The 113,917-nt window shown below is 68.0% G+C and carries 111 protein-coding genes and 4 pseudogenes (1 of these 115 cut by a window edge); 50 read left to right on the forward strand and 65 right to left on the reverse strand.

Translation table 11 applies throughout. From position 1 onward, the window contains the following. From JNW91_RS00005 to JNW91_RS00020, 5 genes and pseudogenes are all read right to left on the reverse strand, one after another. A pseudogene (locus JNW91_RS00005) lies at positions 1 to 739 on the reverse strand (hypothetical protein); the annotation flags it as partial. Beyond that, positions 730 to 1,053 carry an NADH-quinone oxidoreductase subunit A gene (locus JNW91_RS00010; protein ID WP_203147608.1) on the reverse strand — a complete coding sequence of 108 codons (324 nt, stop codon included), beginning with the start codon at positions 1,051 to 1,053 and terminating at the stop codon, positions 730 to 732. The gene JNW91_RS00010 and the pseudogene JNW91_RS00005, both read right to left, overlap by 10 nt. 279 nt (positions 1,054 to 1,332) lie before the next feature. Then, complete coding sequence (locus JNW91_RS32945) at positions 1,333 to 1,458, reverse strand: hypothetical protein (protein WP_255544883.1); 126 nt, start codon at positions 1,456 to 1,458, stop codon at positions 1,333 to 1,335. Between the two features lie 29 nt (positions 1,459 to 1,487). Next, positions 1,488 to 1,922, reverse strand: a complete 435-nt coding sequence (locus JNW91_RS00015; RefSeq protein ID WP_238423958.1) for a ChaB family protein — start codon at positions 1,920 to 1,922, stop codon at positions 1,488 to 1,490. A 20-nt stretch (positions 1,923 to 1,942) separates the two neighbouring features. Further along, entirely contained in the window at positions 1,943 to 2,164 is a 222-nt protein-coding gene (locus JNW91_RS00020) for a hypothetical protein (RefSeq protein ID WP_203172881.1), read from the reverse strand. 396 nt (positions 2,165 to 2,560) lie between these two features. Here JNW91_RS00020 and JNW91_RS00025 point away from each other — a divergent pair, with 396 nt between their 5' ends. Then, positions 2,561 to 2,773, forward strand: a complete 213-nt coding sequence (locus JNW91_RS00025; protein WP_203172882.1) for a hypothetical protein — start codon at positions 2,561 to 2,563, stop codon at positions 2,771 to 2,773. Positions 2,774 to 2,842: 69 nt separating this feature from the next. On the opposite strand, the gene JNW91_RS00030 is transcribed toward JNW91_RS00025, so the two are convergent. From JNW91_RS00030 to JNW91_RS00045, 4 genes are all read right to left on the reverse strand, one after another. Next, the gene (locus JNW91_RS00030; protein ID WP_203173019.1) at positions 2,843 to 4,309 is read right to left on the reverse strand and encodes a metallophosphoesterase family protein; all 1,467 of its coding nucleotides are present in this window, start codon (positions 4,307 to 4,309) and stop codon (positions 2,843 to 2,845) included. Positions 4,310 to 4,436: 127 nt separating this feature from the next. Next, complete coding sequence (locus tag JNW91_RS00035) at positions 4,437 to 4,775, reverse strand: STAS domain-containing protein (protein WP_203172883.1); 339 nt, start codon at positions 4,773 to 4,775, stop codon at positions 4,437 to 4,439. 126 nt (positions 4,776 to 4,901) lie between these two features. Continuing rightward, positions 4,902 to 5,750 carry a PP2C family protein-serine/threonine phosphatase gene (locus JNW91_RS00040; protein ID WP_203172884.1) on the reverse strand — a complete coding sequence of 283 codons (849 nt, stop codon included), beginning with the start codon at positions 5,748 to 5,750 and terminating at the stop codon, positions 4,902 to 4,904. Between the two features lie 257 nt (positions 5,751 to 6,007). Next, positions 6,008 to 6,799 (reverse strand): potassium channel family protein, encoded by a 792-nt coding sequence (locus tag JNW91_RS00045; protein WP_203172885.1) that lies wholly within the window; start codon positions 6,797 to 6,799, stop codon positions 6,008 to 6,010. A gap of 48 nt (positions 6,800 to 6,847) precedes the next feature. Here JNW91_RS00045 and JNW91_RS00050 point away from each other — a divergent pair, with 48 nt between their 5' ends. From JNW91_RS00050 to JNW91_RS00060, 3 genes are all read left to right on the forward strand, one after another. After that, the gene (locus tag JNW91_RS00050; RefSeq protein WP_203172886.1) at positions 6,848 to 7,396 is read left to right on the forward strand and encodes a MarR family winged helix-turn-helix transcriptional regulator; all 549 of its coding nucleotides are present in this window, start codon (positions 6,848 to 6,850) and stop codon (positions 7,394 to 7,396) included. A 70-nt stretch (positions 7,397 to 7,466) separates the two neighbouring features. Continuing rightward, positions 7,467 to 7,700: an STAS domain-containing protein gene (locus JNW91_RS32950; protein ID WP_203172887.1), complete on the forward strand. Its 234-nt coding sequence runs from the start codon at positions 7,467 to 7,469 to the stop codon at positions 7,698 to 7,700. A 138-nt stretch (positions 7,701 to 7,838) separates the two neighbouring features. Further along, positions 7,839 to 8,639, forward strand: coding sequence for an ATP-binding protein (locus JNW91_RS00060; RefSeq protein ID WP_203172888.1), 801 nt, complete (start codon positions 7,839 to 7,841; stop codon positions 8,637 to 8,639). On the opposite strand, the gene JNW91_RS00065 is transcribed toward JNW91_RS00060, so the two are convergent. From JNW91_RS00065 to JNW91_RS00075, 3 genes are all read right to left on the reverse strand, one after another. Further along, on the reverse strand, positions 8,571 to 9,818 hold the full coding sequence (locus JNW91_RS00065) for a cation:proton antiporter (RefSeq protein ID WP_203172889.1): 1,248 nt from the start codon (positions 9,816 to 9,818) through the stop codon (positions 8,571 to 8,573). The genes JNW91_RS00060 and JNW91_RS00065 overlap by 69 nt on opposite strands. 135 nt (positions 9,819 to 9,953) lie before the next feature. Then, positions 9,954 to 10,469, reverse strand: coding sequence for a DUF421 domain-containing protein (locus tag JNW91_RS00070; protein ID WP_203172890.1), 516 nt, complete (start codon positions 10,467 to 10,469; stop codon positions 9,954 to 9,956). A 140-nt stretch (positions 10,470 to 10,609) separates the two neighbouring features. After that, complete coding sequence (locus tag JNW91_RS00075; RefSeq protein WP_203172891.1) at positions 10,610 to 10,981, reverse strand: DUF1330 domain-containing protein; 372 nt, start codon at positions 10,979 to 10,981, stop codon at positions 10,610 to 10,612. Positions 10,982 to 11,628: 647 nt separating this feature from the next. Here JNW91_RS00075 and JNW91_RS00080 point away from each other — a divergent pair. Together JNW91_RS00080 and JNW91_RS00085 are read left to right on the forward strand one after the other, a co-directional pair. Then, positions 11,629 to 12,057 carry a hypothetical protein gene (locus JNW91_RS00080; protein ID WP_203172892.1) on the forward strand — a complete coding sequence of 143 codons (429 nt, stop codon included), beginning with the start codon at positions 11,629 to 11,631 and terminating at the stop codon, positions 12,055 to 12,057. 175 nt (positions 12,058 to 12,232) lie between these two features. Beyond that, entirely contained in the window at positions 12,233 to 13,159 is a 927-nt protein-coding gene (locus JNW91_RS00085) for a mechanosensitive ion channel domain-containing protein (protein ID WP_203172893.1), read from the forward strand. A gap of 22 nt (positions 13,160 to 13,181) precedes the next feature. Here the strand turns inward: JNW91_RS00085 and JNW91_RS00090 are convergent, their stop codons facing one another. Both JNW91_RS00090 and JNW91_RS00095 read right to left on the reverse strand, forming a co-directional pair. Continuing rightward, entirely contained in the window at positions 13,182 to 14,393 is a 1,212-nt protein-coding gene (locus tag JNW91_RS00090; protein WP_203172894.1) for a cation:proton antiporter domain-containing protein, read from the reverse strand. A 28-nt stretch (positions 14,394 to 14,421) separates the two neighbouring features. Then, positions 14,422 to 15,207, reverse strand: a complete 786-nt coding sequence (locus JNW91_RS00095; protein ID WP_203172895.1) for a flavin-containing monooxygenase — start codon at positions 15,205 to 15,207, stop codon at positions 14,422 to 14,424. Between the two features lie 62 nt (positions 15,208 to 15,269). Here JNW91_RS00095 and JNW91_RS00100 point away from each other — a divergent pair, with 62 nt between their 5' ends. The 7 genes and pseudogenes from JNW91_RS00100 (at position 15,270) to JNW91_RS00125 (ending at position 20,773) form a co-directional block, all read left to right on the forward strand. Beyond that, positions 15,270 to 15,599, forward strand: coding sequence for an ArsR/SmtB family transcription factor (locus JNW91_RS00100; protein WP_203172896.1), 330 nt, complete (start codon positions 15,270 to 15,272; stop codon positions 15,597 to 15,599). 204 nt (positions 15,600 to 15,803) lie between these two features. Then, positions 15,804 to 16,505 carry an arsenate reductase/protein-tyrosine-phosphatase family protein gene (locus tag JNW91_RS00105; protein ID WP_203172897.1) on the forward strand — a complete coding sequence of 234 codons (702 nt, stop codon included), beginning with the start codon at positions 15,804 to 15,806 and terminating at the stop codon, positions 16,503 to 16,505. A 237-nt stretch (positions 16,506 to 16,742) separates the two neighbouring features. Continuing rightward, positions 16,743 to 17,150: an arsenate reductase ArsC gene (locus tag JNW91_RS00110; RefSeq protein ID WP_203172898.1), complete on the forward strand. Its 408-nt coding sequence runs from the start codon at positions 16,743 to 16,745 to the stop codon at positions 17,148 to 17,150. Positions 17,151 to 17,219: 69 nt separating this feature from the next. Next, positions 17,220 to 18,151 (forward strand): annotated as a pseudogene (trxB, locus tag JNW91_RS00115) (thioredoxin-disulfide reductase). 56 nt (positions 18,152 to 18,207) lie between these two features. Further along, a pseudogene (locus JNW91_RS31535) lies at positions 18,208 to 19,070 on the forward strand (NAD(P)/FAD-dependent oxidoreductase); the annotation flags it as partial. Positions 19,071 to 19,091: 21 nt separating this feature from the next. Continuing rightward, positions 19,092 to 19,571: an NAD(P)/FAD-dependent oxidoreductase gene (locus JNW91_RS31540; protein ID WP_309244163.1), complete on the forward strand. Its 480-nt coding sequence runs from the start codon at positions 19,092 to 19,094 to the stop codon at positions 19,569 to 19,571. Between the two features lie 65 nt (positions 19,572 to 19,636). Further along, on the forward strand, positions 19,637 to 20,773 hold the full coding sequence (locus tag JNW91_RS00125; protein ID WP_203172900.1) for a hypothetical protein: 1,137 nt from the start codon (positions 19,637 to 19,639) through the stop codon (positions 20,771 to 20,773). Positions 20,774 to 20,831: 58 nt separating this feature from the next. Here the strand turns inward: JNW91_RS00125 and JNW91_RS00130 are convergent, their stop codons facing one another. From JNW91_RS00130 to JNW91_RS00160, 7 genes are all read right to left on the reverse strand, one after another. Beyond that, complete coding sequence (locus JNW91_RS00130) at positions 20,832 to 21,200, reverse strand: ArsR/SmtB family transcription factor (RefSeq protein ID WP_203172901.1); 369 nt, start codon at positions 21,198 to 21,200, stop codon at positions 20,832 to 20,834. A gap of 77 nt (positions 21,201 to 21,277) precedes the next feature. Continuing rightward, a complete protein-coding gene (locus JNW91_RS00135; RefSeq protein ID WP_203172902.1) occupies positions 21,278 to 21,973 on the reverse strand; it encodes a response regulator transcription factor in 696 nt (231 codons plus the stop codon). Positions 21,974 to 22,042: 69 nt separating this feature from the next. Next, positions 22,043 to 22,810, reverse strand: coding sequence for a phosphate ABC transporter ATP-binding protein PstB (gene pstB / locus JNW91_RS00140; protein ID WP_407664225.1), 768 nt, complete (start codon positions 22,808 to 22,810; stop codon positions 22,043 to 22,045). Positions 22,811 to 22,962: 152 nt separating this feature from the next. Continuing rightward, positions 22,963 to 23,883, reverse strand: coding sequence for a phosphate ABC transporter permease PstA (gene pstA, locus JNW91_RS00145; RefSeq protein ID WP_203172903.1), 921 nt, complete (start codon positions 23,881 to 23,883; stop codon positions 22,963 to 22,965). Continuing rightward, positions 23,880 to 24,824 (reverse strand): phosphate ABC transporter permease subunit PstC, encoded by a 945-nt coding sequence (pstC, locus tag JNW91_RS00150; RefSeq protein ID WP_309244152.1) that lies wholly within the window; start codon positions 24,822 to 24,824, stop codon positions 23,880 to 23,882. The genes pstA and pstC overlap by 4 nt, the downstream gene beginning before the upstream one ends. A gap of 8 nt (positions 24,825 to 24,832) precedes the next feature. Further along, on the reverse strand, positions 24,833 to 25,798 hold the full coding sequence (locus JNW91_RS00155; RefSeq protein WP_309244153.1) for a PstS family phosphate ABC transporter substrate-binding protein: 966 nt from the start codon (positions 25,796 to 25,798) through the stop codon (positions 24,833 to 24,835). A gap of 325 nt (positions 25,799 to 26,123) precedes the next feature. Continuing rightward, on the reverse strand, positions 26,124 to 28,223 hold the full coding sequence (locus tag JNW91_RS00160) for a PhoX family protein (protein ID WP_203172904.1): 2,100 nt from the start codon (positions 28,221 to 28,223) through the stop codon (positions 26,124 to 26,126). Positions 28,224 to 28,423: 200 nt separating this feature from the next. Between JNW91_RS00160 and JNW91_RS00165 the strand changes: the two genes are divergently transcribed. The 3 genes from JNW91_RS00165 (at position 28,424) to JNW91_RS00175 (ending at position 30,590) form a co-directional block, all read left to right on the forward strand. Further along, a complete protein-coding gene (locus JNW91_RS00165; protein ID WP_203172905.1) occupies positions 28,424 to 28,783 on the forward strand; it encodes an ArsR/SmtB family transcription factor in 360 nt (119 codons plus the stop codon). Next, a complete protein-coding gene (gene arsB, locus JNW91_RS00170) occupies positions 28,780 to 29,856 on the forward strand; it encodes an ACR3 family arsenite efflux transporter (protein ID WP_203172906.1) in 1,077 nt (358 codons plus the stop codon). Before JNW91_RS00165 ends, arsB begins: the two co-directional genes overlap by 4 nt. Before the next feature lie 83 nt (positions 29,857 to 29,939). Then, the gene (locus JNW91_RS00175; protein ID WP_238423962.1) at positions 29,940 to 30,590 is read left to right on the forward strand and encodes an arsenate-mycothiol transferase ArsC; all 651 of its coding nucleotides are present in this window, start codon (positions 29,940 to 29,942) and stop codon (positions 30,588 to 30,590) included. A gap of 169 nt (positions 30,591 to 30,759) precedes the next feature. Here the strand turns inward: JNW91_RS00175 and JNW91_RS00180 are convergent, their stop codons facing one another. Both JNW91_RS00180 and JNW91_RS00185 read right to left on the reverse strand, forming a co-directional pair. Next, the gene (locus JNW91_RS00180; protein WP_203172907.1) at positions 30,760 to 31,131 is read right to left on the reverse strand and encodes a hypothetical protein; all 372 of its coding nucleotides are present in this window, start codon (positions 31,129 to 31,131) and stop codon (positions 30,760 to 30,762) included. After that, a complete protein-coding gene (locus JNW91_RS00185; RefSeq protein WP_203172908.1) occupies positions 31,128 to 31,796 on the reverse strand; it encodes an FAD-dependent oxidoreductase in 669 nt (222 codons plus the stop codon). The genes JNW91_RS00180 and JNW91_RS00185 overlap by 4 nt, the downstream gene beginning before the upstream one ends. Positions 31,797 to 31,927: 131 nt before the next feature. Between JNW91_RS00185 and JNW91_RS00190 the strand changes: the two genes are divergently transcribed. The 3 genes from JNW91_RS00190 to JNW91_RS00200 all read left to right on the forward strand — a co-directional run bounded on the left by JNW91_RS00190 (position 31,928) and on the right by JNW91_RS00200 (position 33,685). Continuing rightward, positions 31,928 to 32,299, forward strand: a complete 372-nt coding sequence (locus JNW91_RS00190; RefSeq protein WP_203173024.1) for an ArsR/SmtB family transcription factor — start codon at positions 31,928 to 31,930, stop codon at positions 32,297 to 32,299. Between the two features lie 117 nt (positions 32,300 to 32,416). Continuing rightward, positions 32,417 to 33,067, forward strand: coding sequence for an NAD-binding protein (locus JNW91_RS00195; protein ID WP_203172909.1), 651 nt, complete (start codon positions 32,417 to 32,419; stop codon positions 33,065 to 33,067). 471 nt (positions 33,068 to 33,538) lie between these two features. Next, positions 33,539 to 33,685, forward strand: coding sequence for a hypothetical protein (locus tag JNW91_RS00200; protein WP_203172910.1), 147 nt, complete (start codon positions 33,539 to 33,541; stop codon positions 33,683 to 33,685). Here the strand turns inward: JNW91_RS00200 and JNW91_RS00205 are convergent. The 8 genes from JNW91_RS00205 to JNW91_RS00240 all read right to left on the reverse strand — a co-directional run bounded on the left by JNW91_RS00205 (position 33,682) and on the right by JNW91_RS00240 (position 42,668). Beyond that, the gene (locus JNW91_RS00205; RefSeq protein ID WP_203172911.1) at positions 33,682 to 34,797 is read right to left on the reverse strand and encodes a tyrosine-type recombinase/integrase; all 1,116 of its coding nucleotides are present in this window, start codon (positions 34,795 to 34,797) and stop codon (positions 33,682 to 33,684) included. The two genes, JNW91_RS00200 and JNW91_RS00205, sit on opposite strands and share 4 nt — an antisense overlap. A gap of 768 nt (positions 34,798 to 35,565) precedes the next feature. Continuing rightward, the gene (locus JNW91_RS00210; protein ID WP_238424001.1) at positions 35,566 to 37,203 is read right to left on the reverse strand and encodes an oxidoreductase; all 1,638 of its coding nucleotides are present in this window, start codon (positions 37,201 to 37,203) and stop codon (positions 35,566 to 35,568) included. Between the two features lie 14 nt (positions 37,204 to 37,217). Beyond that, positions 37,218 to 37,709: a hypothetical protein gene (locus JNW91_RS00215; protein ID WP_238423963.1), complete on the reverse strand. Its 492-nt coding sequence runs from the start codon at positions 37,707 to 37,709 to the stop codon at positions 37,218 to 37,220. An 8-nt stretch (positions 37,710 to 37,717) separates the two neighbouring features. Continuing rightward, complete coding sequence (locus tag JNW91_RS00220; RefSeq protein ID WP_203172913.1) at positions 37,718 to 38,953, reverse strand: nitric oxide synthase oxygenase; 1,236 nt, start codon at positions 38,951 to 38,953, stop codon at positions 37,718 to 37,720. Next, the gene (locus JNW91_RS00225) at positions 38,950 to 40,185 is read right to left on the reverse strand and encodes a tryptophan 2,3-dioxygenase family protein (protein WP_203172914.1); all 1,236 of its coding nucleotides are present in this window, start codon (positions 40,183 to 40,185) and stop codon (positions 38,950 to 38,952) included. The genes JNW91_RS00220 and JNW91_RS00225 overlap by 4 nt, the downstream gene beginning before the upstream one ends. Further along, positions 40,182 to 41,351, reverse strand: a complete 1,170-nt coding sequence (locus tag JNW91_RS00230; protein WP_407664221.1) for an aminotransferase class V-fold PLP-dependent enzyme — start codon at positions 41,349 to 41,351, stop codon at positions 40,182 to 40,184. The genes JNW91_RS00225 and JNW91_RS00230 overlap by 4 nt, the downstream gene beginning before the upstream one ends. After that, positions 41,348 to 42,070, reverse strand: coding sequence for a tryptophan 2,3-dioxygenase family protein (locus JNW91_RS00235; protein ID WP_203172915.1), 723 nt, complete (start codon positions 42,068 to 42,070; stop codon positions 41,348 to 41,350). The genes JNW91_RS00230 and JNW91_RS00235 overlap by 4 nt, the downstream gene beginning before the upstream one ends. 79 nt (positions 42,071 to 42,149) lie before the next feature. After that, positions 42,150 to 42,668, reverse strand: coding sequence for a hypothetical protein (locus JNW91_RS00240; protein ID WP_203172916.1), 519 nt, complete (start codon positions 42,666 to 42,668; stop codon positions 42,150 to 42,152). 1,175 nt (positions 42,669 to 43,843) lie between these two features. Here JNW91_RS00240 and JNW91_RS00245 point away from each other — a divergent pair. After that, the gene (locus JNW91_RS00245) at positions 43,844 to 44,698 is read left to right on the forward strand and encodes a hypothetical protein (protein ID WP_238423964.1); all 855 of its coding nucleotides are present in this window, start codon (positions 43,844 to 43,846) and stop codon (positions 44,696 to 44,698) included. Positions 44,699 to 45,658: 960 nt separating this feature from the next. Here JNW91_RS00245 and JNW91_RS00250 read toward each other — a convergent pair. The 3 genes from JNW91_RS00250 to JNW91_RS00260 are packed head-to-tail and all read right to left on the reverse strand — an operon-like array spanning position 45,659 to position 48,217. Next, positions 45,659 to 46,489: an SAM-dependent methyltransferase gene (locus tag JNW91_RS00250; RefSeq protein ID WP_203172917.1), complete on the reverse strand. Its 831-nt coding sequence runs from the start codon at positions 46,487 to 46,489 to the stop codon at positions 45,659 to 45,661. 7 nt (positions 46,490 to 46,496) lie between these two features. Next, positions 46,497 to 47,726, reverse strand: coding sequence for an MAB_1171c family putative transporter (locus JNW91_RS00255; protein ID WP_203172918.1), 1,230 nt, complete (start codon positions 47,724 to 47,726; stop codon positions 46,497 to 46,499). 11 nt (positions 47,727 to 47,737) lie between these two features. Continuing rightward, positions 47,738 to 48,217, reverse strand: a complete 480-nt coding sequence (locus tag JNW91_RS00260; protein WP_203172919.1) for a hypothetical protein — start codon at positions 48,215 to 48,217, stop codon at positions 47,738 to 47,740. Between the two features lie 426 nt (positions 48,218 to 48,643). Between JNW91_RS00260 and JNW91_RS00265 the strand changes: the two genes are divergently transcribed. Continuing rightward, on the forward strand, positions 48,644 to 49,162 hold the full coding sequence (locus JNW91_RS00265) for a phosphoesterase PA-phosphatase (RefSeq protein ID WP_238423965.1): 519 nt from the start codon (positions 48,644 to 48,646) through the stop codon (positions 49,160 to 49,162). 49 nt (positions 49,163 to 49,211) lie between these two features. Here the strand turns inward: JNW91_RS00265 and JNW91_RS00270 are convergent, their stop codons facing one another. Beyond that, positions 49,212 to 49,820: a helix-turn-helix domain-containing protein gene (locus tag JNW91_RS00270; protein WP_309244165.1), complete on the reverse strand. Its 609-nt coding sequence runs from the start codon at positions 49,818 to 49,820 to the stop codon at positions 49,212 to 49,214. Between the two features lie 584 nt (positions 49,821 to 50,404). Between JNW91_RS00270 and JNW91_RS31545 the strand changes: the two genes are divergently transcribed. Then, on the forward strand, positions 50,405 to 51,274 hold the full coding sequence (locus tag JNW91_RS31545) for a DUF6545 domain-containing protein (protein ID WP_238423969.1): 870 nt from the start codon (positions 50,405 to 50,407) through the stop codon (positions 51,272 to 51,274). A gap of 105 nt (positions 51,275 to 51,379) precedes the next feature. Here JNW91_RS31545 and JNW91_RS33370 read toward each other — a convergent pair. The 15 genes and pseudogenes from JNW91_RS33370 to JNW91_RS00345 form a co-directional block, all read right to left on the reverse strand. After that, a pseudogene (locus JNW91_RS33370) lies at positions 51,380 to 53,662 on the reverse strand (EAL domain-containing protein); the annotation flags it as partial. Positions 53,663 to 54,317: 655 nt separating this feature from the next. After that, the gene (locus JNW91_RS00280; protein ID WP_238423972.1) at positions 54,318 to 55,061 is read right to left on the reverse strand and encodes a hypothetical protein; all 744 of its coding nucleotides are present in this window, start codon (positions 55,059 to 55,061) and stop codon (positions 54,318 to 54,320) included. 299 nt (positions 55,062 to 55,360) lie between these two features. Next, complete coding sequence (locus JNW91_RS00285; protein ID WP_203172921.1) at positions 55,361 to 55,621, reverse strand: hypothetical protein; 261 nt, start codon at positions 55,619 to 55,621, stop codon at positions 55,361 to 55,363. 25 nt (positions 55,622 to 55,646) lie between these two features. Further along, on the reverse strand, positions 55,647 to 56,834 hold the full coding sequence (locus JNW91_RS00290; protein ID WP_203172922.1) for a tetratricopeptide repeat protein: 1,188 nt from the start codon (positions 56,832 to 56,834) through the stop codon (positions 55,647 to 55,649). 28 nt (positions 56,835 to 56,862) lie between these two features. Further along, positions 56,863 to 57,531, reverse strand: a complete 669-nt coding sequence (locus JNW91_RS00295) for a tetratricopeptide repeat protein (protein ID WP_203172923.1) — start codon at positions 57,529 to 57,531, stop codon at positions 56,863 to 56,865. Positions 57,532 to 57,590: 59 nt separating this feature from the next. Next, positions 57,591 to 58,382 carry a methyltransferase domain-containing protein gene (locus JNW91_RS00300; RefSeq protein ID WP_203172924.1) on the reverse strand — a complete coding sequence of 264 codons (792 nt, stop codon included), beginning with the start codon at positions 58,380 to 58,382 and terminating at the stop codon, positions 57,591 to 57,593. A gap of 15 nt (positions 58,383 to 58,397) precedes the next feature. Beyond that, a complete protein-coding gene (locus JNW91_RS00305; protein ID WP_203172925.1) occupies positions 58,398 to 58,835 on the reverse strand; it encodes a hypothetical protein in 438 nt (145 codons plus the stop codon). A 127-nt stretch (positions 58,836 to 58,962) separates the two neighbouring features. Then, positions 58,963 to 60,474 (reverse strand): ATP-binding cassette domain-containing protein, encoded by a 1,512-nt coding sequence (locus tag JNW91_RS00310; protein WP_203172926.1) that lies wholly within the window; start codon positions 60,472 to 60,474, stop codon positions 58,963 to 58,965. After that, positions 60,471 to 61,460, reverse strand: coding sequence for a branched-chain amino acid ABC transporter permease (locus JNW91_RS00315; RefSeq protein WP_203172927.1), 990 nt, complete (start codon positions 61,458 to 61,460; stop codon positions 60,471 to 60,473). The genes JNW91_RS00310 and JNW91_RS00315 overlap by 4 nt, the downstream gene beginning before the upstream one ends. After that, positions 61,457 to 62,335, reverse strand: a complete 879-nt coding sequence (locus JNW91_RS00320; RefSeq protein WP_203172928.1) for a branched-chain amino acid ABC transporter permease — start codon at positions 62,333 to 62,335, stop codon at positions 61,457 to 61,459. Before JNW91_RS00320 ends, JNW91_RS00315 begins: the two co-directional genes overlap by 4 nt. A gap of 24 nt (positions 62,336 to 62,359) precedes the next feature. Continuing rightward, positions 62,360 to 63,181: a class I SAM-dependent methyltransferase gene (locus JNW91_RS00325; RefSeq protein WP_203172929.1), complete on the reverse strand. Its 822-nt coding sequence runs from the start codon at positions 63,179 to 63,181 to the stop codon at positions 62,360 to 62,362. A 20-nt stretch (positions 63,182 to 63,201) separates the two neighbouring features. After that, entirely contained in the window at positions 63,202 to 64,557 is a 1,356-nt protein-coding gene (locus JNW91_RS00330) for an ABC transporter substrate-binding protein (protein WP_203172930.1), read from the reverse strand. 583 nt (positions 64,558 to 65,140) lie between these two features. Further along, on the reverse strand, positions 65,141 to 65,548 hold the full coding sequence (locus JNW91_RS00335; protein ID WP_203172931.1) for a roadblock/LC7 domain-containing protein: 408 nt from the start codon (positions 65,546 to 65,548) through the stop codon (positions 65,141 to 65,143). Then, positions 65,545 to 68,043, reverse strand: coding sequence for a sensor histidine kinase (locus JNW91_RS00340; RefSeq protein ID WP_238423973.1), 2,499 nt, complete (start codon positions 68,041 to 68,043; stop codon positions 65,545 to 65,547). Before JNW91_RS00340 ends, JNW91_RS00335 begins: the two co-directional genes overlap by 4 nt. A gap of 20 nt (positions 68,044 to 68,063) precedes the next feature. Then, complete coding sequence (locus JNW91_RS00345; protein ID WP_203172932.1) at positions 68,064 to 68,279, reverse strand: hypothetical protein; 216 nt, start codon at positions 68,277 to 68,279, stop codon at positions 68,064 to 68,066. A gap of 363 nt (positions 68,280 to 68,642) precedes the next feature. Between JNW91_RS00345 and JNW91_RS00350 the strand changes: the two genes are divergently transcribed. After that, positions 68,643 to 69,248 carry a hypothetical protein gene (locus JNW91_RS00350; protein ID WP_203172933.1) on the forward strand — a complete coding sequence of 202 codons (606 nt, stop codon included), beginning with the start codon at positions 68,643 to 68,645 and terminating at the stop codon, positions 69,246 to 69,248. On the opposite strand, the gene JNW91_RS00355 is transcribed toward JNW91_RS00350, so the two are convergent. Beyond that, a complete protein-coding gene (locus tag JNW91_RS00355; protein WP_203172934.1) occupies positions 69,238 to 69,684 on the reverse strand; it encodes a hypothetical protein in 447 nt (148 codons plus the stop codon). The genes JNW91_RS00350 and JNW91_RS00355 overlap by 11 nt on opposite strands. A 135-nt stretch (positions 69,685 to 69,819) precedes the next feature. Here JNW91_RS00355 and JNW91_RS00360 point away from each other — a divergent pair, with 135 nt between their 5' ends. Genes JNW91_RS00360 through JNW91_RS00390 form a run of 6 tightly spaced genes read left to right on the forward strand, consistent with a single transcriptional unit; the run spans position 69,820 to position 75,329 of the window. Further along, positions 69,820 to 70,308 (forward strand): metal-dependent phosphohydrolase, encoded by a 489-nt coding sequence (locus JNW91_RS00360; protein ID WP_238423974.1) that lies wholly within the window; start codon positions 69,820 to 69,822, stop codon positions 70,306 to 70,308. Continuing rightward, on the forward strand, positions 70,305 to 71,282 hold the full coding sequence (locus JNW91_RS00365) for a phosphotransferase (protein WP_203173041.1): 978 nt from the start codon (positions 70,305 to 70,307) through the stop codon (positions 71,280 to 71,282). The genes JNW91_RS00360 and JNW91_RS00365 overlap by 4 nt, the downstream gene beginning before the upstream one ends. Then, positions 71,279 to 72,382, forward strand: coding sequence for a radical SAM protein (locus JNW91_RS31560; protein ID WP_309244155.1), 1,104 nt, complete (start codon positions 71,279 to 71,281; stop codon positions 72,380 to 72,382). Before JNW91_RS00365 ends, JNW91_RS31560 begins: the two co-directional genes overlap by 4 nt. Beyond that, the gene (tmk, locus tag JNW91_RS00380) at positions 72,379 to 72,978 is read left to right on the forward strand and encodes a dTMP kinase (RefSeq protein ID WP_309244156.1); all 600 of its coding nucleotides are present in this window, start codon (positions 72,379 to 72,381) and stop codon (positions 72,976 to 72,978) included. The genes JNW91_RS31560 and tmk overlap by 4 nt, the downstream gene beginning before the upstream one ends. Positions 72,979 to 72,993: 15 nt before the next feature. Further along, positions 72,994 to 73,896 carry an endonuclease/exonuclease/phosphatase family protein gene (locus tag JNW91_RS00385; RefSeq protein ID WP_203172936.1) on the forward strand — a complete coding sequence of 301 codons (903 nt, stop codon included), beginning with the start codon at positions 72,994 to 72,996 and terminating at the stop codon, positions 73,894 to 73,896. Positions 73,897 to 73,943: 47 nt separating this feature from the next. Beyond that, the gene (locus JNW91_RS00390) at positions 73,944 to 75,329 is read left to right on the forward strand and encodes a helix-turn-helix domain-containing protein (protein ID WP_203172937.1); all 1,386 of its coding nucleotides are present in this window, start codon (positions 73,944 to 73,946) and stop codon (positions 75,327 to 75,329) included. A 230-nt stretch (positions 75,330 to 75,559) separates the two neighbouring features. Here the strand turns inward: JNW91_RS00390 and JNW91_RS00395 are convergent, their stop codons facing one another. Continuing rightward, the gene (locus JNW91_RS00395; RefSeq protein WP_309244157.1) at positions 75,560 to 76,270 is read right to left on the reverse strand and encodes a creatininase family protein; all 711 of its coding nucleotides are present in this window, start codon (positions 76,268 to 76,270) and stop codon (positions 75,560 to 75,562) included. A 93-nt stretch (positions 76,271 to 76,363) separates the two neighbouring features. On the opposite strand from JNW91_RS00395, the gene JNW91_RS00400 reads away from it, so the two are divergent. After that, positions 76,364 to 76,822 (forward strand): PPC domain-containing DNA-binding protein, encoded by a 459-nt coding sequence (locus tag JNW91_RS00400; RefSeq protein WP_203172939.1) that lies wholly within the window; start codon positions 76,364 to 76,366, stop codon positions 76,820 to 76,822. A gap of 147 nt (positions 76,823 to 76,969) precedes the next feature. Here the strand turns inward: JNW91_RS00400 and JNW91_RS00405 are convergent, their stop codons facing one another. Then, positions 76,970 to 77,557, reverse strand: a complete 588-nt coding sequence (locus tag JNW91_RS00405) for a class IV adenylate cyclase (protein ID WP_203172940.1) — start codon at positions 77,555 to 77,557, stop codon at positions 76,970 to 76,972. Between the two features lie 190 nt (positions 77,558 to 77,747). On the opposite strand from JNW91_RS00405, the gene JNW91_RS00410 reads away from it, so the two are divergent. Further along, positions 77,748 to 79,016: a helix-turn-helix domain-containing protein gene (locus tag JNW91_RS00410; RefSeq protein WP_203172941.1), complete on the forward strand. Its 1,269-nt coding sequence runs from the start codon at positions 77,748 to 77,750 to the stop codon at positions 79,014 to 79,016. Here JNW91_RS00410 and JNW91_RS00415 read toward each other — a convergent pair. Next, positions 79,013 to 79,747, reverse strand: a complete 735-nt coding sequence (locus JNW91_RS00415) for an HAD family hydrolase (RefSeq protein ID WP_203172942.1) — start codon at positions 79,745 to 79,747, stop codon at positions 79,013 to 79,015. The genes JNW91_RS00410 and JNW91_RS00415 overlap by 4 nt on opposite strands. Before the next feature lie 271 nt (positions 79,748 to 80,018). On the opposite strand from JNW91_RS00415, the gene JNW91_RS00420 reads away from it, so the two are divergent. Together JNW91_RS00420 and JNW91_RS00425 are read left to right on the forward strand one after the other, a co-directional pair. Then, a complete protein-coding gene (locus tag JNW91_RS00420) occupies positions 80,019 to 80,981 on the forward strand; it encodes a DUF5954 family protein (protein WP_203172943.1) in 963 nt (320 codons plus the stop codon). A gap of 156 nt (positions 80,982 to 81,137) precedes the next feature. Beyond that, the gene (locus JNW91_RS00425) at positions 81,138 to 81,680 is read left to right on the forward strand and encodes an AAA family ATPase (protein WP_203172944.1); all 543 of its coding nucleotides are present in this window, start codon (positions 81,138 to 81,140) and stop codon (positions 81,678 to 81,680) included. Here the strand turns inward: JNW91_RS00425 and JNW91_RS00430 are convergent, their stop codons facing one another. The 6 genes from JNW91_RS00430 to JNW91_RS00455 form a co-directional block, all read right to left on the reverse strand. Further along, the gene (locus JNW91_RS00430) at positions 81,681 to 81,881 is read right to left on the reverse strand and encodes a hypothetical protein (RefSeq protein ID WP_203172945.1); all 201 of its coding nucleotides are present in this window, start codon (positions 81,879 to 81,881) and stop codon (positions 81,681 to 81,683) included. Continuing rightward, a complete protein-coding gene (locus tag JNW91_RS00435; protein WP_203172946.1) occupies positions 81,860 to 82,525 on the reverse strand; it encodes a sugar phosphate nucleotidyltransferase in 666 nt (221 codons plus the stop codon). The genes JNW91_RS00430 and JNW91_RS00435 overlap by 22 nt, the downstream gene beginning before the upstream one ends. A 167-nt stretch (positions 82,526 to 82,692) precedes the next feature. Next, positions 82,693 to 84,822 (reverse strand): glycosyltransferase, encoded by a 2,130-nt coding sequence (locus JNW91_RS00440; RefSeq protein ID WP_203172947.1) that lies wholly within the window; start codon positions 84,820 to 84,822, stop codon positions 82,693 to 82,695. Continuing rightward, on the reverse strand, positions 84,819 to 86,423 hold the full coding sequence (locus tag JNW91_RS00445; protein ID WP_203172948.1) for a hypothetical protein: 1,605 nt from the start codon (positions 86,421 to 86,423) through the stop codon (positions 84,819 to 84,821). The genes JNW91_RS00440 and JNW91_RS00445 overlap by 4 nt, the downstream gene beginning before the upstream one ends. After that, entirely contained in the window at positions 86,420 to 87,472 is a 1,053-nt protein-coding gene (locus tag JNW91_RS00450) for an Ldh family oxidoreductase (RefSeq protein ID WP_203172949.1), read from the reverse strand. The genes JNW91_RS00445 and JNW91_RS00450 overlap by 4 nt, the downstream gene beginning before the upstream one ends. Continuing rightward, positions 87,469 to 88,884: a glycoside hydrolase family 3 protein gene (locus JNW91_RS00455; RefSeq protein ID WP_203172950.1), complete on the reverse strand. Its 1,416-nt coding sequence runs from the start codon at positions 88,882 to 88,884 to the stop codon at positions 87,469 to 87,471. The genes JNW91_RS00450 and JNW91_RS00455 overlap by 4 nt, the downstream gene beginning before the upstream one ends. Before the next feature lie 798 nt (positions 88,885 to 89,682). Here JNW91_RS00455 and JNW91_RS00460 point away from each other — a divergent pair. Continuing rightward, on the forward strand, positions 89,683 to 90,738 hold the full coding sequence (locus JNW91_RS00460) for a hypothetical protein (RefSeq protein ID WP_238423975.1): 1,056 nt from the start codon (positions 89,683 to 89,685) through the stop codon (positions 90,736 to 90,738). Positions 90,739 to 90,962: 224 nt separating this feature from the next. On the opposite strand, the gene JNW91_RS00465 is transcribed toward JNW91_RS00460, so the two are convergent. Beyond that, positions 90,963 to 91,208: a hypothetical protein gene (locus JNW91_RS00465; RefSeq protein WP_203172952.1), complete on the reverse strand. Its 246-nt coding sequence runs from the start codon at positions 91,206 to 91,208 to the stop codon at positions 90,963 to 90,965. 214 nt (positions 91,209 to 91,422) lie between these two features. Here JNW91_RS00465 and JNW91_RS31565 point away from each other — a divergent pair, with 214 nt between their 5' ends. From JNW91_RS31565 to JNW91_RS00490, 6 genes are all read left to right on the forward strand, one after another. Next, positions 91,423 to 91,713: an NUDIX hydrolase gene (locus tag JNW91_RS31565; RefSeq protein ID WP_238424045.1), complete on the forward strand. Its 291-nt coding sequence runs from the start codon at positions 91,423 to 91,425 to the stop codon at positions 91,711 to 91,713. Next, positions 91,629 to 91,991, forward strand: coding sequence for an NUDIX domain-containing protein (locus JNW91_RS00470; RefSeq protein ID WP_238423976.1), 363 nt, complete (start codon positions 91,629 to 91,631; stop codon positions 91,989 to 91,991). Before JNW91_RS31565 ends, JNW91_RS00470 begins: the two co-directional genes overlap by 85 nt. Before the next feature lie 91 nt (positions 91,992 to 92,082). After that, on the forward strand, positions 92,083 to 93,324 hold the full coding sequence (fxlM, locus tag JNW91_RS00475) for a methyltransferase, FxLD system (protein WP_203172953.1): 1,242 nt from the start codon (positions 92,083 to 92,085) through the stop codon (positions 93,322 to 93,324). Then, a complete protein-coding gene (locus JNW91_RS00480) occupies positions 93,321 to 93,872 on the forward strand; it encodes a kinase (RefSeq protein WP_238423978.1) in 552 nt (183 codons plus the stop codon). The genes fxlM and JNW91_RS00480 overlap by 4 nt, the downstream gene beginning before the upstream one ends. 896 nt (positions 93,873 to 94,768) lie before the next feature. Continuing rightward, positions 94,769 to 95,734 (forward strand): MFS transporter, encoded by a 966-nt coding sequence (locus JNW91_RS00485; RefSeq protein WP_203172954.1) that lies wholly within the window; start codon positions 94,769 to 94,771, stop codon positions 95,732 to 95,734. Positions 95,735 to 95,885: 151 nt separating this feature from the next. Beyond that, positions 95,886 to 96,911, forward strand: a complete 1,026-nt coding sequence (locus tag JNW91_RS00490; protein ID WP_203172955.1) for an HNH endonuclease — start codon at positions 95,886 to 95,888, stop codon at positions 96,909 to 96,911. A gap of 69 nt (positions 96,912 to 96,980) precedes the next feature. Here JNW91_RS00490 and JNW91_RS00495 read toward each other — a convergent pair whose 3' ends face one another. Continuing rightward, a complete protein-coding gene (locus tag JNW91_RS00495) occupies positions 96,981 to 97,757 on the reverse strand; it encodes a transposase family protein (protein WP_203172956.1) in 777 nt (258 codons plus the stop codon). Between the two features lie 927 nt (positions 97,758 to 98,684). On the opposite strand from JNW91_RS00495, the gene JNW91_RS33775 reads away from it, so the two are divergent. From JNW91_RS33775 to JNW91_RS00515, 4 genes are read left to right on the forward strand one after another with little or no spacing between them, the layout of a single operon-like run. Then, positions 98,685 to 98,981 (forward strand): site-specific integrase, encoded by a 297-nt coding sequence (locus JNW91_RS33775; protein ID WP_407664226.1) that lies wholly within the window; start codon positions 98,685 to 98,687, stop codon positions 98,979 to 98,981. After that, positions 98,882 to 99,703 (forward strand): tyrosine-type recombinase/integrase, encoded by an 822-nt coding sequence (locus JNW91_RS32955; protein WP_309244158.1) that lies wholly within the window; start codon positions 98,882 to 98,884, stop codon positions 99,701 to 99,703. Before JNW91_RS33775 ends, JNW91_RS32955 begins: the two co-directional genes overlap by 100 nt. Continuing rightward, the gene (locus JNW91_RS33375) at positions 99,700 to 101,985 is read left to right on the forward strand and encodes a tyrosine-type recombinase/integrase (protein ID WP_203172959.1); all 2,286 of its coding nucleotides are present in this window, start codon (positions 99,700 to 99,702) and stop codon (positions 101,983 to 101,985) included. Before JNW91_RS32955 ends, JNW91_RS33375 begins: the two co-directional genes overlap by 4 nt. Then, positions 101,975 to 102,376, forward strand: a complete 402-nt coding sequence (locus JNW91_RS00515) for a DUF6262 family protein (RefSeq protein ID WP_203172960.1) — start codon at positions 101,975 to 101,977, stop codon at positions 102,374 to 102,376. Before JNW91_RS33375 ends, JNW91_RS00515 begins: the two co-directional genes overlap by 11 nt. Positions 102,377 to 102,523: 147 nt before the next feature. Here JNW91_RS00515 and JNW91_RS00520 read toward each other — a convergent pair whose 3' ends face one another. Together JNW91_RS00520 and JNW91_RS00525 are read right to left on the reverse strand one after the other, a co-directional pair. Next, on the reverse strand, positions 102,524 to 103,825 hold the full coding sequence (locus JNW91_RS00520) for an MFS transporter (RefSeq protein ID WP_309244159.1): 1,302 nt from the start codon (positions 103,823 to 103,825) through the stop codon (positions 102,524 to 102,526). A gap of 15 nt (positions 103,826 to 103,840) precedes the next feature. After that, a complete protein-coding gene (locus tag JNW91_RS00525; RefSeq protein WP_203148780.1) occupies positions 103,841 to 104,890 on the reverse strand; it encodes an aldo/keto reductase in 1,050 nt (349 codons plus the stop codon). 114 nt (positions 104,891 to 105,004) lie between these two features. On the opposite strand from JNW91_RS00525, the gene JNW91_RS00530 reads away from it, so the two are divergent. The 4 genes from JNW91_RS00530 (at position 105,005) to JNW91_RS00545 (ending at position 108,892) form a co-directional block, all read left to right on the forward strand. Then, positions 105,005 to 105,481 (forward strand): MerR family transcriptional regulator, encoded by a 477-nt coding sequence (locus JNW91_RS00530; protein ID WP_203148782.1) that lies wholly within the window; start codon positions 105,005 to 105,007, stop codon positions 105,479 to 105,481. A gap of 378 nt (positions 105,482 to 105,859) precedes the next feature. Next, positions 105,860 to 106,255: an ATP-dependent DNA ligase gene (locus JNW91_RS00535; protein ID WP_255544898.1), complete on the forward strand. Its 396-nt coding sequence runs from the start codon at positions 105,860 to 105,862 to the stop codon at positions 106,253 to 106,255. Positions 106,256 to 106,630: 375 nt separating this feature from the next. Further along, on the forward strand, positions 106,631 to 108,268 hold the full coding sequence (locus tag JNW91_RS00540) for a GNAT family N-acetyltransferase (RefSeq protein WP_203172962.1): 1,638 nt from the start codon (positions 106,631 to 106,633) through the stop codon (positions 108,266 to 108,268). Between the two features lie 243 nt (positions 108,269 to 108,511). Then, complete coding sequence (locus JNW91_RS00545) at positions 108,512 to 108,892, forward strand: histone-like nucleoid-structuring protein Lsr2 (protein ID WP_203172963.1); 381 nt, start codon at positions 108,512 to 108,514, stop codon at positions 108,890 to 108,892. 458 nt (positions 108,893 to 109,350) lie between these two features. On the opposite strand, the gene ltrA is transcribed toward JNW91_RS00545, so the two are convergent. Further along, positions 109,351 to 110,799, reverse strand: a complete 1,449-nt coding sequence (ltrA, locus tag JNW91_RS00550) for a group II intron reverse transcriptase/maturase (protein ID WP_309244160.1) — start codon at positions 110,797 to 110,799, stop codon at positions 109,351 to 109,353. Between the two features lie 889 nt (positions 110,800 to 111,688). Here ltrA and JNW91_RS00555 point away from each other — a divergent pair. Further along, positions 111,689 to 112,162, forward strand: a complete 474-nt coding sequence (locus JNW91_RS00555) for a hypothetical protein (protein ID WP_203172964.1) — start codon at positions 111,689 to 111,691, stop codon at positions 112,160 to 112,162. A gap of 588 nt (positions 112,163 to 112,750) precedes the next feature. Next, on the forward strand, positions 112,751 to 113,917 hold the 5' portion of the coding sequence (locus tag JNW91_RS00560) for a ParB/RepB/Spo0J family partition protein (protein WP_203172965.1). It continues 600 nt past the right edge of the window; the window shows 1,167 of its 1,767 coding nt (coding positions 1–1,167); it begins with the start codon at positions 112,751 to 112,753; its stop codon lies off the right edge, out of view.

Here is a 113,917-nt window from a genome sequence, read left to right on the forward strand (position 1 = left end):
GCGGCACGTCGTCGACCAGCGCGTCGCGCAGCCGCCGCGCTGTGGCCGCGCCTGCCGGCCAGCCCACGACCGCCCAGAGCCGGCTCAGGGAGTCCAGGTGGGCCACTGCCTGTCGGCGTCGCCGCAGCCGGGGATGGTCCACGTCCGGGTACGGTCGCACGGCCGTCGGGTCGGCCGGGGGCAGCACGCGGGCGCTGGCCGACTGCACCACGTCTCCCTGCACAGACAGTTCCACGACCAGGCCGGCCGGCCAGTCCGTCAGCACCGGACCAAGCGCCAGGTGCAGCACGTCCAGCTTCAGCCCGTCGCGGTCCTCGGCCCGCTCGGCCATCATCAGCCCGCCCGGCATGGACATCCCGTCGTGGCCGCCGTGGCCGTGCCGCCACGACCCGCCGCCGTCCGGCCCCGGGTCCGGCAGCTTGCGCTCGGTCCCGGCCAGCCGGGCGACGGCCGCGTGCAACCCGGACGCCACCCCGGACGGGTTGATGATTCGCACCCGCGCCCGGGGGCCGGGAAACTGGTCCCACACCCGCTCGATCGCCGCCGCCAGCTCGGATCCCGGCTGGCCGGCCACGACAAGCAGGTCGGCGTCCGCCGGGGACGCCGCGAGCGGCCATCCGGCCCGGTCGGCGTGGGCCTCCACGGCCAGGCGTGCGGCGGTGGCGCCGGGCGCGGCGGCGAGCAGCAGGTGCGGCCGGCGTGACGCCCAGCGGGCCAGGAGGTCACCGGTCAGGCCCACCGCAGCGCGCCCTCACGCCAGGCGTAGAGGACGCCGGCCATCAGCAGACTGAGGAAGACGAACATCTCCGCCACAGCGGACGCGCCCACGTCGGCGACCACGACCGCCCACGGGTACATGAACAGCATCTCCACGTCGAAGGCGAGGAAGAGCAGGCTGACCGCGTACCAGCGGACGTGGAACCGGGAGACCGCGTGCTCGCGGGGCGGCAGCCCGGACCGGAACGCGGCGACGGTCGACAGCACGGGGGCCACCGCCGTCCGCAGGTGCACCAGGTACAGGGTGCCGACGAGGGCGGCGGCCAGCCCGAGCATGGCGAGCACCGGCAGGTACCGTTCCAACCGCCTTCTCCTTCCCGAATCGGCGCCTTGACCCTGCCAGCCCGCGGGACGGCCGTCGGGCTTCCGCCGGATACCGGTCAGCCGGTGGAACGCCGCTGGCCCGGCAGCGCCGCCGCGGCCCGTTGTGCGCGACGACGAGGCTGCCGGCGGTCCAGAGCAGCGGTCCCGCGCTCGCTCGCCGGCACTGAAGGTCAGATAGAACAGCGCGGACACGCCGATCGGGCCGAACCAGCCGAGGAAGACCAGTTCCCGTCAGGGCAACCCCAGGGGCTCCCGGAGCGCCAGCACCACCGGCAGCCGCCGCAGCAGGACCGCGACGGCGAAGAGCGGCAATCGCCAGCCCGCGTTGAGCCAGTCGCCCGCTACCCGCCGGGCCACCGGCCATGCACGGCTGGCGTGCCGACGCCTCACCTGCGACGGGCGTGGGCGGTGGCCCGAGCGTTGGCCTTCTCAATTGCCTCGACGAGCTCACCCTTGTTCATGTTTTCCGGGTCGCCGATGCCGACCTTGCGGGCCACGTCGTCCAGGTGGCCCTTGCTGGCGTTGGCGTCCACCCCCTGGGCGGTCGGTCGGTCGCGGTCCCGCGAGGCCGGGGTGCCCTGAGCCGCCTGCGGGTCCGAGGGGCCTTTGTGCTCCTTGGGCTCCCAGTGGTCGCCGACCTTCTCGTGGGTGTGCTTCAACGACGCGTAGGCGGCCCGGTGCGCCCGCTCGCCGTCGCCGTAGCTCTCCTCGGCCGACTCCAGGGTCTTCTTGTACGTGCGAACTGCCTTGTCGTCCGAGCGCGCGATGGTCGACGGGACGTCGTCGCGCATCTCCTCGGCCTGGTCGTGCTTGTCCGCCATGTCGTCCTCCCGATTCTTTGTCACCTGCCCAGTTCGCCGCGGGCGGCGTCGGCGCCGGCGGGCAACACCCGGCCCGCGGTCTCGGTGACGATGTCCCGCACGTCGTCCGCGAGCCGGGCCGAGGGGCCGCCGGCCGCGCGCAGCTGCGCCAGTCCCACTCGCCCCAGCAGCACGGCTGCGCCCAGGTAACCGGCGGTGAGACCGGCGGCGCCAGCCGGCGCGGGAGCAGCCGTCTCCAGCATGCGCAGCACCGTTGCCGACGCCGCTCGGCGCCGAGCACCAGGCAGCCGCCGGCAGCGGCCAGCAGCGCGATGCCCACGCCGGCCGGCCGAGCCGCCTCGCCCACCTGCGCGCGCAGCGCCCGGACCTCCTCGCGAACCACGTCGCCACGTCCTCGGCCAGCCGCTCTGTCGGGCTCTGCCGCCCGTCCCCTCCCACAGTCCCCCCCGCTCATCACACCTCCACTGCGCCGCCGAGTGCTCGCGGCGTACCCGGACGGGCGGGCGGCACACCCCGATGCCGCAGGTTTCGGTCCGCGGGCGGGAGCGACGGCAGCGCCCTACCCGCACTGGTCGCTGCGGTCAGCGGTGCACTGGGCCGGGACAGGGCTGATCGTGTCCGTGGCCCTCGGTTAGGTCGTGATCTCGCTGGGCGTCGGACCGGGCCGCTTCGACCGGCTGGCCCTGACCATCCGGGTCATCACCGCGTCCGTTCCGGGGCATCCCGTGCCGGACGCACGAGCGTGCGTCGCGGTGGGCCTCGGCGTGGAACGAACCCTCGGCCAGGGCATCGGGTTCGGGTTCCGGCGACTGACCGACATCATTCGAAGGATCCTGCACCGGCAGCCTTGAGCCGCCTGTGACGGGGAAGCGGCGACCGGACCCCGGGCGTTGTGTCCGGGTGGAAGGCTTTCCAGAAGGCTAATTGTCGGCGGGGGTCGCGGGCGGCGCAGCCGGGTTCACTGGTGGTTTGTCGTCGACCACCTTGCGGCTGAGGCTCACCTGTGCGGTGCCGGTGCCGCCGACCTGGATGTCGTCGTACGCCTGGAGCCGGTGATCCGCGCCGAGGTAGAGCACCGACATGACCAGGGGCATCGGTTCGTCACCTTCGAGTCCGCGCAGCCCCGCCCCGCCGGTGGAGCCCTGCACTGCCAGCCGGGTGGTGACCGTGCCGGTCGGCGGCATCGTCGTCACCTTCCGCTGGTGCGTGTGGCCGGCCAGGACGAGCGGCGTGGCACCGTTGAGCGCGGTCGCTGACGCGGGGTCGTGCACCAGTGCGATGTCCACCGATTGGTCCAGCGAGCGGATCGTCGTGGCGAGTTGCTTTCCCGTACCCTCGACCGTCGTCGCTGGTTCCTCCCAGGGCCCTGCCTCGGCTTCCTGCTTGTCGGGCGTGAACCGGGGGTCGCCGATGCCGGCGACCGTCACTCCGGCGACCGTCGTGACGGAGTCGTTGAGGACGACCGCGTTCGGCTGGCTGGCCACCGCCGCTGCGGTTCGGGGTGAATCGTGGTTACCGCGGATGTAGACGTACGGAGCCTTGAGCTGGCCGATCATGGAAACGTACGACGTCTCGGGTTCGCTGCCCCAATCGGTGATGTCTCCGGTGTCGATGACGAGGTCGATGTCGTACTGCTCGACCACGGTATTGATCATCGGCCAGGCGGCGGGGTTCAGGTGCAGGTCCGAGACGTGCAGGATCCGGGTGGTGTCGGGTGCTGCCTGGTAGATGGGCAGGGTCGACACGGTGGTGTACAGCTCGCCGACGTTGCCGACGAGGCGTTGGAGTTGCTCGGCATAGCGGCTGTAGTCATCGGCGATCCGTTGCGCGTCACCGATCAGCGCCGGGGCGTTGACCAGCAGGCCCTCGTACCGGGGTTCGGCAAGCGCCTGCGGTCGTACCGTCAGGGCGGCCGTGCCGAGGGTGCCGCCGGTGACCAGCAGCGCGAGGCCACCCGACCAGGCGACGCGACGCACGGACCGGAACGTCAACCCGGCGAGCAGCATGGACGCGAGGACCGACACGCCGAGCGTGCGCAGCCCGAGGCGGACCAGGGCGTCGCGGAGGTCCTCGGGTGCCGTGGTGCCGGCGTGAGCGAGGCCGGCGGGGTCGTCGAGCAGAGCCTCGGTGCGTCGCTGGTCGAGTGAGTCGAGGCGGACGGTCAGCCGCGCGGGACCGTCGTGGCTGTCGAGAAAGAGCGATCCCAACGGGGGTATGGCGATCTCCGTGCCGCCGTCCGTGGATGGGGTCAGCTGGAACGCGACCCGGAATGGCCCGACGTCACTGGCGCCTCGGCCGCCGAGGAGGGTGCCGATCGTGATGCCCGTGGCGGTGACGGCGACCAGGGCGACCGCCGCCAGGACACGGCCCGCCCACGGCGAGCGCATGATCTGGCGGGGCCGAACGGCCGCGTGTCTGAGGCGTTCGGCCAGGGCGGTGCGACGCGGAGGCGCCGCGTCCGGGGGCGAAGTCACGAGAGGATCCGATCTGTGGGGTAACCGAGGGACGGCGGGGTCAGTTCGAGGGGGCGGCCCGGTCTTCGGCCCCTGCGCCCAGCAGGCCGAGCAGTCCGGCGGCGAAGAGCTGCCGCCGGACGACAAGGGCGAGGTTCTCCAACCGCAGGGTGCCGCCGCGCACGGCGACGGCGCGTTGGCACGCCACGAGCGTTCCCATGCCGGTGGAGTCGATGAAGGTGAGGTCAGCGACATCGAGGATGACGTCTCGCACCGCCTCGGACGCCAACGCCGCAACGACCGCGTCGTGCACGAGTCCGCTCGTTGCGAGGTCCATCTCCCCGCCCAACCGGATGCGGGTGGCGGCCCCCATCTGCATCGTGTCGACTGTCAACTCCACGCACGACTCCTAACCGTGGCAGTGCCAGGTGAAACATGCATGGATGCAATGACCTATTTTCGCAGGCCAGCCAATCTTCTGCGGGATCCGTGTCCAAGATCGCCAAGCGCGAGGCGTTTCCGTCGCTCACTGGACCACGGGCCGGCGCTCGGCCAGCAGAAGTGCGATGTCGTCGTGTGGTTCGCCGCCCACGTGCCGGTGCACGGCGTCCCAGACCGCGTCGAGACAGCTGTCCACCGACGGCTCGGCCAGACACGCCCTGAGCGCAGGCATCGGAAAGAAGCGCCGTTCGCTGTCGCGTGCCTCGAGCAGGCCGTCGGTGAGGACCAGCAGCCGGTCACCGACATCCCAACGGCCCACCTTCCCCGGTGCCCGAGGCCCACCCAGACCCAATGGCCGATCCGGCGCAGGCACCGTCAACTCCTCCAGTTCTCCGGAGCGGTGCCGCAGGATCGGCGCGGGATGACCGCAGTTGACGGTCCGGATCTCGCCCCCGCGCAGCTCGACCAGGACGGCGGTGACGAACGTCGCGCCCCGGGCGGGAGTCGGCTCCCGAGCGACGAGATCATCCAGGTCGCGGGCCACCTGCGTCAGGTCGGGCCGAACGATCGCCGACTGCCGGAACGCCCCCGCCACCGCCGACGCCAGCCGCACCGCGGCAAGCCCTTTGCCGCAGACGTCACCGACGATGATCCGCAGCCGGTCCTGGTCGGCCACCACCTCGTACAGGTCGCCACCCACGCCAGCCTCCTCGTAGGCCGAGACGTACCGGGCCGCCAGCTCCACCCCGGCCGCGTACTGCGGCGGCTCACGCAGGATCGCCGCCTGGGTGATCCGGACGATCTCGGCCATCCGGCGCAGACGCTCCTCCCGTCCCGTCCGAGCCCGCGCCACGTACACCGCCATCAGACTGACCGTGATGACCACCGCCACCCGCAGCAGGTGATCGAGACCGCCGAGCATGCCGGTGGGCACCCCCGCCCCCCACCGCCGCCGCCGTCGCGGTCGCCGACACCACGGCGGTGCGGCGCGGGCTCTCGACGGCGGCGGCGAACAGCGGGGCGAGGGCCAGAAAGCCAATGAGTACGGCATGGGTGCCCGCCGCGACGTCGATCAGCAGGACAACCGCGATGAATCCGATGGCCAGCCGCACCCCGAGCCAGCGGGTCCACCTGCCCGGCTCCGCTTCAGCGACGGAGGAACGGGCGGCCGGCTCCCTGCCCTCGCCGCGCTCAACCGGAGGGTTGGGCCGCATGGCTCCGCCGATCCGGATCGTCGCCCGCCGACGATGCCTCTGGGTCGAGCTGTCGGCGTAGCGCCTCGATCTCCGCGCGCAGGGCCGCGATGTCGTCGGCGGTCGCCGGCGCGGTGCCGCCCTTCTGGGAGACCCGATCCACGATCCAGGTCGCCAGCGAGCCGGTGACGAAACCGATGAGGCCGATGCCCCCGATCATGAGCCCCAAGGCGACGAACCGGCCCGTCCCGGTGACCGGGAAGTGATCACCGTAGCCGACGGTCGTGATGGTCACCGTCGCCCACCACAGGGCGTCGTCGAACGACGCGATGTTGCTGCCCGCCGCAGACCGCTCGGCGTCCAGCACCGCGAGCGCGGATACCAGCACCAGCAGCATGGTGGTGGCGCCCACGTACACGGCGAGCCGGCCACGTGCCCACGACTCCGCGCGTCTGCTCAGGCTCAGCACCACGGTGATCAGCCGCAGGGCGCGCAGCGGGCGCAGGACGGGGAGCACCAGGACTGCGAGGTCGAAGAGGTGATCGCGCAGGAACCGCTGCCGGGCTCTGGTCAGGCTCAGCCGCACCACGAAGTCGACCCAGAACGTCAGCCAGATGAGGACAGTCGTCGCCTCGCACACCCGGAGCCAGGATTCCGCCAGATCGGGCCGCAGGATCGGTGCCGCGTAGACCACGAGAAACAGGACCGACAGGACGGTCAACGGGAGTGCTGTCAGCCGCTCCCACCGCGCGGCCCGGTCGGCGGGCAGCGCTTCAGTCCTCACCTGCATGAACGGCCCACCCGACGATTATGCGTGCACCCGTGCAATCATTTCAGGGTGAAACTGTACGGGGAAGGCGGCACTGCGTCGACCGCAGCTGACGATCAGCTGGTTGACGGCCTGTCCGCGCTGGCCCGGACCTTGGTAGGGATCACCGCCCGAACCCTGGGGTCGGTGGACGCCGAAGTCACCCTGCCGCAGTACCGGACTCTTGTCATTCTCGCGTCACGCGCTCCGCTGCGCACCGTGGATCTCGCGTCGTTGTTGGGGGTGCACCCGTCGACGGCGACGAGAACGTGCAATCGCCTGGTACGCCGGGAGTTGGTGGCCCGCCGTCAGCAGCCCGATGACCGGCGGGTCGCCTGGTTGAGCCTCACCGAGGGCGGCAAAAGGCTCGTGGGCGATGTCATGCGACGCCGGAGCGCCGAAATCCGGCGTCTGCTGAACGTCGCCAACTCCGGGCGCCGGCGGACGCCCGCCGAGCTGATCAATTCCCTGGTGATCGCCGCCGGAGAGCCGACGGAGGAGCTGTGGTGGCGGCACTGGGAGCGGTCAGCGTCGGGACCTGACGACGGGATCCATCAAGCAGGTACCGTTACCCCCTGACGATACCTGCAGTCATGCAGGTATCTTGGCGTACCTTAAGGCGTCGGCTCACAGGAGGTGGCAGAAGCCCGTGTTCAGCATCCGGTCCTCCGGTGCGGGGCTCGCGCCGAGGACCCTGCACCTCTCCGGAGAACTGGACATGGCCGTTTCCGGCCACCTGCGCGAAGCCGTCGAGCGCACGCTCGCGGCGACCTCGACGCAGTGGCTGATCGTCGACCTTCAGGACACCACTCTGATCGACTCCAGTGCGGTCAAGGAGTTTGTCGACGTCCACCGGTTCGCCGCCCGGCAGGGACGGTCCTGATCCTGCGCAACGCCAACGGAATTGTCGCCGAGGTGCTCCGGGTCACCGGGGTGGCGGCCACGCTCGGGCGTCCCGCGAACCGGCCGACCGGCACGATTTACGGCTCGCCGACCGGCAGATGACATTCGCGTGCCACGAATGAGATGGACCATCCTGCGCGACTTCGAGAGTGGTAGCACCCGGATCACCCTCACCGGCGGCCTCACCCTAGAAGCGGAACCACACCTTGCCGCCCTGCTGCTCGCGGGTGCCCTGGACGCCCCACTGACCCTCGCGGTCGACCTCGACACGATAACGACGTCGGACGTCGCCCCGATCGGCACGTTCCTCGCCCGCTGGGCCACCGACCGCTCCGACGGGCCGGAGCTGAAGGTGTCGGCCAATCCGCTGACTCCCCCGGGACGACTGCTCCGCGCCATACTCGGTCGGCACGCGACCCTCGGCAGGGCTCCGCTCGAACACCCCGCCACACGCGCACCGATCCCACCTCACCGCGCGCACCTGCGACTGCCCGCCGACGCGCAGTCGCCCGCCGCTGCCCGCAGGCTCGTCGCCCGACAGTGTCACGCCTGGGGCATGCACGCGGTGGCCGACCGAGCGATGGTCATCGCCTCGGAGCTCGTCAGCAACGTCGTCCAACACGCCGGAACCGACATGGATATCACCGTCGCCAACGTGGCGGGCTCGCTGAGGATCAGCGTCCGGGACCGCGAGGGCGAAACACCCGACTCCACCACCCCGACCCTCCCTCGTCAGGTCACCGAAGGTGGTCGTGGCCTGCCGATCATCGCCGCCCTGACCACGAACTGGGGCTTCTTCCCCTTCGGCGACGGCAAGACCGTCCGGGCCGTGATCGACGGCCCCAACGGGTCACCCGTCAGCGGACGAGCTGTCCCGATCCCGCCGCCGGGGCCGCAGCGGCCGGCGGACCCGGTGTAGCACGCCGAACCAGGCGGGTGCTTCCCTCGACTCGTCGAACGCTCGCGCTACCACCACGTCGGTCGACGAGTGCAACAGGATGGAGATCACGATTGTCAGGGCGACGAGGTGGAACACCTCGTCGCCGGCGGCGATGCCGGACTCCAGGACCAGCAGCCCGTAGACGACGGAGGCGAAGCCCTTCGGCCCGAACCACATCGCGGCGGCCTGTTCCCTGACGCCGAGCCCGGAGCGCAGGAACGAGATCCACAACGCGACCGGGCGGGCCACGAAGATGGCCAGCACCGCGAAGGCCCAGCCGGCCCACGAGATCTCGCCCAGGAACCGCACCGAGATCAGCGCGCCGAAGACCAACAGCGCGGCGAGTTTCAACAGCTCGGCGATGTTCTCCCCGAAATGCTCGAACGCCGCCCGTTCTCTCGGCCCGAACGTGGCCACGGTGATTCCGGCGGCGAACGCCGCCAGGAACAGGTTGCCGTGCGTGATCTTGCCCAACGCCAACACGAGCAGCCCGATCGCCACCCCGTTCAGCGGCGCGTACGCCGCGGACGCCGCAAGCCAACGGGTCCGCTCCAAGGCGATCGCCAGCAGCGGCACCAGCACACCGATGAGCAGCCCTACCGCGAGTTCGCTGGCAATCTTGCCCAGGTGCAGGTCGTCCGAGCCTGCGGCCAGAGCGAGCAGCAGCACCACGAACGGGAGGGCCAGCCCGTCGTTGACGCCGGACTCCACGTTGAGCAGATGCCGCAGCCGGGCCGGGACCTTGTCATTGCCCACCAGCGCCGCCGCGAACACCGGGTCGGTGGGCGCGAGGATAGCGCCGATCAGCAGCGCCTCCGGCCAGCCCAGGCCAGCCACGAAGTGGGCCAGGAGCGCCGTGATCAGCAGGGTGAGTGGCAGGCCCCAACCCAGCGCCCGGCCGGGCAGCCGCCACGCCGAACGCAGGTCCGCCCACCCGACCCGCATGCCGTCGGTGAACAGCACCGCGAACAGGGCTAGCTCCGCGAGTTGCGCCACGATGGGGGAATCGGAGTGCAGGTGCAGCAGCCCGGTGGTGTCCTCGCCGAGTATGAACCCGGCAACCAGGAACAGCGCCGCGGTGGACAGGATGGTGCGGTGGGCCAGCGCCGAGAGCAGCACCGCCATCAGAAGGACAACGGCGAACGACAACAACAGCATCGGTCACGCTCCACAGACGTGCGTCATCACGATGCCGGCCAGACCTCGCGGCGCCCCACTGGATCCGAATGATCATAGCGTCAGCGGTGGACGGCCCCGCTTGCCATCGGAAGGTGTCGGCCGCTATGGGCGCACCTAACCCGCACCGTCGAGCACGTCGTCGAGGCTGCTGGCGTCACCAAGCCGGTCGCGCCGGATGACGCTGAGGCTCCCGTCCGACTCCAGCACGACCGCAGCCAACTCGCTCAGGTCCCCGGCACCATGACTGCGGGCCGCCTGCCGGATCTCACTCCCCGCGACCCGGGCCCGCCGCAGCGCGGCGTGCCGCAACTGCCCGTCGCGCAACAGCATCATCGGACGCGCCTTGAGCAGGCGCTGCGACGGCGGCCAGCGTACGACCAGCAGCGCGGCCAGATATTGCAACGTCACCAGCAGGGCCAGCGCGAGGATCCCCTCGACGACTGATACGTCCCGCGAGAGCAGGATCGTCGCGAGAGTAGATCCGAGTGCCACCGTGACCACAAAGTCGAACGCGTTGAGCTTGGACAACGTGCGCTTCCCGGACAGTCGCAGGATGAGTACCAGTGCCGGGTAGACGATCGCGGCGACGACGAGCAGCCGGAGCAGGTCACTGGGGGTCTTCAGCAGCATCGGGTTGACGTACCCCCGAGGCTGGCTCGTATCCGAAGGCCGACGGCGTGTTTGGGGACGTCGGAACGGTGGATGTCCGCTTCGCGGCGGGTGAGTCCTACGAGTGCTCTTGACTGGCGCTCACGTCTGGGGCGCGCCAATCAGGATGGCGACCAGGGCACCGTGGGCTGCAGTACCGCCTCCTGCAGCGCCACCGTGCGCAGCCGGGTGACCTGCTGATATGCCGGATCGGCGACCATCGCGCAGAACGCCTTCCGGCTGGGGTACCGGACCAGCAGGACGACGTCCCAGGCCTGCCCGTCCTTGGCAACAAGCGCCCGACCGCCCGCACCGGCATAGATCACCTCAGCGCCGTAGCGGGGCAGGAACGTCTCCCGCAGTTCCGTGGCGTAGCTCGAGTAGGAGTCGCGGCCTCCGTCGGCGAACCGCAGCAGGTTGAGCATGACCACGGGTGCCTCCGGATCTTCCGTCAGGAAGTCCCGGAGGTCACCGCCGGTGGGGTCGACCGCCATCACGCCTCCTCGGCTCGGCTGTGGGAAAGCCTAGTGTGAAGGCGAGGGTGGGTCACTACCCCTTCGAGGCGTGGCCGAAGGGGTGGATGCGGGCGTGCCGGCGGCGCTCGGCGTGCCGGGTGTACCACCAGGTCGGGGGCTGATGGTAGGCCCGTCGTCCGGTGACGGCGACGCCGGGCCGGTACTCGGCAACGGGTCGGTACTCGGCTGGGGCGTGGTGGTCACCTCGGGCTCCGGCGTCGGCGACGGGCTGGCCGGAGGGCCGTCGGTCGGGTGCGGCGCCGGTGTGTGCGAGTCCCTGTCGTCCGGAACCGTAGGTGACTCCGTCCTGGCGGTCGGTCGCCTGCCGGTCGTCGCACCGGTCCCGTAATCCTGCGGCGGACGGGGATCGGCCCAGGCTCTGCGGCTTCGTGCGGTTCAACGAACAAGCCGGCCGGTACTTTCGGTCCGGCACCGGTCGCCGCCCCGTTGACCCCCGTCGCACTGCCACGGACCCTCCCGGTCGTCTTGTGGCGTCGGCTCTGGCTCGCTGCGGCCATGCCCCGTTCAGCTCGATCGTCACCAAACCGTCACGGTTTCGGGGTCGTGCCGCCACATCCCAGGGAACTTTGTTGCAGAAGCGGTACGACGAAGCGGAGGAACCACTAATGAGCAGAAGGCATGGCCGGGTGCACCCAGCAGCGGCAACCCTCTCGGCGGTGGTCCTGCTCGCCGGAGGCTGCACCGGCGAGCCCGCAGCGCCGCGGCCCAGTCCCGTGCCGACGCCCACCACCGCACTGGGCACGGTCGCGCGGGCGGAGGTGGGCGACCAGCTGACCGTGACCGCAAGCGTCGAGCGGGTCATCACCGACGGCGCGTTCGTCGTCCGCGACGTGGACCTGACCGACGGGGCCCTTCTCGTGCTGTCGACGGGCCTGACGGTGCCCGCCGCGCCGCAGTTGGTGACCGTCGAGGGCACCGTGATCCGGTTCTCCCACCGCGACCTCACCGGCCGCTACCACCTCGGGCCACCGGGACCGTACCGGGCCTTCGAGGGCGGGCGCGCCCTCGTCGCCCGGGAGCTGACCGTCTGGTGACGATCCCCCACGCACCGCGGAGAGGTGCGCCGCCGCATCGCCGAGCCGGGCGCGTCCGACCGACCCAGCCCGCACCGGCCGTTTCCAACAATCCGCTGACAACGGCTGCCTAAGGTGAAGCAGACGCGACAGTAACGCACCGACCGGTCGCCGCCGAGGACGATGGGCAAGCAACATGGAGCGGTTCCTGGAGGCACTCTGGGACACGAGCAGCGTGAGCGGTCGCCTCGTGACCAGCATCGTCCTGATCGTGCTGGCCTTCGTCATCGCCGCCCTGGCCGGGCGCCTGTCCACCCTGCGGGTAAAGGACACCACCAACCGCTACTACCTGCGCAAGGCGACGCACTACCTGACCGTCGTGGTGTTGCTGTTCGCGCTGGCACTGCTGTGGAAGCCGTTCGCCGGCCGGATCGGCCTGGTCGTCGGACTACTCGGCGTCGGTCTCGCGCTGGCCCTGCAGGAGGTCATCGGCGCCTTCGCCGGATGGATCAGCATCATCACCGGCCGGCAGTACCGCGTCGGTGACCGGATCCAGATGTGCGACGTGCGCGGTGACGTTCTCGAAATCACCCCCCTGCGCACCCGCCTCCTGGAAAGTGGCTCTTCCACCGACCCGGAATCCTGGATCCGTGGCCGCCAGTACACCGGCCGGGTGGTCTCGCTGTCGAACCGCTTCGTGTTCTGCACACCGGTCTACAACAGCAGCATGGTCCTGGACCACCTGTGGGAGGAGTTGACCCTGCCCATCCCCTACGAGGCCGACTGGCACCTCGCGGAGAGCATCCTGTGCGAGGAAGCCCAGAACGTCTCCTCGACGGCCGAGGCGCGCCGCGCCATCGACGCGATGCGCCACCGCTACCCCACCGCCGAGGCGGAAGTCGATCCCCGCGTGTTCGTCCGCGCCACCTCGAACTGGATCGAGCTGTCGGCACGGTTCGTGGTGCCGGTGCGCGGCGCCCGTCAGGTCAAGGACCAGGTCACCCGGCGGGTGCTGGATCGCTTCGCCGAAAGCGGCATCCGGGTGGCATCGGAGACCCAGGACGTCACCATCCATACACCCCACCCGATGAAACCAGCCGCCACCTCGGCCGACCACGGGTAGCGGTGGCGACGCTCCGTCGATTTCAGCGAGCGGAGACCGACGACCGCCGTGCGTACCAGCGACGACCGGGCATGGCCGTCACCCCGTACACCACAGTGCTCGCCGCCACCACCAGACTCCCAGCAACCCACAGCCGAGGATCCCGTACCCCCTCGTCCTGGCTGTAGGTCAGATAGAACAGCGCCGACACGCCGACCGGCCCGAACCACCCCAGGAACACCACACCGCGCCAGGGCAGCCCCAGTGCCGGCTTCAGCGCAAGCACCACCGGCAGTCGACGCAGCACCAGCACCGCGACCACGAACGCCACCAACGGCCAGCCCAACTCGCGCCACGCACGCCACGGCACCTCGACCCCGAGCAGGAAAAACAGCGGCAACACCAGAAAGCGGGTCAGCGCGTCGTCGAGCTTCTGCTCCGACGCCCGCGACCGGCCACCGATGACCGCGTTGTACGCCAGGCCGGCGACGAACACCGCGAGGATCGCATCGGTACGCGCCAGCCTGGCCACTCCCAGTGCCGCGACACCGAGCACCACCGTGAAGATCAGCAACGAACCCGGATCAACATCCTCCCGAGCCTGGGACGCCATGACGGCACGCCCCGCGGCGTAACCGATCGCCGCGCCGATCACCACGGCCCCCAGCACCCCCCACACCGCCTCCCGAAGGTGACCACCAACGGATCCCGACGTCGCGGCGCTCAGGGCGAGCACGACGAAGACGAAGGCAAGCCCGTCGTTGGCACCCGACTCACCGCTGATCACCTGACGCAGACGCGCCGGTAGCTGCCGCTCGGCGGGACCACCCGACACGACGCTGGACGCCAGAACCGGGTCCGTCGGCGTCATACAGGCACCCAGCAGCGCCGCCAGGGCAAGGGGCAGGCCGAGGACAAGCCAGGCCAGGCCGGCGCTGACCACCGCCATACCCACCATCGCGACGGTGAGCAGCACGCCGACCGGACGGATCACCGACCGGTACGCCGACAGCGGGAAACGCAGCGCCACCGCCATCAGCGAGATGGCCAACAGGATCCGGCTCACCTCCAACGTCACCACCGACGCCTCGTGCTGAGGCAGATCGATCAGCCCGAGAACCGGACCGGTCAGTACGCCCACCACCAGCGCGAGCAGCGGCTCACTGACCGGGGCCCGGCGAATGGCGCTGCCCCAGAAGGCCAGCAGCACCCCCAGGACCCCGACCAGGGCGTAACTGAGGTGCAGCGGATTCATCCGACGCCGCTACCCGCTCATCCCCACTTCACACCCTCACGTACCAGCCCACTCGTAGCAGGCCGGCGGTGATCGCGTCGCGGTAAATGCCGGTGTCGAGCACGGCGGCGTGGCGGACGAGTCGGGTGAGCACTGCTCGGGGCAGAAGGTCCGCACCGGTGACGCGGAGCCAGTGGTGCAGGTCCCGGCCTCGGATGCGCTGCGGCAGGAACTGGATCGGCGCCCGGGTGGCGAGGGTGACCTTCGCGTGTGGCGCGAGCTCGTAGGCGACCTGGAGGGCGGAGTTCCCGGCGCCCACGACGAGGACCCGCTTGCCGGCGTACGGCTCGGGCCGCCGGTAGTGCGCGACGTGCCGCACCTCGCCGGCGTAGGCATCCTTGCCGGGCAGTACCGGCAGGTACGGATTGCCGAAGGATCCGCTCGCGGCGACGATGCCCGCCGCAGCAATCTCGTCGCCGCTGTCGGTGTAGACGAGATAGCCACCGCCCGGGCGCGGGAGCACGGTGGCGACTCGGGTGCCGGTGCGGATCTTAGCGTCGATGCTCCCGGCATAGCGGCGGAGATAGGCGACGACCTCGTCGCGAATCGGGTAGCGGTCGGGGTCTCCCCCGTCGAACGTCATTCCCGGCAGCGAGCTGTATCGGGCCGGGGAGAACAGGGTGAGGCTGTCGTAGTAGTCGGGCCAGGACCCCACCGGCGCGGTGCCTGCTTCCAGGACGACGGGGCGCAGGCCAGCGGAGAGGGCGGCGTGGGCGGCGGCAAGACCGGACTGGCCGGCACCGACGATGACGACGGGTTCTTTAGAGGTGGTCACTCCAACAACATATCGTCGTTTTGTTGAATGACAATATGATGGCGATGCGAGAAGGTGGGGCCATGGATGAGCCAGAGCCCGCAGCGGTCGCGCCCGGCACCGCACCAACCGGGCTCGGGCCGGACACGCAGGAGTTCCTCAAGGCGCTGGGCAGCCCAACGCGACAGCGGATCATGATGCTGTTCCCCCAAGGCGCCGAGATGTCCGTCGGGGAAGTCGCCGAGCGCACGGGCATCAGCCAAGCGACGGCGTCGCAGCAGCTAACTCTGCTGCGTCGGGGTCGGATCGTGACCTCGCGGCGCGAGGGGAAGACGGTGTACTACCGCGCCGACCGCGACGGCGCCGTCGCGGCGCTGACCGAGCTGCAGTCGTACCTGATGACCTGCTGCTGACCGCAGCTCCCCGGCGGTGCCGCGACGCAACCCTGACCCCCAGCTGATCGACTTCGACCCGAGTCGCCTTCAAGAACAGCCACCCGAGGGTCCCGAGCATCAAACTGTGCCGCTTCCGGCCTGTCGGCACACCCAGCACGCTCCACCGACCCCTGCCTCGCCGCCGCTTGACAGCACAGCAGTTGCTCAGTAATAGTTGAGTCAATGACTATTGAGCTTGCTCCTTTGCAGGCGCGCGCCCGGACCCACGCCGCGCTCGGCGACCCGGCGCGCCTGGCGATCGTCGACGCGCTCACCCTGGGCGACGCCTCCCCCGGCGAGATCGCCCACGACCTTCACATGCCGACGAATCTGGTCGCCCACCACGTCAAGGTCCTCAGCGAAGCCGGCCTCGTCGTCCGCAGCCGATCCGAGGGAGACCGCCGTCGCACCTACCTGCAGCTGCGACCCGAGGCCCTGGCCGCGTTGACGCCAGCGCCGATGGCCGGCGTAAGTCGGGTGGTCTTCGTCTGCACCCGCAACTCCGCCCGCTCGCAACTCGCCGCCGCCCTCTGGTCGGACCGCACCCACACCTGCGCGGCATCGGCCGGAACGCAGCCGGCAGAGCGGGTTCACCCGCGCGCCGTCGCCGTGGCCCGCCGCAACGGGCTGCATCTGGACGCGACCGGCACCGCACAGGTCACGGACATCGTGCGCGACGACGACCTACTCATCGCCGTCTGCGACAACGCCCACGAGGAACTCACCGGCCCGGTCCGGCCCCGGCTGCACTGGTCGGTGCCCGACCCGGTCCGCGTCGACACCGACGCCGCGTTCGAGGCCGCGTTCGCCGACCTCGCCACCCGCATCGACCGCGTGGCCCCCATCGTCACCTCCACCATGAGGTCGCCAGGCCGCCATGACTGACACCAGTCCGCTGCGCGATAACCGAGCGCAATCTGGCGCCCAACCACAGCGCATGAGCACGAGGCCGCGGCAGGGTGGGGCGGACCAGACGTATCGGAGCCTGGTGAATCCATCGCGCCCGGCCGGCCGTTACCACCTGCTCGACCGCAACAGCGACCCCGCCCGCACCCTGCCGGCGAATCCTGTCCCGGCGCCGGTCAATCGACCCCGCAATCCGTACTGCAAGGAAGGCTCCTGATGTCCGACAAGCCCAGCGTCCTGTTCGTCTGCGTGCACAACGCCGGCCGCTCCCAGATGGCCGCCGGCTGGCTGCGCCACCTCGCCGGCGACACCGTCGAGGTCCGCTCCGCCGGCTCCGCCCCCGCAGAGACCGTCAACCCCGCTGCCGTCGAGGCCATGCGCGAGGTTGGCATCGACATCACCGACCAGACGCCGAAACTCCTCGAGTACGCCACGGCCGAGTCGTCGGACGTCATCGTGACCATGGGCTGCGGTGACGCCTGCCCCGTCTTCCCCGGCAAGCGCTACGAGGACTGGAAGCTCGAAGACCCCGCCGGTAAGGGCGTCGAATCCGTCCGCCCCATCCGCGACGAGATCCGTACCCGGGTGGAGAAGCTCCTCGGCGAGCTGCGCACCGCCGCCTGACGTTGTCACCACCCCCGCCCGCAGACCCCGCCGTCGGCGGGCGGCTGTCCCCTGAGCAGGAGCACTCTCGTGTCCGACTCGCACCGGCTGATCATCATCGGTTCCGGACCCGCCGGATACACCGCCGCCCTCTACGCCGCCCGCGCCAACCTCGCACCGCTGCTCATCGAGGGCAGCCAGTCCGGCGGGGGGCGCTGATGACCACCACCGAGGTCGAGAACTTTCCCGGCTTCCCCGACGGGATCAACGGCCCCGACCTGATGGACAACATCCGCAAGCAGGCCGACCGCTTCGGTGCCCAGTTCATCACCGACGACGTCACCCGCGTCGACCTCACCGGCCCTACCAAGACCGTGTGGGTCGGCGAGAAGGCCTACCAGGCGAAGGCGGTCATCCTCGCCACCGGTTCCGCCTGGCGCCCCCTCGGTGTCCCCGGCGAGCAGGAACTTCTCGGCCAGGGCGTGTCCGCCTGCGCCACCTGCGACGGATTCTTCTTCCGGGACCAGGACATCGCCGTGGTCGGCGGCGGCGACACCGCGATGGAAGAGGCCACGTTCCTCACCCGCTTTGCCCGCAGCGTCACCATCGTCCACCGCCGCGATGCCTTCCGCGCCAGCCGGATCATGGCCGAACGCGCGCTGAGTAACGACAAGATCCGAGTGGCGTGGAACAGCGTCGTCGAGGAGATCCTCGGGCAGGACGGCGCCGTCGTCGGGGCCCGCCTGCGCGACGTCCACACCGGTCAGACGCGCATCTTGGATGTCGCCGGCGTGTTCGTCGCCATCGGCCACGACCCGCGCAGCGAACTCTTCCGCGAGCAGGTGAGGCTCGACGACGACGGCTACGTCACCGTCGACTCTCCCAGCGCCCGCACCAACGTGCCGGGCGTCTTCGCTGCCGGTGACCTCGTCGACCACACCTACCGGCAGGCCATCACCGCTGCCGGCACTGGTTGCGCCGCGGCCCTTGACGCCGAGCGGTACCTCGCCGCCCTGTCCTGAGCCGTCCCCGGTTCGTCCGGGCCGGCGGCCATCCAACCCTCGGAGGGAGAAACGTGATGCGTCTGCTCGTCATCGGTGGCAGCGACGCCGGCATCAGCGCCGGCCTGCGCGCCCGCGAACTCGACCCCGGCGCGGAGGTGACCCTCCTTGTCGCCGACGCCTACCCGAACTTCAGCATCTGCGGTATCCCGTACCACGTTTCCGGCGATGTCCCTGACTGGCGCAGCCTCGCCCACCGCAGCAGCAGCGACCTGGAAAAGGCCGGCCTACAGGTGCGGCTCAACCACCGTGCCACCGGCATCGACGCGGGCACGCACACGGTCACCGCGACCACCCCGGACGGCACCACCACGGCGTTCGGCTACGACCGGCTCGTCATCGGCACCGGGGCCGCTGCGGTGCGGCCACCGATCGAGGGCCTTGACCAGCTCGGGTCGGCCGACGGCGTCCACACGCTGCACACCATGGGTGACACCTTCGCCCTGCTGCAATCGGTGCAGCAGCGCCGGGCGCGCTCGGCGGTCATCGTCGGCGCCGGCTACATCGGCCTGGAAATGGCCGAAGCGCTCACCACCCGCGGCCTGCAGGTCACCCTCATCGAGCAGGTCAACCAGGTCATGCCCACCATTGACCCGGAGCTGGCCGAACCCCTATCTGAGCACCTGCGAGGCCAGGGCGTCACGGTGCAGTGCGGCACCAAGGTTCGCGCCGTCAGCTCCGACGGCGACCGGCTGCGCGTCGACACCGATGCCACCACCTACGAGGCCGACGTCGTACTCGTCGTCACCGGAGTCCGTCCCGACACCTCGCCGCGGCCGCGGGCGCCACCCTCGGCGTGCACGGTGCAATCGCGGTCGACCGACAGATGCGCACCAACCTGCCCGACGTCTTCGCCGCCGGTGACTGTGTGCACACCTACCACCGGCTCCTCGACCGGCACGTGTACCTGCCGCTGGGCAGCACCGCCCACAAGCAAGGCCGGGTCGCGGGCACGAACGCGCTCGGCGGGGAAGCCTTGTTCGCCGGATCGCTGGGCACCCAAGCCGTCAAGGTCTTCGACCTCGTCGCCGCCGGCACCGGGCTGCGCGACGAGAACGCCCGCAAGGCCGGATACGACCCGGTCACCGCGGCCACCATTGCCGACGATCACAAGGCGTACTACCCAGGCTCGACACCCATCCGGATCCGCGTCACAGGGGACCGCCGCACTGGCAAGCTCCTCGGTGCGCAACTGCTCGGCTCCCGTGGCGCCGAGATCGCCAAGCGCATCGACACCTACGCCACCGCCATCTCCTACGGCGCCAGCGTCGCCGACATCGCCGAGCTCGACCTGTCGTACACGCCACCGTTGGGCAGCCCGTGGGACGCAGTGCAGGTTGCCACAACGAATTGGCAGCGGGAGGTCATGGAACGTCGGTAGCCGCAGGGCTCTTCCGCGCCCAGGAATCGGTTGGCCGTGGACCGCCAAGAGGCGACGATGGGGTGGTGAGCCCTAGCCTCTTCGATCCGGTGCTACCCATCGAGCGCACGAGCCGGCGCTTCCGGGATGTGCGGGCGAGCCGCAGCTTCACGGCGGCGCGGCGGCTGATGGACGAGCTGTTCACCGACTTCCGCGATGTCGACGGTAGCTTCGTCCGGGAGTTTCAGACGACAGGATTTTCCCCGCGGGTGTTCGAGTTGGCCCTGTTCGCGTACCTGCTGGAGCAGGAATACGACCTCGACCGCAGCAGTCCGACAGTTGATTTCCTCGTCACCGGAGCATCGCCGGTCGCGATCGAGGCGTGTACGTCAAACCCACCGCAGGGCTCCGAGGACGTCACTCTGCCGGCCAGCGGATGGCCGTCGATTCCCGACGACCTGCCGGCGGACGAGCGGGAGTTCATCTTTCAGAGCGGCAAGGCGCTGCGTCGCAAACTGCTCAAACGCGACGCCGCCGGCCGGGCCTACTGGGAACTACCGCAGGTCAGTGCGGTTCCGTTCGTCATTGCCCTCCAGTCGTTCCACAACCTCAGCGCCCTGTTCCACTCCGTCGGCCTCCTGTCGCAGTACCTCTACGGCTCCCGTGACGTTGTCAGCTACGACGCCGATGGTGGATTGCAGCTGACAGCCGAACCGATCGGCCAGCACGTGTATGCGGGCAAGAGCATTCCCAGTGGTTTGTTCGCCCTGCCCGAGGCGGCCAACCTGGCTGCCGTGCTGTTCAGCAACAGCAGCACCGTGTCGATGTTCAACCGCATGGGCACCGAGCGGGGGTACGGTCCGTCCGATGTCGCCATGATCCGCGTAGGCACGATCGCAGACCCTGATCCCAACGCCACGAAACCGCACCTCTTCGGTCACCTGGTCCGTCCCGAGCAGTCCGAGCATCGGGAGACGTTCGGCGAAGGGCTGCATGTGCTGCACAACCCGTGGGCGCAGACTCCATTGCGTACCGGCGTTCTTCGCGGTGTCACGGAGCACCAACTGCTCGACGATGGTCGGGTTCTCACCACGACGGCGCGGTTGAGTCCGTTCACCTCACAGACGCTGATCTTCGAAGGCGCTGGCGCCGAGGAGTACGCCCTGCTTCAGTTGGCCCGATTCCTCAGCGCCGACACAGACGGTTCCGCTGAAAGAATTTGATGGCAGGGGTGATCCGACATCCCGCGGCGTGTGTCTCCTTGCCTCGGCACAGCACTAGTCAGGAAACAATCGGCAGGAGTCGCCGCTTCGGCAGGAGGTGCTTGACGGGTTCCAGTTGGCCGGGGTTGAGGGAGTACCAGGCCCAGCTGCCGCGCTTGTTGCGGTTCAGCACGCCTGCCTCGACGAGGATCTTCAGGTGGTGGCTGATCGCTGGCTGGGTCATGTCGAACGGCTCGGTCAGGTCACACACGCATGCCTCACCGCTCGGCGCGACCTCGATGATCGACAGGATCTGCAGCCGGGTGGGGTCGGAGAGAGCTTTGAACAGCCGGGCGAACTGTTCGGCATCGACGCGCGGCAGCGGCGGCCCCACCGGGGCGGGCGCGCACGCTGGCGCGACGGCCGGAGCGGTGACGGCGGAAGACATGATCCGAGTCTAGGAAGTCCTGCTCAGGGGCCGAATGACCGGTAGGTGAACAGCAAGTGACGCCGATCACGAGGCCGCTACGGCGGATCGAGGCGGTATCCCATTCCGCGCACGGAAACGATGATCGAGGGTTTCCGGAGGTTATCGCCGAGCCGGTGTCGCAGGCGCCGAATGTGCACGTTCAGGGTGTTGGACGTGTCGCCTTCGCCGCTCCAGAGCAGCCGGTTGATCTGGTGTCGGGTGACGACCCGTCGGGCGTGCAGCATGAGCAGGTGCAGCAGTTCGAACTCCCGCATCGGCAGTTCGATCCGTCTGCCGCCCAGTCGCACCTCGTGCGCGGCCGGGTCTAGCCGCAGCGCCCCGGTCTCGACGGCGACCTGGAAGTCCGCCGCGGTGTCCGGGGAGATCGCGCGCAGCATCGGCAGAATCTCCGTGACTCGATACGGTCGGGCGACGCAGGCGGTGGCGCCTGCGGCGAGGGCGAGGCTGCCCTCCATGCCGTCGTGCTCCCCCACCCCGACGAGGGTGGGAATGCAGGCGCGGGTGTGCAGGGCACGCGCGATGGCCGAGCCGCGCATGGGCGGGACGTCGGTGGCGGTGAGGACAGCGTCGGGCAGCAGCGCGCCCGCCTGCAGCAGGGCGTCGGCCGGGTCACCGGTGACGACGACGTCGATCTGCCGCTCCTGCAACTGCTCGGCGAGGGCGTTGGCCGTGCTGGTGTCGGGGTCGAGGACCAGGAGCAGGAATCGGGTCCTGGTGGTCTGCGGTGTCATGGGTTGGCACCGCGGCGTCTCGATGGAATCGGGCTGCATTGTTGGCCTTCGCTGACGGGATCGGGCGGGTCAGCCGAATCGGCCGGTGATGTATTCCTCGGTGCGTTTCTGGGCCGGGTTGGTGAAGATCTTGTTGGTGGTGTCGTACTCGATGAGCCGGCCGTGTCGCTCGCCCTGCTCATCAACCTCGGCGGTGAAGAACGCGGTGCGGTGCGAGACCCGGGCGGCCTGCTGCATGTTGTGGGTCACGATGACGATGGTGTAGTCGCGGCTCAGCTCGAACATCAGGTCTTCGATCTTGCTGGTGGCGATCGGGTCGAGAGCCGAGCACGGCTCGTCCATCAGGATGACCTCGGGGCTTACCGCGATGGTGCGGGCGATGCACAGCCGTTGCTGCTGCCCACCGGACAGGGCGAGCGCGGACTGCTTCAGCTTGTCCTTGACCTCGTCCCACAGGGCGGCACGACGCAGAGCTTTCTCCACCAGCTCGTCCATGTTGGACACCTTCATGCCCGTGACGCGGGGACCGTAGGCGATGTTGTCGTAGATCGACTTGGGAAACGGGTTGGGTTTTTGAAACACCATGCCGATACGGCGGCGAACCTCGATGGGGTCGACGTCGCGGGCGTAGAGGTCCTCGCCGTGGAAGGTGACCCGGCCGGCGACGCGGGCGCCGGGGATGAGGTCGTTCATCCGGTTGAGCGAGCGCAGCACGGTGGACTTGCCGCACCCGGAGGGGCCGATCAGGGCGGTGATCTGGTGCCGGCCGATGGTCATGTCGACGCCTCGGACGGCCTGGTAGTCACCGTAGAAGATGCTGACGTCCTCCAGGCGCAGGACCTGCTCGTCGCCGCCGCGGGGTGCTCCTTCGTTCCGGTTGGCGGGGTTAACCAGCGCCACCGGGGGTGGTGGTGCGGGGCGGGTGCTGTTCACGGTGTCGGTCACGTCGGGGGCCTTTCGGTTCGGATCGCTCACAGTGGGGTGGCCTGTTACCAGCGCTTCTGGAACTTGTTGCGGATGAGGATCGCGGCGGAGTTCAGCACCAGGAGGATGACCAGCAGCAACACGATCGCCGCGGCGGCGAGTTCTTGGAACTCGGCCTGCGGCTCCTTGATCAGGTTGTAGATCTGGATTGGCAGGGTGGTGTACGACGACAGCAGGCTGTCGGGGTTGAACCGGATGAAGGTGACCGCGCCGAGCAGGATCAGCGGGGCCGCCTCTCCCAGGGCTCGTGACAGGGCGAGGATCGCGCCGGTGGACATGCCGGGGACGGCGGCGGGCAGGACCTGCCGCCAGGTGGTCTGCCACCTGGTCGCGCCGAGGGCGTAGGAGGCTTGCCGGATCGAGCGCGGTACTGCGCGTAGCGCTTCTCGGCTGGCGATGATGACGACGGGCAGGACGAGCAGGGACAGCACGATCGCGGCGGTGATGACGGTGAACCCAAGGCCGATGACCCGGGCGATCAGTCCGAGGCCGAGGATGCCGAACACGATCGACGGGACGCCGGCGAGGTTCTGGATGTTGAGTTCCAGCAGCCGGTTGTACCAGCGGGTGTTGTCGGCGTACTCCTCCAGGTAGATCGCCGAGGCGATGCCGATCGGTAGGCAGATCGCGGCGGTCAGGCCGATGACCCACAGCGTGCCGGTGATCGCCGATTGGACGCCGGCGCGGGCGACCCGGGAGGCGGCGCCGGTGGGCATCTCCTGCCACAGGCGTGGGTCGAGCCGGTTCCAGCCCTTGATGACCGCGAAGGCGATCAACGCGACCAGGAACGCGAAGGCGACCAGCAGGCAGAACTGCAGCGCGAGCTTGAACAGCACCTCGCCGGGGCGCGATCGCCGCTGGCTCAGCGACGGCCGGTGGCGCGGGTTCGCCGCGTGGGGGGCCGGCGGTGTGGACGTCGTACTCACTCGTACACCTCCCGGAACTTGCGGACCAGCCGGATGGACAGGGCGTTGAGGGCAAAGGTGAACAGGAACAAGGTGGTGCCCACCGCGAAGATGGTCAGGTAGTCGAGGGAGTCCACCGGCAGGTCACCCTGGGCGGCGCCGGCGATGTAGCTGGTCATGGTCGCGGCGCCGTCGATGGGCGACCACGGGATGCCTGCTGTTTTCAACCCGGCGGCGATGGTGACGATCATCGTCTCCCCGAGTGCCCGTGACACCCCGAGCACGATCGCGGCGACGATCCCCGACAACGCCCCGGGCACCACGACGCGGGTGGCGACCTGCATCTTCGTGGATGCCAAGGCATAGGCGCCTTCGCGCAGGCTGTGCGGCACGGCGCTCATCGCGTCCTCGGCCAGGCTGGCCACGGTAGGCACGATCATGATGCCCATGGCGATGCCGGCGACCAGGAGATTCTGGAACTCAGGCTTGTCGCCGCTGGGCCACAGGTCGATCAGGATGGGGTTGAGGAAGGTCAGGGCGAAGAACCCGTACACCACGGTCGGGATTCCGGCGAGAACCTCGAGGATCGGCTTGAGGAGCCGGCGGGTGCCGGGTCGGGCGTACTCGGACAGGTAGATCGCCGCACCGATGCCCAGCGGCACCGCGATGACCGTCGCGATCAGCGTCACCCACAGCGTGCCGACCAGCAAAGGCAGCACCCCGTACTGCTTGATCGAGAACAGCGGGGTCCACTGACTGCTGGTAATGAACTCGACGATGCTGACCTCACCGAAGAACTCCACCGTGGGAAACAGCAGCGAGACGACGATGCCGATGGTCGTCGCGATGGACACCACCGCGGCGAGGACGAGGAAACCCTCGATGATGCGTTCGCCAGGCCGGCGGCGTCCCCGCCGCACAGAGGCGGCGGGGACGGGGGCTCCGGGGGTGATGACCGCCACGAGCCCGCTCAGCCCTTCGTCAGGGTCGCGAACTCGGACTTCAGGGTCTCCTTCTGGGCAGCGGTCAGCGGCACGTACTTGGCTTCCTTGACGACCTCATCGATGCTCGCGATGTAGAAGTCGACGAAGCCCTTGACCTGCTCCTTGGCGATGCCCTTGTCGGAGACGTAGATGAACAGCGGCCGGGACAGCGGCTTGTAGCTGCCGTCCTGCGCGGTGGCCACGCTCGGCTCGACGCAGCCGCCGCCACCGTCGACCTTGACGAGCTTCAGCTTGTCGGCGTTCTCCTCGTAGTAGGTGAACCCGAAGTAGCCGAGGCCACCCTTGGAGCCGCTCACCCCCTGCACCGTGACGTTGTCGTCCTCGGTCGGGGTGTAGTCGGTGCGGTGCGCCTTCTCCTTGCCGTTGATCGCGGCGGTCCAGTAGTCGAAGGTGCCGGAGTCGGTACCCGCGCCAAACAGCTTCAGCGGCTCGTTCGGGAACTTCGGGTCGACCTGGTTCCAGTTGTTGACCTTCGAGCCCGGCTCCCAGATCGCCTTGAGCTGCGGCACCGTCAGGCAGTCAGCAAAGGAGTTGTCCTTGCTGACCACCACCGACAGCGCGTCGTTGGCCACGATCAGCTCGACGAACTTGACGCCGTTCTTCTCGCACTCCGCCTTCTCGGTGTCCTTAATCGGGCGGGAGGCGTCGGAGATGTCGGTCTCGCCGTTGCAGAACTTCTTGAACCCACCCCCGGTGCCGGAGATGCCCACCGTGACGTTCACCTTGGCCTGCTCGTCAGCGAACAGCTCAGCAGCCGCCTTGCTCAGCGGACCGACCGTGCTCGACCCGTCGACCTTCACGTCGCCGGACAGCTCAGCCGCGACACCGGTCCCGGTGCCACCGTCGTTGTTGTCGCTGCCGCAAGCAGCCAGACCGACCGTCAGGACCAGCGCGACTGACGCCAGGCCCAGCCCACGCACCGTCTTGATCACAATTCGTCCTCTTCAGACAGGCCGGCGAGGTATCGCCGGTGCTCGTTCGGGGTCGGCTGCCTTCCACCGACGAGCTCATAAAAGATTGCTTATGTGATCGCACATCGTCGGCTAGGTGAACGGAAGCTGAACATAAGCGAGTGTTTATTTCCCCTTGCCAGCGGCTCTCGGGCTATGCATCGATTCCCTTGTCGTTCACTCTTCGTTCACTCCAGCCAAGGCGGATGGCGTAGCAGAAAGCCCTTGAGCGCAAGGACGGACTGCACGAGTTGACACGGTCCGGGCGCCGGACGTGGTGGTCCGGGCGCCCGCTCACGTGACGGGGTCAGGCACCGATTTGTCGGCCGTCGACGCGCCAGACGCTGATCACGGCTGGACGGGCGTAGTCACCATCCGGCCAGGTGGAGGCGGGGTTGTCCATGCTCGCACCATCGATCTCGCCGGGGTGCTGGACGGAGACGAACGCGGTGCGGTTGTCGTCGCTCAGGGACGCCGACGCTTGCTCCGCACCGACCGGGACGGTGAGGAACTGCTTCACGTGTCCGCGTTCGGGGCCGTCGAGGGGCACGGCGAACAGGCCGTCGTTGGAGCCGAGCGCATTGCCGTCGGTGGAGATCCACAGGTTGCCGTGGGCGTCGAAGTCGAGGTTGTCGGGGCAGGAGATCGGGCTGACCTTGGTCTTGTCGTAACCGGCGAAGTACGTCGACGGGTCGGCCGGGTCGCCGCACACGATCGGAATCGCCCAGGTGAACGTGGTCGCCGCGTTGTCGCCGCCGTCCTCAGTGATCTCCAGGATGTGGCCGTGCCGGTTGTTCGATCGAGGGTTGACCTCATCGGCGGCCGGTTGCCCGGTAGCACCACGGCGGGTGTTGTTGGTCAACGCGGCGTACACCTTGCCGGTGCGCAGGTTCGGCGCGACATCCTCGGGGCGGTCCATCTTCGTGGCACCCACCGCGTCGGCGGCCAGTCGGGTGTGCACCAGGACCTCATCGACGCTCATGCCGGGGACCAGGGACTGCCGGCCTCGGGCGAGGGGAATCCACCGGCCGGTGCCGTTGAACGCCCCGTCGGCGGGCAGCGTGCCCGAGCCGTCGATCTCAGGCGCGGAGCTGAAACCAAAGGATGCGACGTACAACGTTCCCGACTCCAGCAGGGTCATGTTGTGTGCCCGGTCAAAGGGCTTGTCGCCCCGGCGCAGCTTCTTGTCCGAGACGAACTTGTACAGGTAGTCGAAGCGCTCGTCGTCGCCCATGTAGGCCACGACCCGCCCGTCGCGGGCGAGGATGATCTCCGCGCCCTCGTGCTTGAAGCGACCCAGTGCCGTGTGCTTGCGCGGGGTGAAGTTCGGGTCGTGAGGGTCAAGCTCCATGATCCAGCCGAACCGGTTGGCCTCGTTCGGGTGGGCGCTCAGGTCGAACCGGGCGTCGGCGCGCTCCCACTTGCGTGACCCGGACGGGTAGCGGTTGACGGTGTCGATGCCGTAGCGGGTCAGGGCAGGCTTGGCCCCGGCGGGGACGGCGTCGCCGCCGACGAAGTACTGGTTGAAGTTCTCCTCGCCGGACAGAATCGTGCCCCACGGGGTGAGTCCGCCGGCACAATTGTTCAACGAGCCGAGGACCATGGTGCCGGACGGGTCGGCCGCGGTGCGTAGCAGCGCCGAGCCGGCAGCCGGGCCGGTGAAGCGCATCGGTGTGCCGGCGGTGATCCGCCGATTCCACCGCCGTGCCCCGCGGGTCACCGGCACCCACTGCCCGGTGTCACCGACACGCTCGATTTCCACCACACTGAGCCCGTGGGCGGCCATCGCCACCCGGACCTGCTCCACCGTCAGCGCCTCCGGCGTGGTGTAGCCGGGGAACATCAGGTTCTCGTTGGTGTACTCGTGGTTGACCACCAACAGCGCCCGGCGGCCGTGCCGGTCCAGCGGCAGGGTCACGAGCCAGTCGTTGTTGTAGCCGAACTGCGTGGCCTGCGCTGCGGCGCTCTGCCGATCGGCCCGGAAGGCCGGCGCTCCCGGCACGACCGGGTCGCCCCACCGGAGGATGACCGCGTTGTCGTAGCCGTTGGGCACGATGACGGTGTCCAGGGTGTTGGGCGGAATTGGCTTGAACGTCAGCCCTGCGCCGTTGATCGGTGGGCGGGGCCCGGTATGGCCCGCCGGAGCCACGGCCTGCGCCGGGGCGGCATCGGTAGCCAGAGCTGCGGCGCCGACGCCGATGACCAGAGCGCCGAGGGAGCCGGCGCGCAGCAGGCCGCGACGAGACACCTCAGCGTTGACCACGTCACCGAAGTACGGATTGTCCGAGCTATTGGGCGCCGCGTGCGAGCAGGCGTTCCCGCAGCGGTACAGGCAGGTCATCGCACTGCGACCGCCGTGACCGGGCAGTAGTGGCAGCGAACGAGGTGGACGGGGCGAGGCCGTCATCGGTCCTCCAGGGAAGATCGGAGATACGGACACCTGCGGACGCTAGGAAGGTCAGATAGACCGCCAGCGAACTCCGAGGCGACGAACCAGCCTTCAACGGATGAACGCGACATGGACATCAAATTTCACGATCGCGAATCGTTCACTCAGCACCACCGGCAGGTTGACGATCGGATCCATATCAGCGAGGATTTAATTCAATGAGAGTTGATACGGATGAAGCCCAGCTCGCGGCACTCCGGGCGGTGGCTGACCCGCTGCGCTGGCAGGTCATGCAGGCGCTGGCGCGGGAGCAGCTGTGCGTGTGCCACCTGGTCGAAGACCTGGGGGTCACGCAGCCGCTGATCAGCCACCACCTGCGGGCGCTGCGCCAGGCCGGGCTGGTGGAAACCGAACGTCACCGCTACTGGACCTACTACCGGCTGCGGCCCGAAGCGATCCGCGCACTCGGTGCGAGCATCGCCGCCCTCGCCGACCACGCGCCCACCGGCACCGAGGGCAGACGGCCCTGCGGCCCGGACGCGCCCACTGAGCAACCAACAGAGGAACCAGGCACATGACGACACTGGCCACACCAGCGCGCACCACGCCCCGGCTCTCCACGCTGGACCGGCTCCTGCCGGTATGGATCGGCGCCGCCATGGTTGCCGGGCTGCTCCTGGGCCGGCTGATCCCCGGACTCGACGACGCCCTCGACCACGTCAAGGTCGGCGGGATCTCCGTACCCATCGCCCTGGGTCTGCTGATCATGATGTACCCGGTCCTGGCCAAGGTCCGCTACGACCGCCTCGACACTGTCACCTCCGACCGGCGCCTGCTGATCTCCTCCCTGGTGATCAACTGGCTGATCGGTCCCGCTGTCATGTTCGCCCTGGCCTGGCTGCTCCTGCCCGACCAGCCCGCGTACCGCACCGGCCTGATCATCGTCGGCCTGGCCCGCTGCATCGCCATGGTCATCATCTGGAACGACCTCGCCTGCGGCGACCGCGAAGCCGCCGCCGTCCTGGTCGCCCTCAACTCCGTCTTCCAGGTCCTCGCCTTCGGGCTGCTCGGCTGGTTCTACCTCACCGTCCTGCCCGGCTGGCTCGGCCTGGAGCAGGCAGGACTGTCCGTCTCCGGATGGGACATCGCCGGCAACGTCCTGGTCTTCCTCGGCATCCCCCTCGCCGCCGGCTACCTCACCCGCAAGTTCGGCGAACGGGCCAAGGGCCGCGACTGGTACGAGGCGAAGTTCCTGCCCCGCATCGGGCCGATCGCCCTGTACGGGCTGCTGTTCACCATCGTGCTGCTCTTCGCCCTACAGGGCGACGCGATCACCGCCCAGCCCTGGGACGTCGCCCGCATCGCGCTCCCCCTACTCGCGTACTTCACGATCATGTGGTTCGGCTCGTTCGCCATCGGTCGGGCCATCGGCCTGAACTACGAACGCACCACCACGCTCGCCTTCACCGCCGCCGGCAACAACTTCGAACTCGCCATCGCCGTGGCGATCGGAGTGTTCGGCGTCACCAGCGGCCAGGCCCTCGCCGGAGTCGTCGGACCACTGATCGAGGTACCGGTCCTGGTCGCCCTCGTCTACGTCAGCCTCGCCGCCCGCCGCCGGTTCTTCCCCACCCAGGTCGCCAATGCCTAGCCGAGCGCAGGCAGTTGCCGGCAGCGGCCCTGCCCCGATCAGCCCACCTCGCCCACCAGCGGTTACACCCTAAGGACGACGTGATGGACGGGCCGTTCGACGGAATGGACACTCGGGATGTCGACTACGTGCTCGGGCAAATCGCCAAACGGCTCTCCAGCCGGTTCACCGGCGTATTCGGCCCCGAGACCGTCGAACGGTACGTCTTCGAGTCCTACATGTACCTACACCGCACCGTCCGCCTCCAGACCCACCTGCCAGCACTGACGGAGAACTTCGCCACCGAACGACTCACCGCCCTGGCGCAGGTCGAAGGCACCATCGACAAACCGGTACCCGCGGTGCTGTTCCTCTGCGCCTACAACGCCGGCCGTTCCCAACTCGCCACCGCGCTCGCCGACCGGTACGCGCAAGGCAGGGTGCACGTGCGGTGCGCGGGTTCGCACCCGGCGAACGGGCTGGACCGCAACGTCGTCGAGGCGCTCGGCGAATGGGGCGTCGACGTCAGCCGGGCGTACCCCAAGCCCCTGACGTCGGACGTGCTCGGCGCGAGCGACGTGATCGTGACCATGGGCTGCGGGGATGCCTGCCCAGTCCTCGCCGGCAAGCGGTACCTCGACTGGGACATCCCCGACCCCGCCGGAAGGGACCTGCCGTTCGTCCGGACCGTCCGCAACGACATCGACGCCCGCGTACGAGCGCTGATCGACGAACTCACCCTCACCACGAGTTGATCCCGGCCATCGAGCGGCGTCTGGTAGACCGCAAGTTCGGGCAGGCATGACCGGCCTGCCGTACAGCATCCGCCCAACGCGAACCTCGCCGCCACATCGTCGGCTGACAGCCCGATAGGCCGCAGCCGCCTTCCCCCACTCAACGGCGTCCTGCCAGCCAATGGCGTCTCTATGGGCGGAGCCGGGCGGCGATATCGGCGACCGTGGCCTTTGCCGTACGGCCAGCGCCAACCAGAGTGGCAGATGCGGGCCCGGTCCAGTCGCCGTACCCCAGCAGGTACAGCCGGGGCTCGTCCACCGACCTCGTACCGTTGGTAGCCACACCCTCCTGTTCATAGGACGGCAGCAGTGGCGCGAGGTGGGCGAGGTTCGGCCGGAACCCGGTGCACCAGATGACCGCGTCGCACGGCTGTTCGGTGCCGTCGGCCCAGCACACGCTGCGCGCGCTGAGCCGGGCGATCATCGAACGGGCGTGCAGCATTCCGCGCTTGCGGGCGTCGCGGACACTGGGCACCATCACGATGTCGCCCAAGTCGCTCACCCCGCCACCGGCACCACCGGCGGCTTTGCGGGATCGAACAGCACCCGGCCGTCAACGTCGTCCGGCATGAACCGTGGCGGACGCCTAGTGGCCCAGGTGACCTCGGCGACCCGCGATACATCGGCCAGGATCTGCGCCCCGGAGTTTCCCCCGCCAACGATCACGACCCGCTGCCCGCGGAACTCCAGCGCCGAGGCGTAGTCCACGGTATGCAACTGCCGGCCACCGAACTCCTCCCGGCCCGGGACGTCCGGCAGGTACGGGCACTGCCACGTCCCGGTCGCGGAGATGACGAATCGGGCCGACCACATCTCGGCGTCGGTCTGCACCGCCAGAAGCTCGCCCGCCGGCCACACCTCCTGCACGCGGACCGGCCGACGCACCGCAAGGTCGTAGCGCTGCTCGTAGGCCCGCAGGTAATCCACGACGTGCCCGGCGCTCGGGAACTCCTCACCGTCCTGGCCGGGCATCCCCCACCCCGGCAGCGGGCTGTACGGAGCCGGGGAGAACAACCGCAACGAGTCCCAGCCATGCCGCCACGCACCACCGGGCTGCGACTGGGCATCGAGAATGACGTACTCCAGGCCGGCGCGGCGCAGGTAATAGCCCGCCGCCAGACCGGCCTGCCCGCCCCCGACGACCACCACATCACACGTTCCCGGCACCCCGGCACCTCCCCCGCTGTTCAGATCATCATGCCGACACGATCCGGACGGGCGCGGGAAGGGCCTCTCCCGAGAGCCTCACCGTGATCATGGCCTCGTCGCACCGGTCTAGCGGGGGTGTTGCTGCAACGATGCATGACGTGGGAACTGCAGAAATGACGACACCTGCCATCTCGCCTCTTGCCGGCGAGCCGATCAAGCGTGCCGACGCCGAGCGGCTCGCGGGAGTGCTGAAGGCATTCGCCGACCCGGCCCGGCTGCGACTGCTCAGCCTGATCCAGTCGTCTCCCGAGGGCGAGGCGTCCGTCAGTGACCTCACCGCGCCGCTCGGGCTCTCCCAGCCGACCGTGAGTCATCACCTTCGGATCCTCACCGAGGCAGGCCTCCTCGAACGCGACAAGCGCGGCGTCTGGGCGTACTACCGGCTGGTGCCGTCGGCGATCACCGCGATCGCCGAGCTGTTGACGCCGCCCCGCAAACGGGCGACGAAAAAGACCCGCTGACCGACACCGTCGAAGACTGGCACCACGCCGGCTGACCCCGCGCGCGGTCAACGCTCAACAGGTTCCCACAGCCTCGCCAGCCGGGCGGCCTTGTCCGCACTGGATACGATCGGCGGCATGGCTGTCACCCCGGCGTCTACCGACGTCCCGGTAGGTGCCGACGACACACGTCGATTTGTCATCGGTGGCGATGACACCCTGGCCTACCGCTTGGCCGATGAACTGATCAACCGGCACAAGCCGGCCGTCACGGTAATCATGCGTTCCCGGGCGTCCACCGACGGCCGCCGGATCGCCAAGCTCGACGGCGTAAGGATCATCGAATCGGAACGGCCGGACACCGACGCCTACCGGTCGGCAAAGCTCAACGAGGCGGACGCCCTGGCCCTTGTCGGGCGCAACGATGTCGCGAACATCGAGGCGGCCCTGCAGGCGCACGGCCTCAACCCTGGCCTGCGGATCGTCGTACGGATGTTCAACACGAGCCTGAGTGAGGGCATCGCGCAACTGCCGTACTGCACGGTGGTGTCGGATGGAGCGCTGGCAGCGCCGGCGTTCGTGGCGGCAGCCGTGGGCGAGGTGACGCCCACCGAAGGGCTGCGCGGCGGCGCGTTCGTCGTCGCACGCCGCGACGACATACCCGCCGGCGAGATCCTGTGTGGTCTGGCGGCCAGCGAGGGGCGCGAGCAAGCCGACTTCTACCGGCGGAACAAGACGCCGCCGACCTGGTTCTCGCCTCCGCCGTACCCAGGAAATCGGCAGTGCTGACTCCTCGCCGCCGGCTCACTCATCGCCACCCGAACTCCTCGGGCGGTGTCGTTGGGTCGTAGATTTCCTCGGCGGTGCGCTCCAAGTCGACCCACGTCGAATCGCCGTACGTCATCGCGAGGCCGTCCATTAGGGCGTCTCGGTCGGCGAGGTCGATGTTCCCGACAGCCTCGCGGGGGGTCGTAGAGCAGCCCAGACGGGCGGGTGCGCTTCTCCTTCGTCGACATGTCCGCCAGATAGGAAACCTGTCCCACGTGCGGACGGTGACAGCAGCAGCCGCGTAGGAAGGCTTACCGTCAGACGCATTCCGGCCTGGACGTACACGGTCGAGATGGTCGACAGGTCGGCGCCGCGAAAGGGTCACCTGATGGCAACCGGGGACGAGGCGTCGGACTCGCATTGTCCAGCGGCGGGTTCCTGCGCTGGGTCGAGTAGACGGATGACGACACGGACGAGTCCGGCCAACCGTTCATGGTGGCCCTCGTCGCTGGCCTGCGGGCCGACGGCCGGTTGGAACTTGATCCGGCGGTGACGTTCCTGGTTGCCGACAACCGCCAGCAGGAAGAGCGCCGGATGCCCTCGAAGACGATCTGGATTGCCAATCGCGAAACCACTTAAAACTGGGGCTCACCCAGCCACGATGGTGCGGCCGGGGCATCGCCGGAATCTCGTGGGAGCCGTGGTCGTACAGTGCCGGAGGCAAGCTCAGCGGCTAGCGGATGCTTTTCACCGCAAAGCGCGCTAAGTGCTCTTGCTACCTCATATATGTCCGCCTTAACGTAGGTCGTTGTCGTCCCGGCGGCAGACCTGCCGTCGTGCCCAGCGTAAGCGCGAGCAATGCCATAGCCGAAGTTGCGCTCTACCCAGGTCAGAGTCGTGTGGCGGAGCCAGTGAGTGCTGACTTGCTGCGCAGCGATCCAAGGCAGCGATTTGCCTAACCGTTGCCAGATGTAGTCGTAACGACGGCGTGTGATCGGTGCCCCATTCCGATACCTCAGCAACTGGCCGCCAGAGCCTCGATCTTTGTTGAGTTGCGCAAGCGAACGGGCCAGCGTTGGCGAGATCGGCTGCCACCGCACCGTCTCACCCTTCTCTCGCAGTTGCACGAGACAGCCGTCGAGGTCTAAGTCTTCTCGTTGAAGTGCGAGAGCGCCACCTCGCCTACAGGCCGTCTCCTCGTGAAGCCTGAGCAGAATCGAATCAAGCCGGGGATCATTTCCGCTATTTGCCACTATCTTGTTTATCGTAGCCAACTGATTATCAGAAAGTGCCCGGCGAGTGCTTGCAAGGCGACGAGGCTTGGCGACCCGCGCTGCGGGATTCGCCGTTTCCGAAATCAGCCCATCAGCCACCGCGTAACTGTATAGGCAACGCATGGCAGATATGAAATGTTCCACTGCGGTTCGTCCGCCACGGGAATTCCGCCGTACGACGACGTTTTTCTTGATGAATTCGGCAAGGTGCCTTATCTCCATAGGGGAGGGCTCGTCTATGCGCCGGTCACCCCAAACCTCTACAATTTTTCGCCAGTAAGTCCCATATACCCGCCGCGTGCCTTCGGCGACAGCGCCGGAAACCCTTGAGATATGCTCGTCAAAAGTTGGGATTTCTCGCGACGGCGTAACGCCTTTGAAGACTTCTTCGGCACTCACCCCCAGCCGGTCGATCAAAAACCGCACCGCCTCCAACTCCGCACCGCCTCCCAGGCGTCTAGCTACGTCGTCAGCCATGCTCTGTCACCTTTCTCAGAGATTGCTGGAGCCCGAGCGCACGGTCAAGCCTATTCATCGTAAATAGCCAGAGTTCCACGCTTCGCAGGTCCGCCACCATCAGGAGGCGATCTATCGGCCTGATTCCGACGGCGAGTCGGACGCTTGACGGGATGTGCAGGTGGCCTTGCCGGGTGACTGTCCACCTGCCTGAACCTGACCTTGTCACGCGGAGGGACCCGGGTTCCATCTGGTATTCGACTGGTTGAAGGGCGCTCCACTGCATAAGGCGGAGCGCCGATCGGTCGGCCAAACGGCCCCGATCGTTAATAGGGGTAACGCAATAGTAGAATGGCGATTTCTCTATTTCTTCGATTAGGTCGGCGATGGGGAAGCCTCGATGGCGCGCCCGAATGGTGGCCTCAGCGTCACCCAAGCCGCGTTGATCGCCAAATTCGCCAACCTCCCAATTGGACCAATCCTCGCTTGACGGAGGCGCTCCTCCCACTTTCTTCGCCTCCCCCCGTTCTTCATGGGCTCGCGGCACCGCAGGGGCCTCTCTCGCAGGGAAGCGCCACGCCGCCCCCATCACCCTATTGGTAGGCCCTGATTAAGTTCGCTTCGAAAACCAAAATTGGCGTAGCGCCCTCTCGCGATCATGAACTGCCTAACACGCGTTAGACCGTCCTAGGACATTAGTGATTTGCCTGCCGATTTGCTCCCTCTCCTTCCGCTGGTCGGGTCGGCCTCGGCAAACGCCGGGCACGGCCAGCTGCCAGCATCGCCCCCCTACGCTGATGCTGCTCGTCCTTGCGGTTTGTTGCCTTTGCCGGAGTTAGAAGCCGCAGTCAAGGGAATCCGTAGAGAAGCAACTGAACCATCTCGTTTGACTTCAGATCGACGGCCGACCCGAGCCACGGTGCGGAGCATCGGCGTGTTCTGTGATTGGATATGCATGACAACGGCCCTTCTGCCGGACTTCTGTGCGTAGTCCAGCAGGCGCCGCAGCAGGCCTGTCCCGATGCCGCGCCGCTGCCAGTCATCTCGCACAAGGAGACCGACCTCTGCGTCAGCACCTAGAGCGATCAGGTTTGCCACAGCAATGATTTGCTGGCCGTGATCTGATCGGTCCTCAGACACGAGGAGGGTGAGGCCCTGTGATGGATCGAGCAGGCGGCGCAGTTTCTCCGGCGTGGGCGATGATCCTCCCATGTAGCGCTGATGGCGGCTTCGGCTTGAGCAATTTCGGTGCAGCTGCTCCACTGCCCCAACGTCTGCTGCGGTGAAGGGTCGCACAGTGAGAACCTCACCATCCGGGAGGACCAATGGTTCTGTTCTCACGTCCGGCTGCTTAGGCACTTTCCGTTGTTCGGAGGCGCCGCGATCTCCGGGAAGATCGAGAGTGAGGCCGGCTGCCGTGGACCCCGCTAGAGGCGAGTAGTCCACACCGCACAGTTCGACCGACAGGTCCCACAGCAGGCGGCCCGCCTGCGCATCGTGCGAGTTAGCGCTGGATTCCTCGATTGCGGCGGGACCTCGCGTCCGCCACCAACGGCTTGGCCCGAGGTATACGCCGGACGGAACGTCGGCAGTGGCAGCGCGCAGTAAGGGCTGCGCGCCGTCTTCTGCCGGCTGAGCGATGATGGCGCCGACTGCCTGTAGGGCCGCCACGCTTGCTCGGTGTTTCGGGCTTCGCGGCCGGGGCGACAGGAGCCGTGTTGCTGCCCAGCCCGGCTGGCAGGCGATGCTGCGCATCGGGGCTCCGGTTGCGGCAATCAGGCTGTGGAGGTGGTAGGCGAACAGGAGATTCGCAAGTTTGCTCGCGGCGTAGGCGTGGTAGATGTTGGGGTTCTGTGGGCTGGGCCATTCTTGCGGGTTCAGACGCGCGACGCGGTGGGCGGTGCTGCTGACGGTGACGATCCGCGCGTCAGCCGCGGCGATCAGCTTGTCCAGCAGGAGCCCAGTCAACGCGAAGTGGCCCAAGTGGTTGACACCGAAGCAGGATTCGAAGCCGTCGAGGGTTCGCCATCCGGGCTCGCCGATCACCCCCGCGTTGTTGATCAGGATGTCGACGTGTGGGTGGCTGTCGATGATCGCACTGGCCGCGGCTCTGATGGAACGAAGACTTCCCAGGTCGATGCTGACCTCATCGATTGCGGCGTTGGGACACTCCTTGCGGATGGCTCGGGCCGCCTCTGCCATCCGGCCGGGGTGCCGGCAGGCCAGGACGACGGTTGCTCCTGCTGCGGCGAGTTGACGGGCGGCTTGGTAGCCGATGCCGGCGTTGGCGCCGGTGATCACGGCGATTTTGCCACGCGCGTCGATGGGCGCCTGTCGGGTGTCGTTGGCTGCCCGGAGGGCAGCGCGGGACCGAAGTCCCGACGCTGCCTCCCGTTCGCCGCCCGGCCGAGGTTGATCGGTCGGCATAGTCAGCGGCTGGTTCACCAGTCACCGACCGCGGACGCGCCGTTGTAGGTGCCGAGGTTGACGCTGATCCAAATGGTGAAACGGGTGCCGTCCTTGACGTTGGTGGCCAAGTTCCTCCACTGCCGCGGCGGTACGTACGTCCAGCCGTTGGCGCACGTCGCCCGGCCTGAGTAGACGACGCACGCATGGAAGGGTGCGCCCCAGCTGCCGCCGTCTCCGGTGTTCTTGACCTGGATGTCGCGGCACTGGCTCGTGGTGCGGTAGGTACCCGTGCGCGGTGCCGATGCGACCTCCACGCCGTCGAAGACCATGAAGTTGTCGGCCAGGCCGAAACTGGCGCTGTAGGGCGCACTGCGGCAGCCGGTCGCTGCCTGTGCCGGTGCCGCCGCCACGGCCAGTCCGGTGGCGATGACCATCAGGCCGACGACGGCGGACAGGGTCCGCCGGATCTTGCCGGTCGCCGGCTGCTGATCGATTTCGGGCGGCGGTTGGATGGATGCTGGCATTGCTCCTCCTAGCTTCTTGCGGGACAAACGGCAGCGGCCGTGGAGGGAGCGGCGCGCTCGTGGTTGGGTTCGGCGACGTTTGCCGTCGAGCCCGTGTGGGGGACCTTCAGACCGGTCCCGGCGGCGGGGATGGCCGCGCCGGGATCGGGGCAGAGGGCCGGCCGGAGGGCGGCCGGGCTGTAGTAGCGCTTCCAGGACGGGTCTTGGGGGGTCATGGGGTAGCTGTTCAACCAGGTCCAGTCGCCGACGACGGTGCGGCCGGCGGCCTCTTCGCGGCGGACGAACCGCGCGAAGTGCTCGCTTTCGCGGTGATGGTCAGTGATCGTCACGCCGGCGCGGTCGTAGCTGTGCAGGACTGCTTCCTGGAGCGCGAGCAAGGCTTTGTCGTGTCGCAGACGGTCGTTCTCGTCGAGCTTGAGGCCGTCGATGACGGCGGGTATCTGGTGGTATCGGTCGACGTCGGCAAGGTTGCGGGCGGCGATCTCGGAGCCCATGAAGAAGCCGTTGAACGGGGCGGGGTACTGCACGCCGCCGATGGAGAGCAGCATGTTGCTGATGACGGGTACCGCCGGCCACCGCAGTCCGAGGTCGGCGATCCAGCGGTGCTGCGGGTGCTGGATCGGAACTTCGAGGATGTCGCTCTGGTCGACGGGTAGCGCGTGTAGGTGGCCGTCATCGGTGGCGACGATCCACGGCAGGATGTCGAACGGCCCGCGATTTGGTGGGCTGGGCCAGCCGAGGGCGGTGGCCAGGCGCGTGAATGTGAGATTGGCGGGATCGCCGAGGATGTGTCCTCGATCGGTCCAGGCGGCGTACCGGACGAGCTGCGGGTTGACGATTCGTACGGGCGCGGGGCCGCCTGCCGGGACGGGCGGGAAGATGGTGATGGTTGACCGGATGCGGCCGTTGTTGGTTGCTTGATGCAGGTGGCTCACGAGTGCGCGCTGCACGCCGGGGACGTCGGTGGCGTGGCGGTGGTCGTGTACCTGCAGGCTCTGCCAGCGCAGTCGGCCGATGCAGCGGGCGGAGTTGCGCCACGCTACCCGGGCGCCGTAGGTCAATTTATGGGTGGTCTGCCGCCAGGTGCCGGTGGTGGCGATTTCCCCGCGGACATCGCGCCAGCGTCGGGTGAACCCCGCTTGGCCGGTCTCATGGTGCAGCAAGCGGAGGAACGCGTGCGCTTCGTCGAGGACGGAGTTGCGCGTCGTGGACATAGCTGGGTTGGCGACGCCTGCGGTGTTCATCCGTCGACTCCGGCGTCCGGGTCGGCGGGTGGGTGGTGGCGGAAGACCGGCTCGTTGCGGGCGTCGTGCAAGTAGGGGGTTCCTTGGGTGTAGCCGGTGCCGCTGCGCTCGGGTCCGAGGACGCGCACGGCGAGGCGGTAGTGGGTCTGGCGCCACTGGGTGATCGCTGCGGTGAACTCGCGCATCGCGGCGGCAAGGAGTGTGTCGCTGGAGGCCGACCGCCGAGCCGCCGCCAGGGCGTCATCGAGACTGACCTGGCCTTGCATGACTGCCGTGCGGACCTCGGGAACGGACAGGTACGCCGCAGAGTTCAGACGCTTGCCGTCAGGAGTGCGGCACAGCGATTCGAGCATCTTGTAGTGGCGGGACTGGATGGCGCTCGCGCCGTCGGTGTACGGGCGAAAGGCGTGAAACGCTTCGGGCTGAATCGTGGCCAGCAGCGGCCAGAGCGAAGCGCTCTCGCGCAGCAGCGACGCCGCTGCGGATAATCTGGTCGCGGCGAGCGGCATCCGGCTGGCCTGTACGGCGTCGATGATCTCGGTGAGATCCGTCGCCAGCAACGCGAAGGTCGTCTCGAAAGCCTGCAAGACGCGAATAAACATCCACTCGTCGTGCATCGTGTGTACCGGCAGCATGCTGACCTGCAGGGCACGTCGGTCCTCGGCGGTGAGGTCCACGTTGACGGCGGCGGTCACGCGTCGCAGCTGAGCGATCTCTGAGGGGTCCGTCGTGTCCTCGACGAAGCTCAGGCGCCGCAGTGCTGGCATCACCGCGCGGAGCGCGTGTCGGAGTCTTTTTGCTGCCACCGGCGGTATCGGGCGCAGTTGTGGAAGCGGCGCTTGGTCGTGGGCAGCTCGGAGCTCGAAGGCGATGAGGTCTGTCAGCAGGATCGCGTGGAGGCGGTCGCGGTTGGCGAGCTGTTGCGCTGCCGCGCCCGAACCCTGGCTCGCGTCGGGTATCGGCAGGAGAGCCAACCCGAGGTACGACCGGTAGTCGAAGGTGCCGTCGATCTTGTCGAGCGCGCCGGAGAGGAACGCGGACAGGTAGGTGGTGCTGGTGCCGTTGAGCTGCGGGAGCCGGTCCCTTGCGGCGATCAGCGCTTGCGTCCACTCGTCGGGGACGAAGTGCTTGCCGTAGTGCTGGTAGGCGGTCACGACCGCGTCGAAGGGAAAGCGGTCGGCCGAGGGGCGGCGCTGCGCCAGCCACCGGTGCAGGGGCTGCGCGCTGGTCACCGTGATGCTCCGATCGGCGTCCCACTGCGGGATTTGACTCGGTACTCGGCGATGGCGTCGCAAAGCGCGTCGATGTCGCCTGCGTTGGTGTAGGCGTGCACGGCGAGGCGTACGACGCCACGGCGGGGGGCGACGGCGATGCCCTGGTCCTCAAGCCAGGCGGCCATCGCCCATGCGCGTGGTTCCCTCAGCGTGAGGTGCGCGCCTCGCTCGTCCTCCCTGGGCGCCAGGTCCACGATCTCGCCTTGCCGTGTGAGCCGGTCGGCGGCGCAGGCCAGGAGCCGTTGCGTGTGTTCACGGACCGCGGTCAGGTCCAGGTCCTCGATGAGCGACAGCCCGGCCACGGCGGCGTACGCCGCGGGCACCGATGGTGTGCCGGTCTCGAGGCGGCGGGCGTACGCCGGGAAGTCGAGTTGCGTCGCGTCGAACGCGTGCGGATCGATGCGGCCGAGCCAGCCGGTCAGGGTCGGGGCGGGTCCGTTGGGGTGGCGCGCGTAGAGGAAGGCGATTCCCGGTAGGCCCAGTAGGTACTTTCCGGTGCCGGCCATCAGGTAGTCGCAGCTCAGCGCGTCGACGTGCAAGGGCATGACGCCGGCGGCCTGGTAGGCGTCGACGATCACGGCGGCGCCGGCGGCGTGGGCGGCGTCTGCGACGCGTCGGATGTCCAGGCGGGTCGCGTCTTGATGGGTAACGGCGGGCACGGATACCAGCGCGGTGTCGGTGGTGATGGCGCGCAGGTAGTCAGTGGAGCTGACCCGGCCGGCGCGGGGGCCGCACCAGCGCACTCGCGCTCCACGAGGTTGCTGGGCTAGCCATACGTGGGCGACGCCAGGGAATTCGGCGGTGGTGGTCAGCACTTCGCGGCGGCGCCGCCAGCGCAGTGTGGACACGGCTTGGTGGGCGGCGACGCTGACGTTGGGCAGGATCGCGACCTGGTCGACGTCGGCGCCGATGAGTCGGGCGAATCGGCGCCGAGCGTCGGTCACCTGTTCCTCGGCGGCGCTCCAGAAGCCGGGGCGGGACAGGTCGTCCAGCATCGCGGCCAGCGCCTGATCCATTGCGGTGCTGCGCGGGCCGATGCTGCACGCGGCCAGGTGCACCGTCTGCTCCAGGCTCGGAAATCGGCTGCGGATGCCTGCTGGGATCGGGACAGCTGTGGCGCTCACTGCTGGGCCTGCCTGCTCTGGCGACCGCGAGGGCTGGATTCGGTCAGCTCGGTACGCGCCTCCCAGAGCGTGGGGAAACAGCGATGCGAGATGAGCCGGCTCAAGCTGTCGACTGGGGTGTTGCGGGTGCCGAGCACGCCGTGGCCGATGATGCGGGTCGCGATGGTGTAGTGCTGGGTGCGCCAGAGCGCGATCTGCTCGTCGAGAGACACGAGCGCTTCGGCGAGCCGGTACAGCGGGTCGGATGGCTGTCCGCGGTATAGGTCGATCGGAGTGAGGTCGAGTGAGGCCAGGAGCCGGCTCAGCGCGATGTCGAGTTCGGTGGTGGCCTGGCGCAGCAGTTTCCAGCCGGGCGATTCGAAGCCGGAGCCGTTGCCCAACTCGGCGCGGAAGGACGCGAACTGCATCGGGTGCAGGTGCCGCAGGATGTCCACTTGTTGGGTGACCAGCCGCAGGCTCTGCGCCGCCCGCTGGATGAGCAGTTCGGCCGCGCCGGGGTGGTCGTCGGCGATGTGGTCGAGCGCGCGCGCCAACTCGTCGTAGATCAGCTTGAACCACAGTTCCGAGGACTGGTGGACAACCTGAAACAGCAGCTCGTCGGGGTGCGCCCCCTCGCTGGTGCTGCGTTGCAGGGAGAGCAGTACGTCGGTACGCATGTAGCGGGCGTAGTCGGTCGCTGCGGTGCCGGGCAGCACTGCGGGCAGGGGTGTCGTGGACAAGGGTGGTCCTCCGCATGGTTCGGATCGGTTACGCCGCGGCCCGGCGGAAACGCTGTACGGGTTTGGCGTGAGGTAGGGGTCAGCCGCGCAGCGCGGACAACGCGGACGCGGCCACGCGGGACGTCGGCTCCACCAGGGCGGGGTCCGGGTTTGCGTTGAGGCGCAGCGGCGCGGCCGTCAGCGTGAGGTAGAGATTGGCGTCGTAGGTGACGATGTGGGTTCCGGCCGCGTCGGTGTACGCGTAGGCACCAGCACCCAGGGACGCGATGTCCCGAACGGACTCGGCTTCGTTATGAACGCGGCGCAGTCCCTCATACATGACCCGCCCGGCCTCCGGCGCCCCGATGGTGGCCGCCACGGTCACGACGACGCCTCCGGGCAGTTGACCGAGCGTCGCCGTACATGTCAGGTTGGTGGTGGCACCGACCGGACGGCTCTGTTGCTGTTGCTGTCCCACCGGGCCGAACAGCTCGCTCAGCGGCCGGAAATCCAGCGCAGGGCACAACTCGTCAACGCTTCGGTAGGTTGCTGGCGGGCCCGTGGATGTCCCAGCAGTGCCGAACCCGGCGGTGCTGGACGACGCCACCGGCGCGGTCACGGACGTGCCGTCGGCCTCCGAGCAACTGGTCAGTGCCGACGCCGCAAGCCCGAGGAGCATGACAAGAGCCGCAGCAGCTCGGCGAGCGGGCAGGCTGACGCGGTGCCCTGCGCCGTGGGCAGAGGGCATCAGCGCGAGAGCTTCCTGCCGTTCTCGGCTGCCCCTCATGCCAGAGATGGATTGGTTTGCTCGACCGTTCATTCGGCAGCACCTATCTGGGGGCGCAGCGCATCAGCCCACCGCAATATGGCGGCGAGCCCGAACCCATGTCCCTCCCCCGTTGTCGAGGACTGGGTTGTTCGGCATCGAATCCACCACAGCACCTTTGTGCGTGTCTACCAATGCGACTACACCTAGCCGCATACCAAACAACCACATCGGCCAGCCGCAGCCATGTTGAGCTGCACAAACAGTGGCTATAAAGGTAGATCGCGGAGATGGTGAAGCTGGTGCCCTGGTGGTGGAAACGCTAGCGTCCAATCCGCCATTGGATGCGGCGGAAGTTTGCATGACCGCCGGCCAGGAACGTGCAACACGGGGAGGTAATAGATCGTGAATCAGCCTGAATCGCAGGTGCGGCAACGCCTTGCGGCATTGGCGGCTTCGGCGTTCGCCCTTGCGACGATCGGCGCGTTTTCCGCGTCACCGGCGAGGGCGGAGGTGAGCCCTTCGAGTTCGGCGACCGCTACGGCCGGTCCTGACAAGCCGAAGCCGCAACGGTCCGCCGTCGAGACGGAGCCCTCGGCGTCGAAGCCGACCGCCAGCAGTGCTCCCGACCCGACCGATCCTCCGCCGGAGCCCGACCCCACCACTCCCGCGCCCGATCCGACCACCGCGCCGCCGGAGCCCGATCCGAGTACTCCCCCGCCCGACTCCCCGCCCGCGCCGGAACCAACGCGGGCGAGTCCTCGGCCGTCGGGCAGTGCGCCAGGCGGGGGGCGGACTCCGCAGCAGCCCGGCGGGGGTGCCACGGACCGTGGCGACCGGCCGAGCAGCGATGGCGGTACCGCAGGATCGTCGGCGCCGTCGCTCCCGGTGACCGGCGGGAGTATCGCTCCGATCGCGGCCACTGGGGGCGCGGCCCTCATCGTCGGCGTCGCGCTGCTGCGGGCCGGCCGCCGCAAGCCACGATGAGCACAAGCTGGCCCAGCTGACGCAGGCGGAAGGAGCAGCCAGTGACGACGCAGCACCCGGACCGGGCGGTCTGGCCATCCTCGATCGAGGACGTCCCCACCACCGCGCCCGGCCGGGTGCCTGCGGTCGAACCCGTTCGCCGCACCGCTACTCGACCTGACAACGGCATCCGCACCGGCCCGCAACCCCGTGACTCCGACCAGCGACGGTCCTTGGTGTCCGGCGACAGAAGCGGCCGACGGAGGCGATGGCGGCGCGGACCTGCGGCGCTCGCCCTAGCGGCCCTGCTCACGGGCGCGTCCATCGGATTCGGCCTGCACTACACGGTCGTGCCACCGCCGCGTCACACGCCGACAACCACGGCGCCCACCGCGTCGGCTGGCGCAGCGTTCGCGCAACGCCAAGCGACGGTCAACCGGGCTACCCTGCCGACGCCCGAAATCGCGGACTTCGCCGGACCTTGGCTCGGCACGATCGGAGGCTGCTCGGTCGATGCCATCAGCGAAGCGCAGCGCGGCAACGGCGAGACGACTCGAACCCGCTGCACGGCAGGAATCGTCACCAGTTACTGGATCACGTACCGCAACCTCGCCGACCGGGAGGCCGCAGAAGCCCGATACCGCAGTCAGGCAGCGTACGCGGCCGCACTGGCCGCAGGCGCGGCGGCTCCGACGCTGAAGAGCACCGCGGCCGGCCGCACCATGCAGTACATCGAGTACGCCTACCGAATTCCCACCGGCAACCGGGCAGGACAAGTCGTGGCCGCCATCTGGTGGAGCGACCCCACGAAGCCCATCGCAGGAGTCTTCACCTGCTACTGGGCTGATCTGGCATCCTCGTGGGCACCACTACGTGACCTATGGGCACAGGCCACCACAACGCCCGTTCAGCGGTAGACAGCCTGCGCCGGCAGCCGCCCGGCGGCGATCTCCTCGACGGCGTGATGCACAGCCACCCCCGGTACGACGACCTCTCGGCCCGCCCACGGCACGGGAAGTGTCGCTTGCCCGCACTGCCCGCACCACGATGCCGCCTGCCAGACCTGCCAAGCACGGCCAGCCAGCGTGCCGCTGCCGCAGCTACTCGACCGAGCCAGTGCGAGAGCCGCCGCAGGAGCACCCACCGAACCGACGAGGCCCATCATCAGGGCGCATGCAGCACGGTCAGCTGCCGGCGCTGCGACAACGCCGTACGCGAGCAGACACAGCAACCCGCAGCAGATCCAAGCCACCACCATCGGCCGGCGAGGTGACTGCGGCTGGACCGGCGGCCGCAGGAGATGCGCCAGCCCCGTCGTCGACCTCGTTACGCTGCGACCCTGAACCACCAGAACTCGCGGTGCCAACATGGTGGTGCTGGTGTAAGTCGTCCTGATCCCTGCGGCGTAGACCGAAGCCAAATGGCGTCGACCGCCGGTGGCGCCACAACACGGGCTAGCGGCAAGAGATGACATACCACGAGTATGAACGCCTGCACCGACAATGCGATGACCGGTGCTAAACCGTCCCAGCGTGCCCATCGTAGCGATCGGCGAGCAGCCGTCCACAGGTACGGGCGCGATATGTGGCGCGCGTCCGTGCCAACCGTATCCCGGCCGCGTAGATGGCAGGTGACGGTCGCCGGCTGTTGAGCTGCACGCAGTTGGGGCATCCCGAACCAAGACTCACGAAGGGCGATTATGGCCGGAGCCACCGACATCTGGCCTAGCTCATTGGATCGATGAGAGATGGGAGCGCCAAGCCTCAAAACTCCGCGGTTCCCGGCTCGCTCCTCACTACGTCATCGATCGGACAGCTTTGGTCCCACGGAGGTACCTCGACCAGTACCGGTAGCTCGTCAGATCCGGCGATCAGGCGTCAGCGGGTAGCGACGGCTCCGTGCATCGGCGAACGAGTCGGTGCAGTGGAGTAGGGGTCGGGCCCACTCAACTCTGGACGCCAATCACTGAGTGGCACTAGTCCGGGTGCCATAATGGTGAAGTCACCAAACAGGGCGCCGAGCTGCGCGTCCGTTCGGAGTGTGATTTCGGTGGCCGCTTGTGCTTTGAACACACTCTTTGCCGTGGAGACGGTTGTCTCGTCATAGGCGTCGGTTACGTCGACGGCGCTCAGGTGCGAAATGACCATCGCGCTTCCTGGAGCAAGCTGGTCTCGGATGGGTGCGATAACGGCATCTATCCGATTGTCGGGCACTTGCTGGAGCACCGCGCAGTAGAGCACGGCGACTGGCCTGTTCAGGTCAATCACCGTTGCTAGGTCACTGTCGCTGAGGGTGTCCAGCAGAAGCTCAGGCTGGGTGAAGTCGCCTTCCAGCGCGCGGTGCGGGCCGCCCATTAGGATTTCGTTGGATGCGACAACCGCGACTGGGTCGATGTCGACGTAGAGTACCCGGCTGTCTGGAGCGATTGCTAGCGCGACTTCGTGAACGTTACCTTGAGTAGGAATGCCCGAGCCTAGGTCCAGGAATTGCCGGATGCCGGTCTCGGCCAGCACATGTACGGCTCGGCGCAGGAACAGGCGATTCGACCAGGCAATATCCCGAGCCTCCGGGACGGCCTGCAGGAGCTGATGCGCCGCCGCCCGATCAGCGGGAAAGTTCCTCTCACCACCGAGGAGGTAGTCGTAGATACGGGCGACCGTGGCGCGACCGAAGTCCACGCCGCCGGCAGCAGTCCGCTGGTCAGTCAAGATTCTCCTACTTTCGATGCGCGGGCACTACCGCGCGGCTGTTGGAATCCCTTGCCAGCAGCTCGACGAGCGCGTCCGATACCAAGGCCAGCCGCTGCGCATCGGCCTCGACATCCGGATGTAAAACACGCGATTCCTGCGGCTCCAGACCGGGCTCCTCCTGCAGTTCCGGCCCGGCTTTTGCCGGTGAATTGAGCCTCTGCATGGCGACCAGAATTGCCGCTGCCTCGCCAGCCGCCGCAGCCCGGTCGAAGCTGTAACCGGCGCCTGCCGCGCTTCGCTTCGCCTCAGCAATGACTCCTGGGTCCAGCGGGCCGAGCGCTTGTAGGCCGTCGGCGATCTCTACGCATCGCCGATACAAGTGCTGTCCAGCGCTCAGCAGTACACCTCTAGCCCGCTCGGGTTTACGAGGAGGGTCAAGCGCGATAGTAGGCGTCGCCTGGAAGAGGGCGTACCACAGTGGATGTAATCGCCGGTACAGGCGACGTCGACGCGGCAGCGCTCGCACCGCATCAGCGAATTTCCATGCGGACGAGAGCACGAGACTGATACACACTAGCGGTAGCGCCAACGTGATTAGCGCCTGCGACACGATCGGTTCAGACCACGGAGGATCGACGCCTCGTAGCTTCAAGGCGATGAAGAGCCCTTTGTGCACTACGTATCCGGCACCGAAAGTGGCGCCAATCGCGAGGAGCCTCATACTGACACGCAGCCGTCGCTCGGCGAACTTCGCATAGCGGATCGACATTCGCAAAATGTCGCCAATTGCTACAGCTAGGCAAATCAAATAACCCAGCATATAAATGCCAATTTCCGGCAATTCCGCATACCTCTCCGCGAAGCGCAGAGGCTCGGACACAGCGACGTCGGCCGCCACGAACATGGCCACCATCAGACAAAGTACGGCGGTAAGCAGAACCAACCGGACCCGGAGCCGGCGCGGGGCCTCCTCCGGGTCACCGAGATATAGAAACAATATCTGCACCGCAGCAGCAACTACCAGAACGGAGCCGTTCTCCAGGATCTTCGTGACGTTCGGTATACCGGTGGCTTGATCGATTGCGGTATACACCGGCGCCCAGCCCACGATGACGGCCACTGCGCAGCCAAGGCAGATAGCCACGCTCGCCTGAATTTTGGGATCCTCAGGGTCTCGCCTCAGCGCTCCGAGCTTGACCAGAAACGCCGCCATAGCGAGCACCGCAGTTACTATATGACCGATCGCCACCAGCATGTTGACCCCGTCTAGTCCGTCAAAGCTGCAGCAATGCGGTACACCACTGCCGCGGCGTCTTCGTGAAGGCCAGCGACGTTGACGACATCCCCCAGGCCATCCAACCGCGCCCCGAGGTATGTCGCGACCACCTCAGCGTCTCGCTCCTGCTGCTGGTCATAGGTCCTCGGCGATCGAGCCATCACAGAGTCGACGCCCTCGACGCTGAACACTTCAGCCATGACCTCGCCGGCCCCGTCTATTACAGGACTGCCTATATGATCCAGTGCCATATGCATGAGCTCGTGCAGGAGGGTCTGCACCTCCAAGACCATCGACGTCGCCCTGCTGTAGAGGACGTAGTCCGTTTCGGGCGTCGCCACCCATAGGCCACACGGCAGGGTCGAGGTCTGAGATGTCATCGCGACCAGCTGAATCGGACGGTCTCGTGCAGCCTCCAGCGCCGCAATCAAGGACTGAACCGTCAACGGCACGGGCAGCTCAACCGCCACCCGACGGAGCAACCACTCAGCCCGGCGCTCTTGCCGCCGCCACATACCTTCACCTCCTGAGGCGGGCGCGCCGAGGCACACCGTGCGCCGAGCAGCGCCCCGGCCCCACTAAGTGGCCGCTCAGTGACTACGCTCAAGAGCCGACCACAATAGTGGTGAGACGCTAAGGGGGCAGCATAGCCACCAACACGCTCCGGAGGCACCCCCTCTACCGCTTGCAGCCATGGAGCTTCACAAACGAGTGTCCTGAAGCATCGCCAAACGGGGCGAATCGCACTTCGCACGCGCCCACCGAGATGATGACGCGTCCACGGAGAGGCCTACCCCTTGAACGTAACTATCGACCTGCCCCAGCGGCCCAAACTCGCCGACAGGGTGGCGCGCGTCGCGACAGAGGTGTTCGCTCCGACCCATCTCACGGGTGCTATGCCGATCGTCATCGGGATCCAAAGTGCAGCCACTGCTCGCATCGGACTCGCCTGGGGCCTGACGGCTGCGCTGTTCTGCTCGGTTTTTCCAGCGAGCGTCGTTTGGCTCGGTGTCCGCCGGGGTCAGCTCACCGACCGGCACGTCGGGCGTAGAGAGCAGCGCCGAGCACCAATGATGTGGGGTCTGTTGTCGGTCTTGGGCGGAATTGCGATAATGGTTGGCCTCGGCGCGCCGCGTCCGCTGACAGCCTTGGTCGTCGCGACGTTCGCGATTGGACTGACCTTGACCGCGGTCAACCTCCTCTGGAAGATCAGCGTGCACGCAGCAGTCGCGGCTGGTTCGGCCGCCGTGCTGGTGAGCGTGCTTGGTCCACCGCTGCTGCTTCTCGCTGTTCCGGTCGTAGCCCTTATCGGCTGGTCCCGCATCCGGCTGCGCGACCACACGCCTGCTCAGGTGGTGGCTGGCACCGGCGCGGGCCTGGTCATCTCGATGCCGATATTCCTTGTGCTGGCTTGACCGACGGCATGTCCACGCACCAGGAGCTTTGCCGTTCAGTTCAGGCGCGTCAGGCCGATCCGGGTCGACCGCCGCGACGCGGCGGGGGGTTCCGCCGCGCCTCCAAAGCGGCAACCCCCTCGACAATCGCCCGCAAGGTAGCCCTTGGCATGCCGGGAGGTAGGTTTCGCGCCAGGACTGTGATCTGAGCGAGGTCAGGGTCCACCTCGGGAGCCGAAGCATGGCCGGCAGGCTCGGCCGAGTCGAAGAAGTAGCTCGGACTAACACCCCAGAAGTCAGCCAGACGCTGGATGTTCTTCATGGTGGGGTTGTCCCGCTCGCCGCTCAAAAGATAGTTCAAATAGGACACCGACAGGCCTGTGGCGGCGGAGACCTCCTCCGGCGTGAACTTTTTCTCCGTATCCTTGTTCAGGCGTTCGTCGAAAAGAGCTTGGAGTCGACCCGCGAACGTGGAGCCTCCAGAGCCTGGCCCAGCCGAAGGGTGCGACCCTGGCCCACCCCCAGAGTCCGTCATGGTCACTCCCCAACTCCTCGACGCGCCACTATCGTGGCGCAAAGTGAATTTTCGACCACAACAGTTGCGGAGCCGTGCCGCCCGGTGCGAAGCTTGCTCGGGCACGGCCACTGCTGTGGCAGTGACACGGTATCGGACAACCATAGTGTTGCAACAGGTGTCCGTTGTTTCGACACCTGGCGGAACCGGCGATGCCGGATCGGAGACGGGCAGCGCATCGAAGAAGCGGGATCGGGGGGATGCGCGATGCGCGCCGGAGAGCCTTCGCCAGGCAGAAATCCGCGGGGCACATGCCGCTGCGGTTGCCGTCACGCGGCACCCCTGCGTCGAAGCGAGCTGGCGTCAGTGGCCTCGGAGCAGCAGACTTCGGGGCCGCTGCCGATACCGGTCGACACCGGTGGCCGCGACTTGCAACTGCACCACACGTGGCACAGCGGGAGCTGCGCACCTTCCCAAAACGTTGGTCCCGCAGACCGTCGCGCTCAGCGGCTTCATCGGAGCATTGGACGGCCGTCTTCACATCGCCGGCGACCGTCGCTGGGGCTCTGGTCACATACTGACTGTGATGTCAGAAGACCCACATGATTTGGGCACGCGGCCGTATCGCACGTCGCCTACGGGATGCCGGGCTGCCGCCTCCGCCCGCTCCATACACCGTCGATGCCTGGTGCGAGGCTATCGCCCACGGCCGAGGCCGCCCGATCCACCTTCGCGGCGAGCACCTCGGTATGGACCTCCCCTCTGCGTTTCTCATCAAGCTCGAGCACGCAGACGTCATCATTGTTGACTCGGCCCTACCGATGCTGCCTCGAACGCAAGGCATCCTGCACGAGCTGGCTCACCTTGTCCTCAACCACAGTGGCGACGCCCTGCATGCCGAGGTCGACGCAGCCGTCGAGGCTGAAGCGGAGCTCGCAGCGGACCTGCTCTTCCAGCGGCTGTCCAATGCTGCGACGGTCGCGAGCCGGGCATTGACCTCCGGTACCGCCAACTCGATCCGTAGCCAGCGGCTGTGGTGGCCTACGAGTTGGTGGACCGATCGCCGAACCGACTGGCAGGTCAACCAGCTGTGGATGACCCTACGAGCGGGCATGCCCGAGGCCGCAATCATCACCACCACTACTGCTGAAAGGGTCCCGGTAGAAATTGGCGGCAGCCGGCAGCGTTACCGGCGGGCCGTCGAGGTGCACGAGGCATTGCGGTTGCTGCGTCCGTGGTATTCGCGGCAGGTACACGACAGCGCGACCCAGCGTGCCCAGCGCTATCAACTGGATGCCACGAGTACGGCTGCGGTGGTCGAGGCGGCTCAGGTGGCGGTGGCGCTGCGGCGCCATCAGACCGAGCCGCCCTCGGACGACGTCCCACGGTTACCTCAGCGGCGGCTTGCGGCATACGACATTCGCGCGGAGGCCCGCCGCCTGGCGCTGGTGGGTCTTGCGCTACATGACTCCCCCCTCGTCGCTGCGGAACTCGCTCGCTGGAGCCCGGTGGCCTACGGCTCGCGGCCCGAGGAACCTGGGTCCACGGCCTTCGGTAGTTTCCCGATCACCCCGTTGAACAGGGCTGTGACTCGAAACGGCTGGGCCGGCGCGGCGTAGCCGGAGCGGCAGGACCTGCGCTCCAGCGGCGTCCAAAGCGGACGGCTGCCAGAGGGTCGCGTGATCCCTGATCTGGGACGGGAACATCTCGCCGCCGAAATGCGGGCCGCTTCCGAGGGCGCAACCGAGAGCCGATAGTTCGCGTCGCTCGTCGTCGCTGGCGATGCCCGGTGCGATGACGGCTAGGTCGAGATCGATCGCTAGGTCAACGGCCGCGCGGATTACCGAACGCGCGGGGCGCCAACCCGCGTCCAGCGCGTAGGCCGGGTGCACTCGCAGAAAGTGCCACGGTGCCGCGTTCAGCGACTCAATGCTCCGCGTGCTGCTTCCGTAGTCCTCTAACAGCATCCGGACACCCAAATGACGGAGTTGCTCCGAGGCATCGCCGGGAGGTAGATCCGCTGGCTGGCCTAGTGCAAGCACGAGCGAGGAGCCTGCCAGGCCACCGTGCAGCGCCTCGCGCAACCCATCGACGAACCGGGGTGTCACGGCGCGGGCAGGGATTGGCACGACCAGCGCAGCGTGCGGAAGCGCGTTCCGCCACGTCGCGGCGGCGGCTATCGATCGGGTCAGCACGGTTCTCGCGAGACCCTCCAACGCGTCTTGGTCGTCAAGGAGTTGGTACGCGTACCCGTCGGCGGCGAGCACGTCATAGCGCGAGTACAGCCAACGGGGCACGGACTGAACCATCGTGATGCTACCGCGGGCGAGATCAACGATCGGTTCGAAGGAGATCGACATGCGTGCGTCATCGAGCTCTCGTGCGAGCGGAACGCTCTGGATCGGGCCAGCCTGATACGTGACCAAACGGTCTTGGCCTTGCCGGATGGCCCACCACATCACCCGCTCCGCCGCGTCGAGTAGAGCGGCGGCTTCGTCGGGGGCGCCTGAGGTCATGCCTGCGCTCACCCGGACCGCTAGCAGCGAGCCTCCGATGTGAATGGGTCGGCGCAGGGTTGCCACGGCGTAGCACGCCCGCTGGTAGGCGCTCATCTCTGTCGTAGCCCACATCACGAGTGCGAACTCCGCGTCGCCAACCCGGGCTACCTCCGCCGCGTCTCTCGATGTGCGACTGAGCCGTGCCGCCAGCTCGTTCAGCAGGACGAGAGCACGATCGCGACCAACCGCGTCAGCCAGGAACTCGTAGTTCTCTAGCCGGATTGCCACCACGTGGCAGGTGTCCGCAGCCTTCTCAGCAACCCGGGTGAGCAGCGTCGCCCGGTTCGGCAGGCCGGTGTCGCGGTCATGATGCGCCTCGTGCCTCATCAAGGCGTAGGCATGCGCGATGTCCAGGCTCGTCGACAGCGTCGCCGAAAACGCCCGCAGGGTCGAGCGCTCGCGAGCGGACAACCTGTCGCGAGGACCACGAAGGTTCAGCCTCAACGTGCCTTGCAGTCCGGTCGTCTTGGCGCCAATCTCGTGCGCGATCGGCAGTGGGGCGCCAGCGGCGTACACAGGGACTTCTTCCGCCGGACCGTCGAACACCACCGCCGCGTCGCGGTCGGCACGAACCAACCGGCCGCCGCCCGCGATCTCGATGTCCGCGGCCTGAGCACCGAAGAGCTTCACCGCCCCGGCAGCCGCGGTCCGGATCACGACATCGATGTCCCGGCTGGCCAAGGCATCGCTCAGCACGGCAAGGTGTTCCCATGCGCGCCGTTCCTCACGGATCCGAAGGCGATGTGTCAGCACCAGGTGCAGAACTAACATTGCGGCAGGCAGAGCTATCAATGCCCGCATATCGAGGCCGGTGAGAACTGAAACCAAACCTGCCGTGCCGATTTCGGCCAAGCCCACGATCAGTCGTGTACGCCACATGTAGCGCAGAACCGTCAGGACGGGACGTCCAGTAGCCAGCGTCGCTGCGGCCGTCGTGACTATTTCCTGTAGAGTTAACACCGCGATACCTGCGACAAGGAATCCGAGTACGTAGAGTTGCCACCGGGAAGTTGCCAGCCCCGTGTCCTCAAATCTCGGACGTATACCGAAGGCGTGCATAGTTACGGCGGCCAGCGCGGCGGCTACGACATCCATACTGACGTTGTGGATGGCCTTATGCACACCAGCGGAACGTGGGTATCGTGTGACAATTCGGGCCACGGTGACGCCGACAGCTGCGCAGATAATCACCCACGGGACAGGCAAGACTGATGCGCACAACAGCGTCGCCGTCGGCGTCAGCGTGATCCGAAAAGGTATACGGGGCGGCACAGGCGCCGAAAAGATGGCACCGACCGCCATCACGGCCGTACCCATTATTGGGTACACCAAATAATACGGCGTCGGTTGACGTAGGTTTACCGTCGCCCATAAAACGCTTGAGAGCGCCGCCGCAAAGACTGTGACCGTCAGCAGCACCAGCGCAGGCCCGCGTCGTCGGGATGACATCAATCATTCCCCCGTATTCATCAACCTCAGCCCTCTCTGCAACAGATCGTCCACATTAACAGGTGAAGCCAACCTTAGTCCCACTCAACGCCCTTGCGCATCACTGAACCCCCTCCCCCATCTCTCTAATGGTTGGAACATATGACCGCGTGTCGACCATTATCAACTGCAAAGAGTCGTTTTCGTCACTTACCGCGCACTGGGACGGACCGACGTAACGAAAAGTCAACCGCCTGCGCACTCGGGGCGAGCATTGGTGGCTCAGTGTGACCTCGCAGCCACATGAGGTGCGCCATCGCCCTTGGTGCCCGCAGCCTGGTCACTCGATGCAACGGACAAATGACCAAGGGGATTGGGGCGGGATCCACGAACTGACAATGCCCGGCCTTGGGGGCAGCCAGGCTTTGTCGTCATTCACGTGCTCGTAGACCCCCTGACCAGCAGTTAAGCTGCCGCCGCTCCGCGTCCGCACTGCTGGCACTATCGTCCTGGTATCGGCTATTTAGGATGGCCCACGATGCAGTAGATGTGGGCCAGCGGACCCGAGGTGCCGTTGTTGCGCGGCGGCTTGCAGGACGAGCGCGGGTGGCAGATCCGTGCCCCGGCCGATCTTGCGCGGTCGATTCATGCCTCCCCCGCCCGACGAGCCGCTAGGTCAGGGTCGTGAGGACGGTGTGCTGGTGTCGGTTGCGGCGCGGCCGCGATCGAGGATCAGCACAAGGGAGAAGAGGCCCGCCCGAGCGCCGGTCACCTGTTCGTGGGCAGAGAGGACTTCACCGGTGCCAGGGTTGAGGATGAGCTGCGTTGTGGAGCCGTCGGCGGTCACACTGAATCCAAGGCCGGCCCGTCCGGCCAGGTCTGTCTGCTCGCCTCCGAAGGAGATGTTCGGCACGCCGGCCAGGACGCGCAGCATCTCCGAGCGCTGCTCCTGACTGAGATATTGGCTGGTGGCGAGGCCGATGACGCCGTGGACGAGCATTCGGGGGTAGGCAGGCTCGTTAGCCAGCTCCCGTGGTGCTAGGGAGCCGGCGAGCGTGGTGGCATCGGCGGGCAGCGGTTCTGCCAGATACGGCGGCAGTTCGCCCGCCAGGTATCGCGTGGTCTTTTCTGGGGCTGCCGGGAACCTGCTCCGCTCCGCCGGTGTCGGGCGGTGGGCGAGGCCAGGCACATTGGGAAGCCGGCGTGTTAACTCTCGGCCGGAGCTGTCGGAGTCGCGGCGCCAGCGATGCACATCAGAGCGTGTAATCACGTTGGTGGCGCGGGTCCACGACTGAGTGTGCAGGTAGGTGTACGGCAGGCCGGTGGAGGCATCAGCGGGGGTGCTGGCGACGCTCGCGGCCAGTGTCATCAGGCGTTGGTGCGGGGTGAGGCCGGGATCGGTGGCGGCCGTTGCAGGCATCGTGGTGCTCTGCTGTTGTGGTGATGGGGACGCAGGGTGCGAGCCGGTTTGGCCGGTGGGGGTGCTTGATTGGCAGGCAGTGAGCAGGACTCCGAGAGCGCTCGCAGTCACCAGGTGGGCGAGAGTAGTCGTTCGGGGCATGGGCATCGCGGCGATGATTCCTCGCTGGATAGGCAAGTGGTCAGAGGGCTGGCGCTGGCACGCTTCGGCGTTGAGGCGACCCGGCGTCGGTGTGGTCGGTTGGCAGTCGGGACGTATGCGCACCGACGTCGCTCGGTCTGTTGGTTGGCTTGTAGGCGCTACGTGGCACTGCTGAGCAGGTTGGTCAGTGCCTGTCGGCCGTGGTCGGTGAGCATGGCCGTCAGGGATCGCCGGTGTGGCACCTGCCGCAGATGTCCGTCGGCGAGCAGCACGTTGAAGGTGTCGCGGACGGTGCCCTCTGAAGGGCGGATGGTGCCCTCAGTAGGGGTATCCACCGTGGCGGCCAGCTCACGCACCGTCCATGTCCGCGTGGGATCCGCAAGCAGCGTCGCGTAGATGCGGCGCCGCTTGCCCGCCATCGACCCACCGTCCGAGCGCAATTCCTCACCGCCTGGTCAGATTGGCCTGCAGGCGCAACTGATGCGATGAGTCATGGTGCTGAGCTCCCATCGGTGATGCCGTCGCGGAGTCGTGTTGCGGGTCGTCGATTCCGGCCGGGTGGCCGTGGCGTTGGTCTGTGCAGCTGGCACGCATGCGGGCGAGTTCTTGGCGCAGGCGCGGGCCGTCGCGGTGACCTGGGTGCGCGGCTTGGTGGTCGGCGGCGGTGCGGCCAAGGAGTTGACGCGCTTGGACGCAGTGCCCGTCCTGGTAGAGGACGAGGGCGAGGGTCGCTTGGGCGGCGAGGGTGGGTAGCGCCCGACGGCCTTCGGCCTTGCTGTGGTGGCGAATGAGCTCGCTGTAGCAGTTCGCGGCTTCGGTGAGGTTGCCGGTGCGGCGGTGTGCGATGGCGAGGACCCGCAGGGCCGAGTCGGTTTCCGGTGAGGTGGTGCCGAGCAGGCCACGCAGGCTGCGGTGCGCCCACCCGGCCCAGGGCAGTGCGGTGCTCGGGTCGGCGTGGACGACGGTCAACTCCGCGAGCAGGGCCGCGGCGAGCGCGGTGGCAAGGTCCAGGGCGCCGATGTCGTCGGTGGGATCGGTGAGCAGCAGCCCGGTGTGCAGGACCTGGATGGCGCGTGCGTGGTCACCGTGATCAGCGCGGGCGCGGGTATAGCTGAGGCGTTGCGCCATGGACATCCGGGGTCCGACGAGTTGTCGCGGGTGGGACCGCCACGTGAGGTGCAGATCGGTGTGATCGGCGCCGACCGCGACACGGTGCAGGGCACCCGGGGCGTACGCGGAAGCGAATTCGGTCTTGCCGGGGGGCACGAGGTGCGGGGCGCGGTGCAGCACCGCCTGGGCGACCGCGTCGCGCAACGCCTGCGCCGGGACAGGTGCCCGTCCGCACGCGGGCATGCACAGGTAGACCTGTGGGCCTCCGGGGAGGTGCACCAGGATCATGCGGTTGGCGCAGAAGTGGCAGGCCGTCAGCCCTGGTGGGACCGGGGCGGCTGGCACCGCTCGTGCCCGCGCCACCCATTCGTCGATGGTGGCCCGTGACACGCCGCATTCGTTGGCCACCTCCTTGACCGCCGGAGGCAGGCCGCGCTCGGCGGCATGTCTCAGCGTCGCGGCCACCGTGTTGGCGACGAACGCCGGCGTCCACGGAGCGACCGGCAGGGACCGCGTCGGCATGGTGCATTCCCCTTTGTTGGTCAGTTCGCTATGCGGCCAGTGAGGTGGCCGGCACCGGCCATGACGGCGTGAGCTGCGTGCAGACGGCGCGGTGGTTTTCGCTGGCCGGCATGCGCGCGATGTCGCTGATCTGGGTGCGAAGAGGGTCGCCGATCGTCAGGTAGCGGGCGGCGATGGTCGCGGCGACCGTGAGGCAGCGCTTCGAGATGTCGGGTGATCCGCAGTCGCGGTAGAGGCACGCGAGCTGGGTGAGCGCTTTCAGAGTGGCGGATGCTTCGGGTCCGTGGCGGCGTTCAGCGGTGGTGTAGACGTCGGCGAGGTCCCGGATTGCCTGCTCACAGCGGCCGATGCGGTGGTGGGCTGCGGCCAGGCCGGCGCGGGCGTGCAGGGTCCGCTCGTGGCTGGCGCCGAGTGCGGCGGTGGCGAGGTCGACCAGGTCGCGGTAGGTGGTGAAGGCCTGGTCGGCGTGTCCGATCAGCGCGGCCAGGGGTGCCAACAGCACCGCCGCGTCGAGTTGCTCCGCTGCGGACGTGCCGTGGTGGGCGAGCGTGCGGGCGTAGACGGCCCATTGGTAAGCGTCCGTGAGGTCGCCGAGTGTCTGCCGCGCTGCGGCGTGGTCGATCGCCGCGCGGGCGGGCGTCTGGTGTGCTCCGCGCGCCGGTTGACGGGTCCGGGGCATCGGCGTCCGCGTTGGCATGTCGGTTCTGGCTCCCTAGCTAGGGGTGGTCTGCGGGGTTGGTGTGGCCGGCGGCAGCCCTAGCGGTCGGAGGCCTGAGCGATGGTGGAGGTGAACTGGTAGGAGCGCAGGACCACCATCGGGTCGGCCATCAGCTCGGCGAAACGATCGAAGTCTTCGGCCGTCGCGCCGTCGTGGAGGAGCTGGTCTGTCAGCTGGTGGACGTTGTCGGCGTAGAGCTGGCAGCCGGGGCCGCCGCCGGTCCAGGTGCGGGCGGTGGTGCGGGCGTGCACGTGGTTCATCCCGGCGTGCAGCAGCAGGGAGGCTGCCCTGTCGCCCCAGTGCAGGTCGACGCCCTGGCTGGCGAGGACGTCGAGAACGCGGTGCACAACGGTGGCGAGTAGCTCCGCGTCTTCGGGAGAGGGGGCGCGGTGCACCCACATCTGGGCGTAGACGATGTCGCCGAGGACCAGCCATCCGCCCGGCTTCAGTAGTGAGATCATCTCGTCGAGCAGTTCGGTTCGGTTGGCAAGCGGCGCCAGCGCGCAGCGCGCATTGATCAGGTCGAACGGCGCGGCTTCGGCGGGTAGTTGCAGCCCGTGGCGCAGGTCGCGTTCGTAGACGTGGACAATCGCGGTGGGGTCGAGCAGTTTCGCGTCGTCGTCTAGGGCGACGACGCGACCCGACGATCCGACCAGACCGGCGAGGTAACGCGTGAGCGAACCAGCTCCAGCGCCGACATCGAGAGCTCGCTGCCCGGTTCGGACTCCGATACGCGCGAATTCACGTGTCGCGATCGGGTCGAACACCTTCGTGAGGTCTCGGGACGGCGTGCTGCTGCTTATCTGGTTGCGCTGCTGGGTGGACGTCATCGGTTCCTCCTAGGTTCAACCCTGGTTCGCGAGAACGCTGGTGCCGCTGTGGGTCCAGCACAGCTCGACGGACTCGGGGCTATGGACGAGGGCCTGCTCGACAAGCCGAATCAGGTGTTGGCGTAGGTCGGCTCGGGTGGACTCCTGCCATCGCTGGTAGGTAATGAGTGGCCGGGTGGCCGCGGTGCGCCGGTCGTAGGCGGCGGCGAAGCCGACAACAAGTGCTTCCAGGTGCTGCGCGTCATACAGAGCTCCAGGGCAGAAGCAGACATAGAACCGGCGACGCGGGGCGGCGGCGTAGGGCTGGAGGAGACCTCGGCAGGTGATGCAGCTGGCCAGGTCGGTGAGCAGCCAGAGGCTGGTGTCGTCGTCGTTCAAGATGTCACCGCCCTTGCCCGCTTGAAGGTGGGTGGGGTGGTCGGCGGCGCCGTTCGGGTCGGCGACGCCAACCACCCACCGCCGCCCGCGATGGATGCTCGGACGGCGGCCCTGCCCCTGGTGGGGCCGGACCCGCCAGGTGCACGGGTGCAAGCGAGGCGCGGAGGTCGCCTCGCTGGGCTGTGAAGGGAGGCGCTGGTGGTCATCGTGGGGATCCCGTAGGCACGGCAAGCACGTCGTGCAGGCGGGCGGGATCTGCACGCAGGTCTGCTGCGGGGGCATGCAGGGCGATGGTGCCCCGGTCGAGGACGGCGACGTCGTGCGCGATGTCGAGGGCGAGGGCAAGGTTCTGCTCGGCAAGCAGGACAGCGCTGCCGGTCGCGGCAAGGCCGGTGATGATCGCGGCGAGCTGGCCGACGACGGCGGGGGCGAGGCCCTCGGAGGGTTCGTCGAGTAGCAGCACCTGCGGCCCGGCGAGCAGGGCGCGGGCCAAGGCGAGCATTTGCTGTTCGCCGCCGGAAAGTTGGTGGGGCCGGTGGTGACGGCGCTCGCCCAGCGCGGGAAACAGGTCGAGGACCTGCCGCGCGGTGATGCTGCGGGGGCGGCCGGGATGCGGTCGGGGCAGCGCAAGGTGCTCGGCGACGGTGAGGCCGGCGAACAGGCGGCGTCCTTGCGGAACGAGGCCGATGCCGGCCCGGGAGCGGCGGCGGGCAGAAAGGCCAGTCACCAGCCGGTCGTTGAGGACGATTTCAGTACCCGACAGCGCGGGGTGTAGGCCAGCGATGGTGTTGATCAAAGTCGTCTTGCCGGCCCCGTTGCGGCCGACCACGGCGCTCACCCTCCCGGCTCGCACATCGAGCGTGACGCCGGCGAGCACAGGCGCGCCGTGATGCCCGGCTCGCAGGTTGCGCACCCGCAGGACGGGCGGCGCAGCTACGGGCGGGTCGGTGGTGGCCTCCGGCGTTGTGGGCACATGTTTGGTGGGGTCCGCCTCGGCGAGGTACACGCGGCGCACCTCCGGGTGGGTGCGCACGTCGCTGGAGGTGCCGGTGGTGAGGTGTTGGCCGTGGTGCAGGACGGTGACGGTGTCGGCGACCGCGGTGACGAAGTCGAGGTTGTGGTCGACCACCAGTACGGCGATGTCGGTGGGCAGTGCGCGGATCAGCTCGGCGAGGCGGGTGACCTCGGTGGTGGCGAGGCCGGCGGAGGGTTCGTCGAGCAGGAGCAGTCGGGGCTGGGCGGCCAGGGCGACGGCGACTTCGAGGCGGCGTTGGTCACCGTACGAGAGCTGGCTGGTGGGCCACTGGGCGTGCTCGGCCAGCCCGACCTGGTCCAGCGCGTCCAGGGCCGCCGCCGACGCGCGAGGCCGCAGGCGCAGCGCTGCCAGGTGCTGCCCGGGCACGGCGAGTAGCACGTTCTGGACGACCGTCAGCGGGCGGGCGAGAGCGGGATGCTGCCAGGTGCGGGCGATGCCGGCGCTGGCGCGGCGGTGGGCCGGCCAGCGGTGGATGTCGTGTCCGGCGTACTGGATGCGCCCCGACGTTGGGCGCAGGGTGCCGGCGATCAGGTGTAGCAGGGTGCTCTTGCCGGCGCCGTTGCGTCCGATGAGCGCGTGCCGGGCCCCGGCGTGCAGGTCGAGGCTGACCTTGTCGACGGCTCGGCGGGCGCCGTAGGCGCGGCTGACGGTGTCCAGTCGCAGCAGCGGTGCGCTCATGTCCGCCCCCGATCGCGTCGGGTGAGAAGCCCGGCCAGCCGGTGTCGGGGCAGGTAAGCCAGGGCGAGGAAGCTCAGGCCGAGAAGGGTGCTGCCGTGGCCGCTGAGCAGGCCGCCGGCCCAGTCCCGGGCGGCCACCAAGAGGATCGCGGCGGCGCAGGCACCGATCATGCTGCCGGAGCCGATCAGCGCGGCGGCGAGGGCGATCGCGGAGATGCCCATGGCGGCGTCAGCAGGCGAGACGTAGCGGGTCACCGCAACGAGCAACGCGCCGGCCGCGCCAGCGATCGCACCGGCAAGGGTGTACGCGGCGAGAAGGAGCCGGCTGGTGTGGTGGCCGGCCGCTTGTACACGGGGCTCGTGGGCGGCGATGGCCCGCAGGAGCAGGGCGAAGCGAGTGCGGGTGAGGACGATGACCGCGGTGGCGATGATCAGGGTGCACGCCAGGACGTACAGGTACACCCAGCCGGGCCGGACCAATGGTGCAAGGCCCGGCAGCGCCACCACCGGTGGTATGTGGGTGCCTTCGCTGCCGCCAGGCGCCCACTGGCCGGCGGCGGCGTGCACGAGTTCACCGACACCGAACGTGACCATGAGGAAGGTGGTGGCCCGAACCCGTACCGCGAGCAGGCCGGTCACGGCGGCGGCGACGGCCCCGGCGGCGGTCGCCGCGAGCAACTGGACCGGACCGAGACTGGTCAGCGTGGCGAGCGTAGCGGCGGCGTAGGCCCCGACGACGAGGTACGCGGCCTGCCCCAGCGGTGGTTGCCCGGCCAGCCCGACCAGCAGTTGAGCGCTCATCGCGAGCACGGCCATGACCAAGGCGGTGGCGGCGAGCGAGACGAGGTAGGCGTTGACCATCCACGGCAGCGCCACCGCCACCGCGACGACGATCCCCGAAGCGACAGGTACCAGGCGAGCCGCCCGGCTGACGGGTCGCCGTTGCGCCGATGCGCTGGTGGGTGCGGGTGTGAGGGTGGTGGTCACGCGGGCCGTCCCGCAAGCGAAGGGCGGTGCCGGACAGTGAGCGCGACCAGCATCGCGGCGGCAAGGACAAACGCGGCGGCGCCAGGGACGAGAGCGACGCCGAGCGTGAGGATTTGTCCGACACCGAGCGCGGCGAGCAGGGCACCGCGAATGCTGCCGAGGCCACCGACGACGCAGACGATCAGCGAGTAGACCAGGATCGTGGTGTCCACGCCGGGGGCCGGGCCGATGACCGGGGCGCCGAGCACGCCGGCGGTGACCGCGAGGACTCCCCCACCGACCAGCACGGCGGCTCGGGTCGTGCGGGTGCGTAGTCCGGTGGCGGCGGCCATGCCGGGGTCGGCGACCACAGCCCGAACGACCGCTCCGACACGGGAGCGCTCGACGAGCCAGATCAGCAGCACCACGATCAGGGCGGCGACCGCGATGAACCCCAGTCGGTAAACCGGGTACTGGTAGCCGCCGAGGCTGACCGACCCGGCGAGCGCGCGGGGCGGGTCGACGGAGCGCGGTTCGGCGCCGAACACGGTGCTGAACCCGTCGGCGGCGATATAGGCCACCCCGAGTGTGGCGAGCACCTGGTCCAGCGGCCGGTCCGTGAGGGGACGCACAGCCGCAGCGAGGCCCGCTCCCCCGACGGCGCCGATCAGGACCGCCGCGGCGAGGGCCAGGCCGAGGCCGACCCAGCCGCCGTCGGCAAGCTGCCAGGCGATGTAGGCGCCAGCGAGGTAGAGGGTGCCGTGGGCCATCGAGAACACCCCGGCCACGCCGAAGATCAGCGTGAGTCCGGCCGCGATGACGAACAGCAGCAGTCCGTACGCGACCCCGTCCAGCGCGGTGATCGTGTAGGGGTTGACCAGCCCGCTCAGGCCCACGGCACTCCTCCTTCCGAACGCAGGTCAGGCGGAGGCGAGCCGCCGGCCGATGGTGGTGTGCATCAAGTAGCCCGACAGCATCAGCTGCGGGTCCATCAACACCTCACGCAGCTCGGCCAGGTCATCGAGGCTCATGCCGGCAGCGACCAGCTCTGCCTCGCGCTGAATCGAGTTGGAGTGATGCAGCCGGCAGATGCCGGTGCCACCGCGCCACGAGCGGGACTCGATGCGGCTGTCGACGTCGACCAGGCCTAGGTGCAGCATCACCTCCGGCGCCCGCTGCGCCCAGCCCATCTCCGCCCCGCGAGACTCCCCGTAGGCGAGCAGCGCGTCCTGGAACCGCTCGATCAGCTCGGTCGCCCGAGGGCTGGGGCTGCGGCGGATCATGTCGCGCCAGGTGCAGTCCCAGTCCGCCACCACCATTGCCCCGCCCGGGGCGAGAGCGCGCGTCAGGTCGGCGAGGACCTGCTCCCGCTCGGGCAGGTGCATCAGCACCAGCCGGGCGACGATGGCCTGCTGCGACCCCGCCGGCAGCTCCATCTCGCGGACGTCGCCGGCCCGGACGGTGACGTTGGGACCCTCGGGGATGTAGCGGGGGTCGAGGTCCACGGCGGTGACGTGCCCGTCCGGGGCGACCTGGTCGGCCAGCCAGGTCGTCAGCGTGCCCGCCCCGGCGCCGATGTCCGTGACCTTCCAGCCCGGCCCGACCCCAAGCCCGAACAAGACCCTTTGCGTGTCCGCGTCGAGGATCGCAGCGAGGTGACGCAGCTGTTTGGCTGCCTCGTCGGTGGCGTTGTCGAACATGTACCCGGCCTGCCCATCGGCGGCCGTCGTGGTCGTGGTCATGGTGTCTATGCCTTTCGGAGTCAGGAACCGAGGGTGGTGAGCGTCTGCACGGTGCGGTTGACCCACACCTGCCCGTCCTGGGCCACTTCCCGCAGGTAGTACGCCTGCACAGGGGTGTGGTTTACCGGCCCGAACTGCCAGGCGCCCCGAGGCGAATCAATCGACCCCACCCGCGGCAACGCCGCGGTGAGCGTCTGCGAGGTCAGCCCTGTGGCCGCCGCACTCGCGGCGGCAGACGACGCAACCGGGCGGCTGGCAGCCGGACTTCCGCTCGTGGCAGGGCTGCTGGAGGCGGATGCGGTGCTGGTGGTGCTGGGTGTAGTCGCGGGGGCATCAGGCTGGGCGAGCGCTTCCGAGATCGCTCTGTCCAACACGAGCGCTGCGTCCCACGCGCAGACGTGGTACACGTTCGGCAGCTTCCCCTCGTTGGCCGAGGTGAACCGGCGCACGAAGTCTCTGTTGGCCGCGTTGTCCAGCGTCGACGAATAATTCAGGGCGGTGTAGATGCCCTTGGCCTGATCCTTCAACGCCGCCAGTGGCGCGCCTTCGGTCAGGAAGCCCGAGGCGTACAGCGGCGTGGTGATGCCGTACTGGCGGTACTGCTTGACGAACTCGATCGCCGACGCGCCGGCGTAGAAGGTATAGACGGCCGCCGGCTTGGCCTCCTTGATCTTCGTCAGGTACGGGGAGAACTCGGTCGTCGGCGCCGGCGCCCACGGCGTCCACGTCGGCTCCCCGCCTGGGTTCGCCAACTGCCCGCCCGCCTTGCGGAAAGCGGTGACGAAACCACCGATCTGATCACGACCGCCGATGTAGTCCGGGCCGATCACCCACACCCGGCCGTCGCCGACCGTCGTGCGCAGGTAGCCGGCAATCGACGCGCCGGTCTCCTGACTCAGCCACGACGTCGACCACAGGTAGGCGGGATTGTCGACCGTTGAGGGCCGCCCACCCATACCGATCAGCGGCACCTTGGACTCGATCAGCAGCGGGTACAAGGTCTGCACCGTGTCGGCGGTCCCCCCGCCAACGAGAGCGAGGACCTTGTCCTGCTCGATGAGCTTGCGCGCCGACGCGAGGGCGGTGGCCTTGCCGTCGCCCTCGTCGGCCTCAATCACCTTCACGGGTCGACCGCCGAGCTTGCCGCCCAGCTTGTCCAAGGCCAGCCGCCACCCCGCGGCCTGGTCATCACCGATTGACTTGTAGTTGCCGGTTTTCGGCACGATCAAGCCGATGCGGATCTCGGTGGCGGTGGTATCCCCGTCGCTGAGGCTCGACCCGGCGCAGCCGGCGACAGCAAGCAGGGTGGTGGCAGCGATGGCGGCGATCGCCGTTCGCCAGCGATGGTGCCGGCGGCCGGTTGGCTGAGGAGTCACGAGAGTCGACGTCCTTCCGTTCTGAGGGGGAAAGGTGCGAGGGCCGTACGTGGTGCTGGGGTGGTACGACAGGGCTGGCCAGGCGATGCAAAACGGCCAGGACGGAGGCAGGTTCCGTGGCGTCGCAGGTCAGGACCGGCACCTGCGCGCTGACCTGTAGGGCATCGCGGATCTCGCGGCGGTTGCGGGAGCCGCCGAGCGGCCGGTTGATCGCGACCAGGTACGGCAGATCACGGGCGTCGAGGTAGTCCATCGCCGGATAGGACACCGGCAGTCGGGTGGTGTCGACCAGCACGACAGCGCCGGTGGCGCCCAGAGCCAGGTGGTCCCACATCCACCACCAGCGCCGCAGCTCCGGCGTCACGTGCAGGACGACGGTGACGCCAGTGGACAGGGTTGCGTAGCCGATCTCTCCGACCGCACCCGGCTGGCCGGGCCGCGTCGAGCGGCCACGCTGCGCGGCCCGAAGGAAGCAGGACTTCCCCACACCCGCGCCGCCGGTCACCAGCACCTTGACCGTCGAGGCCGCATGTCCCATCACGCCCGAGTTCGCGCTCATGCTCATCGCCGCCCGCACGCCGGCTCAGCCGGCCGTTCGCGGCCCTGGCCTGACCGCGTCGCCGATACGCGCCGCCATGGTGGCCAGCTCGTAGGCGACCTGCGACGGGTCGCAATCGTTGCGGGCTAACGCCGCCAAAGACGACCCGTCGGGCACCTGCTGCACGACGAGGATCCCGTCGCGCATCATCAGCATCTGGAAGTGCACACCGCCGGTCTCCAGCAGGTCAGTGGCGCCGCGCGCCAGACTGACCAGCCCGGACACGATCGCCGCGAGCTGATCGCCGCGGTCGGTGTCCAGACCGTCGGTGCTGGCCAGCAGCAGCCCGTCGCCGGAAACCGCAACAACGTGCGCCACTGCGGGAATCTGGCTGGCCAGGTTGTTCAGAACAGTGGACAGCTGCGAATTGCGGGCAGTAGTGGCGAGACTCATCGGCGTTCTCCTGTTGGAATGGGAGGGGTAGACGGCGCGGCTCGCAGGCCGCGCATCGTGCCGGCGACCTGCGCCCGGATCGCCGCCGGGTCGATTTGCACGTAAGGCTCCGATGGGGCCCGCTGCGCCGGCAGGCCGCCCGGGACGACGTGCGCCTGGGGACGACGTCGAGGCAGACCGGAGGTGGTGCGTCCATCGGTTGCTGGTTCGGCGGCGGACGCCGCCGCCTGCCAGCCCGCGTCGGCGTCGGTGCTGAAACCACGCTCGTCGCTGCGAGACGGCCACAACCACGGCGATTGGGCCGCCATAGCCTGGAACATCGGCGGGTCCGGCGGTCGCGGCGCACCCACCGGCAATGACACCGGGCCCCGCTGGCGAGGCACGGGCGGCAGCTCCATCGTTACGTCCGTGCGCGGGGGTGAAGGTGGCTCCGGCACCACCGGGGTTTGCCGTGTTGGACCAGTCCACCCGGTCCCCGCCCACGGCGCCGCGACCGGGTGAGCGGCCGGCGCGGGAGCCCGCCGGGACGGCCGTTCAATGTGGCAGGGAACGACGATCTCCCGAACGTGCACCCGTGTGACGTACTCAGCCGGCACCAGAACCTCAGCGGTGACGCCGGTCGGCTCGGTAGCGCCCAGCCGTACCCGCACCCCGAACTCTGCCGCCAGCCGGGAAATCACGACCAAGCCCATCTGGTCAGTGACCGCAACCTCCATCTCCGGGCTCGCCAGCAGCGCGTTAGCGCGGTCGAACTGCTCCACACTCAACCCGAGACCGGAATCGGCGACAAGGATCCGCACGTCATGCCCCGACCACCCCGCGAAGACCCGCACCTGCGCGGCGGAGAACCGGGTCGCGTTGTCCAACAGCTCCGCGAGGATCGACTTCACGGCGTCGACCGCGCGGGCGTCGACCTCGACCTCGACCAGCTGCTCCATCGTGATCCGGGCGAAGCCTTCGGTCTCCGACAGAGCAGCGTTCACCAGGTCCGCGAGCACCACCGGATGTGGCTGCGATTGGCCGGGGCCACCACCGGCAACGATCAGTAGATTCGATCCATAACGGCGCAGCCGGGTGGCCTGCTGGTCTGCGGCGAACACCCTCGCCAACCGGTCCGGGTCCTCCTCGTCGCGCTCAAGACGATCGATGCTGCCCAGTAGTTGGTCGGTCAGGGCCTGCACGCGTCGACCAACGGAGGTGATCATGGCGATGACCAGGGCACGCCCCCGTGCCTCCCCCACCGCCGCGTTCACCGCCACGTCCAGCACTAGATTGAAAGCGCCTGCGACCTGGCCGACCTCGTCCCCGCCAACCACCGGCACTGCCACGCGGCCGGTGTCCTCGGCCAGCCGTTGCGCCGCCGCTGGATCCGACGTTGCCCGCAGCCGCGCCACCAGGGCTGGCAGCTCCACGTCCGCGACCCGACGGGCGCCCTGCTCCAGCGACGACAGCTGCGCGACCAGCGACCGGGCCACCCGGACCGCCGTTACCGCGGCGACCAGCAACATCACTAACAGCACCGCAGCTTGCACCGCCGCAGCCCGGACCTGCGCTATCCACAGGTCGTCGGCGGCAGCCGCGATGTCATCGTTCACCGCCGCCTGCACCTGGGCCAACAGATCCGCGCGACTGGTCATCACTCGGCTCCACTGCCCGGCCCCGCCCGGCAACCGCACCGGCTCATACACCCCGGTGCCAGACACCAGCCCGTCCAGCCGCACCGCGGCGAGGACGTCCCCGCCAGTCAACGTGCGTCCCAACCGCGCCCTCCATGACGGGCGCGCCAACGCGTCGAACTCGCGCAACGCCTCGTCCTGGCCGGTACGAGCGGCCACGACTTCCGCGTGCAGCGCCGGAGTCAACCGCCGCGCCGCCACCGCCTGCAACACCGCCACCTGCTGCTGACCCACCGCCTCACGGGCCCGCGACACCGCCGCGGACGCGCGCATCTCATCGGCGAGCTGCGACTGCACGCCGCTCTGAGCCACCGCCAACAGCAGATCCCCCAGATCGGCGATGACGATCCGGTAACCGAACGCCACGGCGGACAGCGCCACCAGGCCGTCTCCGCGCACCCGCTGCCGCTGCGCCTGCACATCCGCCAACCCCGCGTCAGCGCGGGACAGAACACCACGCACGCCCCCGGGCGGGTTTTCGAGTTCTCCCCGCAGCACCCGGAATCGGGAGATCGCCTCATCGGTGCCCTGCACGGCCCGCTCGAAATCCGCAGGCTTCACCGTCGACCCCGGCAGCAGCAGACCCACTGCAGCGATCCGCTCAGCCTGCAGACGCTGCGTCACCTCGGTTGCCGACGCGCCGACATAGAACAAGTCCCCGGCACCAGCGGCAGCCTGGGCCTCCCCCACAGAGGACCACAATCCGAAACCCGCCGACACCACCGCGACCAGCACCGTCGGTAGCACGATCAGCCCGGCCTTCCACCGCACCGACATATCCGCCAACTGGCGGCCCACTATGACCCGTGAGACCCGCATCGCACCGCCACTGGACGCGCTCACACCGCCGCCCGGCTGTCCGTGGATGCGGCCCGGCAGCCACGCCCGCTCCACGCCGTGTCACGCGGCGAGCGCCGCCCGGTCGCTGGCCGGGTCGTCATAACAAGCACCTGCTCGCTGACAGGGCGGTCGGGGGAAAGTTGCCGGCCGGTCGACACCAGCAGCTGCGGCGCGATGGCCAAATGCGCCACCAGCGGCGTGATCAGCAGGGGCATGAGCCTCCTGGCAACAGGCACGGCGAACCTTCCCTCGGTGAGTTGGTATCGCTGGCTGGTGAGTCAGCGCAGCGGCGGCGATGACGCCGGCATAGAGCGACCTAAGACGAAATCGATCAATGTCGGCCAGCCCTGCCAAGCAGTTCTGACAATCCGCCAACATTCCCGGCGTCGACAACATCCACCCAGAGATGAATGTCAGCGGATTGTCGGAACTGGATGACAACCCTTATCGACACGGTCGACGACGACTTTTGATGTTTGAGTCACCGTCCGCGTCGACTGAGCAGGCGGTGAGGGGCCGCAGCCGCCTGGCGGCGCGACGGTCCGTCGTGTCCACGACCGCTTGGGAGGGCATGCACCATGACCAGTTCATCCATGCCGGAGGTCGCAGAGGTTGGCCGTCGGGCCGCCGAGATCGTCGACAAGATGCAGGCGCACCCGGCCTACGGCCGACTGCAGAGCTCGTCGATGAGGTACTCCACCTGCTGGGCCACGTTCGCCGGCTACCCGGCTATCAGCCGTTGGTCTCTGGAGCGCGACGCCGCTCCGCTGTTGGACGAAGCGCTGCGCGTCCTAGCGCTCAAAGCTGCCGTGTTCGAGCTCTCCGGCGGCGACGAGCACGCCGCCGAACTGCTGGTGCCGGCGCCGGTGGACGAGATGATCCACGCCGTGCTGGCCCAGTTCACACTGATGACGCGCCTGCAGAGCGACCTGGGCGTCACCTTTCCCCACGCCACGGAGCTGGAGGAGTTCACCTACACCCGCGGCGGCATCACCGACGCCTACTACGCCGCCGCCGGGTGGGGAGAGCAACCACTGCGGTACTGGCTCGACTCGGCCGAGGTGAATCGACGTCTCGGCCTGCTCAACGAGCGCTACCAGGCCGCCGGTCTCGGCCGGGATGGACGCAGCCACGACTTCGACTTCGACCGGAACGAGCCGCTCGCCGCCGGGGTCAGCGGTTAGCCAACTCCACCGACAGCACCCGCCGCAGGGCCGTCACCGCTTCCTTCGCTCCGAACCGTTCGGCGGCCAGCCGCTCGGCGCGGGCAACAGCGGCGAAAATTCCTTCGGCGGGTGCCTGCCGCAAAACGGCTACGAGCCAACCATCCAGATCGACCACGTCGGCGGGCAACTCCAGCGCCGCCGCCGTCGGCGCCGGTCGGGGCGCCTGATCAGGGACCAGTTCCCCGTCCGAGGCGTACCGGCCGACGGGAAGGCCCACCCGGAACGGATGAACGCAAACGGCGACACCGTCCGCGGTCGCCCGCCATCCCAGGTCAGGTCGGTACGCGAATTCGGGTCCCGGCCGGTCGATCACATCGAACTGGCCCGGCCCGAGCTGCTGAGCCGGACACACCACGCAGGTCTGTTCACACCACTGCGGAAGGGGCCCCGACATGCCGCCGATCGTACGGCAATCTGGAGGTATCAGGGTATGACGGTCTTATCGCCTCCCCGCCCCGCCGCCATCGACCGCGCCCTCCGAGACGCTCGAACCTGGTGCGCGGGACACACCATCGACGACCGACCAGCCTTGGTCCACGCGCTGCGCGTCGCAGTGACCATCGGCCAACACGTCCCCGCCCCAGCACAGGACGTCATCGTCGCTGCGCTCCTACACGACGCACCGGAATTCGCCCCGACAGAGCGGGACGTCTACCAGACCCTCGCCGTTGGCTACGGGACCGAGGTCGCCGGGATCATCGCCGCTCTTCAGGCCGAACACCGCGCCCTGGACGAACCCGACCCGCCCATCCGCGTCGACGACCAACCGGTGCTACTCGCCTCCACCGCCGACAAGATTGTCGCCCTGACCTCGCTGCTTCGCCGGGCCCAGAGCACCGGCAATGTACCGGCCTTCTTTGACCGGCGCCCGGTGCTATGCGGGCTACTGCCGCACTTCCGGGGCTTCCAACGCGCCGCACATCCTCGGCTGCCAGCCAGCATGTCGGCGCACCTCGACGCCGCCCTCACGCCGCTCGAGCGCGCCACCGCTTATCCGCAGCGAGTGGGTGCGCGGTGAGCAGCGGCACGCTCGACGAGCAGCTCTGCACGCAGCTACGAGGCGACCTGCTCGCCGCATCACGACGAGTACCGACGCAGCGACAAATCATTCAGGCATGGGAGTTGTCCTCCGTCGAACGCTGGCTCTTTCCCGATGGCAGCAGCTTGATCTGCAAGATCGCCACCGCACCGTTCACCGGCGAAGCGACCGTCCTTCGCGCGCTCAACAACCAGCAAGCCCCAGTCCCGCTAATGAACGGCTACACCCTGCGCCCTGACGGGCTGGGCATGCTGATGGAGGACCTGGGCGAGCCGAGCCGGACCGCGACGTTCGCAGAGGCGGCCGCCGCGGCCCGGTGGGTCCATGCAACTGCCGGCATCCCCAACCTCCCGACCTTCGACGAAGCGAGCTTGGCAGGGCTACCAGAGCATGGACTCGACGCGTTAGACGAGCTTCGTCGGCAAGGGCGTCTCTCCCACGACGCGGAAGGGATCGAAGCGGTGCTACAGCGACTCGCTGCCACCGCACGACACAGAGCCGACGGTGCCGAGCGACCACCGTTCGGGCTGTGTCACGGCGAATTCCACCGCACGTCGCTGCACGTCAGCCGCACCGGCTGCCGCGTCGTCGACTGGGCCAAGGCGTTCAACGGGCCGGGCCTACTCGACCTGGCCACCTGGTTCGGCACCCGCACACCCACCGAACCCCGACTCCTCACCAAACTCATCCACGCCTACGTCGCCGCGGGCGGCCATCCAGACGCTGAAGCCGACCGGGGCGGGCTTCCCGCTGCCCGATGGGCGCTGGGCTGGCACCGGGTGTGGGCAGCCTGCTGGCTGCTCACTACCGCCGCCGCTGGCCATTACCAAGCTCCCACCGATCGGTGCCACACCCAAGTCGTCCTCCGGCAACTCCACGGCGCTGCGGAACTGCTCGGAGCACCGCCCATCAGCGCCAGCCGCTCATCATTTACTACAGGAAGATCCTCGTGAAGCGCCTCATCGTCGACACCCACGCCTCGTCCTGCTACTTCCGCACCTCCGTCGGAGGCGACGGGCGCAAGGCGTTGGTGCAAATCACCGAACGCTGCAACCTGCACTGCGCCCACTGCTTCGTCTCCTCGACCGCAGCCGGGTCCGACCTGTCCCGGGTCGACTTCACCACCCGCGTGCTGCCACGGCTGCTCGACGCCCGCGTCGAACGCCTCACGCTCACCGGGGGCGAGCCCTTCGTGCACCCCGACCTGATCGCCATGTGCCAGGCAGTAGCCGACCGAGGACTGCCGGTGGGCCTCTGCACCAACGCGACGCTGACCCGCGACGTCGACATCGACGCCCTGGCCGCCATCGGCAACGTCCACATCAACGTGTCCTTCGACGGATTTCGGTCCGATAGCCACGGCAAGTTCCGCGGCGACCGGTCGTCGTTCGAGACCACCGTCGCGACCACCCGCAAGTTCGCCGACGCCGGCTTACTCAAGGGCCTGCTGTCCACGCCCAACGCGCTGACCACGCCGGAAGAGTTCGCCGATCTGTGCGCGTTCGCCGTCGATGTCGGCGCCGAATACGTGCTGATGAACCCGCTCTCCTCCTTCGGCCGGGGAGTGAAGAGCCGCGGCAAGCTCGCCGCACCCGCAGCTGCCATGGACGCGATCCGGGCGGTGACCGACCGTTTCGCTGACCAGCTCGATCTCGTACGCATCCGCTTCCCCAACGACAGCCTGCCACTGGGTGGCTGCGACGCCGGCAAGCTGATCTACGTCTTCGTCGACGGGCAGGTCGCCGTCTGCCCCTACCTGGTCTTCGCCGCCCGCACACCCGCCTCAGCGCACCGCGACACCGAGTTCCTGACTGGCAACATCCTTGACGGGGAGGCCGCCCCCAGCCTCGACGCCTACGACTTCCACACCCGCTACCAACTCGGTGCCAACCCGACCTGCGGCTCCTGCGACATAGCCGGGCAGTGCGGCAAGGGCTGCCCGGCCGCGGTCGTCGCCGCCGGTGGCCGCATCGGCGACGTCGACACCGAGCAGTGCCCCATCACGGCACCCAACGGCCGCAGCTTGCTGCCGCTGTCCCCGTCGAAGGGGTGAGCAGTCTGTTCATCGCCGTCGAAGGGCCCAACGGAGTCGGCAAAAGCACTATTGCCCGCCTCCTGGCCGACCGTCTCGCCGAACTGGGATCGGCCGGGGTCCACCTGACCGGCGAGCCCACCCGCACACCCCTAGGCCAACTCCTGCGCAGGCAGGAATCCTTCCTGCACGGCAAGGCCCTGGCCCTCGCCCTGGCCGCCGACCGCGCCGCGCACGTCGAAACAGAGATCATCCCCCGCCTTGACGACGGACTGCACGTCGTCACTGACCGGTACGTCGCCTCCTCGTTAGTGCTGCAACGCATCGACGGGCTGGACCTCGGCGAGATCTGGTCCTACAACCGCTACGTCCTGCCCGCCACCGTCGTCTACCTCGAAGACCACCCGGAGGTCATCCGCACCCGCCTGGCGGCCCGGCCAAACCTGACCAGGCTGGAGCTCGCCGGCTCACCCGAGAAGGAACTCGCCCTCTACCGCGAGGCCGCCACCCACCTGCACCGGCAGCAGTGGCGCCAACACATCGTCGTCTGCCACGGACTCACCCCCGAGCGGATCGTGGACACTATCCTCGGCCTGCTACCCGCCGACGGCCCCTGACCAACGAGGCTCCCTGTGCTTTCCATCCTGACGATCAACGTGCAAGCCGCGGCGCTCGCACGCGCGCAGAACCTGCTGACCTGGCTGCTCCAGCGCGACGACCACGTGATCATCCTGACCGAAACCAGCAACGGACCCGGCACCCGGCACCTACTGACCGGCCTTCGCGCGGCCGGGATATTCGTCACCCACCAGCCCTCAATCGACGGCGACCGCAGCTGCGCTATCGCCAGCCGCATCCCGACCCGGCCCGCCCCAGACCTTACCGCCGGAATCAGCCTGCCCGGCCGCGCCCCCGCCGTCACCCTCGACACCCACCCCGACGTCACAATCCTCGGCCTCTACGTCCCCTCCAGCGACCGGGCACCCGCCAAACTCGCCAAGAAACGAGCCTTCCTCACCACCGTCACCGACGCCCTGACCCAGCTATCCGCCGCCGACCGCGCACACCTCGTCGTCGGCGGGGACTACAACGTCATCAGCCGCGACCACCAACCCCGCTACCCCGGCTTCCGACCCTTCGAGTACGAATTCCTCGACGCCCTCACCGCACTCAAGCTCACCGACGTCCACCGGACCCTGCACCCCGAGTTGCAGGCACACAGCTGGATCGGCCGAGCCGGCAACGGATACCGCTTCGACTACCTCCACGCCGGCCCTGGGCTACTGCCCCATCTGGCAGCCGCCGCCTACCTGCACCAACCTCGCCTCGCCGGCCTCACCGATCACGCCGCGCACAGCATCGACATCGACATGCTGGATGCCGCGGTGAGCACGGTGCCGGCACTCGGAAGGCCCACGCTTCTTCGGCGGCCCGTTCTTGCCGCTAGCCATTTCGAAGGCTCGACGGCCGTAACGGTGAAGCCCTGTCAAATATGCGCCGGATGGCAGGACACATTCGTCACTGAGGGCAGCTAGAGTCTAGCCCACCGCTACCGCAGCGTCCGCCGGCAGGAGAAGCAGCCATGGTCGACAGCGACGAGATTAGGAGCGCCTGGCGGGACCTCGGGCGAACGCTGGCGAAGCTGCGCATCGCTGCAGGACATACACAGCATGGGTTCGCTGGGCTCATCCAGTACGGGCGGAGTTCCGTAGCAAACACTGAGACCGGTCGTCAGCAGCCCGACCGCGCTTTCTGGATGCGTTGCGATGCGATTCTTGACGCGGAAGGTGCCTTGGTCAAGGCGTACGACACCATCATCGTCCACGCTCGCCAGCAGCGTCGTGCGTCAGCACTGCGCGCTGCTGCACCTTTCGCCCCAGGACTGGCGCAAGCGGAGCCAAACCACGACGAAAGCGCGACAGATCGTGAGTCGGACTCTGCGAGGATGGGGTTGATGTCGTTTGTTCCTGACCTTGCCGAGTTCGGCGACGATCCCTGGCAGAAGGTCCATCCTGATAAGAATCGAGCCACTCCGCTGTCGAGTGAGCCATCAGGTTCCGTCAGTCCCGCCCTGGTGCCGCACTGGATGGGCATGCTGCGAATTCTTGCCGCCTCCCATGACGCTTTCGGCCCAAGGCGAATCCACGACGTTGCCCGTGGAGAGCTGGCAATCATCCACCGCCATGGCACCAGCGCTGAAGGGCAAACGCTCCGGGAGCTGCAGCGGGTCGAAGCCCGTTGGGCTGAGTTCGCGAGTTGGACGGCCGACAATCTCGGCGATGGTCAAGACGCCAGCTACTGGCTTCGCCGCTCCCTGTCGCTCGCCCGTGACGCAGGCGACGACCGGATGGCCTGCTACGTCCTCATGCGTCAGGCTCAACGCGCTGCGGAGCGCCACAACGTACCCAGAGCTTTGACCCTTGCGCAGGCATCAGCAAGTAGCCCAAACCTCGCAGCCCGTGACCGCGCACTCTGCGCCGTCCGTCAGGCCCAGGCCAACGCCCTGGCCGGAAAGGCCGCAGAGTGCTGGACCGCGCTACGAACGGCGCAGCAACTGGCGGCCATCGCTGAGGACCATGACGATCCGGAAGTCATCGGGCAGCACTGCGGTCCCGCCTACGTCACCGCCCATGTGGGCCAGTGTCACCTGCTTCTCGGCAAGCCCGGCCGCGCCGCCGGAATCCTCGAAGAGATACTTCGTCACTGGCCTAGCACCTATCGCCAAGACGAAGGAATGACACGGACCTGGCTGGCGACGGCGTACGCGCTGCTCAGCCGCATCGAGGAGGCCGCCGAGCAAGCCGAGAAGGTCCTCAACCTGGCCACCGAGACCGGATCCATCCGCCTCACGCAGGCGCTGCGCCGGGTAGACGCCGAACTCGCCGGTTATCGATCCGATCCCGCCGTTCACGTCTTCCGTGCCCGGTACGCTCTCGCCACACAGATAAGCGGCAGGTTAGGCCCGTGAACCTCTGGACGACCGCCACGGCGGCCGACGACACCCGCCGCCGAGCGAACCTTCCATCGGCAGCTTCGAACAACACGGTTAGCGCCTACCGTTCGCTACCAACACCATCGCGGCCCAGCGCCACCGCACACTCAAGGAGCGTTAGCCCAGTCCATCCTGCAGATCTACGAGCGGCGCATCGCCTACCACGCGTAGATGACGTGAGCCAGGGCGGCGCGTCAACGACGGCTTCACCCTTCGAGCAGTTCATGCACTCGAGCGAACGACCGAGACAGACTGTTGAGCACCGCCGCACCCTTGTCCGCGCTGCCCAACGACGGCCGCCCAATGATCCCGGACGACGTGTACGCGCGCATCCCAACCGTCAGCAGATCAGGCCGGTCGTCCGCCAAATGATCAGCCGCCTGGTATCCCTCGCGGAGCAGCTGCGGTGCCCCGTGCAGCAGGAGGGAGACCTCAAGCTCCCCACCATGCATGTCCTCGTGAGAGGTGGTCTCACACCCCGCCTCGACCCGCGCGGTGTTCCAGTCCTCCGCGGCGGGGAACAACGCCATCCGCCGCCGGACCGTGGTGGCCTCCTGAACAGCGTTGCGAAGGCTGTAGTTCCCGCCGTGCCCGTTTACAATCACCAAGTTATCCACGCCCGACGCCCTCAGGGACTCGTCGACATCCTCGATCACTGCGAGCAACGTGCGGGCACTGATACTCACCGTCCCGGCGAAACCCGCATGCTCGTGCGAACACGAAATCGTCAGCGGCGGCAGCAAGAACACCGGATAGTCCTCAGCAACGCGCCCAGCCACCAGACACGCAACGACCGTGTCCGTGATCAAGGGCATGAACTCGCCGTGCTGCTCAAAGCTGCCCACCGGCAACACCGCCGTCCGCGCAGCACGGACACGCTCGTCACCAGAGGTCGCGATCGGAAGCAGAAAGGCCACCCGGACAGCCTGCCACGACCGAACGCGGCCTCGTCCACGCGTCGCAGCGATCACTCCCGAAGCCCTCGACGGCCGAACTCGAAGGAGCCTCAATTGCGGAGCCGTCAAGTCTCCCCCGGCCGCACGATCGTCGCCGTGTTCGACCACGGGGAGGACTTCTACGACGCCCTCGACCGCACCTGCCGCACCCATGACATCCGCCAGGGCTACATCCCCACGTTCATCGCGGGCCTCGCCACCGCGGACATCGTCGGCACCTGCGAACGCGTCGATAACCCCGAGGCCCCCGTGTGGACCAAGGTCCAGGTGACCAACATCGAGGCCCTCGGCGGCGGCACCCTCGCCTACGACCCCGACACCGACACCATCCAGCCGCACATCCACCTCACCGTCGGCTTGAAAGCGCACAGCGCCACCGCCCACACCAGCCACCTGCTTGCCGCGACCGTTCAGTTCCTCACCGAAATGATCATCGTAGAGATCGCCGAGCCGCCGATGCGACGCGTTCGCCAACCCGACTTCTACGAAGTGCCACTCCTGGAGTTCCCTTGAACGAGATCGAGCGCGGCGGCGTCGCGAAGAGCTAGTCGGGGTACCTGATCAACGGCGAGGCAGTTCAAGCTGACCGGTGTCATCAGCAGATCCACCCTGGCGGCCAGGTACAGCGCCGCGACGGCATCTGGCGTAGATTCGAGCACCTCAGACCGGGGCCGACATCCCGGCGGCGGCGCTCTCCAGGTTCCAGATTAACGTGTCGTAGGTTTCCACGACCCGGAGCACCGGCACGCCCAATGAACGAATCATCGCGTCGAGCCCGTCCTGCACCTGCTCACCCGAGTCTTGGGAGCTGACCAGACGTTCCACTTCGACGAACGCGCCGAGGCCGTCGACTACGTCTACGCACACCGTCGCGCCGTCCCACTCGCCGGTTCGGCGCTGCTTGACGATTCGCACGGTTGGCACCCAACCCATCGTGTCGAGAGCAGCGTGCATCGCGTCACGGTCGTGGACGACGCAGTCGTGCTCCAGACATGCCATCTCGTTGTCGATCGGCTTCTTCACGGTGAACAGATGGCGACCCTTTTGCGTACGCAGACGCGCAAACGGAACACCGATCTTCGACATCCCGTACGACCAGCCGGCTGGCGCGTACGCCTGGTCGTCCTGAACGGACGGCTCCGTCAACACCACCTGACGCTGAGCGAGCGCTTTGATCAACTCATGCAGGTCGCTGACGCGGTACTTGGCTTCAACCTCATGATCATTATTGGCTAGCGCACGGGTCACGAGCAGCGAGCATACGAGGATCGCAGGTCACGCGGGTTCGAGACGCCGCGAGGTGATGTCGGAATTTTGTCGGAAGAATGTTGGAACCAGCCGCTGACGCCGGACGGACGGCAAGTCCGCGGCTACAGTGCCCTCACGCCACCGCGTCTCACCTCGCGCGGACATTCGTCGTATCCATCCGGAGCCGCTGATGCCGAACGTTCCACCTCAAGAAATCGCCGCGGCATGGCTCGCTCTTGGCCGAATGCTCGCCCGCAGCCGCAAAGCCGCCAGTTACACACAGGAGGCGTTTGCGCCTCTCGCCAACTACGGACGAAGCACGATCGCGAACGTGGAAACCGGACGTCAGCGAGTGGGGCGGAACTTCTGGTCCCGAAGCGATGAGATCCTGCGCACCGGCGGCAGCCTGGCCCGAGAATACGATCGAATCCGGCACATGAGCGCCCGGCAGGTGTCGAGCGGCATGCCTGCACCTCAGCCGCTTGAGGTTACTCCGGGGCTGCCGGCCTCCGCGGCTCTTCAGACGTTTGCCAGCAGGCCGGGCGGCGACTACCTGGTGGGCGAGTGGAACAGTTTTTCTACTCTGACCAGCATGCTTGCGCAGCAACGCCAGGCTGTGTCACCCGACGCGCTCCTGGGGCTGATCGAGGCACACCGTGAATGCCTGTCGACGCTCTATCGCAAGGCCCGCCGTGCACCGATCCATGCCGATATTGGAGCCATGCTCGCCGAGGCCTCTGTCGTCGCCAGCAGGCTGTGGAGCGCACAGGGCAATCGTGCTCTCGCACTCGCCCACTGCGCCTACGCCCGCCAGCTAGGCGACAGACTCGGCGACCGCAGAATCAGCGCGACCGCGCGAATCTTCGAGAGCAACCTCCATTCAGAGGCCGCCACACTGATCAAAGCCGATGGTGACGTCATGATCGGCCTGCGGCTGCTCGACGAGGCCGACCAGGCGTCCACAGATCTCAGCCCCGCCGCACGAGCTCGCATAGCCGCCGAACAGGCCCAAACCTATGCCGCCCTGCGGCTTCCGCGCGAGGCTACCGCCGCCCTAGGGCGAGCAGAAGCAGCGATCAACGAGCTGTCACCGGCTGACTGTGTCGGCCTCTACAGCGACTGGAGCAACGCCCGCCTCGACGTCTACGCGGGCACATGCCATTTTCTCCTCGGCCAGCCCGACCAGGCCGTGGAGGCGCTCGAAAGTGCTGTGCAAACGCTTGAACACGACGCCGCGAACATCAACGTCGCCCTCGCAGCAGCAGTGGACCTCGCGAGCGCCTACGCCGAGACCGGCGAGCTGGAACAATCCTGTGCCCTGCTCGGTAACACTTACAATCGGCTAAAGGCCGGCGGCAACCAACGAGGCATCGCCCGAGCTCAACGAGCTAGAGAGCGGCTGGCCAGATGGCGCGCTGAGCCGGTCGTCCTCGAACTTGAGGAGCAGATGGTTGCCTAACGGGGAGCCGGCGACCCTTCCGAGCCCAACAGCGAACGGACGGCGGCCACCACCATCTTCGGGTCGAGACTGTCGAGTACCAGGTCAGGTTCGTAGGACGCCAGCTCTTGAAGCGCAAGCCGGTGAGCGACCACAGCAACGCGAAAGCCGGCGTGACGTGCGCAAGCGATATCGTTGGGCGCATCCCCGATGACAATCACTCGATCAGGATCCAGCGGGAAACCGAAAATCGCGGAGTAGCGCTCAGCCACCACCGCCGGGAGCTGAAAGCGATCTCGAGCGTCCGATCCGAACCCGCCGATGCGAAGATCAAGAAACTCACCCAAGCCCGCCACGTGCAGCTTCACGTCAGCGGCCGAACGCAGGTTGCCGGTCAGCACGGTCTGCATGAAACCAAGGTCGTGCAACTCTGCGATGCTCGCTGCGGCACCTGGATACGGCGGCTGGACCTCAGCCAACTCCTGCCGACCCTCTTGCATGACCGCGGCGATGGCCTGACGGAAGGCGGATATGCCTGCCTCTGCAGCTGACGGGTCCACGCCCGAGGCTATTGCCGCGTCGACGGCGATCGACTCGTCCGTATACCCATGCACCTTCTTGTCAGGAAAGACAACCTCGGATTGCGCGATGCCGTACGCACGAGCGATCGCACGCCTCAACCAGCGCAAGTCCGCCGGGATGAGTGTCCCGTCAACGTCCCAGATGACTAAGCCAGCGCTGCTGTGGTTCATAGAAGCATCGTCGCACGCGCACGGGCAGCCAAACCGGTCCAGCATCGCCAGCTTCGCGGCCGGGCGAGGACGGCCAGACACCGGATCGAGCTGGAGTTACTGCTAGCAACTGGTTGTCAGCGGATTGTCGAATCCGACCGGCAGGACGACGCTCGACCGGGATACGAAGAACGCCGTAAGCCTGAGCGGAGGCGACCGGCGCCGATGACGCCACCGCGGTGATGGCGCGCCCTCGTGACACGGGCCATCGAGCCGTCGCACAATCCGTGGCATGAGTGCCGACGAAATTCAGCCGCCGGTAATCCTACGGGTGCAGCAGCCCGCCGACCCAGTCGGCGCGGTCACCGAGGACGACGCGGCACGGCGAACGGCGGCCTACCCGAAGATCCGCATAGGCGCCCCACTGTTCGGCCACGCTGTGGAGGCAGATGGCGGGCGGTGGCAGGTATATGCCCTTGCGTCAGACACGCCGCAGGCCGCGCGGGACGACCTTGCGCACCACCTCATGGAGCAGCTCGACGAGACCACTGACCCCTCGTTGGCTGCGGAGTTGACCACCGCGCTCGGCGTCCTAGACCGGGGGAAGGTAAACGAGGTGGTGATCACCGACCGAGTGCATCGCGTCGTGCGGGTGGACACGTTCGCCCGGTTCGGCCCGGATGGGCCTGAACCGCCCCGACCTACCGATCGCGACCCCCGAGACGCCGAGGACAACGACAGCTTCCTCGCCCCAGAGATCGTCATCGACCCAGACGGGGCGACCGGCCTGAGTGAGGCAATGCTGCGGGTAGAGCTGACGACCGCGCACTACCCCCGGGCTGAGGTGCCCGCCAACGTATACGCCGAGAGCGTCGCCGCCGTGGCCTCCCATCCGGTCGGGGTCATCCTGCCGACCCGCTACGCCGCCGCCGAATCCGTCGGCGGGTCGTGGCGGCCCTACAGCCGCGCGGTGGCCTCACCGCAGCTGGCCCGCGACGAGATCGCCTTCGGCCTGCGCCACATCGAACCGCGCCTACTGAGGCTGACCGACGCCCAGGCAGCCGCCTACCAACAAACCGCCGACGCCCTCGACACCAATCCCGTAGACGACGTCACCGCGCTCGGGCGTCACTTCCGGGTCACCCGCATCGAGACCCTGCTGCGTATGGGTGCCAGCGGCCCGGAAATGCCCCGACCATCGGACCCCGACCCAGACCAGCCACCAGGGCGGGCCGCCAGCGCTAAGACGAGCTAGGGCAAGACCATCGGGCCCGGACAACCATCCAACCGGCCGCCACCCTCAGCCCAGGCCCCCGAGCGCCTCACGGAGACTGCTCGGCGGACGCCGGACAGCGGGGTGCTCTTCACCGGGCTCTTTAGTCGTGCACCATCGGGGCGTGAGGAGCGGTACATGCGGGTGATTTGGATCAACGGTGCGTTCGGCGCGGGGAAGACGACTCTGTCGGAGAAGTTGACTGCGGAGGATCCTCGGCTGTTGATATTCGATGCGGAGTTGCCGGGGTTCATGGTCCGCGAGATCGTGCCGCTGCCCCCGAGCGGCGACTTCCAGGATCTGCGGGTGTGGCGTCGTAGCGTGGCGGATACGGCGATAGCACTACTGGAGGAGTACGGACGCACTCTCGTGGTGCCGATGACCGTGGTGGTGCCGTCGTATCTTGAGGAAATTTTCGGTCGGCTGCGCGCCCACAGCGTGGGCGTCGACCACTTCTTCATCGACGTGCCCTTCCGCGTCCTCCAAGCTCGAATTGAGGCGCAGTCGATCTGGCCGGATGACCCGGCTCGTGATGGGCAGGTGCGTACGTGGCGGCTGGAGCAGGTGGCCCGCTGCGCTGCGGCTGTCGGTTTGTTGCCGGCTGACACGGTGGTGCTAGATGGTGAGCTGCCGGTGGCAGAGTTGGCATCGCAGGTGTTGGCGCGGTTGGCTGAACGGTGATCAGGCGTGCGGCCCAGAGGCCACGATCGCTTGGGCTGCGGCGTTGTTGGCCGCCAACCAGCCAGTGGGGTTGCCGCAGTCGTGGTACTCGCCGGTGACCGGGTGGATCAGTACGTCGTTGTCGCGGGCGAAGGCAATGACGGCGTCGGTGGCCTGGTACTCGCCGTTGGGGGCCGGGGTCAGCTTCTGGAAGTAGGCCACGGCGTCGGCGGGTAGCAGAGTGCGGCTGATGTTGACGTAGGCGGTCGGCTCGCCGTAGTCGTCTGGCTTTTCCAGCAGCTGATCGAGTAGCTGGTGACCTCCGGCTGCTCGCGGGTGGAGGATGCCGTAGCGGTGGGCCTCGGCACCGGGCACCGTGGCGGCGGCGAGCGCGCCGGTACTCCGGCGGCGGCCCGGGCAGTGGCGAGGTCGGCCAGGTCCGACCCGCCGTCGTTGCGGAGCAGGAGGTCGTCGCCGGCGACCAGGAGGAAATCGTCGCCGGCGATGAAGTCAGCGGCGACGATCGCGGGCAGCGCGGTGCCGTACCGGTCGTCGCGAGGTTGTTCAAGGAACGTGAAGTCGGCTTGACTGTGAAGGTCCGCGAGGGACGCGTACTTGTCCTGCCAGCCGCGTGCGGCGAAGTAGTCCTTCAGGTCGTGGTCTTCGGTGAAGTAATGACGCACCTGGCGGCCGATCTCGCCGGGGGCGGTGACGATCGCGATCTCGCGGGCGCCTGCGGCGACGCAGTCAGCGACTGCGTAGGCGACGACTGGTTGGTTGAAAATCGGCAGCATGCACTTGTTGATGGTTTTGCCGATGGGGAAGAAGCGGCTGCCCATGCCGGCGACAGCGATGACGGCCCTCACGCGCTTACCTTTCGGTTGGGTTGCACCGGCCGTCAGCGTGTATTGACAGTGAACCGGGCGGATCTGTGCAGTTTACGCATCGCACTAGTCCGATTCGGCGCACATGGCCAAGGCGCGCACAGGTGCGGGCCGCCGGCGCTTCGATGCCGGCGGCCCGCGATGATTCGTCAGCGTGAGGTGGGCACCTTGAGCATGGTGGTGGTCGTGGGTTCGACGGCGGCTGCGGCCAGGGAGCCGGCCCGGCGGATGCGGTCCCACGTCGGGGTCCGACGTGTGTCGGGGTCGAGGCCGTGGCGCAGGGCCTGCCGGTGGACGCCGTTGAGCATGGTGTCGTAGTCGTGCGGGGCGCTCCGGTGGCCTTCGACGTACTGGTAGAGGGTGGCGACGCCGACCTCGGCCACGGTGTGTCCGCTGCGTGCGATGGCGGCGAGCAGGTCGGTGTCGAACGCCAAGCTGTGGTCGGCGGTGAGGGGCAATGCGGTGCGCAGTGCGGTGGCCGGGAAGGCTTTGAAGCCGGCCTGCGGGTCGGTGGCATCGAGTTGCAGGAGGTCCCGAACGGCTCGTTGGTAGAGCCAGGTGGTGGGGGTCGGGCCGGTTGGCGGGTAGTAGCCGTGGGAGTCGGGGCGGCGGCGGGAGCCGATGACGGCGCCGACGCCGGGTTGGTCGAAGGCGGCAACGTGGAGACCGAGTTGCTCTAGTGGGTAGGTGAGGTCGAGGTCGGTGTAGGCGAGGATGGTGCGGCCGGCGCCGGCGAGCTCAGTCAGGCCCCAGAGCACGGCACCACCTTTGGCGCTGGTGTCGTCGGGGCGTTGGGCGACAGTCACGCGGATCTGCGGATGGTCGACGTCGATCGCTCGGGCGGCGCGGGCCGAGGCGCCGTCAGTGCTTTCGTCGACCAGGAGAAGGTCGGCGTGGGCGTCAGGACAGGCTTGCAGGAGCCAGCCCAGTTGGGCGACCTTGACGGTGAGCGCGTCGTCGCCGCTTTCGGGGGTGAGATGGTGCGTCTCGGCGCGCATCGGCACGACGATGCCGAGGTCGGTGGAGGCGGGGCGGGTCAGGAGGGCAGCTTTGGACCGGGCAGCCTTGATGGCGGCGATCAGGCCGTGCAGGTGCAAATCCGCGGGGACGGCGTCGCGGCGGTTCTTGGCGAGGCCACGCACGAAGGCGATGAGGAGTTCATCGCTGTAGTGCGGCAGCGGACTGTGAGTCTGATGGCCGGTGAGGTGGTCGGCGACCAGGTGCAGCAACGCGCGGCCGGTGGGGTCGGCGGCCCAGCACTGGTTGGGAGTAGGTGGCGCGTCTGCTGACTCCCAGGTGCTGCGAACGTGCTCGGCGAGGAGGTCGTAGCCAGCCACGAGGGCACGCTGGGTATCGTCCCAGCGTGCGCCGTCCTCGGTGAACTCGGCTGCCTGCCACGCCTGCTCCCAGCCGCCCGGTTGGGCTTCCGCGGCGCTTACGGCGGTGGTGACCTGCTGCCAGCGATGGCGGGCGGCGGGCCAGGCGCAGGTCGGTTCTTCCCCCGCGGCGAGGATGTCGGCGGCATGCTCGGCCAAGGCGAGAGCCTCGCTGGCTTGGGTGGGGGTGTCGACGGCGGCGGTGAGAGCGGAGTACCACAGCTCGGCGGCCAGCGTCAGTCCGGCGGTGTGGTCGGCGAGGTCGCGGATCGTCTGTTCGCGCCGTGCGAGAAGCGCGGCGCGCACCTGCTGATGGCGGGCGCGGTCGAAAGCGGTCGCGCCCGCCAGGTCGATGTGAGCCGTCGGGACGCGGCTGGCGCGGGCGTCGAGCAGCGCGAGCAGCCCGCTCTGGGCTGGACCGGTCAGGGCGCCCGTGTCCAGGATCGGAGCCAGTAGCTGTCCCAGTACCGCCGGGTCCGCTGCGGCGGCGGATGCGCGGAATCGTTCGCTGGCGAGGTACGAGTCGTCGACCAATGCCGGCTGATGGACAAGGGTCGCCATGGTGCGGGTGAATCGATGACACGCGCCGGGTGAGGTGCCGTCGGGGAAGAGTCTGCCCCTGAGGGCACTGGTCGCCTGCTTGGCGTCGGGCCGGTGCGCCACGAGCAGCGCGAGTGAGGTGATGGGCAGGTCCGTTCGTTCGTCGAGCGCGCGGGCGATCCGGTCGGCGGCCGGCATGGCGGTGATCGACAGTAGCGCTCGCACGGTGGCCGGGTCCGGGTCGGCGGTCGTGGCAAGGAGCACGGCGAGGTCGACGTCCTCGTCGTGGCGGTGGTTCAGGAGCGGGGACTCGGCCAGGGGTAGGAAGATTCGCTTAGGCGCGGGACGTGCTGGGGCGGTCATCGGGTGATCCTTGCGGCGACGAGCTCGGCGGCCTGCCGGGCGGTGTGCACCGGGAAGAGCAGGTTCTGGCGCAGGAACGTTCGTTCGAACTGGCTCAGCTCGGCGTGCACGACGACGGTGGTGCCGGTGATGTCCACCCGGGCGTCGGGCTTGCCGATGCGTGCCAGGAGGTGCCGGACTGTTTCCTCGTCCGGCGGCTGTGCTGCCGCGCACACCTCATGCTGGGCGGCGGGGCAGCGCAGGCGGCAGTTGGTGGTGGGCTGGTCGTAGTGGCCGTTGTAGTCGGGGATGTGGCTGCCGCGTTCCACTGCTCGGCCGCACGAGGATCGTTTCAGGACTGCGGGGCGCCAGTTTGGGGCGACGTCGGCGTACACCTCGTCGAAGGCGGCCATGATCCGCGCTTCGGTGCCGGCGGTGAGCAGCTTCTTGCCGGGGGTGAAGGAGCCTGCCGGCAGGGGCAGTCCGTAGGACATGAAGGAGTGGACGTGGTCGTCGGCGAACTTCAGCCCGCCGAGAACGACGGTGCGGGCGTCGGCGTCCTTGAAGGTTTGCCAGACGTGACGTAGGTGGGCGTCGGTGGTGTTGAGTCCTTCGGCGATCGGCCGGTAGTACGCCAGGACGTTGATTTTGTCGGAGTGCAGGATGCGGCGTAGGAACCGCAGGCGGCGCCCACGGTTGGGCGGCTCGATCGACTCGGGCATGGCGGCGTAGCAGACGTTGATGTCGAGGTCGACGTGGACGAGGGATTCCAGGCAGTCGATCTGCTCATCGGAGAGGGTGTACTTCGTGATGCACGAAACGCGGTTGGTCAGACCGAGCTCGTCGAGCAGCTGCAACGCGCGCCAGGTTCGCGGCCACAGCTTCGGCAGGAACGCCTCGGAGGTGGACATGTGCAGGCCGATGGGCGTGTGGTGCGGGGTGAACCACGGGTGCGACAGCAGCCGCGCGACGACGTCCTCCGGTTCGAGGAACCCGGTCGGCTCCCAGGAGCCGAGGTAGCCGTCGACGGTGTCGCCTTCGCGCCGGTAGCAGTAGGCGCACATCAGGGGGCAGCCGATGCCGAAGTCGGCGGACATGCCGCCCTTCATCTGCGAGATCATGTAGGTGGTGTTCAACCCGTCGGGGCCGGCAGTTGCCTGGCTCGCGGCGATCTGCTCGACCGTGGCGATCGGCGCGAATCCGGCCGGCAGCACCGACTTGAGCGCGTACGGGGCGTCCGGGGTACCGACGACGCCAGGCCACGCGAAGGCGCAGCGCAGCGCGAATCCCAGGGTGTCGCTCTGGTCAGCGTCGAGGTGGTGGGTGCGGGTGAGCGCAGCGATCGTGCGGGCGGGTAGTTCCTGCAGCGGGATGCGGCGGCCGGTGGGCTCGTGCAGCAGCCGGCCCGCAATGACGTCAGCCAGGGCACGCTCCAGCGCCCCGGCGGCGAGTTCGCGCGCCGCGTTCACGACCGGGTAGGGGTCGGATAGGTCGAGGACGGCTTGCAGGTGGCGGGCGACCTCGGATCGGGCCGCACCGCTGCAGAGGGCCGGTGGTTCGGCGGCCGGTTGGTCGACGGTCGGTGGGCCGCTGAGGGTCGGTGTGCTGGTCGGACTGCTCACATCTGCTCCTTCTGTGATCCGGCGGTGGCGTCGAGGGGTTCGGGTTGGATCCATCCGTGTGGTGCACGGACGTTCAGGTGACGGCCGGCCTCGATAAGCGCAGCGAGATCGTCGGCGTCGAGGGCGATGCCGTCCTGGCGGGCCCGGTCGCGCTGGGACCAAGCGCGATCCCCGGGCATCCGGGCACCCTGCTCGCGCACCGCTCGAGCGACGGCGGCAACGCCGGTCGCCAGCGACTGGGCGACGGCGAGGCGGCGAGGGTCGACCGCAACAACCAGCAGCCCGCGGCCGTCGTCTCCTGCCGGCAAGGGGGTGCTCCCGGTCAGCGCGCCGACCAGCAGTTCCAGGACGATCGCCAAGGCTTGGCCGCGCTCGCCCACGGGCAGCAGCGCCGCAGCGAGGTTTGGATCGCGGACTCGATGCCCGCTCGCGTCGAGGGCAACCCCGTTGGGCAACGTCTGGCCGTTGCGGGCCAGGTGGTGCAGGTGGCCCCAGGACATCGCGGCGGCTGCCAGGTCCACCAGCACGGGGCGCTGCTGGTCCGGACCTGGAACGGCGACCGCCAGTGCGCTGCTGCCCAGGACTGGAGTGCTAGTGCCTCCGTGCAGGGCCACGCTGCGTGCCGACGCCTGCACGGCGGCCACGCCCACCAGGCCGCGCCGGGCCAGCTGCTCAGCGGGAATGCCGAGCGCGCCGACATGACCGGCCCGACGAACGGTCACGGCGGCGATGCCGCAGCGCCGCGCACGGAGCATCGCGGCGGCGACCGCCAGGCGGGCGGCTACCGGCCCCGGGGCCAGGTCGGCGTCCACGACCATGACGGCTTCCTCGTCCTGCACGGTGCGAATCAGGGGACGCGGGTTCAGGTGCCCGGTTCGCAGCTTGTCCAGGTAGCCGGGGGCCAATCGGCTGCCGTGGCCGGGGATGCCACGAAGGTCGGCCTCCACGTGGGTATCGGCCATCACTCGCGTCCCGGCTCGGGTCATCCCGGCTGCCTCGTAGAGGCACTGCAGGAATTTGGCGAGCTGGCCGGCCGGAATCCTGGTCACCATGACGCACCGGAGACGGGTACGACACCGTGGGCGCGGCCGTCGCCGAGCAGGATTCGGGCCACCGTCGCGACGGACGCCCAGTGCGGGCTGAACGCGGCCACCAACACCGGCGCGGGCGAACTGGCCAGGTCGTCCACGTCTCCGAATGTGACCTGAACGACCATCCGCCCGCGCTCAAGGAGCCGAGCGGCTTCCTGGACAGCTCTACTCGGACCCGCCGTTGTGGTGCGGGTGTCGTAGCCGTACAGGATCACGGGGCCGGCTGTCGGCACTGGGGCGCCGACCGGCACCTGCACCACGCGGTGACGCGCGGCTAACAGCGTGGGCAGATAGTCCGGCGTTAAGCGGGCACTGTCGGCCCGCCGCTGCCCCTCGTCAGGCACCCGCACCAAGGCCAGCACCTTGCCGGGCGGCACGTCCAGCGGAAGGACCCGGTCTCCGCGCACCACCGCCACCGAACGGTCAGCAATCCGTTCCGCCGCACGCCAGGCCGCCGCGTTCGCCGACGGCCAGTCCGGTCGGAGCGAGCTGGGCGTCAGCCCGTATCGCCGGTGCAGTGCCTGCACACGGTCCACGGCCTCGCTGATGCGCTGGCGGTCGATCACGCCCTGCTCGACCGCCGTCGCCAGCGCCTGCACCACCTCTGTGCGACGCCGAACCGCCGCCGTCCGTGCCGCCGCTGAGCTGTGCCCCCGGGAAACCTCCGAGTCCAGCATCACGATGTCCACCCCGGCGGCCACCGCGGCGACCGCCGCGCGGGCCGGACCGCCGAGCGGCTCGTGCACCGCAGGAATCGACAGGTTCTCGCTCACCACCACACCGCCGAAGCCCAGCTTGTCGCGCAACAGATCCAGCACGCGCGGCGATGCGAACGCCGGCTTGTTGTCTACGGCGAGCACGGTGTGGCTGCCGACCATCACGCACGCCACCTGCGCGTCGATCGCCGCTCGAAACGGCAGCAGCGCACCTGGACCGAGTCGGTCGACCACCGGCGCGACGTGGTGCGGGTCCCCGCCAACCCCGCCCAGACCGGGAAAGTGCTTGGCGGTCGCCGCGACGCCGGCCCTCTGCAATCCGCGTACGTACGCTGCCGCCAACAGCGCAACCCGTTCAGGATCGGAGCCGAAGGCGCGAGCGCCAACCGCAGCAGTCGCCGGCCACCCCGTGGTGTCGCACACCGGCGCCAAATTCCAGGTCAACCCCACCGCGCGCAGCTGCTCACCGATCGTCGCCCCAGCGAGCTCGGCCAGGTCCTCGTCCCCTGCTGCCCCGAGCGCCAGGTTTCCCGGCAACTGGGCCACGCCTGGCCAGTCCAGCGCGTTCAGCCGGCCGCCCTCCTGATTCACGCTCAGCAGCAGCGGCGGCCAACCGACCGAGTTCTCGCTCGCCGTCCGGGTGGCCTGGCTCAACCGGGCCGGGCCTGCGACGATGGCTTTACTGATTCGGCCCGGCTCACTAGCGGCCTGCTCGTGCAGTGACTGAGCGCGATCGTCGGGCGGTAGGGACATCCGGCCGGGGCGCACCAGCAGATCAAAGTCAGCGCTAAGGACGGGATCGACTCCTACCGGCTGGCCGGGAAACAGACGTGGCATGACAGCTCTCCCTTGCGACCGCAGGTCGACTGATGGGCATCAACTGCAGGACGGCCGGAGTGACAACCGATGCCCTGGCCCTGCCCACACATCGACCTTTGTCGGTTCCGAGCGCCTGGGGCAGGCATCGAAGCAGTGCCATCGGTGCCGCTCGCTCGGAACCTGGTGCGGATGGTGCGCTTCGCTCCCCGCCACTGACCGTGGCCGCTACTGTCAGGCCCGCGGCTGCACTACTCGCACCCGGAAGGGGATCCCACCGTGGAGGCCGAACCCACAACCTCCCGCGCCAACCGACGTCTGGCCGGCCTGCTCCGAGAGGCGCAATGGGGGCCCGAGGCCCTCGCCCGACGAATTAACTCGGCTCTGGTGGCCCGCGGCAGCACCCGCCGAGTCCACCCCAAGACCCCCTACAAATGGCTCTCAGACGGCGCGGTGCCGCACGGTGACATACCCGAACTCGTCGTTGAGGTACTTTCCACCAAGCTCAGAAGCGACCTGATGTTCGAGGACGTCTGGGGGGTAACCGCCCCGCGTCCGCATCCAGCGCTGCCGGCGAACCACGCAATGGACCTACCCTGGGACAGCAACGGACTGCTCAGCCTCGTAGGAGGACCCGTGCCGACCCGTCGCACCGTCATCGCTGTCACCGGCGCCGCGCTCACCGCCCACGCCTGGACCGCGCTGCACCAGCCATATCCAGACCTGATCGCGGCCGCCGGAAACGGCGGACCGGTCACCCCACCGCTACTCGATATGATCGACACTGTCGTCGCCCACGCACAGAAGCTCGACGACCACCAGGGCGGCGCCGCCCGTGGATTCGTCAGTGACCAGTTCACCGCCGTAGCCCGGCTCCTGCGCCGCGCGTCCTACAACGCGGAGGCAGGCCGCCGCCTTGCCGCCGCACTAGCGCAACTCGCCCAGACCGCGGGGTTCATGGCGTTCGATGCCAACGAGGACGGCCTCGCCCAACGCTGGTACCTCACCGCTCTCCGCGCCGCGCACGCCGCTCGCGATCCCGGCCTCGCCGCCAGCATCTTGGCCCTCATGTCCAACCAAGCCGCCGACCGAGGCCACGCCCTCGACGCCCTGCAACTCGCCTCAGCAGCCCAAGAATCAGCGGCAAATACCCTGCCCGCCGTCCGCTCACTGGTAGCCGCCCGCAGCAGCCTCGCCCACGCCGTCGCCGGCGACCTCACCAGCTTCTTCCACATGCGCGAGAACACCCTCGCGGTCCTCGACGCCGCCCCCGACGCCCCGCTGCCCTCATGGGCGTCGTACATCGACCGAGTCGAACTGGACGCGATCACCGGCCGAGGCCTCGTCGTACTGGCAGAGCAGGTCCCGATTCAACGGCCCGGACTCCTTCGCCAAGCTGAGCGGCTGCTCCACGCCCGCGCGCACACCAGTCCCACCGACTCCCCGCAACGCTCCGCACTACGCCACGGCGCCTGGCTCAGCCTCGCCCACCACGCCGCCGGTGACCTCGACCTCGCGGTCAGCACCGCCCGCCTCGCCCTTGGTCGCCTACCCGCCGTCAGCTCCGTGCGCAGCGTCGCACTGTTACACCGACTGCACGACGAACTCGCCCCCGCCGCACCGCGCTCGCCAGCGGTCCGCGACATCCTCCGCGAACTTCGTGAGTTGCCGCGGACATCACCCGCACGGTGATCACTTTGGAAGGTCGCGCATGTCTCCTGCCTGCGGCATCACCGGTGGACACTCACCGAGCCCGGTGTGCTCACGTTCGCCCGCTGCTTGGCATGGCGTAAGAAGCCCGCCGCACGTCTCCTTGGCCGAGCGAATGTCCGCAGGCCCACGATTCGACTCCGTTGTAGGTGGTCGCCCGAGCGCACTTCTTAGAGCTGACCTGTGCGCCTGTCGGCTGCTTGCCATCAGGGCGACGACACCTCCGGCGGCACGGTCGACGTCGCGGCCATTGCCGACGGGGGCCAATGCCGCGTCAGCTCGCTAATGACCACGCGGACACGGTATGGGCCTTCTCCGACCTGACCCAGGCCGCACGCCGCATCATTGAGGGCCCCCTGCGGATCGCTGGTGTGATTGGCGATCAGGTTCTGAGTGGCGTGGGCCCAGGCCAGTACGTCGGGCTGATCAGCGGCGACTGCCAGGTCGGACACCTCGGCGGGCGTAGGTGCGCGAGGCGACGGCCGAGCGCGCGGCGTGCAGCACTGATCTCGTCGCTGTCGCCCATCGGCCACCACCCCCGAGGTTGAGCGCTCACGGTGGGCGGTCACCGTAGCGGCTTGCTGTGACATTTTCCGGGCCGGTAGCCGGCGGATCATGCGGCGAGGTAGGACCATCAGATGTCGCCGAACCCGGTCAAGGTGGCGGGTGTTGGAGTTGGTGTCGGGATGTGCCGACATTGTCGGTGCGCGGCGCTGCGGGCGTGTCGGCTGCCTGGAGTTCTACGGTACCCGCATGCCCTCCGAACCCCAGGAATTCACCGCTGGCCTCCCGCGCAAGCGGATGGCGGCCGGCCTGTTGATCACCGATTCGCAGGATCGGTTTTTGCTGGTCGAGCCGGCGTACAAGACGGATTGGAGATTCCCGGAGGCGGTGTTGAGGCCGGCGAGTCGCCGTGGCAGGCGGCGGTGCGAAAGTGCCGCGAAGAGCTCGGCGTGAGCCTGACGCCGGGTCGTCTTCTCGTCGTGGACTGGGTGCCGGCCCGTGATGGCCGCACCGACGGTGTGATGCTCGTCTTCGACGGCGGTTTCCTGGACGCGGTTCAGGCGCAGCGGATCGTCGTGCCGCCCGCGGAGTTGAAGGGGTGGGCGTGGTCTGACCCGCCGCAGACGCGCCAGCGGTTGCAGCCGTTGCTGGCCCGCCGCGTCAGCGAATGCCTCCAGGCGCGTGCAGACGGGTCGACCCGCTACCTCGAAGACGGCGTGCCGGTCTCCTGATCTCGACCTGCCGCATCCCGACAACGGGCGGATGCTCGTCGCGGTCGGCCGGCTGCTCACCTGATATTCGTTCGAGGGAGGAAATGTCTTCATGGCACCGGGAAGCAGGACGAGCGAGACGTTGACGGCGGAGGATGCTCGCCGGCAGCTGGTCGAGCAGCTGCGTAGTCAGGGTTGGATTACCCGACCGGAGGTGGCGGCGGCGTTCACCGCGGTGCCGCGGCACCTGTTCGCTCCGGCCGGTACCAGCATCGAGACCGCGTATGCGAATGATGTTGTCGTCACCCGACGCGGCGCGGACGGAAAGGCGACCAGTTCGATCTCCGCGCCGTGGTTGCAGGCGTACATGGTGGAGACCGCCGGGCTGAGGCCCGGCGCCCGGGTTCTTGAGATCGGCTCAGGAGGGTGCAACGCCGCGCTGATCGCCGAGGTCGTCGGCCCGGCCGGAGCGGTCGTCAGCGTCGACATCGACGTGCAGGTCGTCACCCACGCGCAACGGGCGCTGGCCCGGGCAGGCTACCCGCAGGTCAAGGTGGTCCACGCCGACGGCGTCCACGGCCATCCCGCCGACGGGTTGTGGGACGCGGTGCTCGTCACGGTCGAGGCCAGTGACCTCCCACCCGCGTGGACCGACCAACTCTCACCAGCCGGCAGGCTGGTGGCGCCTCTGCGGATGCGCGGCAACACCCGCTGCCTCACCCTGCAGCCCGCAGGTGACCACCTAGTCGCGACAGCGTCTGTGCAGTGCGGCTTCGTCGCGATGCAAGGCCACGGCCGGAACCCGGCCCGCCAGGTGCCGCTGCGCGGCGACGACGCCGTTCTCACCCTGGATGACGACACCACCACCGCCAACGCCGAGGCCCTGCGCGCTGCCCTTGATGGGCCACGGGTTGAGGTGCCCTCGCCGGTGACCCTGGACATGAGCATGGGCACCTACCTCGAGAGCCTGCACCTGTGGCTGGCCAGTCAACCTCGCCCTTACGGCGTGCTCAGAGTCGACCGGGACCGCACCGCCGGCCTGCTGGATCCCCAGGACCGCTTCTTCTGCCCCACCCTGCTGACCAATGACAGCCTCGCCTACCTCACCATGCGCCGCCACGACACGACGACGTGGCAGTTCGGCGGGCACGGCTTCGGTCCTCAGGCCACCAGACTGACCAGCGATTTGATGGAACTGATAGCAGCCTGGGATCAGCAGTACCGGGCCGGCGCCGGCCCGGACATCACCGTGCACCCGGCCGGCACGCGACTGCCCGACACTGAGCGGTTGCGGCTGCTCGTGCCCCGCCGCCACACGCTGACCGCGATCACCTGGCCGGAGACCAACCGATGAGCAACCCCGAGTCGCCGATCTTGATCTGCCTGCGGGGGAACTCCGGCTCTGGCAAGAGCACCATTGCCCGCGAGTTGCGGTATCGGCACGGCCGCGGCTGCGCCCTCGTCGGCCAAGATCACATTAGGCGGATCCTTCTGAGGGAACGTGACAAGCCAGGTGGTCTCGCGCCCACGCTCATGGCGCAGAACGTCCGCTTCTGCCTCGACCACGGCTACCACGTGATCCTCGAAGGGATCATGCACGCCGCCCGGTACCGGAGCATGCTCACCGAGCTGCGCGACGCGCACCGGGGACGAACGCTCCTTGTCTACCTCGACGTATCACTGCCAGAAACCCTGCGGCGACACGAAACACGTCCCATGGCGGCGGAGGTATCGCCGGACCACCTGCGCAGCTGGTACACCCCACACGACGTCCTCGGCTGGCCCGACGAACTCGTCCTTCCCGAGACCACCACCCTGGAACAAGCGATCGAACGCATCGCCACCGCCGCCGGCCTGCCGTTGACCGGCCGCAACGACGACCTGCTCCCGGCCGTCCCATGACCGCACCACCGAGAGCAACCCCAGACAGTGCCGGCCTCGCGGCGGACGAGGCGGATGACGTGTTCCGGCACCGGTCGCGCGTGCCGCTGCCGCAGGGGTGGGCACCGGACGGGTGGTGCACCGCACCGACAAGGCCGTCGTCGCCACCGGCCGCCGCGACGGCCAACCAGTGATCGTGAAGCTGCTGACCACCGACGACCCGTACTGGGTAGGCCGGCGCCAGCACGAGCTACGCATGTACGAGCTGTTCGCCGACCAGCCGCCCCCCGGACGCGTGCCGCAGGTCCTGTACGCCGACGCCCGTCTGACCGTCCTGACTCAGCTACCGGGGCAGCGCCTGGGCGACCAGCGCCACCTCACTCGCGACGTCAACCCCGCCACCGCACTACTGGTCCTGACACCCTCGACACCTTCGCCGCCTGGACGCCAGCACCGCCACTGCCGCAACCTGTCGACTACCACGGCCGGATCGACGCCGAACACGCCGCCGGGCTTCTCGACGACGCCGACCAGCATGCCCTCCACACCGTCGTCGACCAGCTTGGCCCGGGCCGGGTCACCGCACACGGCGACCCCCTACCCGCGAACCTGCTCCTCGACCGCAGGCACTGCGCCCTCATCGACTTCGAGCACACCAACAGCTACCTACCCGGCTACGACCTCGCGCTGCTGCACATCGTCGGCGCCGCGGCCAGCCCGACCCTCACTGCCGCGATCGCCGAACGCTTGCACACCACCGGGATCGTCCCCGCCTACTCCGTCAATGCGCTCCTACTCGTCTGCCGAGAGATCCGTCTGCACATTGTGCTGCCAGCAGACGGCGCGACCACGTCCCGGCTCGCGTACCTGCGACAGCTCCTCAGCCAGGCACGCCACGACGTTCAGACGCTGATGCGATGGGCGTAAGTCCGACGAATGCCACTGCGCGGGCTCACCTCAACCCCACGGCGGGCTCACCGGCACCTTCCCCGCGGAGCCGTGACTTCCATCGCCTGTGGGGCGCCTACTCGGTCAGCCACCTGGGATCCGCCATCGGGGCGGGCGCACTGCCGCTGGTCGCGATCCTGCTGCTGGACTCATCGAGCCTGCAGATCTCCCTGCTCGCGGTGATCTCCGGCCTCGCCTCGGCGGTCATTGCCCTACCCCTGGGCCCTTGGATCGAGTTCCGGCGCAAACGACCCGTGATGATCGGCGCCGACCTGCTGCGCTGCGCGGCCCTGACCAGCGTCCCCATCGCCGCCGCGCTCGGTGCCCTGACGTACGAGCAGCTGTGCGTCGTCGCCGTCGTGCAGACCGCCGGCACCATCGTGTTCAGCGCCGCCAGCGGCGCACACCTGAAGCACCTGGTCACCGTCGATCAACGCGTCACCGCCAACAGCCGATTCGAGACCTCCCAGTGGACGGCGAACAGCCTCGGCTCACCCATCGGCGGTGTCCTCGTGTCCTGGCTCGGCGCTACCGCGTCCATCACCGTCGACGCCGCGAGCTTCCTGATGTCCGCGCTCGGGATCCGCCGCCTCCGCAGCCCCGAACCGCCGCCACCAACGCGCCAACCCGCCCCAAGCCGGCGTCGGCGCCGGGAAGCCATCGAAGGATGGCGGCAAATCCTTCACCACGCGGGCCTGCGAGCCCTGTTCGTCAACGCCGTCATCTTCGGCGGCGCCATCACGGCCAGCACGCCCATCATCGCGGTGTTCATGCTCCGCGATCTACGCCTGGCCCCTTGGCAGTACGGCCTGGCCCTCGGACTGCCCTGCCTCGTGCGGATCTGCCGCAGGTGGGGCGCCGCCGACAACACGGCTGCTAGGCGAGCGTGCCTAGACTCGAAGTGGCCGCTGACCAGGACCGCCCGAGCCAAGTAGTTCGCTAGCGAGAACTGCTCTGGGTCGGTTGAGAAGTCAATGAAGTCGCTGGCCGCCATGAGCCAGGTATCGGCCGATGAGCCGAGCTACCGATCTTGGTCGGCGGTGGGACAGGATGTTGGCCCGAGTCGGCTTCTAAGTGAAGGTTCCTGTGGCGATTTCCGAGAGAACGTTGAAGATCGTCTGGTCGGAGGCCGGTGGCAAGTGCTGCATCTGCCGCGTGCTGGTGCTGACGCCCGGCACCGAGGACGACGACCCGTCGGTCTTCGGCGAACTGGCCCACATCGTGGCGAAGAGTCCTGGAGGTCCCCGAGCCGGCGGCCTGGATCCGTCGAAGCTCGACACCCACGAGAACCTGATGCTGCTGTGTAACAAGCACCACAAGCAGGTGGACGACCAGCCCAACCACTTCACCGTGGAGAAGCTGCATCAGATCAAACGCGATCACGCAGCTTGGGTGGCGTCGGAGTCCAGTGCCCCGGACAACATGAAACTGATGCGGGACCCGACGTATCCGGTGCCGAAGAAGCTGAACATGATTGCCACTGGACACGCCCTCTGGCCGATGATCCAGGAGTGCGTGGCGACCAGCTACATCATCCCCGACCGTATGCCAGATGAGGACGAGGACCTGATGGTCGAGTTCCTACAGGTGGTCAGGGACTACGCCGATATCCACGACGATCTTCACACCGTCCGTGAGCACCGCGATGCCGCCAGGGCCCTGGGCGAGTACATCAGCCAACTTGCCGAGCGCAACTACTTCGTTGGCGCGTACATGAGGCGGCTTCTTCTAATCGGCGGGGTATCCAAGGAGGGCTCGCCGTGGCCGGAGCTCCACATCGAGATTCACGCTGGCGACCAGGCCCAGATCGTGGACAAGGACGGCAAGCCGATGGGTGCCACGGCTGGCGCTGTCAGCCGCGAGGTCGGGCGTGTGATGTTCCTGCGATGGCTGGAGCAGTACAGCGTTGAGCATCCGGGTGATCCCGCGCCGCTGGCCGAGTTCTTCGGAGAGGAGCCACCTTCCGGACACCCGGAGGTGCTTTGGCGGGATCTGATCCGCGGCCTGCGCAACGAGGGTCTGATCCTCTGCTTCGAGAGCCTGGAGTTCTGGTCCAGCAGCGCCACGATCACTGACAAGGGCAGAGCAGATCTGGAGTCGCGTCAGCCGTAGAGATGTCCGGAGACTGGCCTACTCGTCGAGGTAGCGGACCTCTTCGTCGTACGCGTCACTGAGCCATTTTCATCGTGGGTAACGGGCGTCTTCGGCGGCTTGGAGGACGAGGATGGCCTGGACGATCGGGGTGGCGCGGCGTGGGCAGCAGCGTAGTTTGGTCAGGGTCTTCCACGACTTGAGCGCGGAGACGGCGCGTTCACCGAGGGCTCGAATCTTGGCGTGATGCCGGTTGACGGACTTATGCCGGCGGGCCAGGCGGGTGCGGCGGTGTTTGAACGGGGTCCAGACGGTGCCGCGGGCGCCTTGGTGGCCCTTATCGGCGGAGGTCAGCACGTCTGCGCTGGTCAGCGCGTCGATGATGCGGTGGGTTCGGGCTGCGGTCAGGTTGTGGGCCGAACCGGGCAGCGCCGGGGATGCCCAGACGAGGCGGCCAGCGGCATCGGCGATGACCTGCACGTTCATGCCGTGGTGCTTGTGTTTCCCGGAGTAGTACGGCTTCTGGTCGGCGACCCGGTCTATCGGTATCAGGGTGCCGTCCAGGATCGCGTACGCCAGCCGGCGGATCCGGTCCATGGCGGTGGCCATGTCGTTGGCGGCCGTCGCGAGCAGGGTTATCGCTTCCTGCACGTAGCGCCAGGCGGTGGCGACGCCGATCTCGAAGCCGGCCGCGAGTCGGGTGTAGGTGTCGCCGTTGCGCAGGTGGGCGAGAGCCAGTAGCGCCTGTCGACCGGGGTCGAGGCGCCGCCACCGGGATCGGCGCTGCTTGCGGTGGCCGCGGATGCGGTCGGCGAGGTGGTTCAGGGTGCGGCTGGACAACGGAATCGTGGCGGGGTAGGACAGCATGGCGAGGCTCCCGGTCGGGGCTTCGAGTCTTGGTCGGCAGCTGTCCTACCTGGAGCCTCGCACCCATCGATCACCGGGCCAGCCACACTCGGCCCCGAGCTGCAAGATCAGCTTGGAAAAGGCTCACTGGTTTCTTTCGTCTTCTCCAGCAGCTCAGCAGGAGGCTCTTCGCCGCGAGCGAGATAGGCCGCTACGAGGTCGATCCACGACCCAACGATAGCGCTAATTGAAGGAACGTCCTCACATGCCGCGATCCGGGCGGCATCTCACATCCACCGATTACTCATCGTGAGTGGCGGAGGTAGGTCGCCGGGCCCGCCGCCGTCGCGGCGTATGGAGCGCTTCGCGTCCCGGACCTCTGCACATTGGCGTAGCCGCATCTGCACTGGAACCCGTACGCCGACACCATCGTCGCCAGCCCACCCACCGACACGGCACTCACCGGCATCATGACGCTCGGCCACGCGGCCGAAGACCCAGCAGTGCCCAACGCCCACCTTGCTAAACGGCAACGACCCACCGATCTGGTCACCTGGATGCGCTAGGCAAAACCCACCCCGTGTCTCACGAGACATCCCGAGTCTGGAGAAGGACGGATGGCGGGCGATCGCCTTCCGCGAGGACGACGGGGTGTACCTCCAGTCCCGGGCCGAGCCTGAGCACGTATTTCCCCAACATCACCCGCGCGATCCGCGCGGCCGTCCCGGCCGGCACGGTGCTCGACGGCGTTATCTCCAGTCAGGGATCGTCGGACAGTTTGTCCGCGGCGGGGCGCCTGAGCTGCTTCATCCTTCGTCGTGGATACCGCAGCCTTGCTGTGTCCATGACGGCGGGAGAAGCTGGGTGCGGGTTCAACGCGTGGTGTCGCAAGCCGGTCCAGAGGTGTCGTGGACACTGCTCGGCGAGGACCATCTGCCGGTCCCGCCGGTGGAATCGTTTCTCTCTCATCTGGCTGACCAGCGCAGATCACCGAACACGGTCCGCGCGTACGCGTTCGACCTGAAGGACTACTTCGCGTACCTGACATCGCGCGGGCTGGACTGGGCCCATCTGCGCTACGACGAACTGGCCGGGTTCAAGCCCTGGTTGAGATTGCACCGGCGGCGCGTGCTGGCGAGATTGCCGTGCTGCCATCGGTGGAGTCGGCGTGCACCGAGTCGACTATCAATCGCAAGCTGGCTGCGGTCACCAGCTTCTATGAGTTTCACGCCCGGCACGGCGTGACGATGGCCTCGGTCATCCGCGGCGCTGCCCGTCCGGTGGGCACGACTCGCAGTACCTTCCGGCCGTTTCTGACGCATGTGCGGCGGGCTCGGCCGATGCGCAGCGACCTGCGGCTGCGGGAGCCGATGCGAGCACCGCGCGCACTGACCGAGGCAGAGGTTGCATCCTTCATCGGCGGCTGCGCGCATCTGCGTGACCGAGTACTGGTCACGCTGCTGAATGAAGCTGGCTTGCGTATTGGGGAGGCGTTAGGGCTGCGGCATGAGGACATCCGTACTGCCGACGGCGTGGTGGACGTCCGCGCCCGCGACAATGCCAACGGCGCTCGCGCCAAGACTTGGGAGCGGCAGGTCCCGGTCGACTGGGGCTGGTTCCGGCTGCACGCCGAGTACCTTCACCGCGAGTACGGCGACCTGGACAGCGACTACGTCTTCGTCGGGCTGTGGTCGCGGCCGGTCGGCCGGCCGCTGACCTACGGCGCCGTCGCGGACTTGTTCACCCGCCTGTCACGGGCGACCGGTGTCGTTGCGACTCCTCACACGTTTCGGCATACCTACGCCACTCGGCTGCTGCGCGCTGGCGTGAAGGCAGAGATCGTGCAGAAGCTGCTCGGGCACGCCTCGGTGTCCACCACCATCGACACCTACGCGCACCTGACGATCGAAGACGTGCGTCACGAGTTGCACCGCGCCGGCCTGCTGAGCGAGACGGAGACGCCGTGAACCGACACGATCTTGTCGGTGCGCCGACCGGCGAACCGCTGCCCGAGCGTGTGGCGCGGGCGCGAGTGCTGCTCGAGGAAGCCGTTCCCCCGCAATGGCGCCGGGAGCCGCTGATCTACGTCCGGCCGCAACACATGGAGGCCGTCTGCGCCGTAACCCGCTGCCGCCGGGAGGCCATCGATCACGGCATGTGCAACGGCCACGCCCAGCGCTGGCACAGAATCGGCCGCCCCCAGCTCGACGTTTTCCTCACAACGACCGAATCGGCGTTACGCGACCACCACATCCTTCCCAGCTGCCTCGTGTCAGTATGCCGGCGCGGCCGCGCTCGGGACGACCTCTGCCCGGTGCACTCACGTCAGTGGAAGGCGGCGAAACGTCCGCTGATCGCCACCTGGGTTACCACCGTGGTCGTTACCGACGGCCCGCAGTCCACCTGCCGGCTGCCGAACTGTGAGCTGGCCGCGGAGGGCGGCTCGCTCTACTGCCGAGTGCATCACCGGCGGTGGCGCGCCCGCGGCGAGCCGACGCACGAGGAGTTCGAGGCAGAGGTGATGAACTACGGCGACCCCTGCTGGGACTTCCGTCGACTGCCCGGCCAGCTGAAACTTGAGCTGCAGTACGCGCTGAAATGCAACCACGAACTCGGGTTCCCGCCCGGCTCCCACAGCTGCAGCCAGGCCGTGCGGATGCTTGTGCGGCGAGGCGCGACGACCCTGCTCGAACACGACCGCGCCTCCTGGACCGCCATCTTCCGGAGCTACTTGAACGACCCGAACCAGTTCAAGAACGCCGCCGCGTTTCTCAGCTTCGCCGTCGAGCAGCTCACCGACCTGATCGAAGGGTCGGGCTGGAAGCGGGAGTATCCCCGTGACGTTTGGCAGCTGCGCCGTCTCGGCTACATCCCCGCCGCCGCGTCACGGCAACTCAACTTCACCGACATCCAGCAGCGCTGGCTCGTCGATAGCGCGAAGCGGTGGCTGCACTGGCGGCTGACCGTCGAGGAAAAGTCGATCAACACTGTGTCGGCCGATCTGCTGGCGCTGCGCCGACTCTCGGCCTTCCTGACCGCGACCGGGCAAGCGCACTACTCGATCCGCCAGCTCACCCGCCCAGTACTGGAGCAGCACATCGCCTGGCTGCACCAGCAACCGCAGCTCGGCAGCAGCGCCACCATCCGCGACAGCATCAGCGCCTTGGCGGTCTTCCTCCGGGCGTTACAGGACCACGAGGACTGGGCGCCCGACCTGCCGCGAAACGCCGTCATCTACGCCTCGGACTACCCGCGAACGATCCCGCTACGCGCCCGCGGCCTCAACGCCCACATCATGACTCAGGTCCGCGCGCACCTGCCCCGCTGGCCCCAACCCGACGGCCGATTCCTGACAGAGCTGATGCTGGCCACCGGGCTGCGCGTCGGTGACGCCTGCGCGCTCGGCTACGACCCGATCGTCCGCGACCGCGACGACAACCCGTACGTCCGGTACTGGAACCACAAGATGCGCCGCGAAGCCTACGTCCCCATCAGCGCGGCGGCGCTCGACAAGATCCGTGAACAACAGACCAGGGTGCGCGAGCAGTACCCGGCGGAGACTGCGGCATACCTCAGTCAGCCGGCTCCCCGGACCCTGCCCGTTGACGCGTTGCGGCTGGTGCCCGCGAACAAGCTGAACCCCCACGGACTTCTCCCGTTCAAACGAAGCACCTACAACCTGCAGCTGCAGGCATGGGTCGCGAAGTGCGGGATCACCGACGAAGCCGGACGTCCCGCCCACATCACGGCGCACCAGTGGCGGCACACGTTCGCCACCACCCTGGTCAACCGCGGCGTCCGCCTCGAAGTCGTCAAACAGCTGCTCGATCACGCCAGCCTCGAGATGGCGTCCCACTACGCCCGACTGCTGGACACCACCATCCGCGCCGAATGGGACGCCGCCCGCGACAGCGACGACGACCTGCAGCACCTGCTACCGGCCGACGTCGAGTGGGCGAGCCGATCACGCACCGCCCTACCGAACGGGCACTGCGGACTTCCGCGCCAGCAGACCTGCGACCACTCCAACAAGTGCCTGACCTGCCCGGTGTTCATCACCACCAGCGAAGACCTGCCTGCGCACGAGGCGCACCGCCACCGCACGCTGACGCTCATCGCCCAACTCGAGGCCCGAGGGCAGACCAAGCTGGCCGACCAGAACCGACTCGTACTCGAGCAACTCGACACGCGCATCGCGCAGATCAAGCAGGCAATCGCTACGGGCGGAGCGCACCGCGATGCCAGCTGACACACCAGATCGGCTCATCGCGGCGGCGCGTCGGCGACACGAGCAAACCCTCGCCCGGGCCCGCACGGCGCTGCGCCAGCTCGAAGCCACCGGCGAACCCGTCACTTACGCCAAGGTCGCCGCGACCGCGAAGGTCAGCCGGGCCTGGCTATACAGCCAGCCTGATGTCCGAGCAGCAGTGGAACGGCTACGCGATATCAACAACCGCTCCACCGGCGTCGCCGTCCCCACCCGGCAGCGCACGAGCGAGGCCAGCCTGGTCCGTCGCCTTGAGGCGGCGCACCGCCGCAGCCAGGAACTCACCCGGCAGGTCGCCGAACTCCGAGAGCAGCTTGCCGCTGCGCATGGGGCATTACGCGATAGCCGTGTCGGACGCACCACACATACGTGATGAGCAGCGGTTTCACTTACGCGCCCAGCAGGACCAGCTCGTGCCTTCCAGCGAGAAATCAACGTTTAGCCCCAGCACGCGGCGTGGTCGAGGTCTTCGCTGATGGTGGCTTTATGGTCATCCCGGTGCGCTTGAGCGGCGCGTAGCTCATCGTGCTGGGGAAGCGGTCCTTTCGAGGACCCGCGAGGGCCGGGGTGGGGTGGGGAGGTCGCGTCGGCCTTTGAGTGGGCCGAAGGGCATGGTGAGTGCGCCCGTGACGTAGATGCCGAGCATGATCGCGAGTGCGGTGCGTATGCCGAGTTGCTGGCCGAGCCAGCCGGAGGCGAGTCCGGATGCTGGCATCGCGGCGAAGGCGAGCATTTGGATGGTGGTGCTGACGCGGGCTTGAAGGTGGTCGGGGACGTAGGTGAGGCGCCAGGTGCTGCGGATGACGTTGTCCGCGACGATCGCGAATTCGCATAGCAGCAGCCCGGCGGTCATCCACGCGACACCTGCGCCGGGGTCGGCTAGCAGCACCAGTAGGCAGCTGCAGCTGGTGAGTTGCAGCGTGATCGGGCCGCGTGCGGTGCCGAGCCGGCGGGCGATGTGTGGGCCGAGGAGGCCGCCGATGACGCCGCCGACGCCGCCGGTGGCGAGCACGAGTCCGGTCACTGCTTGTGGTGCGGCGAGCTCGTCGACCAGGAAGAGGACCTGGAGGGTCAGCAGGCCGGTGAGGCCGAAGTTCTGTACCGCGGCCAGGCCGGCGAAGTACCGCAAATAGCGGTCGCGGGCGACGACGGTGACGCCGGCTCGGATGCGCTGAATGAAGGACTCTTCCAGCACGGCTAGAGCGTGATCGGGTGCCCGGCTCGCGGGGCGTATTCGGGCGAGGCAGGCCGCCGATATGAGGAAGCTGATCGCGTCGAGGAGCACGCCGAGCGCGGCGGAGACGGCCTGGGCGATCAGGCCGGCCAGCCCCGGCCCGACGATCGTGCTGGCTGATTCGGTGGCGTACAGCATCGAGTTCGCGGTTGCGAGCTGGTCTGCGTCGACTACGCGGGTGACGAGTCGGGGCAGTGCGGCTCGGAAGAGCACGGCACACGAGCCGATCACGAACGCGACCGCGACCAGCGCCGCAAGCGACAGCGTGCCGGTCACCCACAGCAGCGGCACGGTCGCGGCAGCGGTGGCCGCGACCACATCGCTCGCGATCATCGTCGTGCGGGGCGGCCACCGGTCGGCGAGCGCACCGGCTGGCAGCCCGAGGATCAGCCAGGGTGACCAGCTCGCCGCCGCTAGGATTCCCATCCAGCCCGGACCGGCATCCAGCTGGGTGGCCGCGAGCAGCGACAGCAGCGTCGCCGTGGTCGCGGTCCCGAAGAGGCTGACGGCTTCACCGAACCAGAGGACTTGGAAGGCGCGAGGGAGCCGGGGGGATGCCCGTCTCTCTCGATTCAAATTCTGGCCCACCAACTATCAGCTCGCTCAGGCCGCGGCGCGGTCGGTGAGTGGGCGGCGACGCAGTGCGGTGTCGGTCAGTGAACGCGGGGGCAAGGGAGCGTTGGGGTTGTACAGGTTGGTTCCGGGCGGCACGATCTCGTCGATTCGGTCGAGGGTCGCATCGTCCAGGGTTAGCGCGGCGCCCTTGAGGAGATCCTCCAGCTGCGGCATGGTCCGCGGTCCGATGATCGCCGAGGTGACCCCCGGGTGGGCCACGGTAAACGCAATGGCGAGTTGAGGGAGGGTGCAGCCGATGTTTTCCGCGAGTTCGACGAGCTGTTCGACGGCGTCGAGCTTGGCGGCGTTTTGCGCGTTGGCGGGATCGAATAGCGCTGGCCGGATGGCGGGACGGCCGGTTGATAGGTCGATGGGTTGGTTCTTGCGGTATTTGCCGGTGAGGAACCCGAAGGCCAGTGGGCTCCAGACCAGCACACCCATCCCGTAGCGCTGGCAGACGGGCAGGACTGAGGCCTCGATCCCGCGGGCCAGGACCGAGTACGGCGGCTGCTCGCTGCGGAAGCGTCCGAGACCACGACGCTCGGAGACGTGATGCGCCTCGACGATCTCCTCAGCCGGGAACGTCGAGCAGCCGAAAGCGCGGATTTTCCCCTGGCGCACGAGGTCGCTGAGCACCGAGAGCGTCTCCTCGACGTCGGTCGAGTCGTCGGGGCGGTGGACCTGGTAGAGGTCGATCCAGTCGGTGTTCAGGCGCCGGAGGCTGTCCTCAACCGCCTTGAGGATCCAACGCCGCGAGTTGCCACTGCGATTGCGGCCCTCGCCCATCTGAAAGTGCACCTTGGTGGCCAATACGATGTCATCACGGCGCCCCCGCAGCGCCTTTCCCACAATCTCCTCGGACTCTCCCTGTCCGTACATGTCGGCGGTGTCGACGAAGTTGATCCCCTGGTCCAGGGCGGCGTGGATGATACGGACGCAATCGTCGTGGTCGGAGTTGCAGCCATCCTGGAACATCATGGTCCCGAGGCAGTAAGCACTGACTTCGATACCGGTTCCGCCGAGGGTGCGATAGCGCATGGTGATGCTTCCCTTACTGGTTCAGCCGTGATTGCAAAGCGAACGACGCGTCGATCGCACGGGGAACCCTAGGATCTAGAGTCGGCTCTAGGTCAAGCCGCTACCCTGAACGGTATGGCTGAGGTCACCACAAATTTGAGCATCGGGCAGGTCGCCGAACGCACCGGATTGAGTGTGCACGCGCTGCGCTTCTACGAACACGAGGGCCTCTTCGTCAACCCTGTGCGGCGCGGACCTGGCGGGCGCCGCGTCTACAGCCAGGATGACGTGGACTGGCTCACCGTCTGCATCATCTTGCGCGCCTCCGGCATGCCCCTGCCCGCGCTACGCCGATACGCCGACCTCGTCAGGCAGGGAGCCGGAAACGAGGAAGAACGACTCACGCTTATGCGCGAGCACCAAGCCCACGTCACCGCCCAGATCGGCAGACTCGCCGAGTGCCTGGACCTGATCAGGTTCAAGGTCGGGGTGTATGAGGACCTCCTCAACCCGGACAGCGCCGGCGACCACCAATGTCACGCTCCGATCCCTTCGGCAGCGGCGCAGCCGACCGAGATCCGCATCGGCGACGCGCGGGTGTCGGGCTCGTGAACACGGCGCCGTGCGGGTCGACGCCACCAATGCCGACGTCATCCTGCTGATGCGCGCCCAACTACGTCACCAGCTACGTGCCGGACGCCTCGCCCGACCTGTGGCAGCGATACCTTGCAATCATCTTCGACGGCCTACGCCCAGAAAAGGTGCCCACCCGCTGCCCCACCCGCCGCCGGTCGCTCCTTGACGCCCACCACAGGGTCGGACCGCCGCTACCTGCTGACGCCCCTGGCGGCTGGACGGCGCTCACATGGGAACGGAAACCTCGGCCGCAGCTGATTGAGCATATTGACAGGCACCGTCATGGACATGTCCACGACGCAACATCGCCGACGAACCAGCTAACTGATCAGCGGACCCAAGATAAACGGTGAGCTGATCGTGTTCGAACGCGGGAGGACGAACTTCGCCCAGTTGCAGCGACGCGTCACCGCTGGGCACGGGCTTCTGCGCCTCACCCGCGAATGCCCCGCCCACTACGTACTCTTCGACCTGCTCGCCGACGCCAGCGGCGAACCGTTGCTGAACCTACCCCTCTCGCAGCGGCGGGCCCGACTGCAGCTACTGCTCGCCGACGCACCGCCCCCGCTCACCCTGACACCGCAAACAGCCGACATGCGGGAGGTCTGGGACTGGCTCACGACCTGGACCGTCGCCACAGGCATCGAGGGGGTGGTGAGCAAACACTTGTTGAACCGCGCCGAGTTCATCGATCTACAGCGTCGGCCATGCCCGCGCAGGCGACGGAGCGAGCCCGGACCGCTGGGATGACAGCACGTGCACCGGCTGCACCATGCCGTCCCCACCCAGCCGCCCGCACCTCACCGCGCTACCCGCAGCGCACGCACGCCCTCGCGGTGGGCTGGCTCGCCCGCTGCGGCGCCCGCTGGCACCGCCGACCTGGTCTGCGTACCGCTCGACCTGGACGCCCCAGAGTTGCGCTTCGCCCGTACACCACGTCCACCCCTGGAGCGTCACCGCCGGCGACGGCGCCGCTTACCGACAACGGCGCGTCGATGATTCGCGCGGCCACGACCGAGCCGGGAGGTGACAGTGATGCCGGACCCGGTGCCAGCCATCGAGACATGTCATACAGCGACGGTACGGTCACTATTGGCAGTTTGTTGTGGTGGAGGGAGCTTGCTCGTGGTCAAGCGCAGCAGCCGATCTCGGCGCAGGGAACCGATTCGCCGGCCGATTCCAGCAACACGACTGTCCGCCTCGGCGGACAGGGTCACCGACCTGACCGGGCAGCGCCTGGTCGACGGCTGGCCGGTGACCGAGCAGGTGCGAGTGCGGCTGGCCCGCGGCGCGGATATGGCCGCAGTGCGTCGGCTCACCGCGCTGGCCGGTGTCCGTCTCGAGGACGAGGTCGCCGACGACGTGGACGCGGGTGTCGGCGGGGCCGCGTTGCGGGCCGGCTTGGACGGTGGTCCGGACACGTACATGCGATACATGGCCGAGAAGTTCACCGGCCCGCAGGCCATGGATCCGAGGAGGCTGCTGCCGCCGGCGACGCTGGTGCTGGTGGCCGAGCACGACCAGCGCGGCGTGGTCGGAGCGGTGGTCGCATACCCGCCGGGTGGTGTGCTCAAGCAGCTGGTCGAGCATCAACGGCGGGCAGGGTTGGGCAGTCAGCAGCTGTTCCAGCTGGTCATGGCCGGAGTGATGTGGATGGTGCGGATCAAGGCGATCGCGGTCGACGAAACGATGCGCGGCCGCGGGATCGGCAGTGCGTTGCTACACCGCTGCCAGCAGATTTACGCCCACTGCGGCTACATGATCACGTATGGGCAGATGGCCGACAGCCCGGAGCTGGAGCGGTTCTACCGCAGCCACGGCTTCGACGTGCTGGAGCGTGACAGCGGGTTCGACCCGTGGGTGGTCCTCGGGGTTCACGCCGAGATCCGCCCCGACCCGGGTGAACGCACGTTCGTCCGACATCAGAAGGCCAGCGCGAATCGGCGGCCCGGTCGGGTGCCGGCACCACGACACAGCAGCAGGACGCCGTTCGACCCGGGCACCCTGGCCCTGCATGACGATCACCTGCCGACACTGCTGACGCAGGGCTCTGGCGAGTTGCTCGCCATCCAGTTCCTGCCCCTGCTCTGGATCAAGATGGCCGAGGGGCAGCGCGCCAACGCGTGCATCGACGCGTGTACGCAGCTGCGGTACGCCTACCAACAGTTCGGGATCGCCGCCGAAATCCTGCCGGTCGGTGTGGTGATCCACGACCCGGACGGCGGTCGTACCCGGTACGCCACCGACGAGCCGAGCTGGTACGACGACACCACCCTGGTCGGGCACACCATCCTGCTACTGCCCGAACACGACAGACTGGTGGATCCGACCATCGAGCAGGTACCAGAGGTTCGGGCACTGCGACAAGGTCCGGTCATCGGGCGGCTTCCTGAGCCGGACCGGCAGGCGCTGCGTGACGGCGAGACCAGCTTCGCCGTCCAACGCGCTGGCCTGCTCATCGAGTACCAGCCAGTCCGGCCCGAGCATCGGGATAGGCTGCTGAGCGGGCCGCTGCTGGCCCGTAATGACGTCCTGTACCGGCGCGGCGCCGTCAACCTAGCCACGATGGCCGTACAGGCGTTCCGCGATGCAGGAGCCGCCGACCGTATCCGGCAGACCACCGCCTTCCCCCGCCTAACGGCGCTGCTCGATGCCATCGGCGACGCTCCGATCCGCGTCGACGAAATCACCAACAATGTGCTAATTCACCTGCCCGGCGGACCCGTCCAGCTCGACCAAGTCCCGGTCCCCCGTCCGACGTAAGGGAATGACGGCAGCCTCACGACTGCGAGTGGTTTAATCGCTATGCTGCTCCACGCATAACGGCACGCCTGGGTAATGGGCGGTCACCGCGACTGCGTCGCGCTGCGCGTCCCAGACGCCGACGCATTCCGCGTCATCCAGTCGCTTCCGCAAACACTGCCAGTCGAGACCCCACTTCCGTAGCAGCCACACAGGACGTTACTGTTCAGTACACATGCTGCACAATTTGGGAAGGATGAGGCGGTGGCTAAGCAAATAATTCATCAGCTAGTCGACGACTTGGACGGCGGCAGCGCCGACGAAACCATCAGGTTCGCCCTCGACGGCGTTCAGTACGAGATCGACCTGTCGGCCGCGAATGCAGCGAAGCTGCGCGACGCCTTCTCGCCGTACATGGCCCACGGCCTTAAGATGGGACGAGGCGGCCTCGCACGGTCCGCGCGAACCACCCACAGCGCGGCGGGTGTGGGCAGCTCACGAGGTGCCCGTACGGGCGGAGTCGCGAACCGGGATCAGAACAAGGCGATCAGGGACTGGGCCAAGAGGGTCGGCAAGGACATTTCGGATCGAGGCCGGATCCCTCACGAAGTTGTCGCCGAGTACCACGCGACGGCCGGACGCTGATCACCTATCGAACGCTGCATTGACTTCCCGTTCCGGCTGACGGGGTCGAAGGCACCGGCGCATCCGCACGTGGGGGCGCGGCGGTGCCTAACCTCGCTGCTTGCCCGTGCTGCACGAGGTTCCACTTGACTTGCGTCCGCATCGGTTTCTAGGGCGACATGCCACCCTGCTGTTCGCGCCACCGCCCTGCGGAGTCCGCGCGCAAGAGACGATCGACCATCGCCGCGGCCTCGTCCTTCGAGTCGTACGTCCAGCGCAGCATCTGCCCAGTCTCGCTGTCGCCGGTGCGAGCTACCACCTTCCATCGTGTCTGACGGATCAACCAGACGTCGCGCCGGGTCAGGCGTCCCCAGTGGGGTCGGGCCGAAGCGCGGTGCCGGACTTTCGTCTGGTCCGTTTCTTCGGCCCGCCCTCCGAACCGGACGTGCAACTCTCGCTGCATCCGGCTCTCCACGGACTCACGTCGGCTGGGTCAGACGACGCGTCGGTGGCGTCCAGGGGTTGGGGATCACGCTGCGGCGTCGGTACCGAGAAACGGTGACCGAGGCCGGGTTGAACAGGGTGAGCTGTCCGTCGGTGATCGTCCATCCGCCGGCCATGAAGCGCCGTCGGAGGTGCTTCCACGTCAGGCCCTTGTGTCGTTTGCGGATCCAGATCGCCGTTCGGCGCCAGGTGAAGGCACCGAGGTAGCTGAAGGTCCTCTTCGACACGCCGTGCTTGAAGTAGTTGCTCCACCCGCGTAGTACGCCGTTGACGCGTTCCAGCAGGGCGGTCAGGTCGGCTTGTGCTGAGCTGTGAGTGAGCGCGCGGACCTTGTCCTTGATCGCGGTGACCGCTTTCTTGGACGGGTACGTGTACACGCATCGCCTACCCGTGCCTCGTTTCCGGTGCCGCTGGATGCGGAACCCGAGAAAGTCGAAGCCCTCGTCGATGTTGACCACCATGGTCTTCGGCGGAGACAGGCGCAGGCCCATCCCGGCGAGTACCACGGCCACCTCGTCGCGTAGCTGTTCGGCGTCACGCCGGTCACCGTGCACGAGGATGACGAAGTCGTCTGCGTAGCGCACGAGCCGCCAGTTCGGCTGGCCGCGCCGGCGGCGTTTCGCTCGCAGGACTCCCGTCGACATCACCGTCTGCCACGCGTCCTGGGCAAAGTCGTCCAGCACGGACAGAGCAATGTTGGCCAACAGAGGAGACAGGATGCCCCCTTGCGGAGTGCCGGTGTGCGTTTCCTCGCGGGAGCCGGCTTCCGTGAGGATCCCGGCCTTGAGGAACGCTTTCACCAGGCTCAGAACGCGTTTGTCCCCGATACGTCGACGCACCCGCGCCATCAGCGCGGCGTGGTCGATCGAGTCGAAGCACGCCTCGATGTCCGCCTCCAAGATCCATTCGTATGACTTGGATGTCAGAAGGTGGATGTCGGCGATCGCGTCCTGAGCGCGTCGGCGAGGCCGAAAACCGAACGAGCACGGATGGAAGTCCGCCTCGAAGATCGGCTCCAGCACCAGCTTCAGCGACGCCTGCACGACCCGGTCCGCGACGGTCGGGATCCCCAACCGGCGCTTCTTGAGACTGCCCGGTTTGGGGATCATTCGCTCCCGCACCGGCAGCGGCCGGAACTGTCCCGACCGCACCGCCTCCCGGATCATGCCCATGAAGGGTTCCGCACCGACCAGCGCCTGAAGGTGATGGGCGGTCAAGCCGTCCACACCAGCGCTGCGCGAGCCGGTGTTGCTCCGCACCCGATCCCACGCCACCATCAAGAAGGCGGGATCGGTGACAAGGTTGAACAGATCATCAAACCGACGAGAACCATCCTCGCCTGCCCATCGATGCAGTTTGGTCTGAATCTCCAGTACCCGCCGCCACGCCTCGTCGAGACTTGGCCACGGCGCGCCGGTATTCACCAGCGACCTCCTGGCATGACAATCCTCCCTGCGAGCCCGCTGCCCGCCTTCGCCATGTGGACGGCTTTCCCGCCCTCGGACTACTACGCGGACTCCGCCCCATCGGGATGCCCCGGCAGGACAACGCGCCCTCCCATCTCCGCCACGCTGGCCGCGTCACGGCGGGTCCGCACCCGACGGTTCCCACGTTCACTACCGATCGATCGACGGAGGAGGTGCCCGACTTTGCCCCTGCGGCCCGCTGCGGGTACGCCGTAGACCTTCCCCGCAGCCACCACGGACAGCGACACTGCCGCCGCCGCGATGCCCACCCGAACAGCATCAGCCCAGGTAGTTCGTCCGCAATCCCGGCCCATATCCGCCAGATTCGAGCCGGTGGTGGAATTAAGAGGCTTTACACGTCGGTTCCTCACGTGCACCTTTCCGTCTCGCTTGCCGAACCTGGGCCGTCTGGCAGTGCCAACCCATCCCGGCGTTGTCGAGGCCGCTTCCCACCCTCCCGCGCGTTCCCACGGTCAGGCTGCCTCCAGCTTCACGCCCACTGCTACGACAGCAAGCGGGTGAAGGTCTCCCACCTCCACTCGATCAATAGCGCCTCGTGGCGCACGACGCCGTTCCACCACCGCCTCACTACCTCCTCCGCCACCACCGGATCGTACATGTGTTCGAGGGCTGGACGTCAGATGAGCCGCGTGTTGATCCTGGCGGTGCCGCCACCCCCGGCCTACCGTGTCCGCTGGCCGAGTTCGTAGCGGAGCTACGGCACAGCCGCTACGTCCCCTCCGGCGCCACCTCCGACACCGGCGTGCCGCAGGCGACATCCTTGAGCGACGACCTCGCACGCCGGCTGCACCACGAGCACTCCAATACCGTTCCGAGTTGTTAGCTGATGGGTCAGATGATGGGTAGCGAGATCGACCTCGTGATGGCGAGGCTGGGGGAGCGTGGCTTCGACGTCAACGTCGAAGCTGAGGATGAGCTGCGCACGTACCGCGTTTCGGGGAGTTCCTTCCTCCTGCGGGTGGGCATAGGTGTGAAAGGGATCCTGCTCGACTTCGTCGTCGACCGGGACGGGGAGTCGCCCGAGCTTCGACACAGTATCGACACCGATCTGTATGACGTGTCCGATCCCCGTCAGCGATGGTTCGCGGACGAGATCGAACGCGACATCACTTCCTTTCTGGACGCCTTGAGGAGCGGGAGCCTCAAGTTGAGTCGTGGGCGAAACAAGACCACGATTGTCTTTCCGAACGCGGGGAAGTATGTACGGGTAGAGCGTGGGCGCATGTTCACCAGCCGGCGGGAGTACGAACGTGCCGTGGACGCGGAAGCCGACGACCAGTTCCAGCCGTTCGACGCGTAACCCTGGCGGGCACCTCGTAACCGTTCACGCAGCAGTAACGGCCGCCTCGACCGGCACCGGAGGGTGAGAAGCAGCGACGCTGATCCGCTGGCCGTTTCGGCAGGTATATAGCCGACAGACCTAACGACGCAAGCATCGGCGGCGACGATTGCGCAGCCATCGCGGCGAGAAGCCCCCACGGATCACGCATCCGGGCAGAAAGCAGCGCTGCTCGCACGGGGGAACGAGCAGCGCCGTCCAGTTGACGGTACTCCAGTCCCTGCTTCACTGCCGCCCCAGCGGCCCGGAAAGGACAGAAGGCGGCGGCGACAATGCTTGAGATCTCCAGCGAGAGCAGTACCGTCTGTCGGCCGGCGTCAACGCAGGCCCAACACGACAAGCAAGCCAGAGTCACGTCGTTGCCGCCAGAACTTGGCATCCTTCCGAAAATCCCGCACCTCACTAAGAGTGCTTGACAAGTAGCAGCGGGCAACAGCGGGGACCATTGCTTGCAGCACTCCCTTTAATACTGTATGATTGAAGCACAAGCACCGGAAAGCAGCCCGGGGCTTGTGGCCAACAAGCTCACCACGAGGGAGACACGTCGAGATGGAAACCAAGACCGAACTGGCGCGGCCAGAAGCGCTCGGCCTGGATCAGGCGATCGGCATCCTGGACAGCCCTGAGCCGGGGGGAAGCCCCGATACCCAGGGCAGCCCGCAGGCCGAGGACAGCCCGGAGGCGGGCAGTTCCCAGACTGACGACCCAGAGCGTCCTGTGCGCCCCCACCTGGTGTGGGCGGACCCTCGGGAGCTGCGGATTCCTCCGCACCAGATCCGCAAGGATCTGGGCGACCTGACCGAGTTGCGTGACGGCATCGCAGAGAGCGGCGTCCTTCAGGCGCTGCTCGGAGTCCCGGGCGGGGACGGCATCATCTACATCACGCAGGGGCAGCGTCGCCGGGCCGCCGCCATCGAAGCCATCGAACTGGGCTCCCCGATGGCGTTGGAAGTGCCGGTGCTGGTGCACGACGCGATGGCCGGACTGACCGCCAAGCAGATCGCCTCGATGTTGCAGGAGAACCTGCACCGCAAGGCGCTCACGGCCAGCGAAGAGGCTGACGGTTTCAAGCAGCTCACCCTGGAAGGGTGGACCATTGAGCAGATCGTGAAGCGGACCGGACGCAAGAAGGCTCTCGTCGAGGGATCACTGACGCTCGCTAAGCAGGGAGCACAGATCCAGAGCGCGGTCGACAACGGCGACCTCACGCTGGAAGACGCCGCAGAGATCGCCGGGTTCGACGGTGACAAGGCCGCGCTCGATCGGATCCTCAAGAAGAGCGGCAGCGCGTGGGCACTGCGCCACCAGATCGCCAACGAGAAGCGCAGGCGTCGGATCGCAAAAACCGCCAAGACGCTGCGCGCGGAGCTGGACAAGGCCGGCGTCGTTGTCCTCGGCAAGCCGAAGGGCTTCCCCCACAGCAGCCGCGAGGCAGCCATCAAGGACCTGCGCGGCCCCGAGGGCGAATCGTTGAAGGACACCGAGGTTCGCAACAAGCCCGGCTTCGCCGCGTTCATCGACACCTCCGGCCACGATGCTGCGGTTGTAGTGATCTGCCTCAACCCCGACGCGCACGGCTTCCAGCGGAGCGGCGTGTACAACACGTACGTCTCCCCCGCCGACGCGGCACGAAAGGAGAGCGAGGCCGCAGAGGCCAAAGCCTTCCAGACGGCATTGCAGACCGCAGGTGAACTGCGCCGCAGGTTCGTGGTCGAG

The sequence above is a fragment of the Micromonospora parastrephiae genome, assembly GCF_016802865.1.
Lineage (GTDB): Bacteria > Actinomycetota > Actinomycetes > Mycobacteriales > Micromonosporaceae > Micromonospora > Micromonospora parastrephiae.

What these genes read in the sequence shown, in the direction of transcription:
- JNW91_RS00085 (WP_203172893.1), top strand. Translation starts at nt 12,233, where the DNA reads ATGGAGCGGTTCCTGGAGGCACTCTGGGACACGAGCAGCGTGAGCGGT.
- fxlM (WP_203172953.1), top strand. Translation starts at nt 92,083, where the DNA reads ATGGCACCGGGAAGCAGGACGAGCGAGACGTTGACGGCGGAGGATGCT.
- JNW91_RS00020 (WP_203172881.1), bottom strand. Translation starts at nt 2,164, where the DNA reads ATGCTGGAGACGGCTGCTCCCGCGCCGGCTGGCGCCGCCGGTCTCACC.
- JNW91_RS00270 (WP_309244165.1), bottom strand. Translation starts at nt 49,820, where the DNA reads ATGGTTGTCCGATACCGTGTCACTGCCACAGCAGTGGCCGTGCCCGAG.
- JNW91_RS00325 (WP_203172929.1), bottom strand. Translation starts at nt 63,181, where the DNA reads ATGACCACGACCACGACGGCCGCCGATGGGCAGGCCGGGTACATGTTC.
- JNW91_RS00420 (WP_203172943.1), top strand. Translation starts at nt 80,019, where the DNA reads ATGAGTGCCGACGAAATTCAGCCGCCGGTAATCCTACGGGTGCAGCAG.
- JNW91_RS00425 (WP_203172944.1), top strand. Translation starts at nt 81,138, where the DNA reads ATGCGGGTGATTTGGATCAACGGTGCGTTCGGCGCGGGGAAGACGACT.
- JNW91_RS00090 (WP_203172894.1), bottom strand. Translation starts at nt 14,393, where the DNA reads ATGAATCCGCTGCACCTCAGTTACGCCCTGGTCGGGGTCCTGGGGGTG.
- JNW91_RS00530 (WP_203148782.1), top strand. Translation starts at nt 105,005, where the DNA reads ATGGCTGAGGTCACCACAAATTTGAGCATCGGGCAGGTCGCCGAACGC.
- JNW91_RS00165 (WP_203172905.1), top strand. Translation starts at nt 28,424, where the DNA reads ATGAGAGTTGATACGGATGAAGCCCAGCTCGCGGCACTCCGGGCGGTG.
- JNW91_RS00110 (WP_203172898.1), top strand. Translation starts at nt 16,743, where the DNA reads ATGTCCGACAAGCCCAGCGTCCTGTTCGTCTGCGTGCACAACGCCGGC.
- JNW91_RS00220 (WP_203172913.1), bottom strand. Translation starts at nt 38,953, where the DNA reads ATGAACACCGCAGGCGTCGCCAACCCAGCTATGTCCACGACGCGCAAC.
- JNW91_RS00290 (WP_203172922.1), bottom strand. Translation starts at nt 56,834, where the DNA reads ATGCCGACGCGGTCCCTGCCGGTCGCTCCGTGGACGCCGGCGTTCGTC.
- JNW91_RS00345 (WP_203172932.1), bottom strand. Translation starts at nt 68,279, where the DNA reads ATGCCCCTGCTGATCACGCCGCTGGTGGCGCATTTGGCCATCGCGCCG.
- JNW91_RS00210 (WP_238424001.1), bottom strand. Translation starts at nt 37,203, where the DNA reads ATGCCGACCGATCAACCTCGGCCGGGCGGCGAACGGGAGGCAGCGTCG.
- JNW91_RS00355 (WP_203172934.1), bottom strand. Translation starts at nt 69,684, where the DNA reads ATGTCGGGGCCCCTTCCGCAGTGGTGTGAACAGACCTGCGTGGTGTGT.
- arsB (WP_203172906.1), top strand. Translation starts at nt 28,780, where the DNA reads ATGACGACACTGGCCACACCAGCGCGCACCACGCCCCGGCTCTCCACG.
- JNW91_RS00105 (WP_203172897.1), top strand. Translation starts at nt 15,804, where the DNA reads ATGACTATTGAGCTTGCTCCTTTGCAGGCGCGCGCCCGGACCCACGCC.
- JNW91_RS00525 (WP_203148780.1), bottom strand. Translation starts at nt 104,890, where the DNA reads ATGCGCTATCGCACCCTCGGCGGAACCGGTATCGAAGTCAGTGCTTAC.
- JNW91_RS00310 (WP_203172926.1), bottom strand. Translation starts at nt 60,474, where the DNA reads ATGAGCGCACCGCTGCTGCGACTGGACACCGTCAGCCGCGCCTACGGC.
- JNW91_RS00070 (WP_203172890.1), bottom strand. Translation starts at nt 10,469, where the DNA reads ATGCTGCTGAAGACCCCCAGTGACCTGCTCCGGCTGCTCGTCGTCGCC.
- JNW91_RS00065 (WP_203172889.1), bottom strand. Translation starts at nt 9,818, where the DNA reads ATGCTGTTGTTGTCGTTCGCCGTTGTCCTTCTGATGGCGGTGCTGCTC.
- JNW91_RS00415 (WP_203172942.1), bottom strand. Translation starts at nt 79,747, where the DNA reads ATGAACCACAGCAGCGCTGGCTTAGTCATCTGGGACGTTGACGGGACA.
- JNW91_RS00440 (WP_203172947.1), bottom strand. Translation starts at nt 84,822, where the DNA reads ATGACCGCCCCAGCACGTCCCGCGCCTAAGCGAATCTTCCTACCCCTG.
- JNW91_RS00485 (WP_203172954.1), top strand. Translation starts at nt 94,769, where the DNA reads ATGGGCGTAAGTCCGACGAATGCCACTGCGCGGGCTCACCTCAACCCC.
- JNW91_RS00265 (WP_238423965.1), top strand. Translation starts at nt 48,644, where the DNA reads ATGCCGATCGTCATCGGGATCCAAAGTGCAGCCACTGCTCGCATCGGA.
- JNW91_RS00480 (WP_238423978.1), top strand. Translation starts at nt 93,321, where the DNA reads ATGAGCAACCCCGAGTCGCCGATCTTGATCTGCCTGCGGGGGAACTCC.
- JNW91_RS00285 (WP_203172921.1), bottom strand. Translation starts at nt 55,621, where the DNA reads ATGGCGGGCAAGCGGCGCCGCATCTACGCGACGCTGCTTGCGGATCCC.
- JNW91_RS00075 (WP_203172891.1), bottom strand. Translation starts at nt 10,981, where the DNA reads ATGGCGGTCGACCCCACCGGCGGTGACCTCCGGGACTTCCTGACGGAA.
- JNW91_RS00280 (WP_238423972.1), bottom strand. Translation starts at nt 55,061, where the DNA reads ATGCCTGCAACGGCCGCCACCGATCCCGGCCTCACCCCGCACCAACGC.
- JNW91_RS00030 (WP_203173019.1), bottom strand. Translation starts at nt 4,309, where the DNA reads ATGCGCTCGCCGTGGGCGGGCCGTGTCCTGGCGGCGGTCGCCCTGGTC.
- JNW91_RS00295 (WP_203172923.1), bottom strand. Translation starts at nt 57,531, where the DNA reads ATGCCAACGCGGACGCCGATGCCCCGGACCCGTCAACCGGCGCGCGGA.
- JNW91_RS00130 (WP_203172901.1), bottom strand. Translation starts at nt 21,200, where the DNA reads ATGTCTTCCGCCGTCACCGCTCCGGCCGTCGCGCCAGCGTGCGCGCCC.
- JNW91_RS00350 (WP_203172933.1), top strand. Translation starts at nt 68,643, where the DNA reads ATGACCAGTTCATCCATGCCGGAGGTCGCAGAGGTTGGCCGTCGGGCC.
- JNW91_RS00205 (WP_203172911.1), bottom strand. Translation starts at nt 34,797, where the DNA reads ATGGCTGACGACGTAGCTAGACGCCTGGGAGGCGGTGCGGAGTTGGAG.
- JNW91_RS00060 (WP_203172888.1), top strand. Translation starts at nt 7,839, where the DNA reads ATGAGATGGACCATCCTGCGCGACTTCGAGAGTGGTAGCACCCGGATC.
- JNW91_RS00410 (WP_203172941.1), top strand. Translation starts at nt 77,748, where the DNA reads ATGCCGAACGTTCCACCTCAAGAAATCGCCGCGGCATGGCTCGCTCTT.
- JNW91_RS00160 (WP_203172904.1), bottom strand. Translation starts at nt 28,223, where the DNA reads ATGACGGCCTCGCCCCGTCCACCTCGTTCGCTGCCACTACTGCCCGGT.
- JNW91_RS00190 (WP_203173024.1), top strand. Translation starts at nt 31,928, where the DNA reads ATGCATGACGTGGGAACTGCAGAAATGACGACACCTGCCATCTCGCCT.
- JNW91_RS00045 (WP_203172885.1), bottom strand. Translation starts at nt 6,799, where the DNA reads ATGCAGGTGAGGACTGAAGCGCTGCCCGCCGACCGGGCCGCGCGGTGG.
- JNW91_RS00135 (WP_203172902.1), bottom strand. Translation starts at nt 21,973, where the DNA reads ATGACACCGCAGACCACCAGGACCCGATTCCTGCTCCTGGTCCTCGAC.
- JNW91_RS00255 (WP_203172918.1), bottom strand. Translation starts at nt 47,726, where the DNA reads ATGCTGGTGGCGATCGGTCATATAGTAACTGCGGTGCTCGCTATGGCG.
- JNW91_RS00335 (WP_203172931.1), bottom strand. Translation starts at nt 65,548, where the DNA reads ATGAGTCTCGCCACTACTGCCCGCAATTCGCAGCTGTCCACTGTTCTG.
- JNW91_RS00495 (WP_203172956.1), bottom strand. Translation starts at nt 97,757, where the DNA reads ATGCTGTCCTACCCCGCCACGATTCCGTTGTCCAGCCGCACCCTGAAC.
- JNW91_RS00100 (WP_203172896.1), top strand. Translation starts at nt 15,270, where the DNA reads ATGGATGAGCCAGAGCCCGCAGCGGTCGCGCCCGGCACCGCACCAACC.
- JNW91_RS00195 (WP_203172909.1), top strand. Translation starts at nt 32,417, where the DNA reads ATGGCTGTCACCCCGGCGTCTACCGACGTCCCGGTAGGTGCCGACGAC.
- JNW91_RS00080 (WP_203172892.1), top strand. Translation starts at nt 11,629, where the DNA reads ATGAGCAGAAGGCATGGCCGGGTGCACCCAGCAGCGGCAACCCTCTCG.
- JNW91_RS00215 (WP_238423963.1), bottom strand. Translation starts at nt 37,709, where the DNA reads ATGCCAGCATCCATCCAACCGCCGCCCGAAATCGATCAGCAGCCGGCG.
- JNW91_RS00300 (WP_203172924.1), bottom strand. Translation starts at nt 58,382, where the DNA reads ATGACGTCCACCCAGCAGCGCAACCAGATAAGCAGCAGCACGCCGTCC.
- JNW91_RS00015 (WP_238423958.1), bottom strand. Translation starts at nt 1,922, where the DNA reads ATGGCGGACAAGCACGACCAGGCCGAGGAGATGCGCGACGACGTCCCG.
- JNW91_RS00175 (WP_238423962.1), top strand. Translation starts at nt 29,940, where the DNA reads ATGGACGGGCCGTTCGACGGAATGGACACTCGGGATGTCGACTACGTG.
- JNW91_RS00515 (WP_203172960.1), top strand. Translation starts at nt 101,975, where the DNA reads ATGCCAGCTGACACACCAGATCGGCTCATCGCGGCGGCGCGTCGGCGA.
- JNW91_RS00010 (WP_203147608.1), bottom strand. Translation starts at nt 1,053, where the DNA reads ATGCTCGGGCTGGCCGCCGCCCTCGTCGGCACCCTGTACCTGGTGCAC.
- JNW91_RS00390 (WP_203172937.1), top strand. Translation starts at nt 73,944, where the DNA reads ATGGTCGACAGCGACGAGATTAGGAGCGCCTGGCGGGACCTCGGGCGA.
- JNW91_RS00200 (WP_203172910.1), top strand. Translation starts at nt 33,539, where the DNA reads ATGGTGGCCCTCGTCGCTGGCCTGCGGGCCGACGGCCGGTTGGAACTT.
- JNW91_RS00340 (WP_238423973.1), bottom strand. Translation starts at nt 68,043, where the DNA reads ATGCGGGTCTCACGGGTCATAGTGGGCCGCCAGTTGGCGGATATGTCG.
- JNW91_RS00555 (WP_203172964.1), top strand. Translation starts at nt 111,689, where the DNA reads ATGGGTCAGATGATGGGTAGCGAGATCGACCTCGTGATGGCGAGGCTG.
- JNW91_RS31545 (WP_238423969.1), top strand. Translation starts at nt 50,405, where the DNA reads ATGGACCTCCCCTCTGCGTTTCTCATCAAGCTCGAGCACGCAGACGTC.